Annotated in this window: 111 protein-coding genes, 3 tRNA genes and 1 pseudogene (2 of these 115 running past the window's edge); 61 read left to right on the top strand and 54 right to left on the bottom strand. The window is 54.3% G+C overall.

Going from position 1 to position 113842, the window contains the following annotated elements; genetic code table 11:
• The 4 genes in view from arnD to arnB are tightly spaced (at most 6 nt apart) and all read right to left on the bottom strand, a layout consistent with a single transcriptional unit that may run on beyond the window.
• On the bottom strand, positions 1–125 hold the 5' end (the start) of the coding sequence (gene arnD / locus CK627_RS21280) for a 4-deoxy-4-formamido-L-arabinose-phosphoundecaprenol deformylase (RefSeq protein WP_095593330.1). Its footprint begins 775 nt before the window's first position; 125 of the gene's 900 nt are visible here — the first part of the coding sequence; the start codon lies at positions 123–125; its stop codon lies off the left edge, out of view.
• A complete protein-coding gene (gene arnA, locus CK627_RS21275) occupies positions 118–2109 on the bottom strand; it encodes a bifunctional UDP-4-amino-4-deoxy-L-arabinose formyltransferase/UDP-glucuronic acid oxidase ArnA (protein WP_095593329.1) in 1992 nt (663 codons plus the stop codon). Before arnA ends, arnD begins: the two co-directional genes overlap by 8 nt.
• A complete protein-coding gene (gene arnC, locus CK627_RS21270) occupies positions 2106–3086 on the bottom strand; it encodes an undecaprenyl-phosphate 4-deoxy-4-formamido-L-arabinose transferase (RefSeq protein WP_025202153.1) in 981 nt (326 codons plus the stop codon). The genes arnA and arnC overlap by 4 nt, the downstream gene beginning before the upstream one ends.
• A gap of 6 nt (positions 3087–3092) precedes the next feature.
• Positions 3093–4229, bottom strand: coding sequence for a UDP-4-amino-4-deoxy-L-arabinose aminotransferase (gene arnB / locus CK627_RS21265; RefSeq protein WP_095593328.1), 1137 nt, complete (start codon positions 4227–4229; stop codon positions 3093–3095).
• Positions 4230–4450: 221 nt separating this feature from the next.
• Between arnB and CK627_RS21260 the strand changes: the two genes are divergently transcribed.
• Complete coding sequence (locus CK627_RS21260; protein ID WP_095593327.1) at positions 4451–5797, top strand: UDP-glucose dehydrogenase family protein; 1347 nt, start codon at positions 4451–4453, stop codon at positions 5795–5797.
• Positions 5798–6221: 424 nt separating this feature from the next.
• Here CK627_RS21260 and CK627_RS21255 read toward each other — a convergent pair whose 3' ends face one another.
• From CK627_RS21255 to CK627_RS21240, 4 genes are all read right to left on the bottom strand, one after another.
• Positions 6222–6464, bottom strand: coding sequence for a YheU family protein (locus tag CK627_RS21255; protein WP_005304010.1), 243 nt, complete (start codon positions 6462–6464; stop codon positions 6222–6224).
• Between the two features lie 107 nt (positions 6465–6571).
• Positions 6572–7555 carry a hydrolase gene (locus CK627_RS21250; protein WP_095593326.1) on the bottom strand — a complete coding sequence of 328 codons (984 nt, stop codon included), beginning with the start codon at positions 7553–7555 and terminating at the stop codon, positions 6572–6574.
• A gap of 56 nt (positions 7556–7611) precedes the next feature.
• Positions 7612–8511, bottom strand: a complete 900-nt coding sequence (locus CK627_RS21245) for a chemotaxis protein (protein ID WP_005304001.1) — start codon at positions 8509–8511, stop codon at positions 7612–7614.
• Positions 8512–8693: 182 nt separating this feature from the next.
• The gene (locus CK627_RS21240) at positions 8694–9380 is read right to left on the bottom strand and encodes a hypothetical protein (RefSeq protein ID WP_095593325.1); all 687 of its coding nucleotides are present in this window, start codon (positions 9378–9380) and stop codon (positions 8694–8696) included.
• Positions 9381–9419: 39 nt separating this feature from the next.
• Here CK627_RS21240 and CK627_RS21235 point away from each other — a divergent pair, with 39 nt between their 5' ends.
• Positions 9420–9626 (top strand): YheV family putative zinc ribbon protein, encoded by a 207-nt coding sequence (locus CK627_RS21235; RefSeq protein ID WP_010634894.1) that lies wholly within the window; start codon positions 9420–9422, stop codon positions 9624–9626.
• A 232-nt stretch (positions 9627–9858) separates the two neighbouring features.
• Complete coding sequence (locus CK627_RS21230; RefSeq protein WP_095593324.1) at positions 9859–10497, top strand: FKBP-type peptidyl-prolyl cis-trans isomerase; 639 nt, start codon at positions 9859–9861, stop codon at positions 10495–10497.
• 62 nt (positions 10498–10559) lie between these two features.
• Here CK627_RS21230 and CK627_RS21225 read toward each other — a convergent pair whose 3' ends face one another.
• Both CK627_RS21225 and CK627_RS21220 read right to left on the bottom strand, forming a co-directional pair.
• Positions 10560–10775 carry a SlyX family protein gene (locus CK627_RS21225; RefSeq protein ID WP_005303987.1) on the bottom strand — a complete coding sequence of 72 codons (216 nt, stop codon included), beginning with the start codon at positions 10773–10775 and terminating at the stop codon, positions 10560–10562.
• A gap of 14 nt (positions 10776–10789) precedes the next feature.
• The gene (locus CK627_RS21220) at positions 10790–11758 is read right to left on the bottom strand and encodes a WD40 repeat domain-containing protein (protein ID WP_017782076.1); all 969 of its coding nucleotides are present in this window, start codon (positions 11756–11758) and stop codon (positions 10790–10792) included.
• Between the two features lie 119 nt (positions 11759–11877).
• Here CK627_RS21220 and fkpA point away from each other — a divergent pair, with 119 nt between their 5' ends.
• Together fkpA and CK627_RS21210 are read left to right on the top strand one after the other, a co-directional pair.
• Entirely contained in the window at positions 11878–12684 is an 807-nt protein-coding gene (fkpA, locus tag CK627_RS21215) for an FKBP-type peptidyl-prolyl cis-trans isomerase (protein WP_005303977.1), read from the top strand.
• 139 nt (positions 12685–12823) lie between these two features.
• Positions 12824–14230 carry a sigma-54-dependent transcriptional regulator gene (locus CK627_RS21210; protein WP_017763901.1) on the top strand — a complete coding sequence of 469 codons (1407 nt, stop codon included), beginning with the start codon at positions 12824–12826 and terminating at the stop codon, positions 14228–14230.
• Between the two features lie 81 nt (positions 14231–14311).
• On the opposite strand, the gene CK627_RS21205 is transcribed toward CK627_RS21210, so the two are convergent.
• From CK627_RS21205 to CK627_RS21180, 6 genes are all read right to left on the bottom strand, one after another.
• Entirely contained in the window at positions 14312–15181 is an 870-nt protein-coding gene (locus tag CK627_RS21205) for a tetratricopeptide repeat protein (RefSeq protein ID WP_095593323.1), read from the bottom strand.
• Positions 15182–15294: 113 nt separating this feature from the next.
• A complete protein-coding gene (locus CK627_RS21200; RefSeq protein ID WP_005303968.1) occupies positions 15295–15630 on the bottom strand; it encodes a hypothetical protein in 336 nt (111 codons plus the stop codon).
• Between the two features lie 125 nt (positions 15631–15755).
• Positions 15756–16097 (bottom strand): DUF2956 domain-containing protein, encoded by a 342-nt coding sequence (locus CK627_RS21195; protein WP_017763904.1) that lies wholly within the window; start codon positions 16095–16097, stop codon positions 15756–15758.
• Positions 16098–16183: 86 nt separating this feature from the next.
• The gene (locus tag CK627_RS21190) at positions 16184–18022 is read right to left on the bottom strand and encodes a bifunctional metallophosphatase/5'-nucleotidase (RefSeq protein ID WP_010634889.1); all 1839 of its coding nucleotides are present in this window, start codon (positions 18020–18022) and stop codon (positions 16184–16186) included.
• Positions 18023–18255: 233 nt separating this feature from the next.
• Positions 18256–19797, bottom strand: coding sequence for an EAL domain-containing protein (locus CK627_RS21185; RefSeq protein WP_095593322.1), 1542 nt, complete (start codon positions 19795–19797; stop codon positions 18256–18258).
• Between the two features lie 159 nt (positions 19798–19956).
• The gene (locus CK627_RS21180) at positions 19957–20817 is read right to left on the bottom strand and encodes a Tim44 domain-containing protein (RefSeq protein WP_095593321.1); all 861 of its coding nucleotides are present in this window, start codon (positions 20815–20817) and stop codon (positions 19957–19959) included.
• Positions 20818–21262: 445 nt separating this feature from the next.
• On the opposite strand from CK627_RS21180, the gene dnaB reads away from it, so the two are divergent.
• Positions 21263–22657, top strand: a complete 1395-nt coding sequence (dnaB, locus tag CK627_RS21170) for a replicative DNA helicase (protein WP_039040054.1) — start codon at positions 21263–21265, stop codon at positions 22655–22657.
• A 198-nt stretch (positions 22658–22855) separates the two neighbouring features.
• On the top strand, positions 22856–23929 hold the full coding sequence (gene alr / locus CK627_RS21165; RefSeq protein ID WP_095593320.1) for an alanine racemase: 1074 nt from the start codon (positions 22856–22858) through the stop codon (positions 23927–23929).
• 68 nt (positions 23930–23997) lie between these two features.
• Here alr and CK627_RS21160 read toward each other — a convergent pair whose 3' ends face one another.
• The 3 genes from CK627_RS21160 to CK627_RS21150 all read right to left on the bottom strand — a co-directional run bounded on the left by CK627_RS21160 (position 23998) and on the right by CK627_RS21150 (position 26569).
• Complete coding sequence (locus CK627_RS21160; protein ID WP_005303946.1) at positions 23998–24246, bottom strand: YfhL family 4Fe-4S dicluster ferredoxin; 249 nt, start codon at positions 24244–24246, stop codon at positions 23998–24000.
• A gap of 1 nt (position 24247) precedes the next feature.
• Entirely contained in the window at positions 24248–25612 is a 1365-nt protein-coding gene (gene trhP / locus CK627_RS21155) for a prephenate-dependent tRNA uridine(34) hydroxylase TrhP (RefSeq protein WP_005303943.1), read from the bottom strand.
• A gap of 219 nt (positions 25613–25831) precedes the next feature.
• Positions 25832–26569: an EAL domain-containing protein gene (locus CK627_RS21150; RefSeq protein ID WP_095593319.1), complete on the bottom strand. Its 738-nt coding sequence runs from the start codon at positions 26567–26569 to the stop codon at positions 25832–25834.
• Between the two features lie 230 nt (positions 26570–26799).
• Here CK627_RS21150 and CK627_RS21145 point away from each other — a divergent pair, with 230 nt between their 5' ends.
• The 4 genes from CK627_RS21145 (at position 26800) to CK627_RS22760 (ending at position 31758) form a co-directional block, all read left to right on the top strand.
• Positions 26800–27495, top strand: coding sequence for a hypothetical protein (locus CK627_RS21145; protein ID WP_095593318.1), 696 nt, complete (start codon positions 26800–26802; stop codon positions 27493–27495).
• Positions 27496–27540: 45 nt separating this feature from the next.
• A complete protein-coding gene (locus tag CK627_RS21140; protein ID WP_095593317.1) occupies positions 27541–28032 on the top strand; it encodes a CS1 type fimbrial major subunit in 492 nt (163 codons plus the stop codon).
• A gap of 76 nt (positions 28033–28108) precedes the next feature.
• Positions 28109–30535 carry a TcfC E-set like domain-containing protein gene (locus tag CK627_RS21135; RefSeq protein WP_095593316.1) on the top strand — a complete coding sequence of 809 codons (2427 nt, stop codon included), beginning with the start codon at positions 28109–28111 and terminating at the stop codon, positions 30533–30535.
• Positions 30487–31758, top strand: coding sequence for a hypothetical protein (locus CK627_RS22760; protein ID WP_157737216.1), 1272 nt, complete (start codon positions 30487–30489; stop codon positions 31756–31758). The genes CK627_RS21135 and CK627_RS22760 overlap by 49 nt, the downstream gene beginning before the upstream one ends.
• Before the next feature lie 61 nt (positions 31759–31819).
• On the opposite strand, the gene CK627_RS21125 is transcribed toward CK627_RS22760, so the two are convergent.
• Entirely contained in the window at positions 31820–32458 is a 639-nt protein-coding gene (locus CK627_RS21125; RefSeq protein WP_095593314.1) for a response regulator, read from the bottom strand.
• Positions 32459–32772: 314 nt separating this feature from the next.
• Between CK627_RS21125 and CK627_RS21120 the strand changes: the two genes are divergently transcribed.
• Positions 32773–36009 (top strand): response regulator, encoded by a 3237-nt coding sequence (locus CK627_RS21120; RefSeq protein WP_254425373.1) that lies wholly within the window; start codon positions 32773–32775, stop codon positions 36007–36009.
• Positions 36010–36017: 8 nt separating this feature from the next.
• On the opposite strand, the gene CK627_RS21115 is transcribed toward CK627_RS21120, so the two are convergent.
• From CK627_RS21115 to CK627_RS21100, 4 genes are all read right to left on the bottom strand, one after another.
• The gene (locus CK627_RS21115; protein ID WP_095593312.1) at positions 36018–36293 is read right to left on the bottom strand and encodes a hypothetical protein; all 276 of its coding nucleotides are present in this window, start codon (positions 36291–36293) and stop codon (positions 36018–36020) included.
• Between the two features lie 133 nt (positions 36294–36426).
• A tRNA-Tyr gene (locus tag CK627_RS21110) sits at positions 36427–36511 on the bottom strand.
• Between the two features lie 31 nt (positions 36512–36542).
• Positions 36543–36627, bottom strand: a tRNA-Tyr gene (locus tag CK627_RS21105).
• Positions 36628–36658: 31 nt separating this feature from the next.
• Positions 36659–36743, bottom strand: a tRNA-Tyr gene (locus CK627_RS21100).
• A 335-nt stretch (positions 36744–37078) separates the two neighbouring features.
• Here CK627_RS21100 and CK627_RS21095 point away from each other — a divergent pair.
• Complete coding sequence (locus CK627_RS21095; RefSeq protein WP_167385397.1) at positions 37079–38311, top strand: cysteine desulfurase-like protein; 1233 nt, start codon at positions 37079–37081, stop codon at positions 38309–38311.
• A gap of 46 nt (positions 38312–38357) precedes the next feature.
• On the opposite strand, the gene CK627_RS21090 is transcribed toward CK627_RS21095, so the two are convergent.
• From CK627_RS21090 to CK627_RS21040, 11 genes are all read right to left on the bottom strand, one after another.
• Complete coding sequence (locus CK627_RS21090) at positions 38358–39419, bottom strand: protein-glutamate methylesterase/protein-glutamine glutaminase (protein WP_010634881.1); 1062 nt, start codon at positions 39417–39419, stop codon at positions 38358–38360.
• 10 nt (positions 39420–39429) lie between these two features.
• A complete protein-coding gene (gene cheD / locus CK627_RS21085; protein ID WP_005303792.1) occupies positions 39430–39900 on the bottom strand; it encodes a chemoreceptor glutamine deamidase CheD in 471 nt (156 codons plus the stop codon).
• A gap of 10 nt (positions 39901–39910) precedes the next feature.
• A complete protein-coding gene (locus tag CK627_RS21080; RefSeq protein ID WP_017779178.1) occupies positions 39911–40714 on the bottom strand; it encodes a CheR family methyltransferase in 804 nt (267 codons plus the stop codon).
• A gap of 56 nt (positions 40715–40770) precedes the next feature.
• Positions 40771–42942, bottom strand: coding sequence for a methyl-accepting chemotaxis protein (locus CK627_RS21075; protein ID WP_043171048.1), 2172 nt, complete (start codon positions 42940–42942; stop codon positions 40771–40773).
• A gap of 65 nt (positions 42943–43007) precedes the next feature.
• Complete coding sequence (locus CK627_RS21070) at positions 43008–43580, bottom strand: chemotaxis protein CheW (RefSeq protein WP_017763910.1); 573 nt, start codon at positions 43578–43580, stop codon at positions 43008–43010.
• Between the two features lie 12 nt (positions 43581–43592).
• Positions 43593–45515: a HAMP domain-containing methyl-accepting chemotaxis protein gene (locus CK627_RS21065; protein WP_017782066.1), complete on the bottom strand. Its 1923-nt coding sequence runs from the start codon at positions 45513–45515 to the stop codon at positions 43593–43595.
• Positions 45516–45530: 15 nt separating this feature from the next.
• Positions 45531–47744 (bottom strand): chemotaxis protein CheA, encoded by a 2214-nt coding sequence (locus tag CK627_RS21060; RefSeq protein WP_095593310.1) that lies wholly within the window; start codon positions 47742–47744, stop codon positions 45531–45533.
• A gap of 26 nt (positions 47745–47770) precedes the next feature.
• Positions 47771–48097 carry an STAS domain-containing protein gene (locus CK627_RS21055; RefSeq protein ID WP_095593309.1) on the bottom strand — a complete coding sequence of 109 codons (327 nt, stop codon included), beginning with the start codon at positions 48095–48097 and terminating at the stop codon, positions 47771–47773.
• Between the two features lie 14 nt (positions 48098–48111).
• Positions 48112–48480 carry a response regulator gene (locus CK627_RS21050; RefSeq protein ID WP_005303778.1) on the bottom strand — a complete coding sequence of 123 codons (369 nt, stop codon included), beginning with the start codon at positions 48478–48480 and terminating at the stop codon, positions 48112–48114.
• A 9-nt stretch (positions 48481–48489) separates the two neighbouring features.
• Complete coding sequence (locus tag CK627_RS21045) at positions 48490–49704, bottom strand: methyl-accepting chemotaxis protein (protein WP_095593308.1); 1215 nt, start codon at positions 49702–49704, stop codon at positions 48490–48492.
• Between the two features lie 299 nt (positions 49705–50003).
• Positions 50004–51092 (bottom strand): ketoacyl-ACP synthase III, encoded by a 1089-nt coding sequence (locus CK627_RS21040; RefSeq protein ID WP_005303774.1) that lies wholly within the window; start codon positions 51090–51092, stop codon positions 50004–50006.
• Positions 51093–51294: 202 nt separating this feature from the next.
• Here CK627_RS21040 and CK627_RS21035 point away from each other — a divergent pair, with 202 nt between their 5' ends.
• From CK627_RS21035 to CK627_RS21020, 4 genes are all read left to right on the top strand, one after another.
• Positions 51295–52236: a LysR family transcriptional regulator gene (locus CK627_RS21035; protein ID WP_095593307.1), complete on the top strand. Its 942-nt coding sequence runs from the start codon at positions 51295–51297 to the stop codon at positions 52234–52236.
• A 128-nt stretch (positions 52237–52364) separates the two neighbouring features.
• On the top strand, positions 52365–52973 hold the full coding sequence (locus CK627_RS21030) for a LysE family translocator (RefSeq protein ID WP_054544233.1): 609 nt from the start codon (positions 52365–52367) through the stop codon (positions 52971–52973).
• A 102-nt stretch (positions 52974–53075) separates the two neighbouring features.
• On the top strand, positions 53076–54935 hold the full coding sequence (locus CK627_RS21025) for a peptidase U32 family protein (RefSeq protein WP_095593306.1): 1860 nt from the start codon (positions 53076–53078) through the stop codon (positions 54933–54935).
• A gap of 104 nt (positions 54936–55039) precedes the next feature.
• A complete protein-coding gene (locus CK627_RS21020; protein ID WP_095593305.1) occupies positions 55040–55453 on the top strand; it encodes an ASCH domain-containing protein in 414 nt (137 codons plus the stop codon).
• 147 nt (positions 55454–55600) lie between these two features.
• On the opposite strand, the gene CK627_RS21015 is transcribed toward CK627_RS21020, so the two are convergent.
• From CK627_RS21015 to CK627_RS21005, 3 genes are all read right to left on the bottom strand, one after another.
• Positions 55601–56389: an SIR2 family NAD-dependent protein deacylase gene (locus CK627_RS21015; RefSeq protein WP_017779188.1), complete on the bottom strand. Its 789-nt coding sequence runs from the start codon at positions 56387–56389 to the stop codon at positions 55601–55603.
• A 125-nt stretch (positions 56390–56514) separates the two neighbouring features.
• Positions 56515–56994 (bottom strand): methylated-DNA--[protein]-cysteine S-methyltransferase, encoded by a 480-nt coding sequence (locus CK627_RS21010; protein WP_017782059.1) that lies wholly within the window; start codon positions 56992–56994, stop codon positions 56515–56517.
• Positions 56991–58556 carry an AlkA N-terminal domain-containing protein gene (locus tag CK627_RS21005; RefSeq protein WP_095593304.1) on the bottom strand — a complete coding sequence of 522 codons (1566 nt, stop codon included), beginning with the start codon at positions 58554–58556 and terminating at the stop codon, positions 56991–56993. Before CK627_RS21005 ends, CK627_RS21010 begins: the two co-directional genes overlap by 4 nt.
• 209 nt (positions 58557–58765) lie before the next feature.
• Between CK627_RS21005 and CK627_RS21000 the strand changes: the two genes are divergently transcribed.
• The gene (locus CK627_RS21000; protein WP_017782057.1) at positions 58766–59167 is read left to right on the top strand and encodes a VOC family protein; all 402 of its coding nucleotides are present in this window, start codon (positions 58766–58768) and stop codon (positions 59165–59167) included.
• Between the two features lie 69 nt (positions 59168–59236).
• Here the strand turns inward: CK627_RS21000 and CK627_RS20995 are convergent, their stop codons facing one another.
• Positions 59237–60109 carry a hypothetical protein gene (locus CK627_RS20995; protein WP_437339681.1) on the bottom strand — a complete coding sequence of 291 codons (873 nt, stop codon included), beginning with the start codon at positions 60107–60109 and terminating at the stop codon, positions 59237–59239.
• On the opposite strand from CK627_RS20995, the gene CK627_RS20990 reads away from it, so the two are divergent.
• Entirely contained in the window at positions 60048–60413 is a 366-nt protein-coding gene (locus tag CK627_RS20990) for a DUF3846 domain-containing protein (protein WP_157737215.1), read from the top strand. The genes CK627_RS20995 and CK627_RS20990 overlap by 62 nt on opposite strands.
• Positions 60414–60441: 28 nt before the next feature.
• Here the strand turns inward: CK627_RS20990 and CK627_RS20985 are convergent, their stop codons facing one another.
• On the bottom strand, positions 60442–61401 hold the full coding sequence (locus CK627_RS20985; RefSeq protein ID WP_095593302.1) for a hypothetical protein: 960 nt from the start codon (positions 61399–61401) through the stop codon (positions 60442–60444).
• Between the two features lie 428 nt (positions 61402–61829).
• Between CK627_RS20985 and CK627_RS20980 the strand changes: the two genes are divergently transcribed.
• The 12 genes from CK627_RS20980 (at position 61830) to CK627_RS20930 (ending at position 72157) form a co-directional block, all read left to right on the top strand.
• Complete coding sequence (locus CK627_RS20980) at positions 61830–63152, top strand: phage portal protein (protein ID WP_095593301.1); 1323 nt, start codon at positions 61830–61832, stop codon at positions 63150–63152.
• Positions 63091–63945: an HK97 family phage prohead protease gene (locus CK627_RS20975; protein ID WP_095593300.1), complete on the top strand. Its 855-nt coding sequence runs from the start codon at positions 63091–63093 to the stop codon at positions 63943–63945. Before CK627_RS20980 ends, CK627_RS20975 begins: the two co-directional genes overlap by 62 nt.
• A 286-nt stretch (positions 63946–64231) precedes the next feature.
• On the top strand, positions 64232–65461 hold the full coding sequence (locus CK627_RS20970) for a phage major capsid protein (RefSeq protein ID WP_095593299.1): 1230 nt from the start codon (positions 64232–64234) through the stop codon (positions 65459–65461).
• A gap of 52 nt (positions 65462–65513) precedes the next feature.
• Positions 65514–66080: a head-tail connector protein gene (locus CK627_RS20965; RefSeq protein WP_095593298.1), complete on the top strand. Its 567-nt coding sequence runs from the start codon at positions 65514–65516 to the stop codon at positions 66078–66080.
• A gap of 8 nt (positions 66081–66088) precedes the next feature.
• Positions 66089–66415, top strand: coding sequence for a hypothetical protein (locus tag CK627_RS20960; protein ID WP_095593297.1), 327 nt, complete (start codon positions 66089–66091; stop codon positions 66413–66415).
• A gap of 1 nt (position 66416) precedes the next feature.
• A complete protein-coding gene (locus CK627_RS20955; protein ID WP_095593296.1) occupies positions 66417–66965 on the top strand; it encodes an HK97-gp10 family putative phage morphogenesis protein in 549 nt (182 codons plus the stop codon).
• 14 nt (positions 66966–66979) lie between these two features.
• Entirely contained in the window at positions 66980–67375 is a 396-nt protein-coding gene (locus CK627_RS22755; protein ID WP_157737214.1) for a hypothetical protein, read from the top strand.
• Positions 67376–67393: 18 nt separating this feature from the next.
• The gene (locus tag CK627_RS20950; protein ID WP_095593295.1) at positions 67394–67855 is read left to right on the top strand and encodes a hypothetical protein; all 462 of its coding nucleotides are present in this window, start codon (positions 67394–67396) and stop codon (positions 67853–67855) included.
• Between the two features lie 203 nt (positions 67856–68058).
• Entirely contained in the window at positions 68059–68448 is a 390-nt protein-coding gene (locus tag CK627_RS20945; protein ID WP_095593294.1) for a hypothetical protein, read from the top strand.
• A 14-nt stretch (positions 68449–68462) separates the two neighbouring features.
• Positions 68463–68828, top strand: coding sequence for a hypothetical protein (locus CK627_RS20940; protein ID WP_157737213.1), 366 nt, complete (start codon positions 68463–68465; stop codon positions 68826–68828).
• A gap of 57 nt (positions 68829–68885) precedes the next feature.
• Complete coding sequence (locus CK627_RS20935) at positions 68886–71738, top strand: hypothetical protein (RefSeq protein ID WP_095593292.1); 2853 nt, start codon at positions 68886–68888, stop codon at positions 71736–71738.
• Positions 71739–71857: 119 nt separating this feature from the next.
• Positions 71858–72157, top strand: a complete 300-nt coding sequence (locus CK627_RS20930) for a hypothetical protein (RefSeq protein ID WP_095593291.1) — start codon at positions 71858–71860, stop codon at positions 72155–72157.
• A 193-nt stretch (positions 72158–72350) separates the two neighbouring features.
• Here the strand turns inward: CK627_RS20930 and CK627_RS22750 are convergent, their stop codons facing one another.
• Together CK627_RS22750 and CK627_RS22745 are read right to left on the bottom strand one after the other, a co-directional pair.
• The gene (locus CK627_RS22750; RefSeq protein ID WP_157737212.1) at positions 72351–73139 is read right to left on the bottom strand and encodes an HNH endonuclease signature motif containing protein; all 789 of its coding nucleotides are present in this window, start codon (positions 73137–73139) and stop codon (positions 72351–72353) included.
• 98 nt (positions 73140–73237) lie between these two features.
• Positions 73238–73624 (bottom strand): hypothetical protein, encoded by a 387-nt coding sequence (locus CK627_RS22745; protein ID WP_157737211.1) that lies wholly within the window; start codon positions 73622–73624, stop codon positions 73238–73240.
• A 162-nt stretch (positions 73625–73786) separates the two neighbouring features.
• On the opposite strand from CK627_RS22745, the gene CK627_RS20920 reads away from it, so the two are divergent.
• The 11 genes from CK627_RS20920 (at position 73787) to CK627_RS22740 (ending at position 79271) form a co-directional block, all read left to right on the top strand.
• Positions 73787–74068 (top strand): hypothetical protein, encoded by a 282-nt coding sequence (locus CK627_RS20920; protein ID WP_095593289.1) that lies wholly within the window; start codon positions 73787–73789, stop codon positions 74066–74068.
• Positions 74069–74557: a glycoside hydrolase family protein gene (locus CK627_RS20915; RefSeq protein WP_095593288.1), complete on the top strand. Its 489-nt coding sequence runs from the start codon at positions 74069–74071 to the stop codon at positions 74555–74557.
• 100 nt (positions 74558–74657) lie between these two features.
• On the top strand, positions 74658–74966 hold the full coding sequence (locus tag CK627_RS23220) for an HNH endonuclease signature motif containing protein (RefSeq protein ID WP_095593287.1): 309 nt from the start codon (positions 74658–74660) through the stop codon (positions 74964–74966).
• Between the two features lie 195 nt (positions 74967–75161).
• Positions 75162–75359, top strand: coding sequence for a hypothetical protein (locus CK627_RS20905; protein ID WP_095593286.1), 198 nt, complete (start codon positions 75162–75164; stop codon positions 75357–75359).
• Positions 75352–75735: a DUF1353 domain-containing protein gene (locus CK627_RS23215; protein ID WP_095593285.1), complete on the top strand. Its 384-nt coding sequence runs from the start codon at positions 75352–75354 to the stop codon at positions 75733–75735. Before CK627_RS20905 ends, CK627_RS23215 begins: the two co-directional genes overlap by 8 nt.
• 78 nt (positions 75736–75813) lie before the next feature.
• Positions 75814–75948, top strand: coding sequence for a hypothetical protein (locus CK627_RS23175; RefSeq protein ID WP_302476476.1), 135 nt, complete (start codon positions 75814–75816; stop codon positions 75946–75948).
• A gap of 13 nt (positions 75949–75961) precedes the next feature.
• The gene (locus CK627_RS20895; RefSeq protein ID WP_157737210.1) at positions 75962–76210 is read left to right on the top strand and encodes a hypothetical protein; all 249 of its coding nucleotides are present in this window, start codon (positions 75962–75964) and stop codon (positions 76208–76210) included.
• Positions 76211–76321: 111 nt separating this feature from the next.
• Complete coding sequence (locus CK627_RS20890; RefSeq protein ID WP_095593283.1) at positions 76322–76753, top strand: hypothetical protein; 432 nt, start codon at positions 76322–76324, stop codon at positions 76751–76753.
• Positions 76750–76932, top strand: coding sequence for a hypothetical protein (locus CK627_RS20885; RefSeq protein WP_095593282.1), 183 nt, complete (start codon positions 76750–76752; stop codon positions 76930–76932). The genes CK627_RS20890 and CK627_RS20885 overlap by 4 nt, the downstream gene beginning before the upstream one ends.
• A 94-nt stretch (positions 76933–77026) precedes the next feature.
• Positions 77027–77974 (top strand): DUF3289 family protein, encoded by a 948-nt coding sequence (locus tag CK627_RS20880; protein WP_157737209.1) that lies wholly within the window; start codon positions 77027–77029, stop codon positions 77972–77974.
• Between the two features lie 664 nt (positions 77975–78638).
• Positions 78639–79271, top strand: a complete 633-nt coding sequence (locus CK627_RS22740) for a hypothetical protein (RefSeq protein WP_157737208.1) — start codon at positions 78639–78641, stop codon at positions 79269–79271.
• Between the two features lie 97 nt (positions 79272–79368).
• Here the strand turns inward: CK627_RS22740 and CK627_RS20870 are convergent, their stop codons facing one another.
• Positions 79369–80109: a hypothetical protein gene (locus CK627_RS20870; RefSeq protein WP_095593279.1), complete on the bottom strand. Its 741-nt coding sequence runs from the start codon at positions 80107–80109 to the stop codon at positions 79369–79371.
• Positions 80110–80438: 329 nt separating this feature from the next.
• Between CK627_RS20870 and CK627_RS20865 the strand changes: the two genes are divergently transcribed.
• From CK627_RS20865 to CK627_RS20810, 18 genes are all read left to right on the top strand, one after another.
• Positions 80439–80864, top strand: a complete 426-nt coding sequence (locus CK627_RS20865; protein ID WP_095593278.1) for a P27 family phage terminase small subunit — start codon at positions 80439–80441, stop codon at positions 80862–80864.
• Positions 80854–82734, top strand: coding sequence for a terminase large subunit (locus CK627_RS20860; RefSeq protein ID WP_095593277.1), 1881 nt, complete (start codon positions 80854–80856; stop codon positions 82732–82734). The genes CK627_RS20865 and CK627_RS20860 overlap by 11 nt, the downstream gene beginning before the upstream one ends.
• 218 nt (positions 82735–82952) lie before the next feature.
• A complete protein-coding gene (locus CK627_RS22735) occupies positions 82953–83582 on the top strand; it encodes a hypothetical protein (protein ID WP_157737207.1) in 630 nt (209 codons plus the stop codon).
• Between the two features lie 48 nt (positions 83583–83630).
• Complete coding sequence (locus tag CK627_RS20855; RefSeq protein ID WP_095593276.1) at positions 83631–84116, top strand: endonuclease domain-containing protein; 486 nt, start codon at positions 83631–83633, stop codon at positions 84114–84116.
• 82 nt (positions 84117–84198) lie between these two features.
• Positions 84199–84633 carry a hypothetical protein gene (locus CK627_RS20850; RefSeq protein ID WP_157737206.1) on the top strand — a complete coding sequence of 145 codons (435 nt, stop codon included), beginning with the start codon at positions 84199–84201 and terminating at the stop codon, positions 84631–84633.
• Between the two features lie 257 nt (positions 84634–84890).
• Positions 84891–85070, top strand: a complete 180-nt coding sequence (locus CK627_RS22730) for a hypothetical protein (protein WP_157737205.1) — start codon at positions 84891–84893, stop codon at positions 85068–85070.
• A 73-nt stretch (positions 85071–85143) separates the two neighbouring features.
• Entirely contained in the window at positions 85144–87867 is a 2724-nt protein-coding gene (locus CK627_RS20845) for a BT4734/BF3469 family protein (protein WP_095593274.1), read from the top strand.
• 44 nt (positions 87868–87911) lie between these two features.
• Positions 87912–88478, top strand: a complete 567-nt coding sequence (locus CK627_RS22725; protein ID WP_157737204.1) for a hypothetical protein — start codon at positions 87912–87914, stop codon at positions 88476–88478.
• Complete coding sequence (locus CK627_RS20840) at positions 88466–88915, top strand: hypothetical protein (protein ID WP_095593273.1); 450 nt, start codon at positions 88466–88468, stop codon at positions 88913–88915. The genes CK627_RS22725 and CK627_RS20840 overlap by 13 nt, the downstream gene beginning before the upstream one ends.
• A gap of 20 nt (positions 88916–88935) precedes the next feature.
• Entirely contained in the window at positions 88936–89487 is a 552-nt protein-coding gene (locus CK627_RS20835; RefSeq protein WP_157737203.1) for a hypothetical protein, read from the top strand.
• Positions 89488–89973: 486 nt separating this feature from the next.
• Positions 89974–90528 (top strand): hypothetical protein, encoded by a 555-nt coding sequence (locus tag CK627_RS20830; RefSeq protein WP_095593271.1) that lies wholly within the window; start codon positions 89974–89976, stop codon positions 90526–90528.
• Complete coding sequence (locus tag CK627_RS22720) at positions 90528–91190, top strand: hypothetical protein (RefSeq protein ID WP_157737202.1); 663 nt, start codon at positions 90528–90530, stop codon at positions 91188–91190. The genes CK627_RS20830 and CK627_RS22720 overlap by 1 nt, the downstream gene beginning before the upstream one ends.
• An 18-nt stretch (positions 91191–91208) precedes the next feature.
• On the top strand, positions 91209–95033 hold the full coding sequence (locus CK627_RS20825) for a phage tail protein (protein WP_095593270.1): 3825 nt from the start codon (positions 91209–91211) through the stop codon (positions 95031–95033).
• A gap of 85 nt (positions 95034–95118) precedes the next feature.
• Complete coding sequence (locus tag CK627_RS22715; protein WP_157737201.1) at positions 95119–95529, top strand: hypothetical protein; 411 nt, start codon at positions 95119–95121, stop codon at positions 95527–95529.
• A gap of 8 nt (positions 95530–95537) precedes the next feature.
• The gene (locus CK627_RS20820; protein ID WP_095593269.1) at positions 95538–95723 is read left to right on the top strand and encodes a hypothetical protein; all 186 of its coding nucleotides are present in this window, start codon (positions 95538–95540) and stop codon (positions 95721–95723) included.
• A gap of 51 nt (positions 95724–95774) precedes the next feature.
• Positions 95775–99539 carry a tail fiber domain-containing protein gene (locus CK627_RS20815; RefSeq protein WP_095593268.1) on the top strand — a complete coding sequence of 1255 codons (3765 nt, stop codon included), beginning with the start codon at positions 95775–95777 and terminating at the stop codon, positions 99537–99539.
• A 31-nt stretch (positions 99540–99570) separates the two neighbouring features.
• On the top strand, positions 99571–100041 hold the full coding sequence (locus tag CK627_RS22710; protein WP_157737200.1) for a hypothetical protein: 471 nt from the start codon (positions 99571–99573) through the stop codon (positions 100039–100041).
• A 166-nt stretch (positions 100042–100207) separates the two neighbouring features.
• Positions 100208–101050 carry a hypothetical protein gene (locus CK627_RS20810; protein ID WP_095593267.1) on the top strand — a complete coding sequence of 281 codons (843 nt, stop codon included), beginning with the start codon at positions 100208–100210 and terminating at the stop codon, positions 101048–101050.
• A gap of 49 nt (positions 101051–101099) precedes the next feature.
• On the opposite strand, the gene CK627_RS20805 is transcribed toward CK627_RS20810, so the two are convergent.
• The 6 genes and pseudogenes from CK627_RS20805 to CK627_RS20780 all read right to left on the bottom strand — a co-directional run bounded on the left by CK627_RS20805 (position 101100) and on the right by CK627_RS20780 (position 105883).
• Positions 101100–101537: an H-NS family histone-like protein gene (locus CK627_RS20805; RefSeq protein WP_095593266.1), complete on the bottom strand. Its 438-nt coding sequence runs from the start codon at positions 101535–101537 to the stop codon at positions 101100–101102.
• Between the two features lie 61 nt (positions 101538–101598).
• A complete protein-coding gene (locus tag CK627_RS20800) occupies positions 101599–103077 on the bottom strand; it encodes a recombinase family protein (protein ID WP_095593265.1) in 1479 nt (492 codons plus the stop codon).
• A 44-nt stretch (positions 103078–103121) separates the two neighbouring features.
• Positions 103122–103838: pseudogene (locus CK627_RS20795) on the bottom strand (carboxypeptidase M32); the annotation flags it as partial.
• 102 nt (positions 103839–103940) lie between these two features.
• Positions 103941–104519 (bottom strand): DNA endonuclease SmrA, encoded by a 579-nt coding sequence (gene smrA, locus CK627_RS20790; protein WP_095593264.1) that lies wholly within the window; start codon positions 104517–104519, stop codon positions 103941–103943.
• Between the two features lie 153 nt (positions 104520–104672).
• On the bottom strand, positions 104673–104822 hold the full coding sequence (locus CK627_RS20785; RefSeq protein ID WP_010634864.1) for a DUF3149 domain-containing protein: 150 nt from the start codon (positions 104820–104822) through the stop codon (positions 104673–104675).
• 167 nt (positions 104823–104989) lie between these two features.
• Positions 104990–105883, bottom strand: a complete 894-nt coding sequence (locus tag CK627_RS20780) for a TraB/GumN family protein (RefSeq protein WP_054544240.1) — start codon at positions 105881–105883, stop codon at positions 104990–104992.
• Between the two features lie 87 nt (positions 105884–105970).
• Between CK627_RS20780 and CK627_RS20775 the strand changes: the two genes are divergently transcribed.
• Entirely contained in the window at positions 105971–106303 is a 333-nt protein-coding gene (locus tag CK627_RS20775; protein WP_019840249.1) for a DUF1904 family protein, read from the top strand.
• Between the two features lie 147 nt (positions 106304–106450).
• Here the strand turns inward: CK627_RS20775 and CK627_RS20770 are convergent, their stop codons facing one another.
• The 5 genes from CK627_RS20770 to CK627_RS20750 form a co-directional block, all read right to left on the bottom strand.
• A complete protein-coding gene (locus tag CK627_RS20770) occupies positions 106451–107278 on the bottom strand; it encodes an SDR family oxidoreductase (protein ID WP_045790479.1) in 828 nt (275 codons plus the stop codon).
• Positions 107279–107397: 119 nt separating this feature from the next.
• The gene (locus tag CK627_RS20765) at positions 107398–108843 is read right to left on the bottom strand and encodes an OprD family outer membrane porin (RefSeq protein ID WP_017782051.1); all 1446 of its coding nucleotides are present in this window, start codon (positions 108841–108843) and stop codon (positions 107398–107400) included.
• Between the two features lie 507 nt (positions 108844–109350).
• A complete protein-coding gene (locus CK627_RS20760) occupies positions 109351–111288 on the bottom strand; it encodes a methyl-accepting chemotaxis protein (RefSeq protein ID WP_095593263.1) in 1938 nt (645 codons plus the stop codon).
• 118 nt (positions 111289–111406) lie between these two features.
• Entirely contained in the window at positions 111407–112303 is an 897-nt protein-coding gene (locus tag CK627_RS20755; protein ID WP_095593262.1) for a DMT family transporter, read from the bottom strand.
• 94 nt (positions 112304–112397) lie between these two features.
• Positions 112398–113842, bottom strand: partial view of a GntP family permease gene (locus CK627_RS20750; protein WP_095593261.1) — the 3' portion only. 58 nt of this gene lie beyond the right edge of the window; 1445 of the gene's 1503 nt are visible here — the last part of the coding sequence; its start codon lies off the right edge, out of view — the gene reads right to left on this strand; it ends in the stop codon at positions 112398–112400.

Below are 113842 nucleotides of genomic sequence, written 5' to 3'. Positions count from 1 at the left end.
GGTCCGACCGAGAAGAAGAAGCTCCCCTTGACCTGATGCTTGTCGAGCAGTTGCAGCAGGCGGGGCACCCCGTCACGGGTCCCCCTGAAGGTATCGACGTCGATCCGCAGACCTACCTCAGTCATGCTCGACTCCCGTGGTGACCGCCCCTTGCAGGAAGAAGTCGAGGGTGTTGCCTATGGTCTCTTCCATCTCGATGGTCGGTTCCCAGTCCAGCAGGCGGCGGGCATTGGCGATGCTCGGCCGGCGGTGGGAGACGTCCTGATAGCCATCGCCGTAGAAGGATTTGCTCTCCACCAGCTTGAAGCCGGCAAACGGCGGGAACTGGTTGCGCAGCGGGTGAGCCTCGAACTTGGCGAGCAGGATCTCGGCCATCTGCTGGATGCTGGCCTCGTTGTCCGGGTTGCCGATGTTGATGATCTGGCCGTCGCAGCGGTTCCCCTTGTTCTCGATGATGCGGAACAGGGCCTCGATGCCGTCCTCGATGTCGGTGAAGCAGCGCTTCTGGGCGCCACCGTCCACCAGCTGGATCGGGGTGCCGTCCACCAGGTTGAGGATCAGCTGGGTGATGGCGCGGGAGCTGCCGATGCGGGCGGAGTCCAGGCTGTCCAGACGCGGGCCCATCCAGTTGAAGGGACGGAACAGTGTGAAGTTGAGCCCCTCTTTCTTGCCGTAGGCCCAGATGACGCGGTCCAGCAGCTGCTTGGAGACCGAGTAGATCCAGCGCTGCTTGTTGATGGGGCCGACGATGAGGCGGGAGCTGTCTTCATCGAAGCTGTGATCGTCGCACATCCCGTACACCTCGGAGGTGGAGGGGAAGATGATGCGCTTGTGGTACTTCACGCAGTAGCGGACGATCTTGAGGTTCTCCTCGAAGTCGAGCTCGAACACGCGCAGCGGGTTGCGGGTGTACTCGATGGGGGTGGCGATGGCCACCAGCGGCAGGATCACGTCGCACTTCTTGATGTGATACTCGATCCACTCGGTGTGGATACTGATGTCCCCCTCCACGAAGTGGAAGTTGGGGTGACCGATGAAACGATCCACCGCGCTGGAGCCGATGTCGAGGCCATAGACCTCGTAGCCGCCATCCTGGAGCAGGCGCTCGGTCAGGTGGTTGCCGATGAAGCCGTTGACGCCGAGGATCAGCACCCGGGTCAGCCGCGCCTTGCGCAGGGCATTGCTCGCCTTGGCGCCGACCTTCATCCCTTCGACCAGCCCCAGTTCACGGGCCAGCTGGGCGCCGCGCACATAGAGCCCCCCTTCGGCCTGACCGGCCACGATCTCCAGCACTCCTTCACCGCAGGCGATGCGCAGCGGCTCCTGGCTCAGGATGGTGCCCGGCTGCTTGTCGCTCTGCTGGGCCAGCCAGTGGCTCTTCCACACCGTCAGCTTGCGATCACCGGCGAAGCTGAAGGCGCCCGGGTAGGGCTGGGTGACGGCGCGCACCAGGTTGTGCAGTTCGCGGGCCGGGCGGTGCCAGTGCAGCTCGCCATCGGCCGGGGTGCGGCGGCCATAGTAGCTGGCCTTGCTCTCATCCTGCGGGGTGAGGCGGATGTCGCCGGCGCGCAGCTTGGGCAGCTCCTGCTCCAGCAGCGCCCGGGCGGCGAGACGCACCTTGCCGTGCAGGGTCAGCGCGGTGTCGTCGTCGGCAATGGCCACCGCCTGCTGGGCGACGATGGCGCCGGCATCGGGCTTGGCGGTCATCTGGTGCAGGGTGATGCCGGTCTGGGTCTCACCGTTGACCAGGCACCAGTTGATGGGGGCGCGGCCGCGGTAGGCGGGCAGCAGGGAGCCGTGCAGGTTGAAGGCGCCGACGGTCGGGATGTCGAGGATCGCCTGCTTGAGCATGTTGCGGTAGTAGAAGGAGAAGAGGGCCTGGGGCGCCATCTCCTGAATGCGCTCGATCCAGAGCGGGTGGTTCACGTCCTCGGGGGAGTAGACCGGCAGGTTGTGCTCGGCGCAGAGCTGGGCGACCGAGCCGAAGAAGCGGTTCTCGCCAGGATCATCGGCGTGGGTGAAGACGGCCTGGATCTCGTAGCCTGCCTCGAGCAGGGCCTCGATGCCGGTGCAACCGATATCGTGATAAGCAAAGACGACGACTTTCATTGTTCAGCTTCCTGTTGCGAAGGGGTGGTGGCGGTGCGCACGATCCGGTGGATGAAGTAGCGGGGACGGGCGCGCACGTCTGTGTACATGCGGCCTATGTACTCTCCCAGCAGCCCCATGCCCAGCAGCTGCACGCCGACAAAGGTGAAGAGAATGGCAAAGAGGGTGAAGACGCCATCGGCGGCCCAGTCGGCGCCCAGAATGAGGCGCATCAGGATCAGCAGGATGGAGAAGGTAAAGCCGATGCCCGCCACCACGCTGCCGACGATGCTGAGCAGACGCAGCGGGGTGGTGGTCATGCAGGTGACCAGGTCATACATCAGGTTGATGAGGTGCATCAGCCCGTATTTGGACTCGCCGTGGGCACGCTCGGCATGGCCCACTTCCAGCTCTATGGTGCGGCGGGCGAAGCTGTTGGCCAGGATGGGGATGAAGGTGCTGCGCTCCTGGCAGCAGAGCATGGCGTCGATGATGTGGCGGCGATAGGCGCGCAGCATGCAGCCGTAGTCGCTCATGTGCACGCCGGTGGCCTTTTGCACCGACTTGTTGATGAGCTTGGAAGCGGTCTTGCGAAACCAGGAGTCCTGGCGGTTGCGACGCATGGTACCCACCACGTCATAGCCCTGCATGGCGGCCTCCACCAGGCGGGGGATCTCCTCCGGCGGGTTCTGCAGATCCGCGTCCAGGGTGATCACCAGATCCCCCTTGGCGGTCTCGAAGCCGGCCATGATGGCGGCGTGCTGACCGTAGTTGCGGTTGAGCAGCACCCCGACCAGCTTGCTGTCCTCGCGGGCGGCGGCTTCGCTGATGAGCTCGGTGGAGCCGTCGTGGCTGCCGTCGTCGATGAGGATCACCTCGTAATCCTGCGACAGCTGATCGCAGGCGGCGGTGACCCGGCTCAGCAGCACGGGCAGGCTGGCCTCCTCGTTGTAGACGGGGATGACCACCGAAACCAGCTTGATGTCAGTGTTGTTCACGTTTGGTTACTCCAATATGTCGATAAGGGCCGCGACCACGCGGTCAACGTCGGCCAGCGTCATGTCCGGGAAGAGTGGCAGGGTGCACAGGCGTGAGGAGTTCCACTCGGTATGGGGCAGGCTGAGGGTCGGGTAGCGTTCGCGGTAGTACTTCTGGGTGTGGGCTGCCCGAAAGTGCAGACCGGTGCCGATGCCACGCTCCTGCAGCGCCTGCATCAGCTGGTCCCGATCGAGGCCGCAGCGCTCGGGGTCGACCCGCACCATGAACAGGTGCCAGGCGTGCAGGTGGGGGTAGCCGGGCACGGCGAGGGGTGCCAGCGGCAGACCGGCCAGCCGCTCCTGGTAGCGGGCCACCAGTTCGGCCCGTTTCGCATTGAGCTCGGGCAGGCGTGCCAGTTGCACCAGGGCGATGGCGGCGTTGATGTCGGCCAGGTTGTACTTGAAGCCCGGGGTGATCACCTCCGCCTGCGGCTTGCGGCCCAGGCTCATGCGATCAAAGGCATCCACGCCCAGGCCGTGGAATTTGAGCATCCGCACCTTGTCTGCCAGCGCCTTGTCGTCGGTTACCAGCATGCCCCCTTCGGCGCAGGTCATGTTCTTGATGGCGTGGAAGGAGAAGATGGCGGTGCCGCTGGCGCCGATCCAGCGCTCCCGATAGCGGGTGCCGACCGCGTGGGCGGCATCTTCGATGACCGCAATGCCGTGCCGGCCGGCCAGCTCGAGGATGGGGTCCAGGTCGAGGGGGGCGCCGGCATAGTGCACCGGGATGATGGCCTTGGTCCTGGCGGTGATGAGCGGGGCGATCAGCTCGGCGCTGGTCATCAGGGTATCCGGGTCCACGTCGACGAAGACCGGCTCGGCCCCCAGCAGGGTGATGATGTTGATGGTGGAGACCCAGGTCTGGGAGGGGGTGATCACCTCGTCTCCCGGGCCAATGCCCAGCGCCATCAGGGTGACGTGCATACCGGCGGTGGCGGAGCAGAGGGCGACGGCATGCTGGCAGCCGAAGGTATGGCAGAATTGCTGCTCCAGTTCATGATTCTTCGGGCCCGTGGTGATCCAGCCCGATTTCAATACATCACAGACAGCACTTATCTCGGCATCGCCCATGGCTGGCCGTGAAAATGGCAGAAAATCTTGCATATGAGATCCAACAAAGAATATTAATCAGCGCCCATAAAATTGGGCTCCCCCAAACTGTTTTACTCAACATACGGATATAAAAGCGGGCCTGCAATGGTCCAGAAACAGCTGGTAACAATTAACTGGTGCGGACATCTTAGGTAGTGTGATAAATATTTATAACCCCCCAAACCTAATGTTTTTCCAAATTACAAATTCTCTGACATTCTGGTTGTATCAATATGAACATTACTGTATTTGGAAGTGGCTACGTGGGCCTGGTTCAGGCCACCGTGCTGGCCGACGTCGGTCACCAGGTCATCTGTGTCGATGTCGATGAACAGCGGGTGGCTGCCCTGATGGACGGTCATGTCCCTATCTATGAACCCGGGCTCGACACCCTGCTGCAACGCAACATCAAGAGCGGCGCCCTGGTGTTCACCACGGATGCCGTACAGGCCGTCGAACACGGTGATGTGCAGTTTCTGGCGGTGGGGACGCCACCGGGGGAAGATGGCTCCGCCGATCTCAGCCACGTGCTGACGGTGGCCGAAACCATTGCCCGGCATCGTGACCGGCCCGTCATCATAGTCAACAAGTCGACCGTGCCGGTGGGCACCGCCGACAAGGTGACCGCCAGGGTGAAGAGCATCCTGCAGCAGCGGGATCAGTCGTTCGCCTTCGACGTGGTCTCCAACCCCGAATTCCTGAAAGAGGGCTCCGCCATCCAGGACTGCCTGCGGCCGGATCGCATCGTGGTGGGCACCGCCAACGAGGCCTCCCGCCAGCTGATGCGCGAGCTCTACGAGCCGTTCAACCGCAACCACGACCGCATCCTGTTCATGGATGTGCGCAGCGCCGAGCTGACCAAGTACGCCGCCAACTGCATGCTGGCCACCAAGATAAGCTTTATCAACGAGATGGCCGGACTGGCCGAGCGGGTCGGCGCCGACATCGAGATGGTGCGCCAGGGGATAGGCTCGGATCAGCGCATCGGCTATCAGTTCATCTACCCGGGTTGTGGCTATGGCGGCTCCTGTTTTCCCAAGGATGTCAAAGCCTTGCTGGCCACGGCCCAGGAGCTGGAGTACGACACGCCGCTGATCCGGGCGGTGGAGCGGGTCAACGAATTGCAAAAATCGCGGCTGTTTCAGCTGCTGTCGGCGTTCTTCCGCTCCGAAAGGGAGACCCTGGCCGGCAAGACCATCGCCCTGTGGGGGCTGGCGTTCAAGCCCAACACGGACGACATGCGCGAGGCGCCGAGCCGGGCCCTGATGGAGGCGCTGTGGCAGGCCGGTGCGACCGTGCAGGCCTATGATCCCGAGGCGATGCAGGAGGCCCAGCAGATCTACGGCAACTGCGACAAGCTGCGCTTGATGGGCACCAAGGAGGCCGCATTGTTTGGGGCCGATGCCCTGGTGATCTGCACCGAGTGGAACCACTTCAAGGCTCCCAACTTTGCCGCCATCAAGCAGGCGTTGAAGCGACCCCTGATCGTGGATGGTCGCAATCTGTTTGATCCGGGCCGCATGAAAGATCATGGGTTCCATTATTACGCCATCGGCCGGGGCGAATCGGTAATGAAATAACATCTTGTCATATTGGGCCGCCATCAATAATCACTGTGTGGCGGATTAATCTGCTGGATATTGGCTGCAGCGAGATATTGCTCTCACTATTTTTATGGTGAGGGCGAGTTTTGTCATCATAATTTAATATTGTGAACCGCTTCACTTTATTTATTCTATTTTGTCGATATGACCCGGCGCTTAATTATTGCGGTCACCCTTGTCGTTATCCGCTATCGGGGAGAGAGAACAGGCCGCGCCAGGGGCGCAGGGTGTTTGCAGAACCGGCATGAACAAGATCCAGCAAGGTGGCAGCAATGCCAGTCAACATGGCCCTGCGCAGTTGCGCAGGGCCATGTTGTTTTATCGGGTGCAGGGAGATCCGATGGGAACAGACAGGGAGAAGGGCGGCCAGGGTGGCAGGCCCGCAACGGCGATGGGCAGGCTATTGCGGTAGGTCGTCCACCTGCGCCCTGTCGAGGGTCGCCTTGGGCACTATGTTCACGCTTTCGTGCAGCTCGCTGTACACGATCACCGCCACGCCCTGCTGCAGCTGAGCTCTGACATCGTCGACCTTGTCGGCCAGACTGACATCCTGTTCGCCATACTCGGTGCCTTCCTGCAGCACGAAGTGCTCGAGCAGGTTGTTGAGGGTGTCTGCATCCAGCTCTTGCCAGGGGATTATCATGGTTTCATCTTCCGTTACCAGAGAGCGGGTATTGTCTATCTGCGGTCGGCCAGCGCAAGGGATTTATCTGGCCGCCCGCCGATGAGGTGAGAGAGTGGCCGCCATGGCTACCGGCCCGTACCTTGAGTCTGCTCCTGCAGCCACTGGCTAATCCGCTCCTCCAGCCAGAATCTTGGCCGCCAGGGCGTGCCGTGCAGGAAGCCCACGTGGCCGCCCCGCCGGCTCAACTCGTAACGCACCATGGGGGAGAGCTGCTCCGCCTGCGGGATCACCGCCTCGGTCATGAAGGGATCGTCGGCGGCGTGGATCACCAGGGTGGGGATGGGGATCTGCGCCAGCATCCCCAGGCCCGAGCAGCGCTGGTAGTAGTGATCGGCGCTGTCAAAACCGTGCAGCGGCGCCGTGACCTGCTCGTCGAAGTCGCGCAGGGTGGTGATGGCGCGCACCTGCTGCGGCTGCCAGCGGGCGCTGGCCGCCGCCTGCCGCCGGATCTTCTGCTGCAGGTTGTGGCGCATGGTGCCCAGCAGATAACGCTGATAGACCCGCGAGAAGCCCTGATTGACCCGATCGGCACAGCTGTCCAGCCGCAGCGGCGCCGAGATCACCACCGCCGCCGTCAGCTCGCGCGGGCAGGCGCGCGCCAGCAGATTGACCAGCATGTTGCCCCCCAGCGAATAGCCGATGGCGATGAGCGGCTTGCCGGGAAAGCGGCGGCCGAGTTCGGCGATCACCGCCTGGGCATCCTCGATGGCACCGGAGTGATAGGCCTGCAGCAGCCGGTTTGGCTCGCCGCTGCAGCCGCGAAAGTGCATCAGCACCGCCTCGTTGCCCTGGCGTTGCAGGTGGGCGAACAGCCCCTTGGCATAGTGGGAGTGAATGCTTCCCTCCAGCCCGTGAAACAGCACGATGAGCGGTCGCTCATCCCGGCTGATCTCGCCGCTCCAGGCGAGATCGACGAAGTCGCTGTCCGCCAGCTCGAAGCGCTCGGCCACGAAGCGGGCCGGCTGGCGGCGCAGCCACTTGGGCAGGATGGTTTGCAGGTGGGGATTGCGTGCCCACCAGGGGGCGTGAAAGTGGCTTTCGATCAGCATGCTGGGTCCGGGACAGAAAAGGAAACGGCGAGCAGCCGGGCTGCTCGCCGTCGGGATCAGGCCGGCAGGCTGTCGTGGTGCTCGGCACCGCGCAGCATGGCCTGGATCAGCTCGTTGGCTTCAAACTTGGTCAGCGCCTCGTGAGCACCCACCTGGTGGGCCCGCTCCACGCTTATCTCGCTCGAGAGCGAGGTGTGCAGGATGATGTAGGCCCCCGCCAGCTTGGCGTCGCTCTGCACCTCGAAGGCCAGCTCGTAGCCGTCCAGCCCCGGCATCTCGATGTCGCTCACCAGGATGTCGATGGGAGTCTTCTGGGCGGCCCGGGTCTGCATCAGGGTCAGCGCATCCTTGCCGTTGGTGCACACCTCGTAGGGGATGTTGATGTAGTCCAGCGCCGCCATCAGCTGGCGGCGGGCGACCGAGGAGTCATCCACCAGCAGGATCCGCATCGGCTTGATCCGCTCCCGCTGTACGTCGGTCAGCACCGGGTAGAGGTGGCTGGGGTCGTCCGGGTAGACCCGGGAGAGGATCAGCTCCACGTCCAGCAGCTGGATCAGCTGGTCATTGACCCGTGTCACGCCGGTCACGAACACGTTGTGGCCGAGGGAGGCGGGGGGCGGCGCTATGTCGCGCCAGTTGCATTCGGTGATCTTGTCGATGCCGCGCACCAGAAAGCCCACCAGGGTGCGGCGGCAGTCGGTGATGATGATGAAGCAGTGCGGCATCTCTTCCTGGCTGATCGGGCGATAACCCACCGCCATGGCCATGTCGATCACCGGGATGGTAGTGCCACGCATGCTGGCGGCACCGAGCACGGTCGGGTGCGAGTGCGGCATGGCCGTCAGCTGGGTGTAGGGCACTATCTCTTTTACCTTGAGGGTGCCGATGGCGAAGGATTGCTTGGCCGAGAGATGAAACAGCAACATGCCCTGGGATTGGTTGGCCTTGCTTTTCATGGCAGATGTCCTGTGAGTCAAAACGGTATCAGTCGATTCAGGCCCCTAGCATAAAGGATTATAGGAGAAATGGCCCTTCCGTTATTAACGACCGTTTGCCGTAAAACTGGACTCATTTCATCCATTTATTGCGGCGATCCGCCCTGGTGCGAACCGCCGGGGGCCGAGCTGCGAGGGGGCGGTCAGACCGCGAGCAGGGTTGCCAGCGGGCAGCCGAGCCACTGCTGGCAGGCGCAATCGAGGGTGCTCTCATCCTCGTAACCGAGTTTGCTCGCCACCTGAGGAGCCTTGCTGCCGCTCTTGAGCAGACGCACCGCCTGCAGCAGCTGCCACTGCGCCCGCAGGGCATCGGCCGCTAGTGCCGGCTCGCTGAGGCCGCGCTGCGCCAGCGCCTGCTGCCATGCCTCGTTGCCACCAGCCAGGCCAGCGGCCAGCCCCTGCCAGGCAGTCTGCAGCGCAACATCCGCCTGCGGCTGGATGGGGCAGCCCTGTAGCTCGTCCAGCAGTACCTGCAGCCGGTGACCGTAGGCGCCGTGCCAGTCGCGGGGGCGTTGCCAGTCGGCCAGGCTGTCGAACAGGGGATCCAGCAGCGGGCCGGGTTGCAGCCAGCCCGCCTGGGCGGGCTGGTCGACACGCACCGAGCAGGTCAGCAGATCGTAACGGCAGCCGGCCAGCGGGCTGAACGCGGCCAGGGCATCGGCACAGAGCCAGAAGTGGTTTCCCGCCGTCAGCAGCAGCTCATGGGCGCCGAGTCGCAGCAGTGCCGCACCCCGTGCAATCCGCAGCAGTTGCCCTGTCGGCACGCGTTTGCGAACGCCGACTTGCAGATGGGGGGTGAAAAAATGCTGATGTTCGATGGCGTGATGCATGTAAAAACCCTGATATGATGCTGCCCGGAGGTAACAAAAATGGAAACCAGACGTAAAAAACGCTTCATTGCCGGGGCTGTTTGCCCGGCGTGCGGCAAAATGGACACCATGATGCTGTATATGGAGCATGGAGTCGAGAAGGTGACCTGCGTCGAGTGCGGGGACACCCAGGTGCAGACCGAGGCCGAGGTGGCCAAGGTAACCCGCGAGACCGAGCAGGTGATCGGGGTGTTTCGCCCGGAATAATGGAGGGGCAGAGCGCAGATGGTGCCTATCCCTCGGGCTGATGGCGGCCGCCAGTCTGCACGGGCCAGCGCGCCGCTCACTCCCATGAGTGCCGGCCAACGGGATGGCGGGCGGCTTTGCATTGCCATCCCCTGCTGGCTTTTTCATCACGACTGAGCCGGGCCCACCATATGCTTGTCTGCCTTTTTGAGGTATTCTGGGCCCGTTTTTTTCTATCCGCAGGATCCCTGACATGAAAGTAGCTCCCCTGAGCGTGGTTACGCTGGAATACACGGTCACCGACGAACACGGTGAAGTCATCGACACCACTGTCGGTAAAGAGCCTCTGGTGTATCTGCACGGTACCCGTTATCTGGTCTCTGGCCTCGAAGCCGAGCTGGAAGGGCGCTGCGTGGGCGAGGCGTTCGACGTCACCCTGACGCCGAGCCAGGCCTATGGCGAGTACGACGAGAACCTGGTGCAAGAAGTGCCGGGCGAGCTGTTCGACGGCATGGAAGTGTCTGAAGGGGATACTTTTGTGGCCGAGACCGACGAAGGTCACCGTCCGGTGACCGTGGTCGAAGTGTCCGAAGAGTTCGTCAAGGTGGATGGCAACCATCCGCTGGCCGGCGTGACCCTGGGCTTCAAGGTCGAGATCAAGGACGTGCGCGCCGCCACTGCCGAAGAGCTGGCCCATGGCCACGTGCACGGTGCCGGTGGTTGCGGTCACGATCATGGCCACGACCACGATCATGGTCACGACCATGAGCACGGCGGTTGCTGCGGCGGTGGCCATCACGGCCACGATCACGGTCATGACCACGGCGACGACCATGGTCACGGCGGCTGCTGCGGTGGCGGCGGTTGCGGTGGCAAGGGCCATCAGCACTGATCACGGCATGGCCGATGATAAAAAAACCCGCGCCTGGCGCGGGTTTTTTTATGGCTGCGCACTCAGTAGTGCGGCGGCGGGGTCTCTTCGGCCATGCTGGCGATCTGGCTTGGCTGCACGCTCTGCAGCTTGTCCACCAGCAGCTGGATCCGATGCTTGAGCCGATCCAGCTCGCGCCCCTGGGTGGTGACCTCCTCGTTGAGCTGCTCCACCGTGTATTCGGCGAAGGCGAGGCGGCTTTCCAGGGTTTCGAGGCGATCGTTTAATTGCTGACTCATGGGCCTTTTGGTCCTTACTTGATAGTCCAGATTTCGGCCAGGCCGCTGGAGCTGGCGCTGACAAGGTGGCTATTGTCGCGCAAAGCCACGCCGTAGACCACTGCGCTCGGCGGTTTCACCTTGGGATGGGGCGAGACGCGCCAGCTCTGCAGCAGGCTGCCGTCGCTCACCTGCCACAGGGAGAGCTGGCGGGAGGGGGCGCCGGTGATGAGCCACTTGCCGTCGTTGGCAAAGCGCGCCGTGGTGTAGACCTCGAAGCGGTGGTCGAACTGCAGCCGGCTCAGCTCCTTGCCGGTTTTCAGATCCCAGATGCTGGCCTGGCGGCTGTCAGCGGTGAAGGCGAGCCGTCCGCTCGGATCGAGCCGGGCCAACACCACCCGGCCGGCGTGGTTGAAGCGCCACACCACCTGGCCGCTGCGGGTATCCCACAGGTAGGCGCTGTAGTCGTTGCCGCCGGTGAGGGCGTAACGGCCGTTGGGGGAGATGTCGACTGTGTTGACCTGCTCGGTGTGGCCGAGGAATTGCAATCTGCGGCCGGTGCGGGTGTCCACCACCTCCGCCTTGCCGTCTTCCCGGCCGATCAGCACCTGGCGACCATCGGCGGAGAGGGCGATGTCCCTCAGCCTGGATTCAGGAAGCGAATAGTAGCCTTGGGACTGGCCATCCTTGAGGCGCCAGATCCCGAAGGTATTCAGGCTGGCGGTCACGGCGTGGCTGTTGTCCGCCGAGAAGCGGGTAATGATGACGAAGTCGTCCGGATTGTCGGACTGGCGCCAGCGCCAGCGCTCCTTGTCCTGCTCCAGGTCCCACACTACCGTGCCCTGGCCCAGGCTGGAGACGATGGCCTGCTTGCCGTCACTGGCCAGATCGGCGCTCAGCAGCCCCTGGTTGGCGAGGGTCAGTTGCCGGTCCGGCGATGAGCTCTGTTCGCAGCCTGTCAGTATCAGGCAAACCGCGACGAGATAAATGGCACTTTTTATCATTTTTCCTGTCTCATGCTTTCGTTACCTGCGATCACGGCGTTAGTATAAGGCGCTTATCACGATAAACCTCTCATTTCACGAAGGAACCGAGAGCGGTATTTAGAGTTTTGGAGAAACTGATGAACAATTTTCTGAAGGTGTCCCTGTTGGCTGCGGCGGTTGCCGTAGGTCTGACTGCTTGCCAAAAAGACGAGAAGACTGCTGCGAATACCGCAGAGGTCAAGGCAGAAGCCAGCAAGCCGGCAGAGGCCCCCAAGGCTGAAGCCAAGAGCTTTGAAGAGCAATCCGGCTATGCAATTGGCCTCTCCATGGGTCGTTATATCGCCAATACCCTGGAGCGCCAGCAGGAGCTCGGCATCAAGCTGGACAATGCCGTGATCCTGAAGGGCGTCACCGACGGTCTGGGCAAAGAAGCCAAGATGACCGACGAAGATATCCAGAAGGTTCTGCAGCAATACGATGCCAAGATCAACGAGCTGACCAAGGCCAAGGCTGACAAGGATGCGGTGGAAAACCTGAAGAAGGGTGAAGAGTACCTGGCCGCCAACGCCAAGAAAGAGGGCGTGAAGAGCACCGAATCCGGCCTGCAATACCAGGTCGAGAAGATGGGTACCGGCGCCAAGCCGAAGGCCACCGACATCGTCAAGGTACACTACACCGGTACCCTGACCGACGGCACCAAGTTCGACAGCTCCGTCGATCGCGGCGAGCCGGCCACCTTCCCGCTCAACCAGGTGATCCCGGGTTGGACCGAAGGTGTGCAGCTGATGCCGGTTGGTTCCAAGTTCAAGTTCTTCCTGCCGTCCAAGCTGGCCTATGGCGAGCACGGTGCAGGCTCCATCCCGGCCAACGCCGTGCTGGTGTTCGACGTTGAGCTGCTGGCCATCGAGAAGCCGGCTGCCGATGGCGAGAACGCCAAGAAGTAAACGGCCCGCGTTGAAAAAACGGCTCCTTAGGGAGCCGTTTTTGCTTGTATATCCTGCCGAATGGCGGGATAAAAGAGAGAGTCGCCAACTGTGCTAAGATGGCGAAATAGACAACAAAATCAATTGCAAGGATGGCGCCGTGGCGGAAAGCAAACCCCGAGTCCTGCTGGTGGAAGATACCCGCAGTCTGGCAGTGGTCTATGAACAGTATCTGGCCCAGGATGGCTATGAGGTGCTGCGGGCCGACTGTGGCCAGCAGGCCCTGGCCCAGCTGCTGAGCAGCCCGCCCCCCGTGGTGCTGCTGGATCTCGAGCTGCCCGACATGTCCGGCATGGACATTCTGCAGCAGATCACTGAACAGCAGCTGCCCTGCTCGGTGGTGGTGATCACCGCCCACGGCTCGGTGGACGTGGCGGTGGAGGCGATGCGGCTCGGTGCCTTCGACTTTCTGACCAAGCCGTTTGACGGCAAGCGGCTGTGCGCTACCGTTCGCAACGCCTTCAAGCACCAGCAGCTCAGCTCGCTGGTGGCCCAGTACCGGGAGAACTTCGAGCGCAGCTCGTTTGCCGGTTTCATCGGCGCCTCCATGCCGATGCAGGCGGTCTATCGCATCATCGAGAGCGCGGCGCCAAGCAAGGCGACCGTGTTCATCACCGGCGAGAGCGGTACTGGCAAGGAGGTGTGCGCCGAGGCCATCCACCAGTGCAGCCCGCGTCGCGAGCAACCCTTCATCGCCCTCAACTGCGCCGCCATCCCCCACGACCTGATGGAGAGCGAGATCTTCGGTCACGTGAAGGGGTCGTTCACCGGCGCCCAGGGGGATCGCAAGGGGGCGGCCAGCCTGGCGGATGGCGGCACCCTGTTCCTCGACGAGATCTGCGAGATGGATCTCGACCTGCAGAGCAAGCTGCTGCGCTTCATCCAGACCGGCACCCTGCAGCGGGTCGGTAGCGGTAAGCTGGAGACGGTGGACGTGCGCTTCGTCTGCGCCACCAACCGGGATCCCCTGGTGGAGGTGAAAGCGGGGCGTTTTCGCGAGGATCTCTACTACCGGCTGCACGTGATCCCGCTGAGCCTGCCGCCCCTGCGCGAGCGGGGCGAGGACATACTGCTGCTGGCGCGCAACCTGTTGCAGAGCTACGCCAAGGAAGAGAGCAAGCGTTTCAAGGATTTCGATGCCGAGGCGGCGCGGGTGCTGCTCGACTACCCCTGGCCCGGCAACGTGCGCGAGCTGCAGAACGTGGTGCGCAACATAGTGGTGCTCAACGACCGCGAGCTGGTGAGCCCTGACATCTTGCCGCCGCCCCTCAATGGCAGCCGGGGGGGGCTGCCGCTGGCGGTATCCGCACCGGCGCCGGTCGGCAGCACCGAGCCTGTGATGTCCAATGCCCCGATCCGCCCGCTCTGGCTGGTGGAAAAAGAGACCATAGAGCAGGCCATCGCCAGCTGTGACGGCAACATTCCCAAGGCGGCGGCCCTGCTGGAGATCAGCCCCTCTACTATCTATCGCAAGAAACAGAGCTGGGAGGAGGCGAGCCTGGTCTGACGTCTTGGGGCTACCCCCTCGGGGGATGAAGCGTGCGGGGCGGCCCATTGGCCGCCCCGCTGCGTTTCTGACGATGGCTGACTAGAGCTTGCCCAGCGCCTTGAGTCTGGCCAGCCGCTCTGCCTCGTTGGCCTTGAGCCAGCGATCCTGCGACAGCAGAAACCAGGCGCGGGCGAAGTATTCGGCGGCGGCCGGATCATCCAGCGCCAGCGCATTTTCCCCCAGCTCTTCGAACACATAGCCATCCTCGGGCGCGCCGGCGGCAGCCATGTCGTCCTTCAGTTGGGTCAGCTCGGCCCGGGCCTGCTCGTGTTGTTCCTGGGCCCGGCTCAGGCGGGCCAGACTCCAGCGGGCGATAAAGGCCTTGGCCTGATTGTTGTGCTGCTCGTGCCAGGCCAGGCATTTTTGCTGACATTGGCGGGCCTCTTCCAGCCGGCCCAGTTCGAACAGGGTCCAACCCTGATTGTTGTAGAGGGTGGCGAGCCAGCCGCGCACCTTTGGATCCTGACTGCGCTCCGCCAGCTCCATCGCCAGCTGATGCCAGCGGCTCTGCTCCTCCAGCGGTGCGGCGATGGCCACCATGTGGGCCGCATCGATGGCGAGATAGAGCTCCTTGTGCTTGAGCCCAAGCTGCCACGCCTGTTCAAACAGCGTCCTGGCGCTGGCCTTGTCGCCGGCGGAGTTGAAGGTGCGGCCGCGCTCCAGCAGGGCGCGCAGGCGGGCCCGCGGGGTCGCTTCGGTGAGGCGGGGCTCTATCTCGTCGAGCAGCTGGTGCGCCTCGGCAAACTGGCGTTGCAGCGAATGGGTGCGGGCTATCTGGGTGAGCAGCTCCAGCTCGTACTGCAGATCGGCGGCGGCGCGCGCCTCGGGCAGCAGAGCATGAAAACGCAGGGCGGTGGCGGCGGGGTCCTTGTAATCCCACTGCGCCATGAAATCGGGCGGATTGTCCATCTGGCCTCCTTGCTGGCGATCCTTTCACCAAGATGCCTGCAAGCCATTGTTTGTACAAGGGGCCCTCGTCACAGAGCGCCCCTTGAGTCATGGTAACGGCAGCGGCCAGCCGGTCAGTAGACCATGGCCAGGCTCATCAGCATCAGGCCGAGGGCGGCGAAGGCTCCCTCCTTGATGGCGAGGCGCGGCACCAGTGCCTTGGGCAGGGCCGGAAACAGGCTGAGGGCAAAGCCGAGCCCCGGCATCAGCCAGTGGAAGGCCGGGTTGCGCAGGCTCGGGTCTGCCGCACCATTGATGATGATGAGCAGAATGAAGAGGGTGAAGGCGGGCAGGATGAACCAGCGGGCACTGCCGGCCGCGACCGCTCGCAGCGGCGAGATGCGATAGAGCAGCAGGGTCACGATAAACAGCACCAGGGGGGCCAACAGGTAGAGGGGAGCCGGGTTCATAACGGGTATCCTGAAAAAGGGGGTAAACAGCAGTGGCGGGATTTAATCAGCCCGCAGCCGGGATGACCAGCCACAAGGGCCCGGGCTGTGAAGAAGATCCCAGGCAAAGGTTTGCCGGTGGCACCTCAGCGCAGCCAGTACCAGGCGGCAAAGCCGAGCCAGCTCAATACCAGCAGCAGCCAGGGCAGGGGATGCTGGCGGGTCACTTCCACCAGTTCGACGATGTCGTCCTGCTCCTCATCCTGCTGCGCTGGGTGAGACTGTTTGGCCTTGGCCTGCAGTTTTTTCTGGCGATTGGCCTCGCGGGCCCGCGCCTTCATCTGCTTCTTGTATTCGTCTATGCCTTTCTGGATCCCCTGGGCGATCAGCTGGGTCTGCTCCTTGGTCTGTCCCGGTTTCTGGTTGGCGCGGGCAATTTTCATCGCCTCTTGCTGGGTCTCGGGGGAAATCTTGTCGTACTTCGCCATCAAAGGGTCTCCTCGGCATCGATTGGCGGGGAGTATGCCATAAAAACGGCGCCCTCAGGCGCCGTTGCAACAGCTTGTGAGCCGGATCAGGGCTTGTAGTAGGTCACGGTCGCATAGGGCAGCGGATTGAGGGTGCCCTGGGACTCGGCGTACTCCATGAACATCTCGTTCTCGCCCACGCCGGAGTCGACGTAGTCACCCTTGTTGGGCAGCTCTTCGCGCTTGAGCAGACCGCTGTAGCCATCTTTGCCGGAGGCGATGTAGGTGTTGGCACCAACGCGGTAGACCTTCTCGTCATCCAGCGGCAGCCACTGGCCGTTGGCGTCCAGCATCTCCAGCTTGGTGATGCGGGAGCCCTTGGCCAGCTTGCCGTCATAGGTGTAGCTCAGGTGGCCGACGTAGGGGAAGGCACCGCTGGAGGCGGCGATCCCGGTCTCCAGACCGATGGAGTAGTCAACGGCATACTCCAGGGTGGCACGCACGTCCTTGCCCTTGAGGTTGAAGGCGGCGATCTTGTTGCCAAACGGCAGCAGGGTCCCCATCACGTAACCGACCGAGAGCGGGCCCGCGTTCACGTCGGCACGCACGCCACCGGCGTTCTGGATGGTGAAGTCCACCTTGGTGTTGAGCTTGTTGAGCTTCCAGTAGAGGGATTCGGCCACCAGGGGATCGATGAGGCCGGCGCCGTCCGGAGTGGTCGGCACGCGCACGTGGGGCAGCTTGGTCGGCACGTCGGCGATGATCTTGGCCTCGAGCTCGGCCACGGCCGGCTTGTACTCGGTGTCGATCACGTCGCGCATGGCGGTGTCTTCCGGCACGATCTCGATGACCGGAGACTTGCTGATGAAGTCGACCACGTTGGTCTGCTCGGTGCCGCTCAGCGGAACCTTCTTCTTGGCCACTTCCTTGGTGAAGTCGTCGCCGGTCATCAGGGTGTTGCGCCCTTCACACTTGGTGAGCTCGCCTTCCTTGCTCAGGGAGACGTTGACCAGGCCGTAGCCCTTGGCCCATTCACCGGCCTGCACGATACAAGTCTTGCCGCCGTCCGGGTTGTTGACGATCTGGGCATAGGTGTTGTCGTCGGCCGGGTTCTGGTTGTGGGCGGTGTAGCCGATGCTGTTGAGCTCGGTGATGTCGCCGAGGAAGGTCTGGGAGTGACCGCCGACGATCAGGTCGATGCCGTTGACAGCCTTGGCGACCGCCTGGTCATTTTGCAGACCGATATGGGTGACCATGATGATCTTGTTGGCACCCTTGGACTTGAGGGTATCGACCATTTTCTGGGCGGTCTCAATCATCGGCAGGAATTGGGTGTCTTTGTCCGGTGAGGAAATATCATGCATATTTTCCAGCACCAGTCCGAAAATACCTACGCTCTCGCCATTGACTTCCTTAATGACATATTCGTGAATATTCTCGCTGTCCTTCAGGGTGGCGCTACTGGATTTCACCATATTGGAAGCCAATACCGGGAAATTCACCCGTGAGACGAAGTCTTTAATTGCCTGGTTGCCCAGATCGAATTCATGGTTGCCGAGCACCATGGCATCGATACCCATGTCGGAGAGCAGTCGGGACTCCTCTTCCCCCTTGAACTGGGTGAAGTAGAGGGTGCCCTGGAAGGCGTCACCACCGTTGAGCACCATGAAGTTGCGGCCTTCGCTGGCCGCCTGGCTGCGCAGCTCGTCCAGCTTGAACTTCAGACGCGGATAGCCGCCCAGCTTGGCGTTGAACTTGAACAGCTCCTGCCCGCTCGGCTGGATCGCCAGGGCATTTTCGGTCGGGTCGAGGTGGGCGTGGGTATCATTGATGTGGGCAATGGTCAGATCCAGCGGAATATGTTCCTTGCTGCTGTTTTCTGAATTGCAGGCGGTCAGCCCGAACAGGGTAATTGAGACGGTGACGGCCAGTAGCGTCTTCTTCATCGGTAATATTCCTCTTGTTGTTATAGTCCTGTATATCGTTCCTGCATGACAGGAGTGTGGCGATTCTAGGCAAAAAGTAATAATTGGAAATAAACAGAGCTGATTCCTTTGAGCTACTGCACATTAATAAAGCAAATAAACGTTTGCGTGATTTTGCGCAGCAGGACTGGGGCGCGGCGGGGATTTTCCATCAGCACGGCGGGTGATGCAACCCTGCCGTACCCGGGCGGGATTCAGGGTGCCGAAATGATATTCAGCCGCTGCAGAAATTGTTGCGGGGTGAGCGGGCGACCATAGAGATAGCCCTGCAGGTAGTCGACGTGACGCTCGGTGAGAAAGTCGGCCTGCTCCCGGGTCTCGACCCCCTCGGCGATGGTTTTCAACCCCAGCCGGGTCGCCAGATTGATGGTGCTGTCGAGAATGTGGCGGGAGAGGGCGTTGGTGCCGATCATGGCGACGAAGCTCTGGTCGATCTTGAGATAGTCCACGTGAAACTGCTGCAGGTAGGTGAGGCTGGAGTGGCCGGTGCCAAAGTCGTCCAGCCCTATCCTGACCCCCATCTGCCGCAACTCGTCAAACAGCTGCCCGGTGAGCTGGTTGGGGGTGATGAGCTCTCGCTCGGTCAGTTCCAGCACCAGGGTGACCTCGTTGGCGGCGAAGGCGGCGAGAAAGGTGCGGCAGTCATCCACCAGGCTCAGCTGCTGGCAGTGACGGGCACAGATGTTGAAGCTGAAGTGGAAGCGGGGTGGCAACGCTGCCGCATGGGGGGCGAACTGCAGCCGCACCTGCTGCATCAGGGTCTGGGTCATCAGGATGATGAGGCCGCTCTCCTCCGCCAGCGGGATGAAGAGATCCGGCCGGATCAGCCCCTGGCTGTGATGCTGCCAGCGCATCAGCACCTCGCAGCCGTGCAGCTGGCCACTCTGGCTGACGACGATGAGTTGCAGATAGGGGATGAACTCCTGTTTGATGATGGCGCGTCTGAGCTCCTGGGTCGGGGTCGAGATATGGCTCCACCAGCGGTAGGTGGCGAGGCCGGCCAGCCCTCCCAGGAGCAGGATCAGCAGTATGATGGTGCTCTGTTTTTGTAGGGTGGTGGTCAGCACGGCGCTCAGCGGAAATCCCTGATTGAGGCTGTAGTTGAATGCCGCCGAGTCGAGTCGGTAGTTGAAGCCCCGCAGCCTGGGCGGTTGGCCATCGTGCACCTTGCCACGCAGGTCGAGCCACTGCTCGCCTATCTGTACCCAGCTGTGCGCCCCGGCGAGGCGCCACTGCAGCGGTTTGCTCAGGTGATAGGGGTTGATGGCGACCACCACGGCGTTGCTCCCCTCGCTCAGGTGATAAAACAGCAGTGACGGCTTGCGTCCGAGCCGGGTCACGGCCTCCAGCCTGAGTCGCTCGTGGCGAGCGTCCTGCAGCCGGTCCTCGAGATCGATCTCGTCGAAGATGGAGGAGCAGTAGAGGCGGCCGTTGCGGGAGAGGTTGATCGAGCGCACATAGGGGGAGGTGGCGACCAGCACCCGCAGCTCGCGGGCCACCTCGCGACAGGGGCGGCTGGCCAGCGGCAGGGCCGCCCTGGCCGCCTGGGTCGAATGGGAGAGAGCGCTGTCGATCTGCGTGATGGCGCGCTCGGCGGCGGTCTGGGCCTGCTGCCGGGTCATCGACCAGGTTTGCCAGTAGAGGGTGGCAAGGGAGATGAGGATCAGGGTGGCGCAGCAGAGCAGGCTGGCCAGGAGACGAGGCATGTTGCTGCTACGCAGAAAGGGGAACACCATGTACCACGCCTCGTGAAGGTTCAATTGAACAAAAAAAGGTCGGACATACTACACAATCACACCTCAATCTCCTAGCCACCACAAGGGGCTTCAGCGACCCACCAAAAAGCAAAGGCGGCCCGCAGGCCGCCTTTATCCGTCATCACTGGCTGGTCGAGCTTACAGCTGCTCGATGCCGACGATGTGCCAGGGTGCATTGTCCTTGGCCAGGTTGCGCTCGAGGTGCCACACCTCCTTGATGTCCTCCTCGACCTGCTCCTGGCGATCCATGTAGCGGCCGCTGAAGCGCACGCTCACCTGGGCCCAGTCGCTGCCGTAGTCGGCGCGCACCAGCTGGGTATCCACATACATCACCTCGGTGTGCTGCTCACCGGTCAGCTCGGCGCGGTCGGCCTTGAGCTGCTCGAACAGCTCGGGGCTGACGTATTCGCGGATCTTCTCCAGATCGTTCTTGTTCCAGGCTTCCTGCAGGGTGCGGTAGTGATCGCGGGCGCCGGCCAGGAAACCGTTCATGTCAAAACCTGGCGGCAGGCGGAACGGCACGTCGCTGTCGGCGAAACCGGTGGCCTGCGGGGCGCCGTGGTTCTGCTCGAACTGCTGGGGAGCCGCACTCTGGGGCGGCTGATAGCCGGCATAGGCCGTCTGTTGCTGCTGCGATGCCGTCATCTTGCCTTTGCGCAGGGTGCGGAACAGGAATACGCCGCCCAGTGCCAGCAGGGCGATCAGCAGGAAGTCCATCCCTTGCAGGCCTTCGAAGGCACCGCTGCCCAGCAGGTAGGCGAACAGGCCGCCGGCCAGCAGACCACCCAGCAGACCACCCATCATGCCGTTCTTTTTCGGCGGGGTCTGGGCGCCCACGGTGGGGTTCTTGGTGTCTACCGGCTTGGCGGCGGGCTGGGCCGGCGCCGTCTTGTAGCTCTTGCCGAAGGATTTGCCGCCGCCAAACTTCTTGGCTTCGGCGTGAGGTGCCCCCAGGCCAATGGCCAGGATCACGGCAAACAGGGTCAGCATCTTTTTCATTTTGACTCTTTTCACTCTCGTCTGTGGGTGGGGCATGCTCTGCTTTGGCAAGCTCAGCGAGGCGCATGGCAGGCTGCATGTCCCTAAATGTGTCGCAGCTTGGGCCGATATGTACCATGATTGGCATGAATTATTCATGAACGAAGAACCACGTCGTGTGGGTGTCAATGGCAGGAGTGTGTCCCATGAAAAACAGACGGTTGAGCCGCAAGGAGCGCAAACTGCGCAGCAAAACCAGACAGAGCAAGGGTGAACTGACCCTGGTCTGGCCCTTTATCGTGGTTTGAGCCCCGTTTTGCGCGGCAACGGTCATCAGGAGGCGATGGCAGCAACCAACAGGAGGGCGGTTGGGCCACAGAGAAGTGAATAGCGCGTATTTGCGCTCGCGATGGCGGGGTTTCTTTTGTAAAATTCCCGTCCCCTTCCCGCTGCGGTTTTTATGTGTATGGCAGAGCAAGTGACGGCGAAAAAAGACGCCAAGACACAACAGCTGAAAGTCCCTCCCCACTCTTTTGAGGCCGAACAGTCCGTACTGGGCGGCCTGATGCTGGACAACGAGGCCTGGGATCGGGTCGCCGAACGGGTGATCGACAAGGATTTCTACAGCCGTCCGCATCGCCTGATCTTCCAGGCCATGACCCGCCTCTCCAACGCGGGCAACCCCATCGACCTCATCACCCTGCAGGAGGAGCTGGAGCGCTCCGAGCAACTGGAAGAGGCCGGTGGCTTCGCCTATCTGGTGGAGATCGCCAAGAACACCCCGAGTGCCGCCAACATCAGCGCCTACGCCGAGATTGTGCGTGAGCGGGCGGTCGTGCGGGAGATGATCTCGGTCGCCAACGAGATAGTCGAAGCGGGCTACGAGCCCCAGGGCCGAACCTCCAACGATCTGCTGGATCTCGCCGAGAGCAAGGTGTTCCAGATCGCCGAGCAGCGCACCAGCGCGAACGAGGGGCCCCAGCCCCTCAAGCTCATCCTGGAGCAGACCGTCGACAAGATTGAGGAGCTGTTCAAGACCCCCCACAACGGGGTGACCGGCGTTTCGTCCGGCTACAACGACCTGGACAAGATGACCGCCGGCCTGCAGCGCTCGGACCTGGTCATCGTCGCGGCCCGTCCCTCCATGGGCAAGACCACCTTTGCCATGAACCTGTGCGAGCACGCGGCCCTCACCGCCGACAAGCCGGTGCTGATCTTCTCCCTCGAGATGCCCTCGGAGCAGATCATCATGCGTATGCTCGCCTCCGTGGGGCGCATCGACCAGACCAAGGTGCGGACCGGTCAGCTCGACGACGAGGACTGGGCCCGTCTCTCCTCCACCATGGGGCTCCTGCTCGAGAAGGGGAAGATGTACATCGACGACTCCTCCGGCCTGACCCCGACCGAAGTGCGCTCGCGCGCGCGCCGGGTGGCGCGGGACAACGGCGGCATCAGCATGATCATGGTGGACTACCTGCAACTGATGCGGGTGCCGGCACTGTCTGACAACCGTACCCTGGAGATCGGTGAAATCTCCCGCTCCCTCAAGGCGCTGGCGAAAGAGCTGCAGTGCCCCGTGGTGGCGCTCTCCCAGCTGAACCGAAGCCTGGAGCAGCGGGCCGACAAGCGCCCGGTCAACTCGGATCTTCGTGAATCCGGCTCCATCGAGCAGGATGCGGACTTGATCATGTTCATCTACCGCGACGAGGTCTATCACGACGACAGCCCCGACAAGGGGATCGCCGAGATCATCATCGGCAAGCAGCGTAACGGCCCCATCGGAAGAGTCAGGCTCACCTTCCAGGGTCAGTTTTCGCGCTTTGACAACTACGCAGGCCCTGCGTTTGACGATGATTACTGATGAGCAATCCGCAGGGTGATGCCTACTCGGGAGTCACCATTGCGATCCTGACGGGGAGGGCGTTCGCAAGAAGGCCGACCCCGCCTCCATAAACAGTTTTCCCGGTTCGACAATTCTGCCGGTCCGGCCTTAGACGATGACATTTGAGGGCTGACACCACCCGGTGCCTGAATATCATGCCCTCGTAAGGGAAAACAGATGAAAGCGGCTATCGCCCAGATCAATACAGCGGCCCTGCGCCACAACCTCGCCGTGGTCAAGCGCCACGCCCCCCAATGCAAGATCATCGCCGTGGTCAAGGCCAACGCCTACGGCCACGGCCTGCTGCCGGTCGCCCGCACCCTGGTGGATGCAGATGCCTACGCGGTGGCCCGCATCGAGGAGGCGCTGATGCTGCGCTCCTGCGCCGTGGTCAAACCCATCGTGCTGCTGGAGGGTTTCTTCAGCGCCGCCGACCTGCCGGTGCTGGCGGCCAACAACCTGCAGACCGCGGTGCACACCTGGGAGCAGCTCGAAGCGCTGGAGCAGGCCGAGCTGCCTGCCCCCGTGGTGGCCTGGCTCAAGCTCGACACCGGCATGCACCGGCTCGGCGTGCGGGCCGACGAGATGCCTGCCTTTATCGAGCGGCTCGGCAAGTGCAAGAACGTGGTGCAGCCGTTCAACATCATGACTCACTTCAGCCGCTCCGATGAGCTGGAACAGCCCACCACCCGCGAACAGATCGACCTGTTCAGCCATCTGACCGCGCCGCTGTTGGGTGAGCGGGCCATGGCCAACTCGGCGGGCATCCTGGCCTGGCCGGATTCCCACTGCGACTGGGTGCGCCCAGGGGTGATCCTCTACGGCGTATCGCCCTTCCCCAATACGGTGGCGGCGGATTACGACCTGCAGCCGGTGATGACCCTCAAGACACAACTGATTGCGGTGCGGGATCACAAGGCGGGCGAGCCGGTGGGCTATGGCGCCAACTGGGTGTCGGATCGCGATACCCGGCTCGGGGTCATCGCCATCGGTTACGGCGACGGTTATCCACGGATGGCCCCCAACGGCACGCCTGTGCTGGTCAATGGCCGCATCGTGCCCCTGGTGGGGCGGGTCTCCATGGACATGACCACGGTGGATCTCGGCCCAGGCGCCACCGACAAGGCCGGCGACGAGGCTGTGCTGTGGGGTGAGGGGCTGCCGGTGGAGCGGGTGGCCGACCAGATCGGGACCATTCCCTACGAGCTCATCACCAAGCTCACCTCCCGCGTCTTTATGGAATACGTCTAGCTGCCGTGAGCGCCAAACGTGAAAAAGCCCCGCATGCGGGGCTTTTTTATACCTGTGGATTACCGATGTTACTGCCTGTGCATCCGCACGAACTTCTCCATCAGTTGCTCTTCGGTTTCCACGTGAGCGGGATCCCAGATGATGCAGTCGATAGGGCAGACACTGATGCAGGTCGGCTTCTCGTAGTGACCGACGCACTCGGTGCAGCGACTGGGGTCGATCTCGTAGATCTCCTCGCCGAGGCTGATGGCCTGGTTCGGACACTCGGGATCGCACATGTCACAGTTGATGCACTTGTCGGTGATGAGCAGGGACATCTCAGGCGGCCGAGTGGGGCTGACGGGTGTCCTCGCGCTCGCCGAGGTTGCGCAGCAGGATGCCGTAGTTAACGTCCACTTCCTTCGGTACCGGCACGTAGACCACGTGGCCGTTGCCCGGCGCTGTGTCGATGAGTTCGCCCTTGCGGTTCTGCATCTGCTCCAGATTGAAGCTGAGGTTGCCCTGCGGGGTCATCAGCTCCAGGCTGTTGCCCACCAGGAACTTGTTCTTCACCTCGACTTCCACCATGTCGCCGTTGCGACCGGTGATCTCGCCGACGAACTGCTGGGTGTCGGAGACCGAGTAGCCGTAGTCGTAGTTCTGGTATTCGCTGTGGTTGTGACGGCGCAGGAAGCCCTCGGTGTAACCGCGGTGGGCCAGATTTTCGAGGGTGCCCATCAGGCTGCGGTCAAACGGCCGGCCGGCTACCGCATCGTCGATCGCCTTGCGATAGACCTGGGCGGTGCGCGCACAGTAGTAGAAGGACTTGGTACGGCCTTCGATCTTCAGCGAATGCACACCCATCCTGGTCAGCCGCTCCACGTGCTCGACGGCGCGCAGATCCTTGGAGTTCATGATGTAGGTGCCGTGCTCGTCCTCGAACGCGCTCATGTACTCGCCCGGACGGTTGGACTCTTCCAGCAGCACCAGCGCATCGGTCGGTTTGCCGGCACCCAGAGTCGGGTCCACTTTCTGCACGGCGATGGGCTCCTGGCGATGGACGATCTGGCCCACCTCGTCCTCTTTACCCTCGTGCACCTTGTACTCCCAGCGGCAGGAGTTGGTGCAGGTGCCCTGGTTGGGGTCGCGCTTGTTGATGTAGCCGGAGAGCAGGCAGCGGCCGGAATAAGCCATGCACAGCGCGCCATGGACGAACACTTCCAGCTCCATCTCAGGGACCTGCATGCGGATCTCTTCGATCTCGTCCAGCGACAGCTCGCGAGAGAGGATGGCACGGGTCAGGCCCATCTGATGCCAGAACTTCACCGTGGCCCAGTTGACCGCGTTGGCCTGCACCGAGAGGTGAATGGGCATGTCCGGGAAGGCTTCACGCATCATCATGATGAGACCGGGGTCGGACATGATCAGCGCATCCGGGTTCATCTCCACCACGGGGCGCATGTCGCGGATGAAGGTCTTGAGCTTGGAGTTGTGGGGCTGGATGTTGGCCACCACGTAGAACTGCTTGCCGAGGGCATGGGCTTCGTTGATGCCGAGCTGCAGGTTCTCGTGATCGAATTCGTTGTTGCGCACCCGCAGGCTGTAGCGGGGCTGGCCGGCATAGACGGCATCGGCGCCATAGGCGTAGGCGTAACGCATGTTCTTGAGGGAACCTGCGGGGGAGAGCAATTCTGGTTTAAACATGTCGGACTCTTATGTCTGATTGCAAATCAGGACGGCGCCACCTGATGGCGTCGTATGGGTTGAGCTGCGCCGGGAGTGGATACTCACACCGCACACCCGGTCACGGCATACCCGGCATCGGCCGGATAGACGGGGTGCGAGATTGTACTCGCCCTCACCGCATCATGCAATTTGGCAGGGAATCATCCCCGGCGCGAGTCGACGGGTAAAATGGGCCGCTCAGGCCCAGCGGGAGAGGGGGGAAGGCATGGCGTAGGCATAGCCCTGCTGATAGTCGCAGCCGAGCCGGTTGGCTGTCTCGATGTGCTGCAGGGTTTCGACCCCTTCGCACACCACCTTGATGCCGAGCCGCTGCAGGTACTCCACCAGACCGGTCAGCATGCGCAGGGCATGGGGTGTCTTGCTGGCTTGCAGCAGCAGGGAGCGATCCAGCTTGATGATCTCGTAGGGTAGCGCCATCACTCGCTGGAAGTTGCAGGCCTGGGTGCCAAAATCGTCGCAGGCGATGTGGGCACCGTGCTCGCGCAGCACCTCGATCAGCGCCCGATGCGGAGGGTGCAGCGGGGCATGCTCCAGCACCTCGAACCAGATCTCGATCCCCAGCTTGCGCGCCTGGATCAGCACCAGCAACAACAGGTTCTGATAGGTGGGGCTGCTCAGGGTCGGGTTGAGGTTGATGGAGAGCAGATAGGAGCCCGCCTTTGCCAGGGTCGGCAGATCCCGCATGACGGCTCTGAGCATGACGATGTCCAGATGCAGGGATTGATCCTCACTGAGGGAGAGAAAGTCGATGCCCTGATAACTCAGCTGAGCCGGATCCCAGCGTCTGGCCAGCACCTCATAACCCTTGACCTGATGGTCCCGCCCTATGATCGGCTGATAGAAGGGCACAGCAAGCTCTGCGGCCGCAATGCTTGCCATGTCACTTATTGGGTACTCTTCTTTAAATGCAAACATGGCACTTACCCGCAATATAGATATGGCTTCAAATAGTACATTACGGGAGCCAATACCCTTTGTAGGAGTATTCTGATAATCGGCGGGCTTAATAATTTATTATGGCTATCAATATAGGAACATTCCTATTAATTCGCTTTATGGGCATATACTAAGATAAGAGCCAATGGCTACAGATTGATAAAAATATTTCTTGCGTGCGGTGGATGTCTGATTGGTGTGAAATAAATATGAAGAGATATTTTTGGGTGCTGCTGTTTTTTTGCGGGCATGTCTTGGCGTCGACTGATATCAGTGTCGGTACTCTCTATGACTATATGTCATCGGAAAAAAACACCCAGCTAAAAAGAATCCGGAATATGGGTGATGAGACCGCCTTTATCAAAATAACGCTGGCCGAGATTGTATATGGTGCCGATGGTGTTCCAAAGGAGCGGGAGTTACCGGAGGAAGGCGTTCGCCAGCTGGTCACCAGTCCATCACGGTTGATTATTCCTGCAGGCGGCTCTCAGGCGACCCGCTTTATCTATATGGGCGAGCGGGATCGGGAACGTTATTTTCGGGTGCGCTTTGTGCCGGTCAAACCACAGGGGGATGAAATAACAGAATTACCCTTGAAGTCACATCTCAGCGCCGGTGTCAGCATTATGACCGGTTATGGCACCATTTTGTTTGTTGCCCCAAAAGTGCCCCGTTACGACACGCGAATGGTGCGTGAAGATGGTGCCCTTTATGTGCAGAACCTCGGCAATGCCACCGTGGTTCTCGATTATCTGGAGGTGTGTGACATAACGTCATGCAGCCAACCGGAGAAGCTGCATCTGCTGCCCGGCGTTAAAAAACGGGTCAGCCAAGATGCCGCCAGTACGGTTCGTTTTGAACTGATAGAAGGAAAGCAGTCGGTATTCAAGGAGTTCAAATTCTGAATAGCGATATGCCATATGAATATCATCAAAGAATAAGGAGTGGTTATGAAGAGGTTATGGTTCGCCCCCGCACTGTTGTTGGCAAGCGGAACCCTAATGGCGGCCGAGCAGGTCGAGCATACGGTAACGGTGACGGCGCAGATCCCGACTGACAAATTTTATGTGCAGCCGGTCGGGGACTGGATGAATACCCCGCAGAAACTGACCTTCAACCCCTTTAGCCAGAAGCTGGATCCTTTGGCCAAGCAACTGGAGATGAAGAGCACCCTGGGCTCCATCAAGGGCTATCTGGTCTATCCCGCGACGATGGCCAGCGGCAAGGAGAGCATCGGCCTGACGGTCAAGGTGGCAGGTACGGCACTGACTACCGCGTCTCAAGATTTGTTGAACCAGGCGGACGCCAGTACCGGCAAACAGGTCGGGCTGGAGATCATCCCCGCTGCGGCGCCAACCGGTGGCTACAAGCCCGGCAACTATCAGGGGATTGTCAGCATGATGTTTGAATCCGAGGCCCCGCCTGCCCAACCCGCTACCTAAATTCATTACAAATTAAGACCCAAGGGGCCGCGTGGCCCCTTTCTAGTGAGGCATCTATTTATACAGGTTGAAGACCATGGTTCGAACTCATCTTCTCTTGCTTGGGTTGTTGCTCTCGGCCCCTGTGATGGCGGCAGAGCCAGCCCTGTTGCTGCAACAGGCACGGCAATTGCCGGAAGGGTTTGAAGAGCACTTTTTTGGGGTGCCGCTGATGGTGCGAGTCACAGTCGATGGCCGCCTGCTGGGGGATGGCGAAGTGCTGCTCGGTCGTGATAACTCGGTGCAATTGCTCTCGCTGCTGGAGGTGCAGGAGAGCGAGTTTGACGAGGGGGCGCGTGAACGCTGGTTGAACAAACTGGGTACAAGACTGCCCCTTGGCGAGTGCGACCCGCGCTGCCCGGAGGGGATCCTTGGGCTGCAATACAGCCTGGAGGAGTCCCAGCTGTCTGTATTGACCAGTGAGGTGGAGCAGGCGGCGCGGGATCAACGGTTTATGGCACTGCCAAAAGGGAGCAAGGGGCTGCTGGTTCAGAACCAGCTGAACCTGGTGCAGGGCAGCCAGCGCAGCGGCCACTATAACCTGCAGTTGGAGGGTAGCTGGGGGCGGTGGACCCCTTTTATGGAAGGGGATGCCAACTGGCAAGAGGGTGGGTCAACTGATCTGGGGATGGCTCAGGTCTATGGAGAACGGCTCCATGAGGCCAATTTTTATCGTCTCGGCTTTTTCTTTCCCTCGGCGCAGGGGTTGGTGCGTCAGCCGAACTACTACAGTGGTGCGACGCCCACTGTGCTCGGGGTGATGTGGGGTAGCTCGGATCTGCTGCGCCGGGAACGCGGGGTCGCCAGCATGGTGCCGATCCAGGTGGCGCCGACGCGCCCCGGCCTGGTGGAGATCTACCGTGACGGACGCCTGATCCAGTCCCAACCGGTCGTCGCGGGTCTGCAGGCGCTCGATACCCAATCCCTGCCAGGGGGCATCTACGAGGTGGAGCTGCGGCTGCTGGAAGATGGTCAGGAGAGCCGCCGTTGGCGCGAGATGATCTACAAACCCGCCAACTGGCAGACGCCGGAAGAGCCGTGGCGCTTCAACCTGTTTGCCGGACGCCAGACCCGCTGGCTGGTACGCCAGGGAGACAGCGACCTGGAAGGGGCCAGTGGTGGCATTGCCGTTAACCATCTGCTGCTCCCCTCGCTGGTGGTGGGGGCGGGGAGCCAGTATGTGGACAGGCGGGCCCAGCACGCCTTGTCGCTCGACTGGCAGGCCACCAGCCAGCTTCAGGGCTTTGCTTCCGTGAACCAGAGCGCAGGCTCGGGCTGGGGATATGATCTGCAGGGGATCTATTGGCATGGCAACAGCAGCCTGGTGGCGAGCCATTCGCGCAACCTGCGCAAGCAGGGGGAGGCAAGTCGTAGCTCCAGCCTGTCACTGCAGCAGTCGCTGGAAAAGTGGGGAACGCTCGGCCTCTATGTCTCTCACCAGTCCGGTCGCGGCAATAGCGCCGATCTGGGATGGCACTACAGCGACAGATTGTGGGGGCGCTGGGTGACCTGGGGGCTGACCCTGTTCGATCGCCCCGGCAGCGAGAGCACGGCGCTGCAGCGGGATCGCGGCAGCACGCTCAGTCTCACCGTCAACCTGGGAGGGGACGATCGCCAGCTGTCGCTGGGGCTGGGCAGCAATACCTCACGCTCGGGCGGTGCCCAGCGCAGTGCCTATCTCAACTACCAGCAGCAGGTGGATTGGGGGCCGCTGCGCCAGATCAGCCTGGGCAGCACTGTAGACAGCTATGGCAGCGGTCTGTCCGGCTATGGCCGCTTCGGGGCGCCCTGGCTCGGTGGCGACCTGTTTGCCCAGCACTCCTCCTATAACGGTGAGGTGACCGGCGGCGTCAACCTGGAGAGTGTGCTGGCGCTGGGACAGGAAGGGGATCTGGCACTGGGCTCCCGCGAGATGGGCGCCATGGGTAACGAGGCGGCGATGATCCTCGATATCGACGCCGATGACGAGGCGGCGCGAATTTGGGTCAGCGACGATCAGGGCGGCGTGCAGACCCTGGGACCCGGTCGCCATCTGGTCTCGGTACCCGCTTTGCAAAGTGGCGCCTTGCAACTGGAGATGGCCGATCACGAAGGGGCACCACTTACCATCAAGCCCACCGTGCTCCCCTACCACCTTAATCGCGGCGGAGTGGGTTATGGCCAGGTGAATGCCATAAGTACCGTCACTGTGATTGGTCGCCTGCTGGATGAGCAAAGCCAGCCACTGCGTGGTGCCATGGTCAGTAACCCCATAGGGCGGGCATTTACCGAAAACGATGGCTTCTTTGCGTTAGAGGCGAGCCGACGGCAGCCGGAATTTACCGTGGAACATAATGGTACCCTCCATTGCAACAATCCGGCAGGTAAGCAGGGGAGTATTGAGGAAACAGATATTATTCTATTAGGTGAGTTGACATGTTCATCATTGAGGGTTGTAAATCAAAGCATGGTATCTACCAAATGATTAAGTTAAGAGCTAGTGATTTTTATTTGCCTTTTTTTGAATCCATGCCAACTTATATTTTTGTATTAACTTTTCTGCTCTCCGGTAATGCTTTTTCTAAAACAATAGAGGTGACTGCTGAGTATAAACCGAAGTCATATGATATAAGTGATAGTTTGTTCAAGAGTACAACCAAGTGTGAAAAATTGACTGGGTGGATTTGGCTGGCTGATTGTGATGGTAGCATCTCACCACTCGATAACTTATTGTTTTCTATCGATGCTGATGTGAAGAGAAGAACTATTGTTGAGTTTTCAGATCCCAAGGATTCATTTTTTTTCTTAGGTTTCCCAAGAGAGAGGAATATAGTGTTGGTTTCAGGTGATGGGGTGAGTTTTTCCGCGTCATTTGTCCCCAAAATGATGGGGGTATTTTATAACTCAGATATAAATACTGATATTGGTTGGCCATTCTACAATAATGTATTATCTAATCCGCTTGGGGGGTGCAGTCATATCGATAAACATATCGGAGGCGGTAACTTCTTGTCGCATTGGATGATGTTATGGAAAGGTGAGGCTGGAAATAGATGTTATACCAAGTCATCTCTGCTTTCTAATGGAACCATAAAGGGCTTTTTTTTTGGCTTCAAAATAAAACCACCTTCACCTATTGGTATGCCTAACGGCATATACAAAGGAAGTATTACATTATCTTTAGGAAAGGATGGCGATCTTAGTTTCGGTAATGGTACATATACAGATAATCAACTGGTAATAAACTTGACACTTGTTGTTAGGCATCAGCTTAAAGTTGTTTTCCCCATGAAAGAAAAAACAGTAGACCTTCAGCCAGTTAGAGGATGGAATAACTGGATATATCGTAAAAATGGTCATGCGCCAGACACATTAACGGCAACATTAGCAGCCAGAATCTGGGCCTCTGCACCCTATAATGTACGACTGAAATGCCAATATATAAATAGTAGTGGAGATCGCTGTTTGATTAAAAATGAACGAGCAAATCACTCTGTCCCTGTTGATGTCTATGCTACAGGGATGCATTCTCGTCAATATCTAATATATCCAGATAAAGATGAAAATTATTATGGTCACTCCATTCTATCGGGTGATGAGCGGCCATTCAAATTTGAAATAAAGGGTGCACAGGTTTCAGAAATGATGAAGCACCCTGGTGGGCGTTACAAAGGAGATATCACGATCATAATTGAAGCGGCAATCTGACCATTACCAATGCACCATGATTACTCTAATATAATGGATTGCAAACAAAATCAACTTTTTTTTAATATAGGCCATGAATTTTTGCATATTCAAAAAGGGCGCTGTCACTGGTAATACCCAACCTTGCCATGGCATTTTTCTTCTGGGTGCTGATGGTCTTGACACTGCGATGAAGGTATTCCGCAACCTGGGTGACCGACATGCCGCTGGCCAGCAGACGCACCACCTCGCTCTCTTTTGGGGTGAGCGGGGTGATCTCGGTGTGACGGGATAGTCCGGCTTCGGCCAGCGAGGTTTTTACCGAATGACCGAGGTAGGTGTGGCCCTGCAATACCTGACGAACGGCCTCTGACAATTCAGTAATAACGGATTTTTTCAGTATTAGGCCATCAACACCGCATTGCAGCAGAGCATGCAATATCGCATTGTTGTGCAGCTGGGTGAGTACGAGAATGGCCAGGTGAGGATATTCCCGGCGTAACTGTTCTATCATCACCAAGCCGTCACTGCGCCCATCACCCGGCATGCTGAAGTCGGTGATTAGCAGATCGCACGAGTGTTGTTTTAATAAGATAAATAAATCAGAAACACTATATGCCTCTGCCACTATGTCACAGCTTGGGATTATTTTTTCAATCAGACTGCGTATGCCAGTCAGAATCAATGGGTGATCATCGGCAATTATCAGCTTGAAGGACATGAATGAGCCTTTTATAAATCATGGAATAATATTAAGTCCGTTAAATTTAGCACGTCTATACTACGCTATGCACCCTTTTATAGGGGATGGTTTCATTTTTGACGCGGTGTTGAACTCTGATGAATATATATTGCGTGAGGTTGCCGCTAATAAACAGGTTTATCCTGGCCACATGGGTCTTTTTGCAGATGCCCATCTCGTTGGCGGCAGAGGCGCCGACCCGCCAGACCATAGATGTCGGCATCATGGCCGGAGGGTGGGGAGCCTTTCAGCAATGGGATGGTCAGGCGCCCTCCGGTTTCAGCGTCGATCTGATGTTGCAGCTGGCGGCCAGGCTGGACTATCAGGTGGTCTGGCATGTATACCCCAGCTGGCGCAAGATGTATCAGGACGCCTGCCGGGGCAAGGTGGATATCCTGCTTGATGCCTTCAGTACCGACAAGCGGCAATGTATCTCGTTTAGCTTGCCCTATTACACTTCGCCGACCGTGGTGGTGGTGCGCCAGGACAGTGACCTGTTTCAGGATGTCAGCCGTTTGCCACAGGCAAGCGTGGCTATCGAAAAGGGCTTTTTAACGGAAAAACTGATCAGGCTGCACTACCCGAATGTCTCTCCATTGCTGGTGGTTGATACCCGCAGCGCCTTGATGGCCGTTGAGCAGGGGGAGGCCGATGCCTATATAGGCAACCTGCATGTGGTCAATCTGTTTATCAAGCACCATCCGGGGCTGGTGGTGGTGGCCCAGTCCCCCCTGTTGATGGAGACGCTGCATCTTGGGGTCAACCGCAACAAACCCGGTTTGGCCATACGGCTCAATACGGCCATCCAGTCGCTGACGGTTGAAGAGCGTGGCGCCCTTGAACAGCGCTGGCTGGGGGAGAGCATCACACCCCAATTCATGGGGCACAGCGGTTTTTTGCTGCGACCTGACGAGCGAACCTGGTTGTCGACGCTCCCTCCCATGAAGCTTGGCCTGATCCCGGGGTGGAGCCCCTTTTCCATGCAGGATAAAGAGGGTGGATGGAGCGGGTTGATCGCCGATTACCTCTCGTTGCTGCGCGAGAAGCTGGGGTTGGCTTATCACAATCTGCCCGTGAAGAGCTGGCCCGATCTGCAGCAGTTGCTGCTGCACCACGAAATCGATATGACGGTGTTGCCTGTGCGGATTGTCGAGCGGCTGGCAGGATGGCACGGGAGTACAGTTTTTTCCGCTTTTCCCATGGTGTTGGTGACGGCACGCGACAGCCATCCCATCGGGGACATCACTGATCTGGCGGGCAAACGCCTGCTGCTGACCGACAGCATGCTGATCCCGCAGCTCAAGGCGCTGTTGCCGGATACGACGCTGATGGTGACCCGCAACGCCAGCGAGGGATTGACGGCGGTTGCCGATGGGAAGGGGGATGCCTACATCGGCAATCTGGTGGTGGTGTCGCGGCTGATTGCGGAGCAGTTTGAGGATCAGCTGCACATTGCGGCGCCCTCTCCTTTCAAGGATGAACTGGTGGTGGCGGTACGTGAGCCCTATGCCCCGCTTCTGCCCTTGGTCAACCGGGTGCTGGCCAGTATGAGCGACAAGGAGCGACGGCAGATCCGCAATACCTGGTTGGCATTGAACTACAGCGAGGGGGTGCCGTGGCAGCAGCTGATACGCACCTTGATCCCGCTGGGGTCGGGGATCTCTCTCTTTATCCTGGTGCTCTTCATCGCCTATTGGCGTCTTCGCCAGGAAATCGGCAGGCGTCGACAGGTGGAGGCAGCGCTGGCCAGTGCGAAAGCGCGTGCGGAATCTGCGGCCACCATGAGGGGAGAGTTTCTGGCCACCATGAGCCACGAGATCCGCACCCCCATGAACGGCATCATGGGCATGGCGGAGCAACTCTCCCTGACCGGGTTGAGCGAGGATCAGCGCCAGATGGTGGAGATCATCAACCGTGGCGCACGGGGTCTGCACGCCCTTATCGACAACGTGCTCGACTACGCCAAGCTGGAGGCGGGCAAGATGATCCTCAGCGAGGAGCCGTTTCTGCTGCGCGAGCTGGTAGACAGCGTGTTGACCATGACGCTGAGCGAGGTGCATCGCAAAGGGCTACGGGTCTATCTGTGGACCGATGCCGAGGTGGCTGCCCGGGTGAGTGGTGATGCGCTGCGGCTGGGCCAGATCCTCTTCAACTTTGTCAGCAATGCCATCAAGTTCACCGAGCAGGGATTTGTCGAGCTATCGCTTCGACTGGTGCATCAGGACGCGGGGCGGCAAACCCTCTGCTTTGGTGTGCGTGACAGCGGTATCGGCATGGGTCCTGAAGCCCAGCAGCGGATCTTCAATGCGTTCGAACAGGCCGATGGCTCGACCACCCGCAGTTATGGCGGCTCTGGATTGGGACTGAGCATCAGCCAAACCCTGGCGACGCTCATGGCTGGCGAGATCCGGCTGGAGAGTGCTCCTGGGCTCGGTACCTTTATCAGCCTGACGGTCACTTTGCCGGTGCTGGCACAAAGCGAACCAGATCCTCGTCTTGAGGGGGTCAGTGCACATGTCGAGCTGGATGACGAGAAGGCGTGCCACGCGCTGCAACTGCACCTTGATGCGCTGGGTGTGGTAGTCGTCCACGAGTGGCAACATGCCAGATTGCACTTCAGTGACCATGAACAGGTCAGCGAGGGGACCATCCGTGTAGTGCCGTTGGCGACTCCCCTTGGCTATCGCTATGAGGAGGGGACATGTCTGCTCAACAGCAATCCCATGACCTGGCACGCGGTCAGGGCCGTGTGTCACCGTCAGTTGGACCTCAGAGAGGGACCGGGGCAACAACTTGCGCGAGAGGAGGCAAAGAGCCGGCCGTTGCTGCCTCATCGGGTTCTGCTGGTTGAGGACAATCCGCTTAATCAGGCACTGGTGATGCGCCAGCTCAGGCAACTTGATGTGAGCTGCGATCTGGCGGAGCACGGTCGGCAGGCTCTCGAGATGGTCGCCCAGCACTCTTATGATCTGGTGCTCTGTGACTGCCAGATGCCGGTGATGGATGGTTATGAGTTCGCACGTAGGGTGCGGGCGAATGAAGGGAATGAGCGATTGCTGATCATCGCCATGACCGCGAATGTCATGCCCGAGCAGGCCACACGCTGCCTGGCGGCTGGAATGGATGACGTGCTGGGGAAACCCGTGCTGATGGATGGGCTGCGTCAGATGTTGATGAAATGGGATGTCCTGGCGCAGCCCAGATTGCTTGATGTGGATCTGCTACAGACAGCGTTTGGCATTGGCCCTTCATTTGTGAAAATGATGGCATCGTTTCGTCAGGAATTGATGCAATCCCTAGCCTTGGAGCATGAAGATGACAAATCACTCGCCAACTGGGTGCATCGACAGGCGGGGACGATCGCCATGATGAGGGTGGACGGGGTGGCAGAACAGGCTTGGCAGCTGGAAGAACACATTCGTAAGGGGGGCCGGGCAAGCTGTGAGGCAGCGCTGACAGCATTTCGCGATGTGCTCCACCAACTGGTCGATGAGCTGGCGGCACTCGTTGAGCACACTGACTCGCCTTGAATCCGGGGTCAGCGGCTGATGGCTTCCAGCGGGTAAAGCGGGGTGGCTTCATGAAGTGCAGTCAAGCTAGCCTGTGCCAGCCAGTCCCAGTCGAGCAGGGGGGTGTCGGCCTTGAAACGCTGATAGGCGAGGCCCTTGTCGACCGTCAGGAACAGGGTGGTCGGCAAGCCGATGCGGTTGATATAACGCACCATCACCTCACCCCGGTAGCTGGTCAGCCGCTGCTGCAACTGCTGCAGGTTCAATCCTTTCGCCTGCCCTGCTTCATCCCAGATCTCAAACATGGTCATGTCCTTGAACGATATGGCAATACTGTTTCCAAAAGCGGGCCCACAGGCAATTGTCAGATCTGACAGTGTCAAATGAATAGATGCATGAAAAGCGAAAACCCGGCACTAGGCCGGGTTTTCTGAATGATGGTGGAGGGAGAAGGATTCGAACCTTCGAAGGCAGAGCCGTCAGATTTACAGTCTGATCCCTTTGGCCGCTCGGGAACCCCTCCACAGGGGTACTACACAAATTGTTCAGGAAGATGGTGGAGGGAGAAGGATTCGAACCTTCGAAGGCAGAGCCGTCAGATTTACAGTCTGATCCCTTTGGCCGCTCGGGAACCCCTCCACGGGGTATTTTCCTGATTGTTGCACTTGAATGGTGGAGGGAGAAGGATTCGAACCTTCGAAGGCAGAGCCGTCAGATTTACAGTCTGATCCCTTTGGCCGCTCGGGAACCCCTCCCCAAGTGCGAGGCGCATACTATCAGATCTTCGCTCTTTGTGAACCCCTTGCAGGCATATCTGGCGACAAAAAAGTATCATTCGGTCATTTTTTGATATTTGTCGCTCATTTTTCACGCTTATCAACGACTTCCCTGCTGCTGCCTGGCATTGATCACGATGGTGGCGAGGCGAGGTGTCGCACTAGTCGGTTGCCATCAGGCAGCGTTTTATACTGAAAAATTCACCTTATTTTGTAAGTGTGATGGCTGACCGCTTCACTGATGGACATTGCTGCTGCCGCATTTTACTCTCGCCATGTTATTCAACTGTTAACATGGATTGTGGACTTCTCCTATGCAGGCTCTCGATATCGCCGTGTTGCGCGGCCAGTTCCCCGCTCTCAATCAGTTGGTTGAAGGCAAAACCCCCGTTTTTTTTGACGGCCCCGGCGGGGCCCAGGTACCACACGCCGTGCTCACGGCCATGACAGATTACCTCGGCCGCTTCAACGCCAATCTGGGCGGCCCCTTTTTTTCGGCCAGGGCGACCGAGCAGCAGGCCCTGCGGGCCAGGCTGGCGGTGGCGGCCTTGCTGGGGGCGGAGCGGGCTGAAGAGATAGTGTTCGGCGCCAACTTCACCACCCTGACCTTTGCGCTGAGTCGTGCCTTGGCCAGGGAGTGGCAGGCGGGGGACGAGATTATCGTCAGCGCGCTCGATCACTACTCCAACGTCTCCAGCTGGCAGCAAGCGGCAGCGGATCGCGGCGTGGTAGTGCATCAGGCAAGAGTAGATGTGACGACCGGGGGGTTGGACTATGCGCATCTGTTCAGCCTGCTCGGGCCCAAAACCCGGCTGGTGGCGGTGACGGCGGCCTCCAACACCACAGGCACTCTGGTCGATATTCCGCGTATCGCCGATGCGGTGCACGGGGTGGGGGCCCTGCTCTATGTAGATGCAGTGCACTTTGCGCCCCATGAGCGCATCGACGTGCAGGCCTGGGATTGCGACTTCCTCGGTTGTTCCGCCTACAAGTTTTTCGGCCCGCACCTCGGCATCCTCTTCGGCAAGCATCGCCACCTGGCGCATTTCACCCCCTACAAGGTTGAACCGGCCAAAAATGTGGCGCCCTACAAGTGGGAAACCGGTACCCAGAGCTGGGAGGCGCTGGCCGGAGTAGAGGCGACCGTAGAGTATCTAGCCTCCTTGTCCGGGCTGGACGGCGCCGAGCACGAGCTGGAAGCTCGCCTCGATCTGGCGTTTGCCCGCAGCCAGGCCCATGAGCGGCAGCTCAGCGAGCATCTGCTGGCCAGGCTGGCCGAGCGCCCCTGGTTCACCCTGCACGGCATTCAGGGCAGCAAGGGGCGCACTCCTACCTTCGCCCTCACTTCAAGCCGTCATAGTCCGGCCGAGATGGCCGAGTTTCTGGGGCAACATCAGGTATGCAGCTGGGCCGGCCACTTCTATGCGCTGGCGCTGGTGGAGCAGCTGGGGGTGAGCGACGGTGTGCTGCGAATAGGTTGCATGCACTACAACACCTCGGCGGAGATTGATCGCCTGTTCGCCCTGCTCGACGACATGCCGCATTGAAACAACACAGCCCGGTCAGACCGGGCTGTGTTGTTTCATCTGTCTGCTAGCGTCCCACGATGGCGTGATGGATATCCTGCAGCGGCAGGACATGGCGGGCGGCGCCGAGCTTGATGGCCTCCTTGGGCATGCCGAAGACCACGCAGGAGGCCTCATCCTGGGCAAAGGTATTGGCACCTGCCTCCAGCATCTCGCGCAGCCCGCGCGCACCGTCATCTCCCATCCCGGTCATGATGATGCCGGTGGCATTGCTGCCGGCAAACTTGGCCACCGAGCGAAACAGCACGTCCACCGAAGGACGGTGGCGGTTGATGAGGGGGCCGTCCATCACGTCGACGTGATAGTAGGCGCCGCTGCGCTTGAGCAGCATGTGCTTGCCGCCGGGGGCGATGAGCGCGAGCCCGGGGATCACCCGATCGTTGCTTCTGGCCTCCCGCACCTCTATCTGGCACAGGTTGTTGAGCCGCTCGGCAAAGGAGGCTGTGAACTTCTCCGGCATGTGCTGCACGATGACGATGCCGGGGCAGACCCGGGGTAGGGTAGTCAGCACGGCCTCCAGTGCCTGGGTGCCGCCGGTGGAGGTGCCGATCGCCACGATCCGCTCCGTGGTCTGGGCCATGGCATGCTGGCTGGCCGGCGCCATGATGGCGTCGGCATTGAGCTTGGGGGCGACCGTGGTGGACTGGGTTCTGACTTGGCGTCTGACATTGGCCTGGGCGGCGGCGCGCACCGCCATGGCCAGCTCTTGCGCCGACTCTTGCAGGAAGCTTTTCAGACCGACCGTGGGCTTGGTGATGATGTCGACGGCGCCGGCGGCCATCGCCTGCAGCGTGGTTTCAGCCCCCTTCTCGGTCAGGGAGGAGCAGATCACCACTGGGGTGGGATGCTCGGCCATGATCTTGGTGAGGAAGGTGATGCCATCCATGCGTGGCATCTCCACGTCCAGCACGATCACGTCTGGCCACTCCTTCTTCAGTTTCTCTTGTGCAAACAGCGGGTCGGAGGCGGTGGCAATCACCTTGATATCGGGCTCCTGCTCGAGAATGGCCTGCAACACCTGCCTCACCACGGCGGAATCATCCACCAGCATGACTCTTATCTGTTTCATTCCCGTCCCCTTAGCGGTGTGGCAAGCGATGATGACGCACCCAGACATTGCCGTTGGCCAGCTCGAAAATCAGACTTCTGTGTCCCGCATGGCCAAGATGATGGGCCTTGATGGTCAGGCCCAGGTGCTGGGTCAGCTGCCAGGCCGCCTTGATGTTCTTGATGGCCACATTCATGGTGTTGAGCGTTTGCTGTTCGATAAACATGTTGCCGCCGCCAAACAGTTTGACCTCGTATTCGTGGATGGGGGCGGGGTGCTTCCCTATTTCGTGGATAAACAGCTGGATTGCCTCATCGGCATAACGACCGTCCAGACTCGGTGCGCTGTGGCCGCGGCTGGGCAGCATGTAATGGCACATGCCACCTCGCTTCTGCTCCGGATGCCACATGGTAATGGCCACGCAGGAGCCAAGATGGGTGCGGATGATGGCGTCATCCTGCCCAAAGAAGAACTCACCCGGTTGCAGCATGACCTCTTTCATACTGAAAAACTCAAGGTTTCAAATAGATGGAAGGGGATACCAGTTGCAGGCCGTGGGGCAGGCCGTTCAGGCTCTCGGCGTGACTGACGATGAGATAGCCCCCTTTTCTCAGGCGCGGCACCAGCCGTTGCAGTACCTGTCCCTTGGTTTCCCGGTTGAAATAGATCATCACGTTGCGGATCAGGATGACGTCGAACAGCCCGATGTCAGGCAACTCCTGATTCAGGTTGATATGGTAAAACTGCACTTTCTCGCGCAGCTTGCGATCGATGATGAAGGTGCCTTCCTGAAAGCCGACCCCCTTCAGGCAGTACTTCATCAACAATGGCAGCGGGATGTTGTGGGCCCGTTCAATGGGATAGAGCCCCGTTCTCGCCTGCTCCAGCACCCGGGTCGAGATATCCGAGGCGATCACTTCCCAGTTACCCAGCTCCAGATGGTCGGCCAGGGTCATGGCCAGGCTGTAGGGCTCTTCGCCGGAAGAGCTGGCTGCGCTCCAGATCCGAACCATCCGCTCTTTTGGCAACTGGCGCAGCACCTTGTTACCGAGAAATTCGAAGTGCTTGGGTTCGCGAAAAAAGTAGGTCTCGTTGGTGGTGAGCAGATCGAGCGCAATCTGCAGTTCACTGCCGCGGTTGTGCATGATCAGGCTGAAATAGTCGCCATAGCTCTCCAGCTCATAGTAACAGAGCCGTTTTGACAATCGGCTGGCGACCAGGGCCTTCTTGGCCGGCGACAGATCGATCCCCGCCGTCTGGTGGATCCAGCGTTGAAACTGCGCAAATTCATCATCATGCAACTGGGTCTGATACACGGAAGGACTCCCGAAACAAACGGGGTGCGGGTGAGCTCCACTCACCCGCATCCGGGTTAGAAGCGAACAAAATCACCGTCATTGTGGGGTCGGGGCAGGTTGCCATTACCTTCTGCGGCACTGTTCTCGAGCATGAAGCGGCCGCGGGGGCCGGTGCGGGTGGCTGCCACCTTCTGGCCGGCATTGAGCTTGTGCCGCTCAAGGGTGAAGAACTCCATCGCCAGTTGCAGCTGTTCGGCCTGGCTGCTCATCTCCTCGGCGGTGGCGGCCAGCTCTTCGCTGCAGGATGCGTTCTGCTGGGTCACCTGGCTCAGCTGGTTCATGGCGATGTTGATCTGGCTGACGCCGGTGGACTGCTCTGCGGAGGCGGCGCTGATCTCCTGCACCAGATCCGAGGTCTTGTTGATGGAGGGCACCATCTGATCGAGCAGGCGTCCCGCTTTCTCCGCCATGTCGACGCTGCTTGATGCCAGCTCGCCAATCTCCTGGGCCGCTACCTGGCTGCGCTCCGCCAGCTTGCGAACCTCGGCGGCCACCACGGCGAAACCCTTGCCGTGATCGCCGGCCCGGGCCGCCTCGATGGCGGCGTTGAGGGCCAGCAGATTGGTCTGGTAGGCGATGTCATCGATGATGCCGATGCGCTTGGCAATCTGCTTCATGGCATCGACCGTGAGCTTGACCGCCTCGCCGCCTTCCACCGCCTCCTTGGCCGCCTTGCTGGCCATGCCATCGGTAACCTGGGCGTTGTCGGTGTTCTGGTTGATGCTGGCGCTCATCTGCTCGATGGAGGCGCTGGTCTCCTCCATGCTGGAAGCCTGCTCGCTGCTGGACTGGCTGATGGACTGGGCGGTGGCGCTGACCTGCTCGGCGGCGCTGGAGAGGTTGTCGGATGCCCCCAGCACCTCGGTGACAATGTTGGTGAGCGAGACGATGGTCTGATTGAGGGAGTCCTTGGTCGTGCCGAATACGCCGGGATAATCGGCCTCTATGTGTTGGGTCAGATCCCCGCGCGCCAGTGATTGAACCACCCTGATCACGTCGTTGAGACTGGTGTCGATCACCTCGGCGATACGGTTTATCCCCTCCCCAAGGTTCTGGAAGAAGCCGCTCTTGCCGGTGAGATCCATGCGACGGTGCAGTTCGCCATTGATGACGGACTGGACGATTTCCGACATCTCCCGCTCGATGGCGACCTCCTTGGTGCGATCCGACCACTCGACCACGGAGCCCAGCCGCTCGCCATCGTCGCCGAATACCGGGTTGGCGATGAGGGCGAAAGTGCGTCCCCCCAGCATGATCTGGGTACGATAGGTGTTGTTCAGCTTGGCCAGCATGCTGCGTTGATGGCCCGGATTCTTGTGAAAGCTGTCGATGTTGGCGCCCATCAGGTTGGCCGAGTTGAAGTGGTGCAGCTCCTTGCGGATGTCGGTTTCGGCCTGGCCCAGCATTTCCCTGACCGCTTCGTTCATGTAGATGATGTTGAGATCGGTATCGGCGATCATCACGTTGGTGCTGGCCCCGTCGAGCGCCTTCTTGACTCGCAGACTTTCGGCGGCCGCCTGCTTGGCGGCGGCATTGGCGGCTTTCACTTCATTCTCGATGGCGATCTCCTTGGTGCGGTCGGCCCACTCCACCACGGAGCCGAGCCGCTCGCCACCGTCATTGAAAACGGGGTTGGCGATCAGGGAGAAGGTGCGGCCTCCGACCGTGATCTGGGTGCGGTAGGTCTTGTCCAGCTTGGCCAGCATGTTGCGCTGGTGGGAGGGCTCCTTGTGGAAAGTATCGATGTTCTTGCCCATCAGGTGCCTGACGTCGAAGCTCGGCAGATCCTTGCGAATATCCGACTCTGCCAGTCCCAGCATGGCCAGCACGGCTTCATTCATGTAGACGATGTTCAAATTGGTATCGGCGATCATCACATTGGTCGAGGCACCATCCAGCGCCTTGCGCACTCGCAGGTTTTCTTCGTAGAGCGCCTGATTGGCCTCGCGGGCGGCGAGCGCACTGCCAAGGCGATCTCCCAGCAGCCCCAGTACGGCATTGAACTCCTGGCAGAGCTCCTTGAGAGGGCCGGTGAGTGTGTCCAGCTCTAGCTGGGCGGACTGTTTGCCTTGCTGGATCCCCTGAGCCAGGGTGCGGGTTGCACCAGTCAACTGACGCAGTTGTTCCTGCAGCAAGGCATGAGCATTGCCGTTGCCAAACAGATTGCCAAAGAGTGATTGAGTCATGGGCCTTATCCTTGTGCGACATGTCATTGCTGTGTGGTGGAGCGGAACGCTGATTTATGTTGTTGTCATGGCGTTTGTGGTTTTTGTTCCAGTAGCCGTTCCTGCTGCTGGGTCAGCTCGCTGAGCTGGGCCATTTCGTCGATGGAGAGCACCTTCTCGGTATTGATGAGAATGACGAACTTGCCGTTGACCTTACCCATGCCACTGATGAAGTCGGCCCGGATGCGGGCCCCGAAGCTTGGTGGCGGCTCAATCTCGTTGCAGGGGATGGTCAGCACCTCGGAGACGGAGTCCACCACCACGCCAATGTCCTGATTGCCGTGTTCCGGGTCGTCCGGGTGCACGTTCTCGATGATCACGATGCAGCTGCGGCGAGTGATGCTGGAGGGGGCATTGCCAAAACGGGCGTTGAGATCCACCACAGAGACGACGGCGCCCCTCAGGTTGATCACACCCCGGATAAAACTCGGCATCATGGGGATGGGGGTGATGTTGCCGTATTCGATGATCTCTTTGACCCCGAGAATGTTGATGGCAAACATCTCGCCGTTGATGAGAAAAGTCAGGTACTGGGCATCACCCTGATTGTCATGTACCAGCGTGCCAGGCTGGGCGACCACTTCGGTAGACATGCTCATGAGGCTCTCCGGTTAAAAGCGGACAAAATCGGTTTCGTCAACCTGCGGTTGCGCAGCCGCATTGCCATGCAACGGGGGCTGGGCCGGCATCACAAACTTGCCTCTGGGAGGCACCCCCTTGTGCAGGTTTTCGACCTGTCTGGGTGAGCGGCCGCTGCCTTGCAGGGAGAAAAAGTCCATGGTCTGCTGCAGCTCGTTGGCCTGGGAGCTCATCTCCTCCGCGGTGGCGGCCAGCTCCTCGCTGCTGGCAGCATTTTGCTGGGTCACCTGATTGAGCTGGCTCATGGCCAGGCTTATCTGGTTGGCGGCGCTGGCCTGTTCCCCGGAGGCGGCGTTGATCTCCTGCACCAGATCCGAGGTCTTGCGAATGGAGGGCACTATCTTGTCGAGCAGACTGCCCGCCTTCTCGGCGGTATCGACGCTGCTTGACGAGAGTTCGCCTATCTCCTGCGCCGCGATCTGGCTGCGCTCGGCCAGCTTGCGGACCTCGGCGGCGACCACAGCAAAGCCTTTGCCATGTTCACCGGCCCTGGCCGCCTCAATGGCTGCATTGAGCGCCAGCAGATTGGTCTGGTAGGCAATGTCGTCGATGATGCTAACCTTGCGGGCGATCTGCTGCATCGCGGCAACCGTCTGTTGTACCGAACGGCCCCCTTCGGTGGCCTCCAGTACGGCGCTGCTCGCCATGTTGTCGGTCACCTTGGCGTTGTCCGTGTTCTGGTTGATGCTGGCGCTCATCTGCTCGATGGAGGCGCTGGTCTCTTCCACGCTGGCCGCTTGCTCACTGGTGGCCTGGCTGAGGGACTGGGCCGTGGTGCTGACCTGATTGGAGGCGTTAGTCAGGTTGTCGGCGGCGTTGCGAACTTCCTCGATGATGGCGGTCAGCGCGGCGATGGTGCTGTTGAGGCCATCCTTGGTCTGACCGAAAATTCCCGGGTAGGGTTGCTCGATCTTCTGGGTGAGGTCACCCTGCGACAGGGCGGTGGCAATGCGCATCACGTCGTTGAGGCTGGTGTCGGTCACGTTGGAGAGACGATTGAGCAGTTCGGAGAGGCGCTTGATGTAACCCTGCCGTCCGTCCAGTTCAATCTTGTAGCTGAAATCCCCCTGTTCGACGGCGGCGGTCACCAGCGTTTCTATGTCGGTAATGAGGGACGTCAGCTTGTTGACCATGTTTTGCATGGCCAGCAACAGCTGGCCGGCTTCATCATGGGCTCCGATGTCGATGGTGACGTCGAGATTGCCGTCCGCCAGGTGGTTGGCAACCTGCAGGGCCTGGTTGATGGGGGAGATGATGCTGCGAATGAGGACGATGCCAAACCAAGCTGCAGCCACCATGCCGGCGGCGACCACTGCCATCATGGTAAGCAGCATGACGTCATACCAGGCCTGTGCCTGTTCGTATTCTGATTTGGCAACGTCGAGCTGCAGGCTGACCAGCTCGGTTATCTTGCTACCAATGGGGTCGATGGAGCTATATAGCTTGCCGTCAAACTCATTGAGCGTATCCGCAATGACACCATGCTGATTTGAGAGAAAGGCCTCCAGCCTGGTGATGTCTCGATCCGCGGTATTAAACAGGCTGTTGGCCTCGGCTGACAGCTTCTGTTCGGCTGCGGTCAGCTTGGTGGCCTGATAGTGTTGCCACTCCAGTTTTATCTGCTGCTGGGCATGCTGGATCTGCTGCAACGCCTCCTCGGCGCTGACGAGACCGGCATTGGCCTTGTTGACATTGTCTATGATGGCGACGGCGTAGTTGTCCGAGATGGTTTTGAGCTGCTTGAGCGGCACCACCCGGTCGTTGTAGACCCGTTGCAGCCCCTTGTTGCTGCTATGCATGTTGTAGAGCCCGAGCACTCCTACGCCGAACAGCAGCACACAGAGCAGGCAGAGCAGAATGGTGAGTCGTATCTTGATGGTGGAGTTTTTGAACATGTCAGGCTCCTGATGTTAATTGACTCTTGGTTGGGATTGCAGACGTGGAATGGCGTACTGGCTCAGTTGGCCCAGCTCCTGGTCGATGGCATGCTGGATCAGAGAGGGAATATCCAGAATGAGGGCTACCTCGCCGCCACCCAGAATGGTGGAGCCGCTGATCCCCTGCAGGCGCTGGAACAGCTTGCCGAGCGGCTTGATGACGGTCTGGAACTCCCCCAGCAGCTCGTCGACCACCAGCCCTGACTTCTTGCCGCCATGGCTGACGACCACGATATTTTCCCGGCGGCCACGGGTTCCCTCGACATCGAAGTAGTGCTGCAACCGGACGAATGGCAGCACTTCACCACGCAGATTGATGTAGTTGCGCCCCTGGGTATCGGCCAGCGCGCTCTGGGTCAGCTCCACGCATTCGATCACCATGTCGAGGGGGATAACGTAGTAAGTGGTGCTGACGCGCACCAGAAAGCCATCGATGATGGCCAGGGTCAGCGGCAGCCGGATCTGTACCCGGGTGCCGAGGCCGGGCTTGCTGTCCAGCTCGACGCTGCCACGCAGGGCCTGGATGTTGCGTTTGACCACATCCATGCCCACCCCGCGTCCGGAGAGATTGGTGATGGCCTCCGCGGTGGAGAAGCCGGGCTCGAAGATGAGCTGGTAGATCTCCTGATCCGACAGGGTGGCATTGGCGGCTGCCAGCCCCCGCTCCTGCGCTTTTTGCAGGATCCTGGCTTTGTTGAGGCCGGCACCATCGTCCTGGATCTCGATGACGATGCTGCCGGAGTCGTGATAGGCGTTGAGGGTCAAGGTGCCCCGTGCCGGCTTGCCGGCCGCCAGCCGTTTCTCGGCCGCTTCTATGCCGTGATCCATGGCATTGCGCACCAGATGCATCAAGGGATCGCCGATCTTCTCCACCACAGACTTGTCCAGCTCGGTGTCGCCGCCGGTGATCACCAGCGCTATGTCCTTGTTCAGCTCGTGGCTGACATCCCGCACCACCCGCTGGAAGCGGTTGAAGGTATCGCCGATGGGCACCATGCGCAGGCGCAGGGCACCATCACGGATCTCCTCGACCAGCATGGCAATGGTGGAATTGGCCTCCTGCAGCTGGCTGTCCCGTGAACGCTGGGCCAGCAGGTTGGCGCCGGAGCTGGCCACGACCAGTTCTCCCACCAGATTGATCAACTCATCCAGCTTGTCGGCGTGGACCCGGACATAACGCCCTTCCTTGTTCTTGTTCTCCTTGCTCTGATTCTGTTTCTTGAGCGCGGCGTCCACCACTATTTCATTGACGGCACCCTGGGCTATCAGGATCTCCCCCAGCTTGTTGGTGTCGGCCTGCGGCTGCTCATGTTGGGCTTGCAGGCCGAGCGTAAGCTCGCTGGCCGTCAGTGCGCCTGTTTTGACCAGCAGTTGCCCCAGCATCTCGTTGTCTTCCGGCAGGGCGTGGATGAGCGCTATGTACTCGGCGATCTTGCTGTGGGGCGGCAAGATGCTGATGAGACAATCATCTCGCACGAATTCGAACACGTCGCTCAGGGCACTCTTGTCGGCCTGGGAGTCCAGATCGATCTCGTAGCCGAGGTAACAGCTCTCCGGATCGAACTGTTCCCACTCCGGCAGGGCGTGGTGAATGGTCTCGATGGCGCAGAGGGTGCCCATGGTACCGAGGTAGCGCAGGAAAGAGGTGGGATCCATGCCGTTGCGCAGCACGTCAGGACCAAAGCGCAGGGAGATGTGCCATAGGGAAGTAGCGCTGACATGACCCTCCTCCTTGCTGACCGGATCGGCATCGGCAGGCTGGGTCCGCTCCGGCAGCGTGGTCTGGTTGCCGCTTTGGTGACGGGCCAGATTGCGCCGCAGCAACTCATCCTGAGCCTGTTCATCCGCACCTAGGGCTTCCCCCTGTTCAGCTACCAGGCTGACCAGGCGTTCGATGTGATCCCGGCTCTCCAGCAGATCCTTGATGAGCGCTTCACTGATCGCCAGCTGCTGGTTGCGCACCTGATCGAGCAGGTCCTCGACGATGTGGGTGAAGCTGACGATGGGTTGCAGGCCGAACAGGCCGGCGGAACCCTTGATGGTGTGCGCCGCCCGGAAGATGGCGCCGATGAGCTCGCCATTGTCCGGGTCGTTCTCCAGGGTCAGCAGCGCGGACTCCATCTCCTCCAGCAGCTCGCGCGCCTCGGCGATATAGGTTTGCAGGGCCTGATCAAGATTGATGCTCACGAATGACTCCTTGTCCGCGGAACCGGTTAGGCGTGATCGGCGTGGGGAATGAGGGTGGGATCACCGAAGAAGGCCGCCAGCTGGCACAGCTCAAGGGCATCGAACACGGCATGGCTGTGCATGACCAGATGCAGCGGATAGCCTCCCTGCTGCGCCGTCTTCTTGGCCGCCAGCAGCAGCTGCAAACCGGCGCTGTCCATTTCGCTGACCTGGGAGAGATCCAGTTCCAGCTCCTGCTGGCGATAGAGCAGGGGGGTGAGCGCCTGTTTCAACTCGGCTGCCGTGTAGATGGTCATCTCGCCCGAGATGGTCACGACACACTTGTGCTCACCCGTTTCGATTTGCAGCGGCATGAACGCCTCCCGGCTCAGGGCATGATGAGCTTGGCCACGGCAGCCAGCATCTGATCCGGCTGGAACGGCTTGACCACCCAGGCCTTGGCTCCAGCGGCCTGTCCCTCCTGCTTCTTGCTGTCCTGGGACTCTGTCGTCAGCATGATCACCGGAGTGAACTTATAGCTGGCCAGCTTCTTGGCCTCCTTGACGAAACTGATGCCGTCCATGTTCGGCATGTTGACGTCACTGATGATGAGGTTGATCTTCTTGCCGTCGAGCTTTTTGAGGGCATCCTTGCCGTCACTGGCCTCCATCACCTCGTAACCGGCTCCCTTGAGCGTCATGCCGACAACCTGGCGTATGGTGGCCGAGTCATCCACGATCAGGACTGTTTTGGGCATATCTCTCTCCTAGAAAAAAGTGACATCAGCATTGCTGGATGGGGTTGCCGCCTGGTGCTGGCGACCATGATGAATGTTGCGTTGTTCATCGGTGGCGTATGAGAGCTCCATGTCCGCCAACCAGCTCTCCGCATCGATCCGGATGGGGCCTGACTGGTGTGTTCTGTTGCGTGACGAGACCAGGTGGTCGTTGAGGCTGTCCATGTTTTGACGCACATGGCTGAGGATTTGACTGACCCTATCCTGGAACTGTAACGAAACGATGACATCGGAGATCTCGCGATGTATCCCGCTGCTCTCGCTCTGTAACAGGGCTGCGGATTCTGCCAGGCTGGTGGTGGCCATCCGAAAGCGTTCCAGTACCTGCTCGATGGCGTGCTCGGCATCGCTGACGGCAACCTGGTCGCGCCCGGCCGCGCTCTCGGCAATCTGGAAGGCGCGGCCGATGCCGGCATTGATGGTGTCGACCTTGTCGGTCATCTTCTGGGCGGTCTCGCTGGAGAGGCGCGACAGGGTGCGCACCTCGTCAGCCACCACGGCGAAGCCACGACCAGCCTCACCGGCCCGGGCCGCTTCGATGGCGGCGTTGAGGGCCAGCAGGTTGGTCTGGGAGGCTATCTTGGCCACGTCGAGCGCCATGGTGTTGAGCTCTATGGTGTAGGCGGTGAGAGTCTTGATCTCAGCCAGCATGGCATCGCGGTTGGCCTGGGTGGAGTGCATGATGGTGATGACCTGATTGAGCTGGGCCTGACTCTGGGCCAGCACGGCGGCCATGCCAGCCGATTTTTCACCACCCAGATCGCCGGCGGCATTGTGGGAGGCGGCGACCGCCTCTTCCAGTTTGGTGGTCAGGCCGGCGAAGCGCTGGGTGAGATCGATCATGGCTCCTTCGGTTTGCTGGCGAGAGTTTTCAATCTGTTGTGACCAGATAGGCACCGCTTTTTCACATACCTGCTCGAGCCCGATGATGGAGTGGTTGAGTCCGTTATCGGCAAATGGGGGGGTCTGCTTTGCCTCACTCTCTAGACCGGTGGGTTTGGCGTGGTAGTGGCGGGCGCTCCAGAGAGTGGCGGCCAGTGCAGCCGCCAGGTTGGCCAGCAGATAAGGAAGGGGGCTGCCCGCGAGCAGCAACAGCAGGGTGCTGAACAGGCCCAGGCCAAGGCCGCAAGCCCAGCTGACCGGCTCCCAGAAGGCTAAGGTGTGTGCCCGTGTGTTGTCTGTCATACGCAAACTCGCCCCTGCTCTTGAATGTGAAGAGGGTGAGCCGTCATTTCAGTCAGACCGAATGAGCCAAGCGCAACCCACTAATTATCAATAACTCAGTAAGGTTAGCGCAAAAAAATAGCCTGGTTACAAATTGCTCTTTCTTGCTTGGTGTTACTGAGAAAAATGGAATATGGAGGGGGCGTTTGGCGGCTTGCAGCCCCTTGCTGGCGGGGAATGGCGTATCTGCACAATAAAGAAGGAGGGGAGAACGAAAAAGAGCCTGCATATGGCAGGCTCTCGGCGTTGTGCGGGCGGCTTTATGCCTCGTTGGCGTGGGCTTTTTGGCACCCTTCCACTGCATGGGCGATGAGTTCGAGCGCGCTCTTGTCGCACGGCGGCAGTTCGGCCTCGCACGCCTTGATGGGTGTCACGCGCTCGCCCCACTTGATGATGGCGGCGCCCCAGGTCAGGCCGGCACCGAAGGCGGCGGTCAGCAGATAGCTGTTCGGCTGGACGCGGCCTTGCTCCAGAGCCTCGCACAGGGCGATGGGCACGGTGGCGGCGGAGGTGTTGCCATAGTGCTCGATGTTGACCATCACCTTCTCCATCGGCGCGTTCATGCGCTTGGCGAGGGTCTCGATGATGCGGATGTTGGCCTGGTGCGGCACGATCAGATCGATCTGCTCCGGTGCGATGCCGGCCTGTGCCAGTACCGTGTTGGTGGCTTCGCCCATGCCGCGTACGGCCCGCTTGAAGATCTCTTGACCTTCGAAGTTGAAGGTGAAGAGGCCGTCGATGTCGGCAAAGCGTACCCGGTCGGTGCCGAAGTTCGGCACGTGCAGGATCTCGCGCGCCTCGCTGTCACAACCCAGCTTGTTGGCGATGAGACCGCTCTCCTGCTCGCTCGCCTCGATCACCACGGCGCCGGCGCCGTCGCCAAACAGCACGGCGGTATCGCGACGGGCCCAGTCCAGCAGATAGGTGAGTCGCTCGGCGCCGATCACCAGCACCTTCTTCATCATGCCGGTCTGTACCAGCGAGGTGGCGACCGAGAGGGAGTAGACGAAACCGGTGCAGGCGGCGTTGAGGTCGAACACGGCGGCATTGGTGGCGCCCAGCTTCTTCTGCACCGCGGAGGCGGCGCTCGGCAGCAGGTTGTCCGGCGTGGCGGTGGCCAGGATGATGCCGTCGAGGTCGCTGGCTTCCAGCCCGGCGCAGGCCAGCGCACGACGGCCGGCCAGGGTGGCCAGATCGGAGGTGCTGACGTGGGAGATGCGGCGAGCCTTGATGCCGGTGCGCGGGTAGATCCACTCATCCGACGTATCCATGATGGTGCTGAGGTCGTCGTTGGTCAGCACGGAGGGAGGCAGGCATTTGCCCCAGCCTGTGATATTGGCGTATTTCATCTTGTTACCGCTTCTCAAGTGGATCGCCCGCGGGCGGAAAATCGCGCAATTATGCCGCACGGGGCAACCACTGTCATCTTGTGGTCATGGTTATCTGGCAGCAGGGTCACGCCTGGTTGCGGGGGCCGGCGGGAAATTTCGCTTAAACCACAGGGCTTGGCTGCCCTAAGATAGGGCTTTCGCCACTGGATGGAACCTCCCCTTGCACAAAGCCAACCTCAACCTGCTGCCGACCCTCAAGGTGCTGCTGGAGACCCGCAACATCAGCCGGGCGGCGGAGCTGCTGTACCTGAGCCAGCCTTCCATCAGCAAGCAGCTCGGCCAGCTGCGCAGCGAGTTTGGCGACGAGCTGCTGGTGCGGGAGGGGCAGCGCTGGCTGCTGACGCCACGGGCCGAGGCGCTGGCCGCCCAGCTGGCGGACTCCCTCGGTGCGCTGGAGCGACTCTACGAGGCTCCCGGTTTTGACCCGAGCCGCTGCGAGCGGGTGTTCCGGCTCGCCTCTTCCGATTACGTGGCCCAGCATATCCTGCCGGACATCTGCGCGGCGCTGGCCAGGGAGGCGCCGCTGGCAGCGCTGGAGTACAGCCTGTGGGACAAGCGCCTGCTGCCGCAACTGTGGCAATCCGAGCTGGACATGGTCTCCACCATCACCGAACTGGTACCGGATCAGATCCGCGGCCTGCATCAGGGGGAAGACCGGTTGGTAGTATTGATGGGCAGTCACCATCCGTTGGCGGGGCACTCGCTGAGTCTGGATGACTACCTCGCCTGGCCCCATTTGCAGGTGAGCGGCGGGGGCGACAAGGACAGCCCGGTGGAGCAGGTGCTGGCACCGCAGGGGTTGAGTCGGCGCTGGTTTGCCCGGGTGCCCTTCTTTCAGGCGGCGGTGGAGGTGTTGCTGCGTACCGACTGCCTGCTGACCACCCCGGCCCACATCGCCTGGCAGCTCTCCTGCGAGCATGCCCTGTACTTTTGTGATCTGCCGTTTGTCAGCCGCACCCAGCAGTATCATCTGCTGTGGCATCAGCGCCACCATCAGGACCCGGCCCACAGGTGGTTTCGCGAACTGGCCTATCCCTTCCTGCGCGAGCACCTGCAGCGCACGGTGGCGGCGAGCCGCAAGGTGTTGAACCCGCCCCGCTAGCAACAGACGCTTCTGTTGGCCTATAACCATTGGCTATGGGTTCTATTCCCAACTTTCACTTCTGGCATAACCAGGGGCCCTTTACCCTGAGCGCAGACATTCATATTCCGCTTGAGACAAGGAACACCATGGAACTGACGAGTTGGCTGGCACTGGCCGCAATCTGCGTAATGGGCGCCATCAGCCCGGGGCCGAGCCTGGCGCTGATCATCCGCAATACGGTGCAGGGAGGGCAGGGGCACGGCGTGGCTACCGCGCTTGGCCACGGCTTCGGAGTCGGCATCTATGCGCTGATCACGGCTTTGGGTCTGGCCATCCTGATCACCCAGACCCCGCTGCTGTTTGACGTTATCCGCTACGGTGGTGCGGCGTTTCTCGCCTGGCTCGGGGTCAAGGCGCTGCTGGCCAAACCCGCCAAGGGGGAGGCGAGTGAAGAGGTGCATCAGCTGCGCGGTCGGCAAGGCGCCTTCGAAGGCTTTATGGTGGCCTTTCTCAACCCCCAGCTCGCTGTCTTCTTCATCGCCCTGTTCAGCCAGTTTGTGCATGCCGATACCGGCTGGCGCGAAGGGGGCATCATGATGCTCACCGCCGGTGGCATAGATGCGATCTGGTATGTGCTGGTGGCGCTGGTGCTCTCTCGTGGCCCCGTGCTTGCCTGGCTCAAGGCCAAGTCCTTCGTCATCGACAAGGTAAGCGGTCTGGTGCTGCTGGGGCTGGCCCTGAAGGTGGTGCTCTGATCCAATCCTGTATTTTGCGGTGATCTTAAGCGGGATCAAGGCGGGGAGGGTGGCAATGCCCTAGAGTGGCGCCCATTTGCTGTCCGCCCTGACTCCGAGACCATGCACCAGAACAAGCACCCGTTAAGCCACCACAACCGGTTGGAGCTGCTGGCTCCGGCCAAGAACCTCGCCTACGGCATCGAAGCCATCAATCACGGTGCCGATGCCGTCTACATGGGCGGCCCCGCCTTTGGCGCCCGCAGCGCGGCAGGCAACAGCATAGAGGATATCGAAGCGCTGGCGCGCCATGCCCACCGCTTCGGCGCCCAGGTCTTTGTCGCCTTCAACACCCTGCTGCACGATCACGAACTGGAGCAGGCGCGGCGGCTGACCCACCAGATCTACGAAGCGGGGGCCGATGCGCTGATCGTGCAGGACATGGGGCTGCTGGCGCTCGATTTGCCCCCCATTGCGCTGCATGCCAGTACCCAGACTGATAACCGCACCCCGGAGAAGGTGAAGTTTCTGCAGGATGTGGGCTTCTCCCAGGTGGTGCTGGCGCGCGAGCTGTCCCTTGCACAGATCCGCGAGATCAGTGCGGCCACCAATGTGCAGCTGGAGTTCTTTATCCACGGTGCGCTCTGCGTCTCCTACAGCGGTCAGTGCAACATCAGCCACGCTCGGACCGGCCGCAGCGCCAACCGCGGCGAGTGTGCCCAACTCTGTCGGCTGCCCTGCTCGCTGCAAAAGCCGGATGGCGAGGTGCTGGTGGCCGACAGCCACCTGCTCTCTCTCAAGGACATGGATCAGACCGACAACCTGGAGGCGCTGATCGAGGCGGGGATCCGCTCGTTCAAAATCGAGGGGCGCCTCAAGGGGCTCGACTACGTCAAGAACGTCACGGCCTGGTATCGGCAGAAGCTCGACGCCATTCTGGAGCGCCGCGGCGATCTGGTGGCCTCCTCGGCCGGCCGCTGCAGCTACAGCTTCACGCCGGATCCGAAGAAGAGCTTCAACCGCGGCAGCACCGATTACTTCCTCCATGGTCGCCAGCCCGGGATCGACTCTACCCAGAGCCCGAAATACGTGGGCGAGCCGCTGGGCCGGGTCACCAGTATCACCAGGGATGGCATCGAGATCGACGGCAAGCAGGTCACCCTCAACAACGGAGATGGCCTTGGCTTCTTCAAGCCGAACAACGAGCTGGTGGGGATGCGCCTGAACAAAGTCGAAGGTAAGCAGTTACTCCTGTCAGAGCGCATGCCGGGGCTGAAGGTAGGCACGGAAATCTACCGCAACCACGATCAGGCATTCAGCAAGGTGCTGGAGAAGGCGAGCGCCGATCGCCGCATCCGGGTCGATATGGTGCTGGCAGAGTGTGATGAGGGAATGCGCCTCACGCTTACCGATGAGCAGGGCATCAGCGCCGCCGTCACGCTCCCCTGTGACAAACAGCCAGCCGACAACCCGGAGCGGGCGCTGCAACAGGCGCGCGATCAGCTCGGCAAACTCGGCAATACCCTGTTCGTGGCGCGCAAGGTTGAGTTGGCGTTTACTCACCCGCTATTCATTGCCGCATCCATGCTCAACGGTTTGCGCCGGGATGGCATCGCCGCGCTGGAGGCTGCCCGTCTGGCCGGCTACCAGCGCCCCGAGCGGCGCATCGCGCTGCGGGATATCCACTATCCCCAGCATCGTCTCTCCTACCTTGGCAACGTGCTCAACAGCGCGGCCGAGCAGTTCTTCCGCGAGCACGGGGTGGAGCGCATCGCCCCCGCCTATGAGGCGAACAAGGAGGAGCGGGAAGTGGTGCTGATGATCACCAAACACTGTATCCGTTACAGCCAGAACCTCTGCCCGAACGAGGTGCCCGGTCTCAAGGCCGAGCCGCTGGAACTCAAGATGGGCAAGGACACCTTCCGCCTGCGTTTTGACTGCAACCGCTGCGAAATGCACGTGATGGGGAGTTTGAAACGCTGAGGAACACGATGCCACCAGGTTCCATGGCTCGGGGTGTGTGACCCGTTTTGCCTTGAGGTATCATCCTGTGCCAGGGATCCCCAGCAAGCTGCAAGGAAGGACCTATGCTCGCACTCTCCATCGTGGCGCCCCATGGCGCCAATATTGCTTCGGGCAAGAAGACGCTCGAGGTTCGCTCGTGGTTGCCTCCCTCACTGCCCATTCGCGACCTGCTGATCGTTGAAAATGGCCGATACCTCAGCGCCGATCATCCTGTGGATCCGGCCGGTCGAGCGGTCGCCCTGGTTGACGTCGAGGAGGCCCATGAGTGGCAACCCGATGAGGTGTTGGCCGCCTGCTCGGGGGGTTGGGAGCCGGGTTACTTTGCGTGGCGGCTGTCCAACGTGCGTCCTGTGGTCGATGGGCCCGTCTTGCCGGCGCAGAGGAAGTTGTATGAGGTAGACGGCTCGGGCGTTCTGGGCGCGCATTGCGGCTACAACAGGGCTGGGCAGAGGAACAGGCATCGGCCTATGGGTTGATCCCCATGGAGAGTGTTATCGGAGGTGGTGAGGTGGCCGCACAGCCCCTTCGATACTGCACAGAGCAAGCCTGGTGCGAGCAGCATGTACAGGGATGGCGCCCCCTGCTTGATTGCCGGTGCGGGGAGGTGCCTTCAAGATTTTCAATTATTGGAATTTATTCAGAAACGCCTCTAATGCCTCTCCTGGGTTCTCTTTTTCAGATGAGATCATGCTGATCCCCCATTGCTCAAGGACGGCCTCTTGTACCGGATTCGACCTGGCCGAGAAAATATACGATTTCGGCTGGGCATCACCCGCCCGGTTGGCTTTCCATAATTTGGAAAGTTTGTAAAATAAAAGCCGCAGGTTGATATCGGCCAAGCTATATCCGATAAACAACACTGATTTACCCAGCACATCTGAACGCAGTTTTATATCCAGTGGTGTTTCGAATTCAAGCCGCTCAAAATAGCTGGTCTCATCAATGACAATGGACTTGTCATCATCAAAATCACCATGGAATTTTACAACTTGCACCTTGTCACTTTTGATTCGGGTAAAGTCTGATACCGATGCGATTTTGGTAAATGGCTTGCCATAATATGCGAGGGCATGCTCTATCCAGCGATCATAGTTGGTGGTGTATATTATCGGAAAGTTAGCTTTGGCAATGTATTCATGGACTTTGGACGTTGAAATATCAATGTCAGGTGAATGCCAAACTCTGTCCATCCAGCTTCTTAAAGGGCCTATGCTGCCTTTTTGTAAACGATAATATTCTGCCAGCGCATAGTGATCGCCAAAAGATTTGTATATTTCAGGCTCATAGCCCAGATCCTTGGCGATCTTGTCCAGCAGGGTTGACCATGATGGAAGACCAAGGTTCATCGATACCCCGGCCCCAACAAAAAGAATGACGTTGCCTTGTCTAAAGGCCGATAGTAGCTGCTCCATATTTAATCTCTCCTTAATAAATATGGTTCTGCCACTATACCCGGGTTAGAAAAGTCGATGAAATCGTAAATCTGCGGTGGATATTATTTTATGATAGATAGGGTCTATGGTTTACAGGTATTACATTATCTTTCACTGATATTCTCCAGTTGCAGCAACGTCTTTTTAATCTCCAGTCCCCCCGCATAGCCGGTCAGGCTACCGTTCTGGCCGATCACCCGGTGGCACGGAATGATGATCGAGAGCGGGTTGCGGCCGTTGGCGGCGCCCACCGCCCGCACCGCATTGGGCTTGCCGATGGCGCGGGCGATGTCGCTGTAACTGCGGGTCTCGCCGTAGGGGATGTCGCACAGGGCCTGCCAGACCGCTTGCTGAAACGCCGTGCCTCTTGGTGCGAGCGGCAGGCTGAAGCGTTGCAGGCGGCCGGCAAAATAGGCCTCAAATTGTGCGAGAAAAGGGGCCAGCGCCGTCTTGTCCTGTTGCCAGTCGCGCATGTCGGGCAGTGCGCGCAGCCCCGCCACAAAGTCCACGTGCAACAGGCCGCGCTCGTCGATGGCCACCAGTAGATCGCCACAGCGGCTGGGCAGGATATCATAGCGGATCATGGGGTTGTCTCCTCTGATGGGTTGCCGCTTGCTGCGCCGCCTGGTGCTGACTCGGTCAACAGTGCCGGCTGCTCGCTCATGGCATGCCACAGCCAGCTCGCCGCGTAGCCGCGCCAGGGTCGCCACCCTTCGCTGTGGGCCAGTACCGCTTTCACCGGCAACTTGGTGCCGCCTCCCAGCGCTTTTTGTAATACCAGATCCGAGGCGGGGAAGGCATCCGGGTCCAGTCCGCAGCGCAGCCGCCAGTAGGCGACCGTCCAGGGGCCGATGCCGGGTAGCGCCAGCAGTTGTTCATCGCTGGCGCAGGTCAAGTTCAACTCGCCGCTGGCCAGCGCCTGTGCCAGCCCCTGCAGCGTTCTGATCCGGCTGCCGGGCATGCCGATACCGTCCAGATTGAGCTCGCACAACTGGGCTGGGGTGGGCAACTGCGCCACCCCGAATTGCGCCTCGGTGCGCGCCACCAGCCGCCCGAGTATGGTGATGGCCCCCTTGACCGATACCTGCTGGCCGACGATGGCGCGCAACATCACCTCGTACTCGTCCCAGCCGGCGGGCAGCCGAACGCCCGGCCAGCGTGCCTGCAGGCGTGCCAGCAGCGGATCCTGCCCGAGCCGCGCCCCGATGCGCTGCATGTCGGCATCGAGATCCCACATTCGGCGCACCCGATACAGCAGATCCGGCAGCGCGGCGGGCGGCAGATCATGGACGCTGAGCTGCAGGCTGTGCCCCTTGCCCTGGCTGATGCGCACCCGTGCGAGCCGATCGCCGACCCGGTGCAGGCGTTCATACACCTCGCCATCTACCCGTTCCAGCCCCGGAATGGCGCGCAGCCGGTAGAACGCCAGCATGGCCGCCACATCATAAGGGGGGCGGTAGGGCAGTTGCAGCGTGAGCATCGCCCCCTCCTCGGTCTGTGGCGCAGCCTGCGTCAGGGCGGCGGCGTCGCCGGTTGGCTCGCTCTGACGACGCAGCGCTCGCGGCGCCAAGCCGTACGCCTGCTGCCAGGCGTCGTTGAAGCGGCGAATGCTGGCAAAGCCCGCCGCAAACGCGATGTCGGTGATGGGCAGCCGGGTTTCGGTCAGCAGCCGCTTGGCGAGCAGCAACCGGCGCGTCTGCTCCACCTGTTTTGGCGAAGCGCCGAGGTGCTGCTCGAATTGGCGGCGCAGCGTGCGCTCACTGATGCCGGCCTGTTCAGCCAACGCGGTGAGCGAGCCTTCCGCCAGCTCGCCGCGATCGATCCGGGCCAGCAGGCGTGCCAGTGTCGGCGGCAGATCGCCGGGGGCGGCGGGCGCGAGCTCAGGCCGGCAGCGCAGGCAGGGGCGCAGGCCATGCTGCTCCGCTGCGGCGGCGCTTTGGAAGTAGCGCACGTTGTGCTCGTGCGGTGGCCGCGCCGGACAGACAGGCCGGCAGTAGATGCCAGTAGAGAGCACGCCGGTAAAGAAGCGGCCGTCGAAACGTGCATCGCGGGCCAGGCGGGCGGCATGGCACTGCTCGGCGCTGAGCGGCAGGTCTGCCTCATCCTCTGGGGCCGGCGGCATCGTCATGACGTGATCTGTTGGCATTGGTGGCTCCTTGCGCCGAAAACGGGGCGGGCACGGCGGCCCGGATGAGTGAGAGACTAAGCAGGAACGAAGGCGATGACTAGCCAGAAACGGACAGCAATTGAAATAAAGCAGACGCCGCGCACGCGACTGCAGGGCATGAAAAACAGATCGGTTTGAGGGGGCAAGTGTGCGAATCTGGGGGGACAACATCCAAGGAGGAGAGAGCCATGCCAGGACCCGCACGTGCCGGCGCCCTGATCTACGCCAGGGAGCCCGGCCTGCTGAGCCACTTTTATCGCACCCTGCTACAGATGGAGATCCGCAGCCAGAGTGACGAGCTGATCGTGCAGGAAAACGCCGACATCCAGCTGTTGCTGCACGCAATCCCCGCTCCCTATGCCGAGCAGGTGGTGATCACCACGCCACCGCAGCTGCGCGAGCAGGGCGCCATCAAGCTGTTCTTTACCGTGCCGAGCCTCGCTTGGGCGGAAGCGAAAGCGGCCGATCTCGGCGGAGGCCTGCTGCCGCAGCAGTGGTCAGGCCCAGGCTTCGTGGTGCGCAATGCGTTCGACCCCGAGGGCAACATCCTGCAGCTGCGCGAGTTCACCGGCGTGCCGGACGGGCGCTGACGCGCCACGCCGCCATGAAAAACGGGGCCGCGAGGCCCCGTTTGTTATCTGCTGGCGGGCGCGCTGGCCTTACTTCAGATAGCGCTGCTCCAGATGGCGGCGCAGCCAGTGCGGATTCAGCGCCTCGCCGGTGGCGCGGCTGACCAGCTCGTCGGTGCTGTAGCGGCTGCCCTGGGACCAGATGTGGCGACCCAGCCAGGCGAAGATCTCCGGCAGGCGGCCCGCCGCGATCAGCTCGCCCATGCTGCCGAGCTCCCGCTCGAGCGCGAAGCGCAGCTGCGCCGCGTACATGGCGCCGAGCGTGTAGCTCGGGAAGTAGCCGAACGAGCCGTCGGTCCAGTGAATGTCCTGCATGCAGCCATTCTGGTAGTTGCCCTTTGTGGAGAGCCCCAGCCACTGCTGCATCTTGGTGTCCCACAGCGCGGGAATGTCCGCCACCTCGATGCGACCTTCCATCAGATCGCGCTCCAGCTCGTAGCGCAGGATGACGTGGGCCGGGTAGGTCACCTCGTCCGCATCGACCCGGATAAAGCCGGGCTCGACCCGGTTGTAGAGCTTGACCAGGTTTGCCGGCGCCAACGCCGCCTGCTCGCCGAAGTGGGCGCGAATGTGCGGCGCCAGCAACGCCAGGAAGGCGGGATCATGGCCGAGCTGCATCTCGCAGAACAGGCTCTGGCTCTCGTGAATGCCCATGGAGCGGGCCTCGGCCACTGGCTGGCCCAGCAACTGGCGCGGCAAGCCCTGCTCGTAACGGGCGTGACCGGTTTCGTGGACGATACCCATCAGGCTGGAGACGAACTCCTGCTCGTTGTAGCGGGTGGTGATGCGCACGTCCGTGCAGGCAATGCAACTGCACAAAACACAACGAGAGGATAAGTGTATGACGAGCAATAAATTTTTAAAGTTTGAAGTAGTTGATGGCGTACTGAAGCAGACCGTCATGGAGTTCAGCAAAGGCGAAAAACTCCAACAGATGCAAGCGGCAGTAGGTGGCCGCATAGAGGTTGCTAGGTACTTGGAGGCCAAGGGCGAGCCATGGGCTGCTGTAATTGTTAACGAGGAAGGGTTAATGGATGGCTCATTGCGTTGGTACGTACCGATGGATTCATGGCTGTACCAACACTGGCCTGAACACATGTCATACCACAAAACCCCAGTTGCCTTTGGCACTGTTATTATCGTGGGTGATAACGGGAGGGACTTTACTGGGCTAAGTGAGGAGCAAGTACAGCTCTTGTGCCGTTAAACGAAGAGGGGGCATTGCCCCCTCTTATTCAAAATTCAAGGGCAGCTAGTTTGGCGTCTAGGCCCTCTCTTTCTTTTTTCAGCAATGCATTGATAAGACTTTCGTTCAGCTTTCCACCTAGTGACATTGCATGATCTAGCAATTGCTCTAAATCTTGCTCGGTAATCACTACAAGATTGCCTTCTTTGTCCTTTCCGCCTCGATGCACCAAGTGATTTCGCTTCTGTGTTGCTATTTCAATTGCATCTATCGGCCATTCTTTTTGTACTTCAATGTCAAACGTAGCCTTATAGCGTTTAACAACTAGATTCGCACTATGCCAACTAGCGCTAATCAAGTGCTCTTTGATTGCTTTGATCAGCTCTTCTCTTATCTTTTCGATGGACGCACCCTTGAAATGTAAAGCAGCAATCTCTTTGCTTACTTTGAACTCAGTCTTTCCTTTCTCGATGCAATCCGCGATATATGAGTCATCGTTCTCAATAGCGTGGATGAACAACTCAACATAAAGCGTTTCTAAGGCTGTAATGACATTAGTGTACAAAAGACTAAGTAGATGATCTTTCTGCCGCTCGTTTTTATCTTTTGCTAATGCTTTTATGCTGTCTAGATTCTCAACAAACTTAACGAATGGTCTATCAGAAGACGCTATTGCATCGTATAAGTCTTCATCGTACCAATCATCAACGTTATTGGAGTTGCCTGACCATTCGTAACATTGATCTTGGAGCTCATCGGTTAACTCTTCAATGTAGTTCTCTTTTACATACTGGCCGAACATGCTTTGTAGCTCGTCACTTGCTTCATACGGGCCGCCATATATGTACAAGTATCCGCCTTCGCGCCCATTATAAGGGCATGACTCTACTGGATCTTCGAAGTTTTCAAAGAACCAATTGCGCATTACTTCTAGTTGGTTTGCTTTGCTGATGTACTGTAACGATTTTAGAGGGACTTTTTTTCCATCTACATTAAAAACAATGTTCACGATGCTACGCCTCCTTGTATAAAAGTGAACCGTATCATAGCACACAAATCGAGCTTATCGAGGTAATGCTTATTGATGGACGTAGTTGGGATTATGCCTTTAGCGCCTGCAAGAAATGCAAGGAAAGCTTATTATAATAAGGAAACCTTGCATTTCTTGCAGTAACACAAAACAGCAAACAAGCACTCCATTCCTTTCTATTGCACACAAGCAACACAAACGCCTCTCCTTGCGTCTCCGCGCTTTAAGCGCACAGCTATAGCAGTGCACTAACAAGCACGTATAAACGCGCACGGCGCATTACAGCAAGCGACAGCAGCACTTGCGCATTGCATTACTTTTACTGCATCCCCTGAATAATCCTTTTAACTCCCACGTATAAATACAACAAGCAACAACTCCCCATAACAATAACAATAAGGGAACACATGAACAAAAAGAATGCTCGTATCCAAGGAGCAAAGGCCAAGTCATATGACATTAGTACCTTGTTTAGTAATTACGAAGCAGTAAACAAACTAAGTTACCGATCATATCAGTGGCAACCTACCGTAGCAGCATGTAGCAAAATCATCGCTGAAACGATAGGCAAGCTTCCTGCATACCTCTACCAGACTTCCCCTAAAGGCGATGAAATCATTCATCGGCACCAGAGCTTGAATGTTTTGACTCGCTGGCCTAATGATGTTCAAACAATGCAAACATTTCTTGAAATGGTTGGATATCACTTATGCTACGCAGGCAATTTCTACGCCGTCATAACAAGGTTCAATGACGAAATCATTGAGCTCCTTCCTATTGAAAATCCCCACCATGTACAGCCTCAAATTGTAGGCGGAAAGTTAGTATATAAGCTCGTAGTAAATCCCAATCTGCAAAAAACATCGGGCTACAAAACTGAATATAGCAAAGATGAAATTCTGCATATTCGTGCCGCTGGCCCAGATTTAGTAAAAGGCATTGGCTGTGTTGAGCTAGCAAGAAACTCAATTGAACTATCAGCAATCCATGAAAAGCATGCCAGAAGCTTCAGCGAGAAAGCGGGAGTACCTGCTGGTGTAATTACGCCTAAAGATAATGTTACGTACACAGCTGAACAGATGGATGCAATCTTAGACACGCTAGAAGAAACGATAGCGGGCCCTGATGCTAGCGGCTCAATTGCGTTTATCCCAGGTGGCGTAGATTGGAAGTCAGTCAGCCTAAATCACAAAGATGCTCAATTCCTTGAGCAGCGCCAATATAGCCGTTCCGAAATCTGCTCGATCTTCCGTGTACCTGAGCACTTCTTAGATGGTGCCGCGAATGTCAAATACAGCAATTACGGCCAATCAATGTTGAGCTTTTACACTGAGACTATTTCACCTTTCATCAAACGTATCCAAGAAGCTTTTGATCGCCAGCTAGCTCCATTGAATATACGTTTCAAGCTTGACGAGTCCGAGTTGACTAGAGGCGATACAGCTACGCGCCAAACAAACATGATGGCTTTGTATAACGCTGGGATCATCACTTTGAACGAAGCCCGTTTGGATTTGGGTTACACATTAGATGATGATGGCGACCGCTATAAGCTCCAAAACAATAATGAAAACATTGGCACTATTGCTGAGCACTTAGAGAATCAAGCGCAAGAAAGCACGGCTACAAATACCGAAACTGATAATAACAATAACAACGAGGTTGAAGATGACCCAACAAAAGAACCAACTGATCCAGAAAAAGAAAAGCTTCCAGTTCAACGTAACTAAGTTTAACGAAAACGGGGATGGCATTATCGAAGGGTATGCCAATACGTTCAATTTCAAAGATTATGCTGGTGATATCACCATGAAAGGGGCGTTTACTCGATCCCTAAATAAGCATATGAAAGAAGGCTCTGTACCAGCAATGCTATGGCAGCACCAGCAAGATCAAATTATTGGTGTATGGAATGAAGCATTCGAGGATGAAAAGGGCCTACGTGTACGTGGGCAGCTAATCCAAGGCATCCAAAAAGCAGATGAAGCAAAGCTGCTAATTGAAGCTGGCGCAATCAACGGCCTATCTATTGGGTACTTTGAGATTGAAACTCAATGGGACAGCAAACAGAAAGCTAACTTGCTATTGGATGTTGAGCTGTTTGAAGTATCCATTGTAACAAGCCCTTGCAATACACAGAGCCGCATCGATGCTGCTAAATCGCATTTGCTTAATGGTGAAATGCCATCTGAACGCGAAATGGAGAAATGCTTACGCGAGCTTGGACTAAGTCAAAAGCAAGCTAAGTTATTCATGGCATCTGGATTTAAAGCTATTGCTAAAAAACCTGAAGATGAGCCAGAAGATGTAACTGAAGAAGAAGTTGAAGAAACTGAAGAGCAAGATGTAACTGAAACTCCCGAATCTACAGAAGAAACTGCTGAACCCGAAGTTATAAATACAGAAGAGACTACAGAGCCCGATGTAGCCGAAGAAGAGGCCACTGAAGATGAAGACGATGACAAGCGCAAAAAGCCTGACATGAAAAGACTTCAGCTAATACTGGAAATGTTCCAGAAGTAATTACTCTGAATACCTGCTTTCTACTTTTATAAATACAAATGTAAGGCAACTTACTCCCTCCTGCGGGGCATTCACCCCGCTTATTGAATATTCAAACACTCGTCCGAGTGAAATCAATCCAAACCCTTCAAGTAATTTTTCGTTTTTTAATCCAACTGATTAAACGGGATGTTTATTCACCTGAATTAAAGAGCACCACCTTTCTCTATTCCTTTGTTTAACGGGACGTTGAACTCAGAAAGAGCGAAATAACAACAACAATAAAACAGCCTAATGAGGTTAATAAATGGATCACAACGAAATCCTGACCCAGATTTCGGACGCTCAAAATACTTTCATCCAAAAGAACTCCGCTGAAGTTGAGCAACTGAAATCCCAAGTCCAAGACGCGCTGGAAGTTAAATCACAACTCGAAGCCGCATCCACTTCTATCCAATCCCTGAAATCTGAAATCGAGCAACTCCAAAAAGCTCAAGCCAAAGGAATGAATTCTATGTCTACCCAAGAACCTATCGCTACTCTGAAATTCTCTGATTATGTAACTGCAATGGCCAAAGCCGTTAAAGCAGGTGAGTATGGCGATCAAAAATCAATTCTGAACTCCCAAGATCCGGCATTTGGCCTTGTCTTCCTGCCGATGTATTCCAATGAAATCGTAACTCGTCTGAAAGACGTATCACCAATCTTCCAATATGCAGGCATCAAATCTGTTTCTGGCGTTAATGATGAAACTATGATCAAGATCCGCCTGAAAGAAGGTTCTGAGATCCGCACTGCTGTAGATGAATACAAAGATGGTGCTATTACCGTTAATACCGGTACTGGTTCTTTTGGTGATTACAAGCCTACTTGGACTAAGCTCGAATCCAAACTGGAAATCACCCTGGAATTCGCTCAGGATGGCCAAATTGACGTTGCTTCCCTAATCAATGAAGTACCGCAGCTGATCACCGACAAAGCGTCTTATGTTGCTCTGTACGGCGACAAGCACATGAAAGGTCTGTTCTCTATGTTCAGCTCCAATCTGGCTGATGCTGCTCGTCCATATGACGCTTTCCAGTACTTTGAAATCCCGAAAGACTTTGGTAAAGACTTCGATGTTACTGTAAGCACTATCCAAGCCATGATCCGCTCTATGCCTATGGCATATCGCCGCAACAAGGATCTCCCGATTGTACTAGCCGAAGGCACTTTCGATCAGCTGACTCGCTGCCAGAACAAATTTGGCCCGCTGATCACTGAGCTGTACACCAATGGCTATGATGGCCGTATTCTGGGCCGTCCGTGCATCAAAGACCCGTTCATGCCTGAAATGGATCAACCGGATGCAGTAGTTGCAATGTTTGGTGACTTTGCTCGCGCTGTTCAATTCTACGAAATTGAAGGTGTTCACCTTGTACAAGACGCTGCCCAGAACGGCGGTAATACCCACGTTTATGATTGTATGCGTATGGGTCTGCGTATGAATGACAGCTTTGCACTGAAGGCTCTGAAAACCCCTAAAGCTGCTAAGTAATCTCCTTTTATGGGGCCTCAGGGCCCCATATCTTAAACAACAAGGAGGTTAAATGCAGAGTTTTACTAGACCAGTTAGATTACGAATCTTGACCGAGCATATTGAATGTAAAGAGTTTGAAAAGTGCATTTCAGTTGATGACTTAAAAAACCAGACTTTGATTTTGCATGATGGGATGGATGCACACCTTATTCGCTGTTTAGACGCTGCCTTTGCTTATGTAGAGACATCAACAAATAGAAAGCTACGTTTGCACTACATCCAAAATGAAGTGCAGCTTAAAGGCGTTGATACGTACTTGAGCTTGAAGTATGGCAATCCAACTATACAAGCAGTCTCGTATATTGATACTGGCGAACGGTTAACTGAGAACGTTGATTACTACATTGACAAGAATCGCATTATCTTCAAAGCCAATAACGAGCGTAACGTTCAAGTTGAATACACATCTGGTTATGCAACTAAAGGCCAGTTTGAAGTACCAGCTGATTTGAAACACGCCATCTTGCTAATTGCAGCCACGCTTGTACAAGTACGTTCGGATTTGACTTCTGAAAGCCTTAAACGTGCTGCTTTTAGCTCTACTCAGCTTATGTCAGCTTACGTTCTACTAAGCTAAGGAGGCATATGGATTACAGTCGTTATAATACAGGGCTAACCTTTTATGTTTCTGAAGATGCAGTAGACGAAGAGCTTAATTCAAAGCTAGGTGTAGTTTTAAAGGAAGCATTCAAAACAATAGGCTCCGTCACTTATGTAAAGGTGCAAGAATACAGCTTGAATGAACGTGAGTTAAAGCGTGGGACGATAAGGGTACTTTGGCATCCTAAACTATCGAGCTGCACACACGTAAAGGTACAGACGTACTATGAAAATGAAATCTATAAGATTGAGCTTCAACAAGTGCCGTTTGCAGATGGCGAAGTAGAGATAGCGATCATAAAGGAGCAGTAACATGGCCTCTATGACAGCAACCTACCAAACAACAGGCGGGCCAGAATTGAGCCAGGCATTGACTGATTTAGGCACTGTATTAGGCACTAAGGCAGCAAGAGCAGGCATAAAGAAGGCGATGAAGATAGTACAGGATGAAGTCATAAGTTCAGCTCCTGTAAATACAGTAGTGATAAACGGCGTTCACTTAAAAGACAATATCAAAATAAAAGTCTCTAAGCGAACAAAGAAGATGCAGAAAAAGGGCGTAGATACGTTCTTAACGTGCTCTGTTTATACGACTAAAGCTGTAGGCGCTTATGCGTGTGCAGTTGAGTTTGGCCGTAATGAATACAGCACTATGCGAAATCACTTCTACGGTACACCAGTATCCCCCTATGAAGTCCATGTTGGTGCGGTTCAACCAAACCCATTCATGCGCACTGCCCTCTACAATAATGCCCCTCAAGTAGCTCAAACCTTTATCGATGAAACTTTCAACGAGATTCAAAAGATGGCAGCTAAAGCAAATAGAAAATCTAAGCAAGCGAAACCACAGACGTTCCCATAACATAAGGATACCTTATGCTTGAAGCAGCAATAATTAAAACAATAAAGTCTGCTTTGAAAATAGATGCACACATCGGCTTTAAGCCAGAATCAAGTACAGCTTTACCTGCTGTTGTGTGCATCACCCTTTCAAATAAGTCAGATCCCTTTACCGTTCAAGGTACAAATACCCGAAGAAGCTCAGTTATATCTTTTAAGGTTCTGGGCACTACTGTCCCAGAAGTCATGCAACTCCAATATCAGCTCATAAGGTTATTCGAAGATAGTACTGTTAAAACAGAAAAGGGATATGACTTCACTTATGACATGGTTACTTCGGTTGTTGGTACTAACAACGCTTTCACATCAATGGACTTAACTTGCACCGTTGATGTACATGTCAAATACCTTGAAACCAAAACATTACAATAATAAAAATAAGGAGGCCATATGGCCGTTACTACTACCGCGAAGAAATCCACTGTTTCAACTGAAGGGACTTCCATTTTTATCAACTTCGCTGCTGGTAAAACAGATGCAGAGATTACCACTCTAATCCCGAATACTACTGAAATTGGCGGCTACACTACTACTCGTGAAGTTAAGTCTAAAACTACTACTACCGGCGTTGAAATGAATGCTGTTGGTACTCTGAAGTATGGTGATCGTGAAGTTAAGTTCCTGTTGGGTGATGACAATCGCGCCATTTATACCCAGCTACGTGCTGCAATGAATGATAAAGACAAGTGCACTATTTCCGCTAAGTTCATCGAAGCCGGATATGGCGACATTACTTTTGGCGATCACATCATCACTGAAGTAAACACCCCAAATGCTGGCGGTGAAGGCGAAATGGTTGAAGTTACTTTGAAGCTGAAACCAGCTGGCGCCATTCAAGCCACTTTTAAATAAGAGTTTCCTCGCGATGAGGGTGAGGCTTAGCTAGCTTCATCCTCAATTTTTAAATGCGATTGAAAGGATTCCTTAGTGCAATAAATGCACAGTCGTCAACTTTATATAAAGTTGCGATCTGTATAGAAAATTAGCACGACTCGGTTTAAAGCCAATGATTAAAGCAATAAGACACTAATAATAAAAACAAACGAGGAATGAAAATGGATTTTAAATTTGAAACTATGTATGACCTGCTGCCGGATCTTATCGAATTCAATTATAAAGGGCATACATTTTACTGCCGCGAATTGAGCGCGGACGATTACAAAGCTTATGCAACTCGCTCTATCAAAGCGTCACAATCTAAAAGCTCCGATGAACTGAAGAATGCGCTTACTGATATGACCACTATTGCGCTGAAAGGTGGGCTTGTTAATGCTGATCGCACCCCTGTTTTCAAGAATGATAAACAAGTGCGTGAATTCACTTCCTTGTTTGGTGCTGCTCTAGTCAAGCAACTCGAAGACATTATTACTGAAGACCGTTCTGTACTAGAAAAAAAAAGCTCTGGAGAGCAATCTTTGACCGAGGCGAACTCTACCAGCGAATGAAGGTAATGCGGTTCATGGGGTTCAACTTCGATTCCATGCGTGAACTAAGCCAGCTCGAATATGAAGCTTGTCTTGCGTTAATGGAGCTTGAGCCTATGGATCCGAATTTGCACGGCTTGATATTGCAGAATACAGCCTGTTCTGTACATGTAGGCGGAGGCAAGCTGCATGACAAATTCTATGACAATTATAATAGAAGCTTCACCGTTCCTGATTTTCTGTTAACTGATGAAGAGAGACACGCCAAGATTAAGCGTAAAGCTGATGCACGGCGCGAAGAGCTTCGCCAAATGGCTGGCGTTATTATTGTTGAAGATACACAAGATGAACTAACCCCTGAACCTAAAAAAAGAACGCGCAAAAACAAGAAGGGGCTATAAGCCCCTTTTTTTATAAGAACAAGAAGGAAGTTAAACTTCCCAATATAAGGAAATAACATGGCCGTATATACCGCAGGTACGCTTGCCGTTAATTTGCTTGCTAACTCAGCTCAGTTTGTTGCTCAGATGGGCCAAGCAGGTAAATCAGCGCTCCATAACAGTGCCTTGATTTCAAAAGCAGGCAAAGCAATCGTTACCACATTCAAAGTGACTGGCACTGTAGTTAAACACTTAGCAGCTGGCATCATCGATGACTTCAAATCAATTGGCAATGCAGCTAAAGACATGGCTAAGGCTCTCATTACACCCAGCAACTACCTTAAAGGGCTTGCCGCTGGCGCTGCTGCTATAGGGCTCTATACCGTTGCAATCGCACACCAACGCCTTGAAATGCAGAGAATGGGCGACCAGTACGGGCTAACAGTGAAAGAGGCAAGCGCCTACCACATGCTAGCTACCAGGATGGGCGTTGAGGCTGAGCAGATGATGGATGCACGCTTGCAGCTCATTGTGAAACTACAAGACAAGATTGAAGCTGGATCAGCAGGCTCTAAAGACCGTATGAAGTCCTTCTTGCAAGATACCTATTCCAGTTTGAATGATGCTACTAAACAAGGCGCATTCGATATGGTTTATTCCATGCATGACGCTTTCAACAAAGCCACTAAAGAGCAAGGTGCAGCTTTAGCAGCTGACTTAGCTGATGACATGTCTGATGCTGGTAAATTGTGGCAGTCCATTGCGAAGCTCAGCAAAGACGAAATTAACAAGATCTTTGCTCAAGGTGTAGCAATAGCGGTAGATATGAGCCCAGTTCAAGAAGCTACCGGCAAATTCATGAACTTAAAAAACATTATAGACAGCACAATAATGGGCATCCTGTCTAAGTTTGCACCTCTGTTTTCTATGATGTGCGATGACTGGACTAAAAAGTTAATTGATACTTTTACAGGTAATGGCAAAGACTCTTTGGATCATGGCTTTAACCAGTACGTAAAAGACCAAGCGAATGCGATCTTTCAGTTTGTAAAAGAAACCGTAACTGGCATGGCTAAATTCTTGGATGACTTGAATTTCATGATGGACACTATGAAAGTCGCCATGAATAAAAGCGTAATAATGTCTAATGCATTGGGCATGTTTGGTGTTGATAGACTTACTATCAGCACTGGCAACTTAAACAAGGATGACAAAAAAACTGTTGATCAATACCACACCACAAATAAAGAGCTAACAAAAGCCAATGCGCAAAAGGATTATTTGGATGCTAACCGAAACGCTATAGTCAATGACTATAAAAAGAGCGGCATGGATAATTTAAGTGCGTGGGATAAGTTTTACGGCGAACAGAAAGCAGCTGCTGAACATGCGAACAAACTATCTGAGAGTTTAGATAAGTTAGGCAAGCAAGTAGATATCATCGAAGCTAAACAAATAGCCAAAGGCGATTACCACAGCAATGAAAAAGCCGTAGATGGGGTATTTGAGAAGGCTGGAAAAGTACTCAATGAATCTTTGAATAAACCGCTTGCAAGTGGTGGAGCAAATAATAAGCCGAATGGTAAAAAGAACTTTGCTAAGGATGTTGGGGATGAAGCTGACGCTGATGCAGCTAAAAAGGTATCGGATGCAAACTCAAAAGCTTGGGATGCGTATCTTGAGAAGAAGAAAGACTTTGATAAGAAACTACAAGAGCTAAACAAAAAGTTTAGTTTTGATGAAAGATCTGAATGGCAGCGTAAAACAGCAGATGAAAAGCAAGAGCTTGAAGATGCGTTTCATGACATGCAGCAAATTCGAGTTGATTACTTCACTGATGCCCTTAAAAACGCCAAAGTTGGATCCGCTGAATATCTGAAGATCCGCGAGGATATGCTTAAAGCTGAAAAGGCTCTTCAACTCTCGCACGACATAGCAATGGAAGAGCTTCAAAAACAGCAAGAAATGCGCAGGCTTGAAAGTGCTAACCGCACAATGAAAGAGATAAACGATAAACACGCTGAAGTAATGCGCGGCTTAGGCAAGGATGGCGCACGTTCAATTCAAGGTGGTGCTGTTGGTGCCAATAACAAGCAGCTTGATGAACATGAGCGCATGAAAAACGAGTGGGACAAGCGCATAGAAGACGAGCGCCAGCGTGGTGAGCTCAGCAATGACCAGATGAAGCAGCTTGAAGCACAGCGCGAGGAAGAGCTTAACGCGCACTTGGAGCGCATGAAGGCCCTTAGAGACGCTTACGGCGACACTGTAGTGGATGAAGCTTTCAGGATAGGTACTGCTGTTTTAGACGGTGATATGGAGTCTTACGGTGAGCGTGAGTCTGTGCTGAAGGGTTATAGCAATAACGACCTGGAACGCGCAGGACAGGACCGAGACGCACAGCTCAAGATGTCTAAGGAGCTAGGCGGGCAGTTGATGGAGCAAGCTGCTACACGCTCAAAGAAAGCGTTTGAGCTTAACAAGAAGATGAAGATAGCCGAAGCGGTGATGAACACCTTCGCCGCTGTAAACGCGACAATGGCTGTATGGCCTTTCCCGATGAACATGGTCTTTGGTGGTATGGCGCTTGCGCAAGGCTTGATGAACGTTGCCATGATCAAACAACAGAAATGGCAGGGCCAAGCACACGATGGTATCGACTATGTACCCAACGAGGGTACTTGGAACTTGGCTAAAGGCGAGCGCGTAATGGGCTCCGCTTTGAACAAGGACATGACGGACTTCTTAGCAGCTAATAAGGACGGCAATTTCAGTTCAGGCTCTTCTGTTCAAGTGCATGTCTCAAACGTTACTCAAGGCAACGTAATCGCGAATGACGAGTACGAAGCTGATCTTGTAAGTCGTAACATCGATGCCATTACTAGAGGCGTTCAAAGTGCTTTGAATGATCGTGGTATTAGATTGGCGTAACTTCTGATTTAACTATTGATCTCAAAGTGTAAATAACAAATACAAACGCAGGGGCAATTAATGCCCCTTTTAATAACTATAAGAAGGAAGTTAAACTTCCCAAACAGAAGGAACGAAGTATGTTCGATTTTTTAGCTAAATTATCATATTCGGAGCTTGCTATTATGCTGCCATCAATTGCGGCAGCTTGCTATGGCACATATAAAGCCATGAAGTCTGATGTAACTAAACTGCAAGATCGCGTCACCCAAATGGAGCAAGATAGAGCAGTAGATAACGCTCGCTCAACTAGTAAACTTGAGGCGCATGATGATGAATTAGCCGAACTTCGGAGTGATCGGGATAAGATGGTTACTAGAATGGAAACTATGTTTACTGAATTACGTGCTGATATTAAGCTACTACTACAACGGAAGTAATACCGTAACCGCGTACATGACTACGCTAAGGTAATTACTCCTTGCTCACTTTTGAGGATTTTTCATTACGCGTAATTATCTCGGAATGTCAACCGCAACAATAACAACCTAATATTTTAAATGAGGGTGCTCCTATCTAAGTTGCATCCTCATCTTTTATCTAGGCTATAGAGTCAAGTTTCATATTACATTTCTACCATCTAATATCGCGGAAGTTATAACGAATATAGTTGACTAATTCTGTATGGCTATAAATGAATGATTGCACTAAAGGAGTGATTTTATCCTCTATAAGGCCAATCTGCTCACTGGTGAGGAATCGTTTATTCATTACAATAAATCGACCATTGTCATCGCCTACATAGATATTGAAACAATTTAAATCACCAGAAGACTTACCAAAGGGATAAAATTTATTTCCACTTATATTGCTGTTCATGAAACAATCTAATTCATCGGTGGAAAATATAAAGTTATCCCATAAGCGTGTTAGCTCTTTGTCCCAAAATGGATATGAGTGTGGATTATCTTTTTGAAAATTTTCAAAATATTCGATGACCTCAAACTCCATTGACAATTTATAAGGCAAATTCATTGCCATCCCTCTGAGGGATAAAAATGGAATGTAATTAAACAGAAGATTCAATGAACGTAGGTCCTCCTCATATTCGCTGGTTCTATTCAACCGCCTCGCAATATCTGCTTCATGTTGCTCTTTAATGGATTTTAAATATTCAGTAGGAAAATCAGATGGTCGGGAGTCTACTTTTTTATGATCAATGGAGCACAGCAGTATCAGATTGTCATAGCTATTATCCTGAACTCTATTTATATCACCCCTTGGTCCAGTTGGGCTTTTTGCAATTATATGGGCCATTTCTCCAATGACGACCTCATCTTCTATTACATTTCTTTTACAGATATTGCATTGTCCAGCAGAGAGGCTAAATAACTTTTTGAGATCTATCTGATTAATCGACACTTACATTTCCCTTTTTATGGAAGATATCAATACTTGCATGGTAGGCTGGTAACACCTCGAATTCACAGTCCCTATTCAAGCGATTTTTGTGCGTGAGGTCAACATAATCCCACTGACCACCTTGTTTTAACTACCCCCCAAAATTCCTGTTGAAACTCACAGTGCTCATGGGAGTTAAGTATCGCAGAAAATTTTAACTTACATGCAGAGTTATCATAAGCAAAAGGGACATCTATAACCTTTAGGTGAAACTCAAGTACATTTCCATTAAGTATACTATCAATTAGTGAAGAGGAACTAATTTCACAATCAAATATATGGTTCCCGAATACATCAGATAATATTTCCCAACGAACCTGTTCTAATGCACTGGAAGGAAATTCCCAAAAATTTTCAAAATTGACCATTGGATTGAAATGAAGATTCATTCGTTTTTTTCTGTTTTCATGAGCGAAAACTGTTGCCGTACTAATATGAACAACCATTTTTCCTCTTTAGCGGATTACGCTGCGATATAGAGTTATGCTGTTTTTATCAATCCATTTAATAATCCTATCATAAATACATTTATAACTTCAACGTTAAATTCAAGGGTGATAACAGAGGTTTTCTAATAAATACTGAGCCGAAAACATAAGGAAAGACCAATGACAAACATTGAGCGCAACGATATAAATTCAAATGAAAAACCAAACCCAGATTTAAATTCAGTAAGCACCCAGATTTTGGCTGACATGCAAAGCAGGATTCAGAAAAAAGCTAAGAGGGGTCCAGCAAAAAAGCTCGACTCGGATTCTATAAAAGCAGCCGTTGAACTCTATAACTCCGGTGAGTATAGCCTTAAAGCTGTTGGTGATTACTTTGGTGTTTCGCTTGAGACAATCAGAACTTATGTCCGCGAACATAAGGATAAACAGCAGAGGGATTGAATGACTAGTATTACCACACCACGTTTCATTGAAAGAGTAAAAGCTAACGAAGGAACTAAAGAACACCAAGCTAAAGTAGGCTCATATCGAAATGGCTTGTTCCAGATCTATAAATGCAGCTTGGGCTTTGACACTATCGGTTACGGCCACTTGTGTAGCCCAGCAGAAGTTAAAGCGTATAAAAGCGGGATAACTGAGCTAAAAGCTATGATGCTATTCAGCTTGGACCTAGCTAAAGCAGAGCAACAAGCACGAAAACTATTTTCTATGAATTTGTACCCAGTAGGGGTGCAAGAAGTTCTAGTCGAAATGGTGTTTCAGCTGGGCTCTGGTACTACAAGTAAGTTTAAAAAGTTCAAACTTGCACTTGAGGCCATGGACTACAGCAAAGCAGCTCAAGAGCTGAAGGATAGTGCTTGGTACAAGCAAACACCGAGTCGAGTAAAGGGACACATGTCTGTACTTGAGGCTCATGCTAAAAAGCAATAGTGCGTCCTTTTTTGCTCTGCAAGAAATGCAAGGTTTCCTTATTATAATAAGCTTTCCTTGCATTTCTTGCAGCAAGTAACAACAACAATAAGAGCAGAAAATGCCATCCACTACAAACAACCAAGAATTCTACAACTCCAAGCAATGGGTCAAACTACGCAATGCCTACATGGCAAAGCACGTCCTTTGCTCGCACTGCAAGTCCAACGGCATGATCACTCCCTCAGTGATATGTGACCACATCGAAGAAATAGATGACAACTGGGATAGGCGTTTAGACAAGACGAACTTACAAGCCCTATGCATCCCCTGCCATAACACCAAGACAGCCCAAGCAGCCAAGAAGCGAAGATCCGCAGGCACTCTAAGCCCCAGCGACATGATCAAGTGGATACTAAACAATCGCTAAGCTGATCCCTCTATTAACCCCCGTGCATTCCTCCGAAAAACAAAAGCAACATAAAAGCAGCACTTTTAAGCCATTTTACTGCACTTATTACGTGGCTTTTTAATGAAAACCAGCTTGTTTCTTGCTGCTTTTTGCTGTGTTTGTTTTTGCTGTGCCAATACACGGAGCTTTTTATTTTTATCTAAAGGAGCACAAATGCGCTTTATCAACATCGAACACATACATGGCCTAGCAGTTGAATACAAAGGTGAGCCCATCCTGATTACTGTAAACGCACAGGATCCTAACAATATCATTTTCAATATGCGCCATGCAGTAACAGACAAACATGTAACTCGAAAAGCAGTAAGCGAAATCCTGCTTGGCTTAATGCTGAGGCGAGACGATGAATAACTCCACTACTTACTTTAAACAGCCCAAGCTAGAGCAGATAACAAGCCTGAACTATAAAGTGCTAGAGCCATATACAGTACAAACAAGCTTAATGGCGGTGACAGTCCCTTCTGGCTTCGTTACGGACTTAGCCTCAGTACCTCGCGCACTGTGGAGCATCTTTTCTCCGTTCGGTCTGTATACAGGCGCTAGCGTAGTGCATGACTACATCTATCGCACTAGCACCATTGAATGCACTAAAAACGTAGCTGACATGATCTTCAAAGAGCTCATGCAGCAAGCCAACGTGCCTAACGTGACTATAGAAAGCATGTTTCTGGCTGTGCAAGCATTTGGCCGGAGCTCGTTTAAGCCTAGAAAGTGGAGTCACTTATAAGTACTCCTGAAACAAACCTTGAGAATTAGGCATAAATACAATTGTTATAATAAAGCACGAGCAAAAAAGTGAAGGAACATGATGAGCATTGAAATGATTGAACTGAATTTAGAAATGATGAAGCTTGAATGGTATCAAGCACAACGCAAAAAACAAGCAACAATAGAGCTTCAGCTTGCCCTCTTGCAAGCTAAACGAAATTATGAGGAATAATATGATTACAAACATGAAGAACAAAGGCTCAAACGTACTGACAGATAAAGCAGCAGAACTCCAAAAACTATTTGAGATTGAGCGTGATGAAAAGATTAAACGCGCTATTGAAGAATACAACAAAGATAATGGCATGTTTGATGATTTAGTTGCTGCAACATTCAAGACTGAAGATGAAAATCTTCTTGACCAACGCATACAGCTATCCACTGTATTAGTAGATGCAATGCTTCAAGTTCGGGCAGCCAAGTATGGAGAGTAAAATATATGATTTGCCTCTTGAGCCTTGGGTACAAGAAGCCGCAGAGCAGAATGCTAAAGTATTCGATGAGCTGTGCGAGAACAACGCGCAGTTAGATGAAGAGGATAAGTGATGGTAGCTAGCATGGTTTTATTTGCCATGGCGATTGCCATTACTAATTTCTTTGTATACAAAATTACAAAAGCTAATACAAAGAGGGAATGCTCCATGAAGATTTCTCGCCATTCTATAGAATGCAGCACAATGATGATGGAGAACTCAAAGCAATACCAAAATGCCTTCGATAAGTTGAAAGACTGCGCTTTAAAAAACATTGAGTTAGAAAGTAAGCGAGCAGATATGTGGCATGAACAATGGGAGCTGAGCACGTTACAGTACAGCTTGGCTTCTAGAGGTGTTTCGTGCGCACTAGAGGTAATAACACAAGTGAACAGGCTACAGATGGAGCGAGAGCAAAAAATAGAACTACTCTGTGGCATTTATAACGACCCTACAGGCTTAACGGCTGAAATGTACGGCATCAACTTAGAGAAAAATAAATGAATATCTGGAGCTCAATAAAGAAATTCTTCACCAAAGTAGTCCGAGACGAAGCCTTCCAAAGAACCATTAATGGTCCGCTAAAAGAGGCCACCAATAAAGTGGTCGAAGCTGCTGAACAAGCTGCTGTGGACTACGTGAAAGACAAAGCAATCGAAGAAGTACAGCGCCTAAAACGCTGATATAAAAATCCTTGCGACAGTATCAGACATTTCCGTATAGCCGTAACAATTGAGTCTATGGCAGAATAACCATTTTGCTTAAATGGATACTGCCATGACGCCTGAACAGATGCTTCGATATGGTAAAGGACTAGGGCTTTGGCGTGAGCCAATACCGCAAGAAGCGTGTAAGCCTGTTCCGGTCTTCGCCCATGCACCACCTGCTAAACAGTCCAAGCCAAAGCGCGAAACCGCCGATACCACAAGCGCCACTGAGGTGCATGTGCCTATACGTGTGTACCAATCCAGTACGCGCCCTGGTAAGAACGCCGACGGCAGCACAGCCGAAGATATGCTCTTTGGCGAGTACACAGCTGATCAGATACGCGCCATTGAGACAGTAGGCGGCACCCGTGCCTTTCAAGGTGAGGACATGAGCCCTAACGGGGCTAAAGAGCATTTCGACACATGGCGGCGTGTAGCTGGACGGTATTTCAGTTCAGGCGATCTCAAGATGGTTGTCCTAGCCATGATCGGCCAAGCGCAAGCAAACACAGGCGGTGAGTTCAGGCACCCTGCCCTAACCAAAGCTGTACGTGGCCATCCAAAGACACAAGCGTTTGTGAAGAACATCTTGGATGGCGTGAACGCCAAGATCAAAGCAGAGCAAGGCGATATCAATAAGCTCACGTTGGAAGATTGGCACGGCAGCTACTCAAACAAGCCTAAGCTACCCGCATTCAACAAGCGCTTGGGCTTTGACAGTGACTTGATGGGCGGCCTGACAATGGCAGTGAATGGCGTGTGGGCAGGCGATGCCACCATCACCAAGTTCGAAAGAGCAGGCAATCATTACCGCGCCAATGTGCAAGTAACGTTCTATGACCACTTCGGGCTAGACCTGCCAGACGTTGGGCCTGACCCCACAAATGGGCTTATCAAAGAGTACAGCTTGCTATCTGTTTTCCGTTCGTGGTTTATTGTCCAGCATTTGGACATTTACGCTTATAAGCCCTTTATAACCGTGATGGAAATGAACTACCCGATACAGGGAGAGTGGTAATGCGCTTTATAGTGTTTCTTTTAATCAACCACTTCATTGTGCTTTACATTACGTTGAAGCATAACGAGGGCGAGCTATCCATTGTTCTAATGCTGTATTACTTCCTTTATATCGGTTCGAACATCATAACGGAGATTGTGTTCATCAAGCAACGCAAGTACCTGTACAGTGTCTTGAACGCTCTTGCTTTTGCGGCGATATACTTCCTTGCATAAGGATCCATCGATGATGCACCATCATCGATGGATAAAGCCTGATATCAATAAAGAACAACATATATCTCATAACCAATTTAATTAACCTTCAAAAAAGTGAACCTCTGTGGATATTAGTATTGCTTAGTGGTACATTGCACGAATGTGGCCACGAAACAAGGATGCTTATGAGCTTACAAGATATGAGAGTGGAGGATCTAGCAGACCTGCATTACGCACTAATAACAAGCCCTATACTGAATGTGACGGCAACAACCGTCACATTCAGAGTGGCGTGGGGCCTTGGTAACGCTACATACTTACTTCAAGCTACAGCTATTGGAATTCAAGATGTCAATGACTCGATATCTCAAGTAATTTACGCGGCTAAAAGACTCTCAGCCAATGAAAGACTTACATTCTCGATACTTACTGGCGTCCAGGTATAATTTTTTTAGATGGAGGTACTGATGGATTTTAATACTATAAGTAATAATTCAATGCTATTAATAACTGCTGGTGCTAGTGTAGTTAGCTCATTACTTGGGGCAGTAATTGGTGGTCGAATGACAAGAAACGCGACAATGGAAGCAACACGAATCGCCAGCGATAATCAGCAGGCAATGATTCAGCAAGCTAACGAAGACGTGCTTGTTGGTTTCATATGGTCAATACATGATGAAATCGAAAGCATATACAACAGGTATAACAATACCGTTGGCACTATGCTTCGTTCTGTTCCTACTGGTGAGGCTTTGCCTGTTAAATATAGAACAGAGTATGATTATTTTCCTGTATACCACAGCAACAGCGCTCTAGTCGGAAAAGTAAAGAATCATGAACTTAGGTCTAGTATTATAAATGTCTACACGATTGCTAAAGGCATGTTAGATTCATACTCCATCTATTGGGATTTGATGACAGAACATGATGATGCCATTAAGAAACAGATTAATGAAGACACTCCAATAAATGCTTTTTATTCTCAAAATCTAGCTAAACAATTAATAGATTATACACTGGAACTTAAACATATTGATGCAGAGCTATGTGCATGCATTACGGCCCTGCTCACTAACATTAAATCATCTTACAATAGGTAATGCTTTTTGGGTGTGACTAGTCACATCCAAAAAAACGATTAGCAGAAAAAATAAAGTAATATCTTTATGATGGCAACTTCACAAAATAATGACGTCCTTATAACCTATTGCCTGTTAATGTACTCATTATGTGATTTTGTAGCTTGAGCCATAAACTCAAGTGCATATGTAATCGATAAACAATTGTCTTAAAAGGAATAGTCTTCATCTTCTCTGCATTGCTCTTGCTGTTCATATGGTTCAGCGTCTGCGTATATGGAGAGTGCAGCAAGTTAGTAAGCAATACCTTTATCTCAAGCTCTATCTCCATATCAAAACGCAACATCTTCTCTATGCTATGCTGTTCACTAGTGTTTACCTTAGTAAGATATTCAAGCCATGTTGTACTGATTTGGTTTGGGACTTCATCAAGCATATTAATGTCTTTAGTTGCTTGGACTAATAACGATTGCCCTTTCTTAGAGCCATATGTTTCAAACGCTGTTAGCGCATCTATATGCTCACCTTGCAGTACTAAGTCACCTAATAAATCTGCATATTCGTGAGCTACATCTATAAGCTCTGTTTGCATTACTGCGAAATAGATAGCCTGTAACTTCTTGTACTCTGGATACACGCTTGTGAGCACGTAGAAGATGTAACCTGCTACATACGCCAGCAACAAGTCCACCCCTGCCGATGCAAGCGCTGCCGCACCATTGAATGGCTCCAGCATGTGGTCCCACACAAGCGCATTGATCGCAACGATGACAACGCACAGGACAACCGACACAGTAAGCCAGGTAGACGTTAAGCTGAACACACCTCTTACAGTGCGCCGCATCGTGTAGAAAAGCATAGAGACACTCCTAGGTTGCGGTGATGGTATCACGCTGCTTGGATTGGCACATAGAGGTAAGGGGCGTACCTCAGAAATAATTCGCGGGGCAGCTAAAAGAGCGAACGCGCAGTCGTTTCTATAGCAAACCAATTTTTGAATTTCATTTCCCCATTTGCACTTGCTGCTTAAATATTGTGCTCCTATTAAAGGGCATGTCCTTTTTGCTCTGCAAGAAATGCAAGGTTTCCTTATTATAATAAGCTTTCCTTGCATTTCTTGCAGCAGCTAATAACAAGGCGAGTATTCGCCACATCACTCCAAACAATAACAATAATAATGGAGGCGTCATGACGCAAAAAAGAGCTAGAGTCCAACTAGCCATCAAACACAAAGATGTCACTTTATATACTGACCTGCTTGTTAAAGCACTAGAAGCAAATGGCATTGATCCTACCCTCTACCTGCTAGCCATTGCATTCCAAGCTGAACGTTTCGCTACATACAAGCGAGCTCATATTGAGCTAATGACTGATGGCGACATGATCACCCAACCGGGCGATAAAGGTCAGCCTCGTAAGATTCAAAGCCCACTTGTTCATGTTCGTGATCGAGCATTTAAAGACTTGCAAGATGGCCTTAAAGAGTTCGGCCTTACCCCTAAATCCAAATCTGCTATCCAAGCTGAATCGCCTAGTGCCAATGAAGCACGGATGGATCTAATAAAGGCACTTACTCAGCTCCCTACATTAGACGGGGGCGAATATGATCTGTAATACAAACAAAACAAACCGGACTCGCTTAACCTACGAGCAGTGGAACCAAGTTGATTACAAAGAGCTAGCTTTAGACCCTTCAAAGTTCAGCATGTACGGCGTTAACTTTGATGCTTACAACTTTGACTTAGCTGAAGACGAGCAAGACCCTAGATGGGTTCATCAGTACTGTTATGAAGCACTGACTAAGTATAAAGATGAAACGTGCTTGAACGTGAAGCTTGCTTGTGTGCGCCACATCATTGATATGCAGCGTGCAAAAACAGATGGCTCCAAATACACCTACAGCCCAATGCACGCTTTTAAAGCAATTGATTTCTACAAGTTCCTTTCTCACGTTAAAGCAACTAGCGGCACGTTTAAGCTTTTGCCTTGGCAGCAATTCATTGTGGGTTCCATTTTCGGATGGGTGCAAAAGACCCCAGTGCAAGGCAAGTACCTGAGACGCTTCCGTGACGCTAACGTGTTCGTATCCCGTAAGAACGGTAAGAGTACCTTAGCCTGTGGTATTGCTCTCTATATGCTGCTAGCAGACGGTGAGGTGGGTGCGGATGTGTTCACCACTGGCCCATCAGGCAAGCAAGCCAGGATCGTATTCGAAGACGCTAAGCAGATGCTCAAGAAGAGTGTCTTAGGCAAGTCCCTCGATCTCAAAATGAATAACGATGCCATCATCTGCGAGTCGCTGAATGCTAGGTTTGAGCCCAAGAACTCCATCGCGGATAACTTGGACGGTTTGAATAGCCATTTCGCCTGCGTCGATGAAGTGCACTCATTCAAAAATGCCGATGTTTATAACGTAATGAAGACAAGTATCGGCTCGCGATTAAATCCTCTCTTCTTTGTTATTTCTACAGCAGGCACAAACTTAGGTTGTATCGGTCATGAAGTCTTTATGGACTGCGAAAAGATACTAACTCAAGTAGCTAAGCCTGAGAGTTATGAAAGTACTTTCTGTGCTCTTTATACAATAGACAAAGGAGATAACTGGCTACACGAAACAGTCTGGCGCAAAGCTAACCCAAGCTTGCGGTCTGGTGCTCGTAAGATTGATGATTTGATTGAGCTAAGTAATACCTGCTTGCTACGTCCAAGCCAACAAGCCAACTTCTTCACGAAGTACTTGAATGTGTTTGTGCAAGGCTCCGATAAATGGCTATCTGCTCAGACCATAAAAGACTCAGCTGATTTCAAGCTGAAGATAGAAGACTACTTCAATACTAAAACAGATTGTTATATCGGTGTGGATATTGGTTTGAACTCGGATTTGAGTGCAATCTCTTATGTATTCCATGAAGGCAATACTTATCGCGTATTCACCAAGGCATTATTTCCACGTGAGGCACTAAGCGAACAAAGCATCAATAACCAGCAGGATTACATTAGATGGAGTAACGCTAAAGATGGAAGCTTTGAATTTACTGATGGCAGTACTTGTGATTTTGACGTGCTTTATGATGAGTTAAAGGATGCTTGTCGTTTGTTCAATGTAAAAACCATCGAAATGGATCCATGGAATGCTAACCAGCTCCATAGAGACCTAGCTAAGGTTGGCCTGCCTGCTAACCTGCGGCCACAAAGCAAAAGCAACTTGAACGAGCCTACTAAGTTCTTTGAACGCTTGATCATTGAAGGACAGCTAAAGCATAACGGCTCTGGTGTTATGGAGTGGTGCTTGCGCAATGCTTGTATCCAAGTAGACCGGAATGATTGTGTGTCCGTTGAGAAGGACAGTAAAGGATCTGAGTACAAGATTGACTGTGTAAAAGCGGCTATTACTGCTCTTGCTGGCTATGTGCATCGCGAAGATCAAAAAGTAAGTACTTGGGATACATTCAAACCAAGAGCTTTAGGTAAGAAGAAGCAATAACCACATGGGCTTGCTCTGTTGAGTTACTGCAAGAAATGCAAGGAAAGCTTATTATAATAAGGAAACCTTGCATTTCTTGCAGAGCAAAAGCAGCACTCGAAATGACATTAGCGCCATTTAGGCGCTTTTTTGTTGGCTCTATATAAATACTTGAAATAATTGTTGAGGTATTACTTGAAGATTTCATAAATAAAAGAGGCAGACAAAAGGAGATTTATATGTCAGATATCAAAACAGTCAAACTTTCCGTTCCAGTTATCCACGCAATGCAAGACCTGAAGTGCATGATGCTTGTTTGTACTAGGTCATGGCGAAGCTTACGTGGGTGTATAGGCGATGAGCGCATGATCCCAACCAACAAAACAAGTGAAGTGTTCACGCTACTACGCAGGCACAATATCGATTTGAAATGCGATCTTTATGCCATATACGATCCATTAGCTGACGTATCTGTAAGCTTACTGTTAGAGCACACTGGCACTGTAGCTGTCATGATATTAGGTAAAACAAAAAAAGATAGTCACTGCTATTTGAACTACAGCAATTTAGCTGGGTACTTTCCTGAAGAGATCATCCAGCATAAAGGCGAAAGCTTAATGGTAGTGTATGTGACAGCAGATTACCCTGAAGATCAACGTATCTTAGTAGCAGACTTGCCAGCATTTCTAACTGAAGAATACAGCTCAGTAGATAAACGCAGACGGAGAGTTAATAAGTTTTTGCGCCAAGTATCGTATGAGCTAGAGCAAGCCCACGATGAAATAGAACCATACAAAGCGCCGGAAGGTATGACACTGTTCGGTAATTACTCACAAATAAAGTACCTCAAAACGAAAAGAGGATCTTAAACACTTCTAAATGAAGTTGTTATAGTAGGCAAGGAGAACAACAATAAAATGCCCGAACAACTAAAACAAAAGGATTTGAAGCAATGGAGAGACACTAGGCTCGGTACAAACAACGTATGTCCTCTTTGCTCGCGCACAATAAAATCACCTGTGGCCGATCACAGCCATTTAGGTGAGCCGCATGAACACCACTTGCGATCTGTGCTCTGCTCTACCTGTAACACTACAGCGGGTTCTGTATGGAAGGTGCTAGTTCGCAGTGGGACAGTAAACGCGCTCAATAAAGAAGGTACAGTACAGTTTCTTGTTAACTTGGGTTCGTACTATAGCAAAGATTACAGCGCGGAAGACTACCATCCAAACAGGATAAAAGACGAAGTTAAGCGTTTCAAGCGCTTGAATAAAGATGAGCAGATAGAGCTGTTGGCTTCGCTTAATGTCGCCTTTTGCACGAAGCAAACAAAAGACAAGCTAGTTGAGCTCTACAAAGAGCACTTAGACCCTAAAGCTAAAAACAAACGAAAAAAATCTTGAAATTTAATGGTTATTTCAAGGGTTTTCTCAATCGTTTTTATAAATACATTTAGAAGATAAATCATTTAACGGAGATACTAAAATGGAACATAATGTAATGGCACTAGATACCAACGTTGAAGACCCAATCGTACAAATCAAAGAGTCCGAACTGAAGAGCATGAAACGGTTAGGCAAGATCAACTTCTGGATGCTCGTAGGCGTGTCAGCAGCGTTTGTCTTTAACGTATGGGCGCACTCGAACGACCCTGCACCATCAGCCAAGCGGATGACTGCCATCGAGGACAGTGTTGAGTTCCTGGCTAATGATGCTCACCAGTCAAAGCTGGCAGTGGATCAGCTAGCTAAGGTTGTGGACGCAGACCTCAACATGACTGCTCGTATCGTCAATCTCACCAACGAGCACCGTGACGCGATCATCGAGCTACAGCGCGGCGACATGCAACAATCCAAGTCGATCGTGACCCTAGCAGAGCACCAAGTTGAGCTTCTTCAGCGCGTCCGAAACGTGGAGTAACTGAAAAACTTCTGATGTACCTTAAACAAACCCGAAATAAATTGTTATAATAAAGTATAAGCCGTTACAGCTGGCTGTGACACTTTAGGGCGACCCGCCCGAACTTGCTTTCTCATTATAATGTCTCCGAATACTCTATGTTTGCCGCGAATTTAGGGCCCAAGCAATTGGGCTCTTTATTTGCTTGTCTCTGTACTTAATTACGTAGGATTTTTCGTGGAAAATTATAAATACATTTAAGCTAAAGGAGATTCACCATGTATGAACTAAAGAAAAAAGTAGGAAGAAAACCACAAGTAACTAAAGATATGGCAGCCGAGTTTAAGCGCCTTAACGATCTAGGCTACTCCATGGAAAGCATTGGCAAAACCCACCACCTAACACACGCAACAGTCTCAAGAGCTATTAAGCGCCTTAAAGAAGGGCTGTTTGATTAAGCAGAGACAAAAAAGCCCCAGTGCTGGAGAACACCGAGGCCAATAACATAATAACGAAGAGGAAGTAAGCGATATGTCAAAAGTATTTATCAAGAACATGCAGTTAGTTTCAAGAGTTTGGATGAATGGTTATTTCGAAAAGAAAGCAACCGATGAACAGTCCCTAGAGACCATCATCCAAAATGTAAAAGCAGGCACCTATAAACAAAACATTGAAGATTACCGCACTGCAAAGCAAGCAGAGCAAAACGCAGCTGAACTTGATGGCCGTGCTTCACACAAGATCCCAAAAGAGCAGTTTGTACCGAGCTTTATGCCGCACGGTTACATTCAAGATAAGAATGTACGCTTGCGTGATAGTAACGAAGTGTTTGATCATTCACGCTGGGAGCCCACAAGCTATGTGCACTTAGACTTAGATAACATTCCAGTAGGTGATTTCAAACGTGTAAAAGAAGCAATAGCAAGCACAAACCCAGTAGCAATATTTCAAAGCCCATCAGGCGATGGCATCAAGGTTTTCTATGTGCACAACATGCCTAGCATGAGCATTACACAGAAAGAAGACTTCACTAAAGCTGTTCGCTTCTTTGTTCGATCTACACTTGAGCGTTTGGACTTGGGCAACTACTACGATCCAGCAGCTTGTGACCCTAACAGACAATGTTACTTTAGCTATGATGCTAATGCTTTCTATCAACCTGAAAGCCAAAGTACAGTACAAGACTTAAACGCTGCTTTTAACGACTTGTACACAGCTAGAAAGAAGCTGAACGATCTAAGCAATGATATCAAGCAACTTTGCACAGTAAAGAAGAACGTAATCACCGATGAAGTAATCCAAGAACGTAATGCAGAAGTTGAAAGACGCCTTCAGCGTTACATGTTGAATTCCAATACTGGCGAAATGAGCTCGTTTGGCTTGGCTTGCTTCATGGTTAAAAGCGGAGTGCCTTACGTTGATATGCTGTCTTACTTAGAGCAACTTCGGATGGCCTTACGCGCAACGTGGAAGCCTGCTACCAAGATAGCAAATGCAGAAAAAGCAGTGCGTACCGAGCGTAACCGTTACGCTAGCGACATGATAGAAGTCGATTCAGGCATTGATACCGAGCGTTACAACGAGCTACGCGAAGAGATCGATGCACTTGAGAAGTACATTACAGCAGGCAAGAAGACTGTAAAACGGAAGTACAGCGACTTGAGCCTAGGCATTATCAGCACCGCCGAACGCACAGTTAACCTTACTCGCTTCGAGCATGAGTTCACCGAACAAGCCAAACGCATATACAGCGCATTGGATCGCTCCCGTTTGGTTACAGTGGTTGAGAACGCAGGCTCCGGCAAGTCCAAGACAATGGGCGAGCTTGCGAGGATGATCAACGAGGATATCAAAGGGCGGGACTCGGTATGGCATGGGATGCTGTTTTGCACCAATACCAGAGCGAACCGTGATGCGTTTGCTAAAGCGAACCCAATCTTCCAAGTGTGGAAAGGCACGTCGGAAATAGTGTTTGAAGTGACCCAGAGCAAAGCGGCTGTTATACGCTGCTCCGAGTACTACGCAGACGAGACGTTTGAGGGCTCCGTTGTGCGGCAGCTGCTTACTGACGGCATCATCACCGAGCAGCAGTTCAACGACATCCAGGTAAAGCTCAAAGACAACAGAGAGAAGATGAAAAAGCCATTCGTTACTTGCTGCCATGCAAAGGTGCAAGTGGGCGAAGCGATCAAGTCGTTCGCGGGCCATGTAGTCGTGTTTGATGAAATGGCAGCAGATGATGTGCAGTTTATTGACAGCACAGAAGTGGCATACAGCTTCGGCGGCCTAGTGGAATGCAAGGCACAGGATGCAGAGGCCGAAGAGGTCATTCAAGACTTCATGAAGGTAGTAGCCGCGCGTGAGGGCGGTGTGGTCATGCTGTCAGCGGAGAAGAGCTTGCTACGTGCATTTGGGCACAAGAGCACACCTAACCTGAAGATGAAACGGCTGTTCCCCGAGATCATACATTCCATGGAGCATTTAGGAGCACCTAAGGTACTCGAAGACGACAACCTATCTGTGGTGATCGTGAAGAGCTTAGCCAACGCACAAGGCGCTGATGCACGGGTCACAATGGCTGAGATGTTGCGTAAACATGGGTACTACGTCATTTCGGATGGTAAGGATGACAGCGACAAGCCTATTGGTGATGTAACCATTGAGGGTTGCAAGGGCAGTAACGACATGATGACCAAAAAGACAGCGGTGCTCTTGGGCTCACCTTGCCCAGAGGCTATAGGCGACATGATGATGCGCTTGGGCTGTGATGAAGAGACTGCCATTTCGGTAATCATATCGGATCAAGCTAACCAAGCCATCGGCCGCAACGTGGGCTATCGCAACAGAGGGGCGGAATGCTTGCTTGTAGTGGCAGCAAACAACCTCAGAAACGGCAAGACGCTGGAACTGGATATCCTCACCCCGCACGTTTACGACATCGCCTCCAAAGACAAGCTGGACAACGCGCCTAAAGCGATACAAGCCGCGTTTGGTGCAATGGTACAGAACGCTTTGTACAAAGCTGACGCTGTAGCAGCAGTAGCGATTGACGCTGTTAAGCAGCAAGGACATTTGGAGTCAAAAACAGTCAAAGAGCTCGTCCATGTGGAGTTTCAAAAGATTGGGACTGCAAAAAGTGACTTGCGCAATAACGGCTTAGTAACAGCGGTGTACGAAATCATGAAGGCAAGAGGGTTCATTACAAAAGTGAAGACTCATAACGGCAAAAGAAGTACTTGGTGGTACTTCGCATAACAAGTAAGCGCAGCCTTCGGGCTGCTTATAAGAGGAAGACAATAATGGCACTTACAATGGAAGAGATTCGGGCACGACTCCAACAAAAAAAAGGTGTATGGCATGAGCCTACGCCCATCGATGAAAACATAAAGCTATGGATGGATTACACTGAGTTTAGTGAATATAAAGACATAATGCGGAACCCAGAATATAAACGTAGTGCACCAGCATCTACTTTGTGGACGACTAGGGAACATGGGTCTCTATTGCAAGTTTTACTTCCTGCTTTTGGGTGTACGCAGATTGATGAAATGACATATGACGTTCCTCTCGACACAAATATAATCCCTCTAAAAACATCGTGTTATGGCATAAATGCAATGAACGTGTTTGTGGTGCAGATGGCGAATACGAGCTTTGAGGTTTGTACGTTTTATCGCGTTGATCTAAGCACCGATGCTGAAGAAATTGAGTATGGTGAGCCACTGGCCTTTTGTTGTGCCTGTAACATCGATGGTTATAACGGTGAGATTACAACAATACCAAAAGAGATTGTTCAGCTCAATGTTGGATCGGCTGAATGGGAATTCAGCCTGATGGCGCATGGAGGCTCAACATGGCAAGCATAACTTACGGAGACGGGCTTAGGCCCGTTGACTATAACGCTAATGGGTACTTATACGCTGGGATCGTTACTGTAAGCGGCAGACAAGCTTACAAAGTGGGATTCACTAAAGATCCCACCTTGCGGTATTGCAAATGCGAGAGAGCAAGCGACATGCTGTATCTCGTTATACAGGAGCAGCCTGCGGTATTCGATCAAATGAGCCCAGCTCAACTAACACGCTTCGAAAAGAAGATTCACTATAAGCTTAAAATGGTTTTGAACCAGCAACAGGTTAAGTCTATCCAGTACTTGATGTGGTCTTATGGATTTGAAGGCTATACCGAGTGTTATCCATTAACAGACAAAACAGCTGTTGAGATAAGCAGGGTAATAGGCGAAGTCCTAGAAGAAATGGATGGTCTAGTGGATAAAGCAAATTTAAGCAATACATTACACTAAACAAATACACACGAAAAACAGTGCAAAAACAGCTTAAAACAAGCATATTTTTGTTGTTTTTTGATGAAAAACAGCTGTTTTTCATGTGTATTTTGCCCTTTATGTTTTTGCTGGGCACTTACACGGAGAAAGTAAAAATGATCACAGTTATAAACTTACCTGCTGTTCAACGCAGCTCATACGGCTATATCTACTTTGCTAAGATTGACATGCTAGGCGAGTCCTTTACTAAGGTGGGATTTAGCCGCGATCCTGCCACTCGCTTTACTTCAAAAGCTGCAATGGAAGAGTTCAACGAGCTTAGCCCATTCGATGATATCTTGATTGAGTTCATGAATGTGATCCCAATGGAAGAGTGGATGTTTGAAGATGAGTATAGGCCGGAGTACTACGAGCAAAAGCTGCATGGTGCTCTTAGATATAGTGGCTTGCAGTACATACCGGATTTTGAGTTCAGTGGCATGTCGGAATGCTATTGCTTGAGCACCACGGACTATAAAGCTGCTATTGATTACCTGGAAGAGACATTGCAATGGCACTCACCACCTAATGGATGGGGTATTGATTATTAGTTGCGATTGTTACTGTCTGCAAGAAATGCAAGAAATGCAAGAAATGCAAGGAAAGCTTATTATAATAAGGAAACCTTGCATTTCTTGCAGCACGTAGTGAACTAAGTCCTATCTGGCTTCGGCTTATGTGCACAAACACAAGTCGCTTTTGAACTAGTTGTGCTTAACAACTACTGCAAGAAATGCAAGGAAAGCTTATTATAATAAGGAAACCTTGCATTTCTTGCAGCAACACAACACAGCAAACAACAACTCCAATCCCTTCTATTGCCCACAAGCAACACAAACGCCTCTCCTTGCGTCTCCGCGCTTTAAGCGCATAGCTATAGCAGTGCACTAACAAGCACGTATAAACGCGCATAGCGCATTACAGCAAGCGACAGCAGCACTTGCGCATTGCATTACTTTTACTGCATCCCCTGAATAATCCTTTTAATTTTGCTCCATAAATACAATTGAACTACTCAAGTACAACAAGGAGCAATAATGTTCGACTCACTCCCTATTATTGCAGGGAGCCTTGACATGACCAACTGCCAGATTACAAACGTAACTGGTATGCAAAAGAACATCACCCAAACAGGTAAGGTTTTAACTAGAGCAACTGGGACTCAACGCTATGAGTTCGAGATTGACATGTTTGCTATCGGCGAACGCAACGCAAAGCGGCTCGAAGCATTCTTAGCAAGTCATGTAGGCGTACCCTTCTATATCTCCCCTCCCCAATTATGGAGCTCAAGCAGAAATTGTACTTTAGGTGCTGATTTGAAAGTTGGCGCTAATACAATGAATGTTACAGGCTCAATCTTATATGGTGATTACTTCACCTTCATGAACTCCGGCAAATTGTACCAAGCAACAAGCTCAGTTTTAGGCTCTGGTAATGTTGACTTCACCCCTAAATGCCGATCCACGTTTAAAGCAAACGAAATCATTTCTATGAAGCCGCTAGTACTAGTGACTTTACTCGAAGGCAACACTACCTATAAGAGTGACGTTTATTGGAACGTTGAATACAGCTTTAAAGTATCGGAGGTATAATGAACGGCTATAAGATGCTTAAACCATTGTACGACCGAGATCCTAAAGTAAGAGCCTTTGTTGATGAAAAGAAAGCGGCGCATCCCTATTACTACAACAAGCCATTTACTGTAGCTGATATCTTACGTGCATATGATGAAATATATACGCTAGTAAAGATTGAGTTTAAAGGCTACCGGTTATGTATAACTAATAGCCCGTATAGCTCAATAACTTACGGTGGCGAAACGTACAATAACAATGGATGGCTTGAAGCTATCAAAGAGAATAAAGAAAGTATTGAACTCAATACTAAAGGTTGCAACATCGACTTGAAAGTGGATCTTGAACTATTCAAGAGCATCGTCAATTCAAAAAGCTACATAAGAGCACCCGTCTACGTCTATTACGCTTATATGGGCGTATCAGGTGTCGATGTACCGGATGCAGTCGTCCCTGTCTTTAAAGGATTTGTAGACAAGATAACAATGACTATGGATCGAAATACTGAGAAGTACGACAAGTTATCTATTGCTACCGTGAATTTACTCCAAGGTCTAGCTGAAACAACGTCAACAAAAACGGCGCACTCAACACATATAGCTGTGGTGCCAGGTGATAACTGCCTCATATATAGCTCAAGCACCGAAGCAGCCAAAAAACAAAAATGGACCAAAAAATAATAACAATAAGGAAGCACTATGGGAATTGGTAAGATCTTTAAGCCAATCACGAAGATTTTCAAAAGTGTAGGTAAGTTCTTGGGGATCACTCAAGACAAACAAGAGCAGCATCGTGAAGATGCAGGATATGAAGTGCAACATGAAGGCGCAGCTGTTGGGCTCGCGTGTGTATACGGTGAGACTAAATGCGGATCAACCGTTACATACAACCGAGTCTCAAACTATGGCAAATCAGGCAGTGGCCTGTCTGGTAAGCTGTATGCCAAGCTACTAGCTGAGGGCAAGCTCAAGCCAATCAACGAGCAGGACTGCACTGAGGGCGAATGGTATTGCTTGGTCTATACACTAGCTGAAGGCCCAATTGAAGAAATTGTAGATATCCAAGTAGACGGCGATTCTTTGCTTGTACCTATCGACAAACGAAAAGCATTGAAGACATGCGGCACTATTCCAGCTGAATGGATAGCCCCCAAGTATAAAAATCAGATTATTGCACAGTACAATACAGGTGCAGGCGCATTCCATTTTAATGAAATTGCATTACGCCGCCCTGAATACGATGAAACTTGTAAAGGCATTGGCCTTGCTCAGATTGCATTAGTAATGCGCCGCGATAATGAGAATGGAGAAATCCAGAACAAGCCAGATCTTGAGTGCATCATCAAGGGTAAAAAGATTATCGATTACAACTCCAAGAATCGAAATTTAGTTTACACAAATGAAAATGGTAACGTAGGTGCAAACCCATCATGGTGTATTTTGGACTTTGTTACTTCTCCTTTCGGTATGAATGTAGATATAAACGATATCGATATTGATACCTTCAAAGGCTTTGCATCATACAGTGCTCTGCAAGGTAATACTTGTAATGGTGGTACGGACCCCAAAAAGAATGCAAAAGCAAACCTTGAGCGCTTACAAGATGATTTTCAATGTACGGTGATCCACTCAGCCGACAAATGGAAGATTATTTGGAACGCGCCACAAGAAGCAGTATGCACAATTACCGAAGATGACATTATTTCTGAAGTTGTCTTTAACCCTGCACCTACAATGTCTGAGTTTAATGCGCTTGAAATTGAATTCAGAGACAGAACCAAAAACTTCCAACGCGATACATTACGTTATCCAAGCATGTCTAGGGATGAACTTATCTTGCGTGATGGGTTCGAAAAACCAACAAAGCTAACACGAGATTTCACATGCGATAAAGCACAAGTAGATAGAATCGCTGGCACTTTATATGAAATGACGCGAGACATGAAAGAGATCAAGTTCAAGACGACCGAAGTCGGTTATGCGCTTGAAGTTGGTGATGTAGTCAACGTAGATCATCCGCTGCTTGATAAGATTACTCCATTCCGCGTAATGGATATTACTAGAGGCACTGAGCTTGATGAAATGGGGACTGCTGAACTTCAACTCATGGAGTACAAGCCAAACTCTTTCAAGCATAAGCATGTTGCCGACGGCGGAAAATTTGCACCTGTCGAACCAGAGGTATTTGATCCACCGACTAACTTGAGTTTCAAGATTGTTGATGTAGGCGCTACGATGACAGGCTTACTAGAATGGGCTCCATCTTCATATACAGCGGTTGACTCTTACGTTATTCAATACAAGCTGAATGGTGCACCTAAATGGGATTACTACGAAAGCACAAAGAACCCTTATTTGTATTGCACATTACCAGCTAATCAACGTTGGGATTTCAGAGTGCAAGCTAAGTCCGTTTTCAACCACTATAGTGATCCAGCTGAGATATTCGATATTGATGCAAGCGATGATAGCTTGATGCCACAAATTACGGGCTTGCAACTTGTTACAACAGATGCAGACAAATCAGTAAGCACAACAAAAGACTTCCAGCTTAAATGGAATGATATGCTTGATACTAGCGTGAGAGTGGATCCGCAATTCTACCAAAAGCGTGATGTCAAAATGCGTGAAGTCTTCGACCATTACGAAATTGAAGTGTACCACGGCAAAAACGCAGGCAAGCGCACAGCGGTTTACTCAACTAAGACACCGGATCTCATTTATACCTTCAAGGATAACGCAACGAACGGCGTCTCTCGCTACGTTGAGTTCCGTGTAAGGTGTGTGTCTAAGGGTGGTGCTAAGTCGCAGGCTCCCGCTGTTCTAAAGGCGTTAAATCCGCAATGCAAACAGCCAGACGGGATTGAGGTATCAGCAACAGAGGCTGGCTTGCATGTTCTATGGAGCCCAAGCGCTGAAGATGACTACATTGGTACTCGTTTGTACTTCTACAAGAAAAGCATTTCTACAGGCTATAAGATTACCGAAGCCGATGTAATTGCAGAAACCAATTCAGGCTTTTATGTAGATGGGCGTTTCAGTGGTAACGGATATGTTAGGCTAGCTAATTACGATGTGTTTGGTAAAGATGATCTTAACTTATCGCCTGAAGTTCCAGTATCTGCTATTTCCATTTTAGAGAAGCTGGAAAAGACTAAAGGCGAGTTACTTACACAAGTACAGAATGATCTTAAAGGTCTTGAAGATACCATCGATACAGAAATCAAGGCTGCTAAAGAAGCTGCATTGAAAGGTGATGCTGTTGTCCAAGAGAACTTGACTTCAACTGAAGCAAAGCTAACCCAGAAGATTACTGACACAGATAAAAAGCAGGATGAAAAAACCACTAAGGCAATCAATGCAGCTTCAACCACTTTGAATACCGCAATTGTTGATGGTAACAAAGCAATAGCTAAACGGGTTGATACTGTAGAAACTAAAATGGGTGATGTTAGCGCTAAAGTCGAGACGCAAGCTAAAACAATTACTGATATCGAAGGTAACGTAGAAGCTAAGTGGTTTACTTCATTGAATGCAAATGGCGCAATCGCTGGCATTGAAATGTATGGCAATAGCAAGACCAAAACTTCATCGCTTGTACTGCAAGCCGATAAGATTGTGCTTAGATCAAATACTGGCACTGACCGTGCACAGTTCCAAGTTTCAGGTGATGAAGTGGTCATGAATAATGCTATCATCAAAAACTTAGGTGCAGGTAACATAGCCGCTAATGCAATTACATCTGATAAGATCGCTGCTAATGCAGTTAGCTCAAACCATTTAACTGCTAATGTGCAGCTGAACACGCCAACTATCATTATGCCACAATCAAGAATAGGTGATGGTCATGCAGGCTTTGGTGTAGGTGGCCCTTATAGTGCTTGGGGCTCTGGGTGGAATACCCTTATTGCTGTGGATGGCACCATTTATACAAACAAGCTTCAAGCATCATCAGGCAAGATTGCAAATATGCAGATTGCTAACTGTACAATCACCGAAGATTGTCACGTGAATGGATTCCTTTATGCAGACAAGATTATAGGTCTACCAGAGGGAAAAGCTTATGGCCTTGGTGAGTTTGGTGTTCCCATCAAAGGCCAGTGGAAAACAGTAGCGGAACACACAGTAAAGAGCCCAGAAGGCCGCTTCTCAACATCGTGCCTAATCACTATGCGCGGTGAAGCGGGCGGATATGCTAACTCGATGTATGGCTATAACGGATGGGCATGTATTGGTTGCCGTGTTCTGGTTAATGGCGTCGAAATATGGCGCGAAGCCGTGGACGCTACTCCAAGATGCGACCACGAGTTCCATACAGCTGGATTTAGCTGGTCTAGTATCCCCGTAAATGTTGGCTCCCAAGGTGGCGTGGTTACGCTTCAAGTGACGACAGTCGCTTATAGCAGATACAATGCAGGCCAAGTCACAAAAAACTGGGATGTAGATAGAGTATGGACTAACAGAGATTATGTTGTTCTTGTTCGATCTATGGAAGGTTGCTTCGTCAACTGGATAAACAAGTAATAATGGGCCAGAGAAATCTGGCCTTTTTTATGTATTTTTTACTAATAAATATAAAGCAACCAATAATAAAAATAAGAGGATGCCTATGTCAGATACAAAACCAGCAATTTATAACATGTCGCCTATTATAGGTGACGACAAACCTTATACACTTCGTTACTTACAAAGCGGACCGGATGGTAAAGCCTACCCCGTTGACCTAAGTAAGCTAACGATTAAGGGTGCTGCAAAAGCACAATACAGCTATGACCCCAATACCCCCTCATTTCCTCTCAGCATCACCGTACTAAATCAAACCCGTTATCCTGGGGCCTTTCAAATCGATTTCACTGGCGACAATACAGCTCAATTCCGTCGCGACAACTCACCTAAATCATTTGTTTATGACTTGGAATGGACAATTAACGTCCCCGCTAAAGACGGCGTACCTGCCCGCAAAATGAAGACGACTTTTATGCAAGGAATCATCACGTTTAGACCGGATGTAGCCGAATAAGGAGTGGTATGAAGTACTTTTTTGCAAATGAATACAAGGTGCGCGATGAAGTGCCAGAGCTAGAAAACATTATCGAGGATTTTCAACTAGAAGATGATTTGTACGCTCCACTGAAAGGTGAAGTAGCAGTTGAAGAAAACCCCTTTAGAGAAATGCTTTATCTGGAAGCTTACGTACCTGTAATAAAACAATAAGCCTAAAGGAAGATATCTTCCCTTAAACAATAATAATAAAAAGAGGCACAAATGGAATTTAACCCCAACGCACCAGTCATTATTGAAATCGAAACTTTGAACGGCCCTTCAGGAGCAACGTCTGTTGATGTTGTTTATGCTCGTGTCCCTTACTTGAGCAACATTTACGAAATCCAAGATCTGGAAAACGTGCAAGATGTAAAAGGCCAGAATGGTAAGGTTCTGCAAGTGTCTTCGAATGGCAAAGACGTAATTTGGTACGATGTAAACGCAGAAATCAAAAAGAAAGATGATGCACAAACTGCTGCACTTAAAGCAGAAGCTAAAGCGCGAGCTGACAAGGACACTGCACAAGACAATGCATTACAAGCAGAAATCAAACAAAACGATATTGATAATGCTGATATCCGTTTAAAAGCTCAAGCAGAGACTGATGCCCGTATTGCTTTAGGCGAGCAGGTAAACGACAAAGTCGATGCACTGCAAAAACAAAAAGACAGCGAAGTACAAGTACTTAAAAATACTGATGCCGTTGAAGCCAAGACTCGAAAAGATGCAGATGACGCTTTGCGCAAGAGTATTACAACCAATAAAGACCAGTCCGATAAGGACATGAAGACCGTACAAGATCAGTTTGTTGTACTGAACCAAAGCATCATTGATTCCGGTTCAAATTTGCTCTCTGCCATCGGTACAGTTGAAGATACCACCAAGACTATCGATGCAAAGCATGAAGCAAAAAACACAGCTCAAGATAAAGAGATTGTAATTATCAAGCGAGACTATGCCCCGAAAAGCTGGGTGCTTGATGAAATAAAAAAGATTTCAATCACTGAGATTTTTGTTGTTAATACAGTAAAAGATTTGCCTGACCCTAAAGCTCATTTAGGTGATTTCTACTTTATTACCGATACCAAAGAATGGGTTGTATCGGATGGCACGGCATACAAAGATGTTACTGGCGTTATCCCCGATGATCTCCAAAAGAAGTTTGATGATATCAACGCACGTATTACAGCTGAAGTAAACAAACTACTGCCTACCATCAAGCCTGCGCTTGAATGGCTACGCTTAGGTGGATACACCGGTACTGAAGTTGAGCTCGCCACATCACTAAACAACATAAAAGCATTTAAGCCAAGTGATTATCTCCCGCTTAAAGGCGGTGAAGTTCAAGGCTATATCATTTTCAAGCAAAATGTATTCAATGACAATAACCAACTAGTCAACAAAAAATATGTTGATGATAAATGCGCTGCTGAACGTACTTTCTCAAATCAAGTAGATGCTAAGAATGTGGCAAAGACAGGTGATTCAATGTCTGGCCCTCTTATTGTCAACAAAGCACCAAATGCAATCCAAATTCTGGATGCTAGTACTATTATGTTTCAAGAAGGTTCTAATACCCGCTTCCATTTAACAGGTGAAGGTAATAGCTTCAAGCTGAAGCATGGCAATAACGGTGAGAATGATATATTGATTATCACACCGGATGGTACTTGTTCAGCTAAGGATTTCATCCAAAATACCCCGCAAACAAACTTGCCGAATGCTTCTGCTCGTAAAGATTACGTAGATGCAAAGTTTAAAGAAGTTGATGAGAAGAATTTTACCTATTACAAAGCTGCACTCAACGTTAATCTGAATGTACTAGGCTCTTACAATTCAAGCGGCGTATATTTTCAGCCTGCAAATGCAAGCGCTACACCAGCTAATAATTACCCAGTTCAAGAAGCTGGTGATCTCATTGTTACCCCATCAGCTTATGGTTGCAGCCAAGAATACACTACCTTCAATTCCTGTCGTAAATTCGTTCGTGGCTTGTCAGCTGCATGGAATGGTAAAGACGGCCCATGGAATGAATGGAAAGAAATTTGGTCTGACAAATCAGGTGTTGATAGTACTTGGCTAAAAGATGATAACAAGCTCTTTAAGTCACGTGGTACTTGTGTCGCTGGCGCTAGCTTGAATGTTTGCACTTTGCCCGGCCATTACCAAGTAGATACTAAAGCTGTAGATACTCCTGAGCCGTCATACGGTCATATGACCGTGACTTCAAGCGGTGATAACCCAGCTAGTGGCGTATGGCTTCAACAGACCTTCTATGCGCATAACGGAAAGATCTGGACTCGTAGAAACGTCAATAACACTTGGGACGCTTGGATCAAGCTCTCCACTTCGCTTGATGACTTGCCTACACCGGCCGAGATTGGCGCTGTATCTGTTAAAGGCGGCAAGATTGAAGGGAACCTTGAGGTAACAGGCTTAGTTACCGTGAAGGGCGTAGATATCAGAGGTGCTAAGGGCGACACTGGCGTAACTGGACCTATAGGCCCACAAGGATTGAAGGGTGATCGAGGCGACGTTGGCCCACAAGGCATAGCTGGTAAGAACGGTGCAGATGGCAAGCCTGGCATTCAAGGTATACAAGGCGTTAAAGGCGACACTGGTCCCATAGGGGCGCAGGGTATACAAGGCATCCAAGGGCCTAAAGGCGATGATGGTGCCAAGAATGCATTGCCGCTCGCTGGCGGTACTGTAACAGGCATCATCAATGCCCCAGCTGGTATTAACTTGTCCGGTAATGGCAGCTTGATTTCACCGGATGGTAAAAGCTCTATCATCCTGAATAAAGCAGCGTCTATTCGTTATTGCCAAGATGATGGCAAAAATACATGGTTCCATACCTATGCCTCGGATGGCTGTTTCAATATTGCTTCCGGTAATGATACAACTCAAACTGTACTGTTCAAAACTGATTCCGGTGTAAACAGTTGGTTTACTGGCTCTGTCCAAATGACTGCAAAGGCAGGTAATAACTCTGTATTTGAATGGCATTGCCCAGGTAAACATGCACGGCTGCAATGGCTTGATGTTGCTACTGGGATGCTTAACACTGGTATTTCAAATGGAGCATTCACTGAAACCCAACGCATAATGGGCTTAGGTGCTAATTTTCAGCTAATGAATGGCGCAGCTTGGGCTTCAGCTAATAATCACTCCTTTGTAGAGCAATACCAAGCATATGCTCCTTATTCAGTAGATTTTGGCGCTGTTCCAGGTGGAAGCGATTATTACCAGATAGTCAAAGGCCGTTCAGTTGCTAATAGCTTCGGATACACTACAGATGCTGAATTCGGCATGCTTCGTAATGGTGGTGGTGCATGGGGTAAAGCTGTTATTCGTGTAGGTTCAGCAGAAGCAGGATCTAAAGGCACACAAGCAGCTTATACATTTGATGTATCAGGTAACATGAGCGTACCTAGCATGGTAACGGCTGCTGGTGTATCAACGGGTGCGAGCGGTGTTGCTACTACAGGTAATATGTCAATCAACAATGCCTCACCAACTATAGTGTTCCAAGACACTGACAACTTGCCTGCTATGCTACACAACAACTCAAACCTGTTCTATATCCTCAGGGGTGGCAGTGCAAACGCATCAAGCTGGGACGGTGGCCCTAATGGTCGTCACCCAATGACACTGAACCTTGCAAACGGCGATGTCGTGTTCTCTGGCAACATCGGCTCTTACTCCGACCAACGCCTAAAGAAAGACATCGAACCGCTGGAGAACGCTTTAGAGAGCGTTATGCAGCTACGTCCAGTCTTGTACAAGCGTATCGGTACCGATACTGATCGCGTAGAGTGCGGCTTCATCGCGCAAGAGCTACAGGAAGTGATTCCAGAAGTAGTGCAAACGCAAGAAGATGAAATGGGCACACTGACTGTTGACTATGCAAAGCTCGTTGCTTACATGGCAGGTGCTATCCAAACGCTCGAAGCGCGTATCGCAACACTTGAAGGGAGGGCTTAATATGGCCCTTCCATCATCAGGACAAATCTTTATGTCCCAAGTTGCTGCTGAACTTGGCATCGATGCTACTGGCTTGACGTTGAATGATCCTAGAGTACGTCAACTTGCAGGCAAGCCAAGCGGCCCTGTTTGGTTCAGCGACTTCTGGGGCAAAGCAAATGCTTATACTGGAACTATTTCTATAGGGAATAGTGGCACAACATCCGGTGTATATCGTCCAAATGCTACTAGTGGGTGGGTATATGGCTCATTTAGTAATCCAACGTGTTATGGAGCTTCAATTATATGGATGACTTGGGAAGTTGATAGATACGGCGGTACAGGTACTGGCGATATTAAGTTCAGTAGTGCAATTGGTAACGCACTGAAAATCACACTAAATGGTAAGTCGTGGAATACCACATCACATAATGGGAGTGGAGTTTATACTTACTCAGCAGATTGTAGTCAGTACTTAGAAGACACTCCTAGTCCAGTGAATATAGTTATAACCAAGATATAATTTTGTATCTTGCCACAGCAAGTCATTTTCAGGGATCGAGAATGATGTATCGCCACTCGTTAACGATAATGAGAATTGATTATTTTTGTTTCACTGTGCATATCTAGGTGTTCACGGCGTCAACAATGAGTAATAATAAGCCATTATCGGAGTGAGTGGAGGCAGGATGTTCAATTTTTTGGTGTTTAACGTTGACTGGGAATCAGGGAAGGTAAGTATCCCGATTGCGCGGGTACTTGAGTATACAGAGGATCACCTGAAAGACGAGTTCCGTGACGAGAACCGTAGGCTTCTACTTGATAGGCTTAAGGCGCTCCCATGCCTTTTTTGTATAGAAGGGACTGATGATGAAGTTGTTTATGTAGGGCAAATCATCAACGCAAGATTCTCTGGTACTTCGTTATCGTTAGAGGTGAACTTCGACAAGGATATTCCGCCCCTGCAAAATGAAATGCTTTATGGGAAAAGCAGTCAATTAGGCATAGATAATTTTGAGTTCTCAAGAAATCATTGGGCTGTGAAAGAGGTAGATCTATATCGTTTTTTGCTTTGTAACACGCAAGTGAGAAGGCAGCGGCCCACTGTGTTCAATTTGCCCGAACATGAGAACATTGATCCTACACTCGCTTCTGCAATGATGCCATTTGATGCGAGCTTTACGGCTGTATACGCTAGCATCAAACAAGCAGCCTTAAACGCTGGTTTCGACTGTAAGCGAGCAGATGATATCTGGGAACATGCTTCCATCATTCAGGATGTAGTATCGTTAATTGATCAATCGAATGTGGTTGTCTGCGACTGTTCTGGTAGAAACCCAAATGTGTTTTATGAAGCTGGCATTGCCCATACATTGGGCCGTGAAGTTATATTGATCACGCAAAGCGAATATGATATTCCGTTTGACCTCCGTCATCTTCGTTATATCAAGTACTTGAATAACTCAGAAGGGTTGGCTGCTTTAACTAAAGCACTGCAAAGCCGGATGCGGACAATTCTTGAACGTGAATGATTGATATAAAAAAAAGGGCCGAACGGCCCTTTTTGTTTTACGGTTTGACTCACTTTTTGAATTGTTCTGCAAACTTGATGCGGTCTTTGGTTTCGAAGCCTTTAGCTTTCATCACAGCGGCAAGCTCAGTTGGGATTTTACCAGCCATTTTTACGGTGTACTCTTTTCCGTCCACTACAACTTCAACCGGTGGCTGAACAGTACGAGTGCCTTTTTCTTTAGCTTCTGCTGGTGCTTTGGGCTGGACGGTGCCTGCGATGCGAGCAAGCACATCTTCGCGCAAATCTTCTGGGATGTTTGCCAGCAACTCTTCTACTTTCTCGTCCAGTTCTGCTTGGCGCTTGGCTTCCTTTTCGTGCTCTGCTTGCATTTCAGCAAACACCGAGTTGAACTTATCAACAACGTCCGCGAACGTGTCGAATCCAAGTTCACGAGCAAGCACACGGACAGAGCGGATGTTAGTAACAGTTTTGATTACTTCTGACATGATGGACCCCTTAAAAATTGAATTTGGTTTTTGTTTTGCTACGTGGCTGATGATGAGGCTTCTATGACTTTGAATCAATCCGTTTTTTGCGACCCCAAGCCAATTTCTTTGAAGCGACCAAGGTTCCCTTTAAAAACACTTCACATAAAACAGTATTTGCGTGTTCGGTATGTAGCACCACACGCAAGCCCATCAGCTGCAAAGCAGAGTTAACCTTACGGCGAAGCTCAAGATTGCTTGTGTTTAGTGCAAGATCAGTCACTGCATCTTTCTCGTCCGGCAAGATTCTTTGTGATGCTTTCTCGATCTTTTCATCCAACAAAGTGGCACGTTCTTCGGTTTGTTTGAACTTTGCTTTAGCTACTGCACTGCCAGAAGCAACCAAATCAATCAAGTTTTCCATTTCAGTTTGTAGCTGTGCACGTTTAGCCTTTAAGTTATCTAATGTGCGCATTTTGTTGCGGTTCAGTTTGCTGATATCAACATCCGGTAAGACCTCAAGTATGAAACGCTCTACTACCTCCATGGGGACGCTTTTACCTTTGCATGGCATACCTGACATGCGGCCATTACACCTGAGGTTGATCCGCTCAACTAAGCCCTCCGCGTTTGTCCAATTGCGGTAATGGCATATGTAGCTGTGGTTACATTCACCACACAAGCAACAGCTTGAAACGATAGAAAGTAAGCCTGTTATCTTTGTGGCTTTAACTTGCCGTGCCTCGCGGATAGAACGGACTTTTTCAAACGTTGCAATATCAACAACAGGCGGAAAGTAATCGTCAATTGGATCACCTGTTTGCGGTGTAAATGTGCCATACACTGATGGGCTAGAGAGCATCGTTGATACCCTAGCCGAGTTCCATTTTTGGACTTTCATCTTTTTGGCAGCTTGCTTTACTGGGTACTGGATGGCGCGTTCATCCAGTTCACGCGCAATTGCTCGGAATGACATGCCGCTCAAGTACAAATCAAAAATGAGCTTTACTGTTACAGCGTGCTCGTTTAGTTGCAGTGACTCATCAACTACATCGATCCACACAGGCGTATTCTTTCGGATGATTTTGCCGTGCACAGCTTGCGCTAATTTGCGCTGTATAGCGTCATGAGAACGCTTGCTCTTCATCATGCTTTCGTTATGTGCTCGCTCCATGATGGCAAGCGCAAGGTGCAGGAGATGCGTTTCTGTGGCGGTATAAACAATGCCTGTTGAGACTTCATGAATCTCTACGCCAGCGCGGATTATGTCGATGAAGCGTGAAAGGGCAGACAGGGTATGATCGCGGCCTAAGCGGTCGAGTGACTCCACAACTAACGCGCTCGGGACTTCAATGAGCTTGTCCTTTATGGCTTGCAAGAATGCGCCTAGATGCCCGTCTAAGTGCTTTGCATGGAAGGCGCTTGCTACGTCCTGCTGTATGTCTATGACGTTGAGAGAGTGCGAGAGACAGTACGAGAGCGCGTTCTCCAGCTGGCGATCTAAGCCAACGCCTGCTGTTTGCTTAGTGGATGAAATACGTTGGTACAAGTAGGCATTCACTGTAAGGCTCCGGTTGTTATTGTGCGCAATACCAATGTACTATGCTCGGTCGGCACCCCGCCGCAGAACGGGTGGCTGCTCACATCGAGCCGGCCGTGGGCAAAATCGAAGCCGAGCAGCCCCATCACCTGCTGGCCGAGCGCCTGCTGGGCGGCGATGGGGAAGGGGCCTTGCGGGATCTGCACCGACTCGTGCTTTTGCTGCTCGCTCACGGTCTGGATCAGGTTCGGCAGCCAGCCGGTCAGATCGCCGAAGATCTCGTCGAGCCGGGCGCTGGTCATGCCCGGCTCATAGAGCGCCAGCATGGCGTCGTAGGGGCGCACCCCAAGCGCCTCGGCACGCAGGGAGGCGACCTCCCGCGACAGTTTCACCACTTCTGCGAGGTTTGGGGAAAAGCCGGCCCAGTCGTTCTCCTTGCGCTGGCGGCGCCAGGCGTGCTCGCACTTGCTGCCGGCGAGCGACAGCGCCTCCACGAGATCCCCGGGCAGCAGGCTCGCATCCTGCCAGTGGCGCTTGATTTCGCGCAGGTTGGCGCGCTGGATCTCGTCCAGCGGCTCGCTCTCGGCCTTGGCAATCCAGTCGCCCAGCTCGGGGGCGGTGCGCTTGTGGTGGATCAGCAGCCCCAGTTCGGCCATGGCCTCGGCGCGGGCTTCGTTGCCCCCCTCCGGCATCATGGCGGCCTGATCCCAGCCACAGATGGCCGAGAGGTGGGAGAGCCGGTGCAGCTGTTGCTGATGTTGTTCAAGTTTCTGATATGACATGGGATTGTCCTTGTTATCGTCCCTGATGGCGTGCACCCCGTACCTGGCATGCTCGGGGCCGTTCGATGCTACCACCGCTCACCGGTCGGTGCGAGTCGCCGCTCAGACGAGCCGCTTCTGGTGGCGTTCGCGGTTCTCCGCCTTCTTGCGCTCGCTCTTGCGCAGCAGTACGTAGAGGGCGCCACCGCCGCCGTGGCGACGCTCGGCGCTGTGCATGGCCATCACCGCCGGCAGTTGCGGCAACCAGGCGCTGACATAGCTTTTGAGCAGGGCGCGCGGCGTGCTGCGCTCTCCCTTGCCGTGCAGGATCAGCAGGCAACGGATGTCGCGCAGTTCGCAATCCGCGATGAACTGCACCAGGCTCTGGCGCGCTTCGTTCAGGGTCTTCTGGTACAGGTCCAGGCTCGCCTGCAGCTCGTACTTGCCGAGCCGCAGCTTCTTGTAGACCCCCTCCTGCACCCCGTCACGCTTGAAGCCGACGATGGCGTGGGGGTCGAGCATCTCGACCGCTTCCATGCTGAGGTGATCCAGGGCGAGTTGTTCGGCGGTGGCGGCCTGGCGCCGCGCCAGCTGGGCGTCGGTCGGGCTGCTGGCCGTCTGGAGGCGGACATGGTCGTTGCGAATGGGGCGCACATCGGCCACTTCATTGCGAAACAGTGAGAGTTCGTCGTTTTGAGACACGGCAGGCTCCCCGCAGGTGGAATGAGCGGCCATTATAGCGGGCGGGGGCAGATCTGAAAGTGGCGGGCGCGGCAGTGGCGCGGGTCTGCTCAGACCCTGAGCAAAGGGGAGGCGAGGGCGGGATCAGGCGATCGGGGATCGCCTGACGCAGGCTTATTGGCCCTCTTTCGGCGGCTTGGCGTTCATCACCTTGTAGATGAAATAAGCCGCGTAGGAACTGATCAGCAGGAAGGTACCGATAATCACCAACATGGACATCAGTCCCACGCTGTTGCCGAACATCAGGTTCATCCAAAAATCCATCTCGTGCACTCCTGTCATCCCATTGATGACAGGCATGATAGATACCTCTTTGGGAGCAAAGAGATGATCTCGATCAAGTCCCCTTGTGGTTATTAAATCGGCAGCCGGATCTGTGAGCCTCCTCCCAGTTCAAGACCCTGACGGGGCCGGTGTGGCCCCGTCGGCGCCTATTGGCGGGCAGGCTTGCGCGGGCCCGGCTCGGTGAGCGGGGTGATGCGCCAGCCCTGCTGTTCCAGCAGGGCGAGCAGCCCCTGGTCGCCGTAAAGATGCAGCGCCCCTACCACGATGAAACTCTCGTTCGGCAGGGTGGACCACTTCTTCAGCCAGTTGTGGTTGCGCTCCGCCAGCAGGGTCTGCTCCAGCCAGGCCTGCAGTTTGGGCGGCGCCATCTCCGATTTGAGCAGGTTGATGAGGGTCGCCTCGTCCCCCTCTTCCCACGCCTTCATCACTTCGCCAAAGCCGCGCTCGAGCTCGGGCAGCTCGTCCAGGGTGCTCTCCAGCATCAGGGTCTGGTTGTCACCGACGCTGGCGAGGTAGCCGAGCTGCTCGAGCAGGGTCTCGAAGCCGATGATGGGCTTGCCGCCGTCGGTGGCCTGTTTGGCGAAGTGCTGATCCACCCCGAGCGCGCTGCGAAAGTCGGTGCGCTCCAGCGCCGCCTGGGTGAGGGTGATGGCGGCGAACCAGGGGCGCAGCGGGGCCAGCATGTTCTCGGTCAGGCCGTTCTGGCCGGCGGCGATGATGGTGCGCCGGTAGAGGTCGAGCGGTATGTGCTCCTTGAGGGTCTTGCCGTCCACCAGCCGGGTGATGGCCCCCATCTCCTGCCACTGCTGCTGGCTGATGTGGGTCAGATCGACCTCCAGCACCAGGGCGCGGCTCTGCAGCCAGGCCCGCTCGATGGGGTCGGGCAGCGGATAGAGCGAGGGCTTGCCCGCGTGGATGGAGCCCAGCAGCCAGTGCTGCTGATCGCCCTTGCTGACCTTATAGAAGGCGGGGTCGGCAAAGGCGCTCAGCGGCAGCAGCAGGCAGAGCAGGAAGGGGAGCAGCAGGCGATGGAGTCTCATGGGGCACCTTATGTCAGCGGATGGCTTCTCTTCGTCACAATAACCCCTATGATAAGTCCTCATTTGTCACAGCCAAGAGGTTTTCCCATGCCCCACCTTCGTTTCCGGGCCATCTCCGTCGACACCCTCAAGCAGATAAGCACCCCTCTGCTGGCGGATCTCTGCGCCCTCACCGGGGGCAAACCTGAGTTCGTCACCCTGGAGTGCATCGATAGCCACTGGGTGCGCGAAGGGGAGCGCGAGGCCGGCTTTCCGTTTGTCGAGCTGGTCTGGTTCGAACGCCCGCAGGAGCTGCAGGACGCGGTCGCGGCGCTGATCACTCGTCACCTGAAAGCTGTGCTGGGGGAGCAGACCTATGTGGTGGTGCAGGTGCTGCCCATCGTCAAGAGCTGTTATTACAGCAACGGTCAGCACTACTGAGGCTGCGGTGCTGCCAGGAATTGCGGCTTGGCTGATTCAGGCCACTCTGATGCCGGTTGGTGGAGATGAGACGAAAGGCGACGATGCGCGTCGTCGCCTCTGGCTGCCGGTGGTTTGCGGGCGTGTCGGGTGGCGAAGCGGTCGCCGTCAGGCCGACTTGGCGAGGATCCGGTCGAGCAGGCGGCTTGGCAACAGGCGGCGCAGTACCCCGAACAGCCGGGTCGGGAAGGTGACCGGGTAGCGGTGTTTGGGGCGCGGGCTGCCGAGTGCATGCAGCAGCGGCGCTATGCAGGCTTCGCTTGGCAGGGTAAAACCGCGGGCACCCCCTTCGCGCTCCAGCCGGCTCAGGGTCTGCTGGTAGGCGGCCTGATGGCGGCTGGTTGCGGGATCTATGTGGCGCAGGAAGGCGGCGCGGGCATTGGCCCGAAAGCGGGTGTCGATGGGACCGGGCTCGATCAGGCTGATCTGCACGCCGCTGCCTGCCAGCTCCAGGCGCAGGGTATCGGTATACCCTTCCAGCGCGAACTTGCTGGCGTTGTAGGCGCCGCGATACTTCATGGCCACCAGCCCCAGCACCGAGCTGTTCTGCACGATGCGCCCCTCGCCGGCCGCCAGCATGGCCGGCAGCAACTGGCGAATGAGGTGGTGCCAACCGAACAGGTTGGTGTCGAACTGCTCGCGCAGCGCCTGGGTGGGCAGATCCTCCAGCGCGCCGGGCTGGCCGTAGGCGCCGTTGTTGAACAGGCCATACAGGCGGCCACCGGCCAGTGCCTGTGCCTCGGCCGCGCCCCTCTCTATGCTGGCCTCGTTGGCCAGATCCAGCTCGACCGCCAGCAAACCCAGCTGGCGCAGCTGCGCCACGTCCTCGGCCTTGCGGGCGGAGGCGATGACGGTGTAGCCGTGCTGGCCGAGCGCCTTGGCGGCGGCCAGGCCGATGCCGCTGGAGCAGCCGGTGATCAGAACGAAGCGGGACATGGGCGCATCCTTGTGGTGACGGGGCAGGCAGAAGCGCCTGCGGCTTTGCATGTTAACCCGCTGATCAGAAAAAAGAAAACCGGGCCAATTGGCCCGGTTTGCTAACGTCAACCACCTGCTTACAGGATGGTGAACGGCATGATGATGTGGAACTTGACGTCTTTCTCGGAGGCGAAGATGTTGGGGTATTCGGTCCAACCGCCGCTCTGGCTGATGTCGTTGTTGTAATCGGTGTAGTGCAGCTTGAACAGGGTGCCCTTCAGCTTGCCATCCTGCACTGTGTACATGACGTCGAAGTTGGCTGCCCATTCGGTATCTTCACCGTTGGTGGCCTTGGTGCCGTCGCCTTTCTGGATATCCCAGCCGTAGGCACCGGAGACACCGACGGACCAGCCAGGTGCACCCACCAGGTCATCTAGGGAGCGGGTCACGCCGAAGAACAGCGCTTTTTCGTTGTTGGCGTTCCAGTCGGAGCGGGAGTCCCACCAGATCTCGTTCGCGCCCTGGGAGTTGCCGTAGCCACGGGTCAGACGGGGCAGATAGTTGCCTTCGTTACCCTCGGCCTTGGTCCACAGACCTTCCAGACGGAAGCCGTACGGGCCCATGCCCCAGGCGGCGGTCAGCGCTTGCTGCCATGCCAGGCCATCGTAAGTCTCGATGTCGGCACCGCCCTTCTGATAGGTCTCGGTGTCGGATCCGTAGAACTGGTAGCTGGTGGAGAGGCCGCCCAGCACGTCAAACTTGTGGGCCAGCTTGAAGTGGTAGCTGTCCATGTAGTTCTCGGAGTTACCGTAAGAACCGGTAATGGAGGTGCCGTTTTCGAAGGTGTAACGCGCCGCTACGCCCTGGATGTAGTCGATGACGTTTTCATCGGCGAACGGATCCATCCATGCCTTGGCGCGGGAGAACTTCTGGGTCTCCTTGTACCAGGGGGATTTGTACTCGTCGGCGATGGCGTAGGTCAGGTAGAGGCCACCGAAGTTGCCTTCAATCTGGCCACCACGGTAGGTACCCGGCTGATAGGACCAGTTCACGCCGATCACGCCCGGTACGTAGAGCTGGGTCAGACCGCCCTTGGCGGTGAGGGCACCGTCCAGCGCCTTGAATTTCAGCGAGGCGTTGGCCAGGCTGAAGCCGCCTTCCGGGGAACCGTCCTTGTAGTTTTCGCCCCATTTGTTGCCGGCGAAGGAGAATTCGTTCTCCTGGTTGACCGGGTGGTTCTCGGTCACGGCCAGGTCATAGGCACCGAAACCGCCCACATCGATACCCACCACGTCCCAGGCGTAGCCGGAGTTGAAGTTCAGGGAGGCCTGGGTGGTGGCGTGGCTCAGGTTGGACTGGTATTTGCCTTCTTTGTTCTTGGCAGTGGGGTCGCCGTCGATACGCTGACGATCACGCTGGAAGTAGAAGAGACCACCGTTGAGTTTGCCTTCTTCATAGAATTTGCTGGCGGCGGCTGCATAGGTGGGACCTGCTTCGTCGGCAGCCAACACCATACCGGGGGCGAGCATGGCAGCAACGACGGCTGCGCTCAATGCGGCACGTTTGAAGATCACTTTTTCCATTTTGTATTGCTCCTGATTTTATGGACTTAGCTTTTTTGTCCGGCAGTCAGGCAGGTGCCCGCCGCTCGGTATTGGCATTGCAATCAAGACCCCGAAGGGCAAAAAGTTCGAGTATGTCGGCTGCGGCCGCGACGTCTTGGCACATCTGCGGTGGGTGCAGTTCTGTTCATCACATATTTTGTTTTTTTGTGTTCCGATCCTTGGCTATCGGACAGCTCAAGAGTACGTTCGCGGTGCGAAATATCAATGGAAAGTTCCCACCAAGTTTCAAAAATATGACCGAGTGCAAATAATCATGACGCTCGTTGTGGACACTCCCAGCCCGCTCATAACGGCGATGACAACGTTTTCAGATGAAATTGCCGGCCGATCCGGACGGATCGCACTGTGCAGAGGGATCTTTCCTCGTTAACCTGCGGATAACAGATAATTTTGTGCCACAAAAAAAGATAAGCCCCTGCGCGATGGCAGGGACCGGGTTGGGGGCGCCGGCTGAACCGGCGCGGATCAGGCCTGGTGGCCGAGGATGCGCGGGATCTGGCTGGCCTGGTGGTGGATGTGCTCCGACACCTGCACCGAGAGACGGCTGCCCTGGCGGGCGTGCTGGCTGATGCGGCCGATGAGATCGGCAAAACTGGCCAGCTTGTGCTCCTGGCTCTTGGCGTTGTCGGCCCCCTGCAGGGCGATGACGGCGGTGCTGCGCGCCATCTCCCGCACCGCCTGGGTGGTCTGGCGCAGCTGCTCCGCCTGTTGACGCTGGGCGGCGGCCTCTGCGGTGATCCGCGCCAGCACGGTGCCGAGCTGATCCCCCGCCTGGGTCAGTCTGGTCAGGATCTCGGTGATCTGGCCAAGGGAGCGCTGGGTATCGGCGGAGAGGTGGCGCACCTCGTCGGCCACCACCGCAAAACCGCGCCCCTGTTCCCCGGCCCGCGCCGCCTCGATGGCCGCGTTGAGCGCCAGCAGATTGGTCTGCTGGGAGATGTGGCCAATCACGTCGACGATGGCGGTCACATCTTCCACCGAACGTTTGAGCTGAGCCAGGGCGCCACCGCTCTCGTCGATGGCGAGCCCGGTCTGGGCGGTGGCCTGCAACATGCCCCCCACCAGCTGCTCGCTCTGGCTCATGGAGTGCTCGTTGTGCTGGGCGTGCTGCGCTATCTCGGCGGCCACCTGGTGTACCTCGCCGGCCAGCTGGTTCAGCTCGCTCATCATCAGATCGCTCTCGTCCACCGCCTGCTCCGTGGTGCGGGTGCTGTGATGGATCTCCTGCACCTGGTTGACCATTCCCTGCAGGCTTTGCGACACCGCCGACAGCTGGCCCTCTTTCTGCTGCTGATCCTGTTGCAGGCGCAGGATGAGGCGGTTGTAGCTGGCGACGATGTCGGCCAGCTCGTTGCGCTCGCGCCCCTCTGGCAGGGTCTCGGCCTGCCCGGTCTCGTCGAGCTGCAGGAAGGCCGCGCGCAGGCGTAGCAGCGGCCTGACCAGCCAGCGGCGCTGCACCAGCGCAAACAGCAGGGCGACCAGCACCAGACAGAGCGCCAGGCTGCCGAGGATGGCGGCCAGCCGCTGGTTGACCGCCTGGCGGGCGGCGGCCAGTTCGCTGCCCATCTGGCCGGTGGCCTGCAGCATCTGGTCAATGTCCTGCTGCACCGCCTGACGTGCCTGCTGCTGCTGTTGCAGCGCCTTGCGGCTGTTCTCCAGCTCCTGCGGGTAGCGCTTGAGCAGCGAGATCAGCTCGGCCTTGGGGAGATCCCCCAGTTCCTTGCGCTCCGGCTCCCCCAGGGTGAACTCGTCGGCGGGAGGCGCCTCGAAAAGCGCCAGACTCGGCAGGGCCGCCAGCTGCTCGGCCTGTTTTTGCAGGGCCGCCAGCTCGAATTGCAACCCTTCCAGCAGCTTGGGGCTGGCCTGCTCCATGTAGTTCTGGCGCAGGTGAGCGAGCGCCGGCAGGGCTGCCAGCAGGTCGCCTGCCAGCTGGCGATAGCGCTCGGCGCTGGCCGGGTCGCTCCCCGTCGCCCCTTGCTGACCGTATCGCAGCAGCGCCCTGGCCTGATCGGTCAGCTCGTTCTCGGCATTTTGCAGCAGCCACTGGCTGTTGCCAGAGAGCTTGCCCGCCGCCAGATAGTCGCTGTCGATGCGCGCTCCCATCTGCTCGAGCAGGGTGCGCAGCGGGGCAGTGAGCGCCCCATTCTGTTGGGAGAGCTGGGCGAGCGCCTGCTTGCGCACCCCTTCGGCCTCGGTCAGCCGCAGCGGATCGCCGCTGGCGAGGTAGTCGCGCAGGGTGCCCTGCAGGGTACCGGTGAGCCGCTGCTGCAGCCGTTCGTGCTGGTGCTGGGCCTGCTCGGCCTGGTTCAGCTGTTGCCAGCCGTGCCAGAGGGCAGCGACCTGCACGGCGGCGACCAGCAGCAGAGCGAGAGAAGAGAGGGAGGCGTAATGGGCAATTTTCACGGCAGCATTCCTGCTTGTTGAACCACGGCGATGGGCGTCGGCGTGAGCTTAAGCAGCAGAGATGGCGCTTTTATGACAGTCAACCCGGCGGCCCGGACTGACTGTCGAGAGGGCTGGCTTACGGCCGCAGGGCAGGGGCCTCCTGCTGCTGGCGGGCAGGGGGCTTGCCCAGCATGCCGAGCAGGGCGCCACCCATGATAAGGGCGCCGGCCAGCAGGTGGCGGGGGGTCAGCTGCTCGCCGTTGAGCAGCACCAGCAGCAGGGTGCTCAGCAGCGGCGTCAGATAGGCCAGCGCTCCGATCCGGCGCGGATCCCCGTCTCGCAGCGCCAGATACCAGGTGACGAACGCCGCCCCCATGGGACCGAGTGCCAACCCTATGATGAGGCCCCAGTCACCGGCCGGAATTTGAGCCACCGGCAGCGGTCCCTCCAGCAGCCGGGCCAGCAACAGCGCCAGCAACCCGGCTGGCAGGCAGGCCGCCGCCGTCATCACCGCCGGGGCCGGCGGGAGCCGGCGCGACAGCACCGAGTAGGCACCCCAGACGATGGCGGCCCCCAGTGCCAGCAGATAGCCCGGCAGATAGGCCTGTTGCAGCTGCAGCTCGCCGTTCACCATCACCAGTACCGAGCCGGCCAGACCCAGGGCGCCGGCCAGCAGGTGACGGCCGTGCAGCGGGTGACCCGGCAGCAGCAAGGGGGTGAACAGAATGATGAACAGCGGCCAGAGGTAGTTGATGAGGTTCGCCTCCAGCACGGGGGCGTGGCGAAAGCTCATGAACAGCAGCAGGTGGTAGAGCAGCAGGGCGCTGATGGTCACCAGCCAGTTGACCGGACGAGCCCGCCACTGACGCCAGAACGGCAGGGCTCCCACCCCGCAGAAAAACAGCACCAGCCCCACCAGCACCAGCGGCGACACGCTGGTGACCCGGGAGGTGAGCGCCGCCAGCGAGGCCCACAGCACTATGGTCAGCAGCGCCAGCCCGGTGGACTTGTCCCACCACGAAGCAGCAGACATCCGACACTCCTTTGCAGATGAATGAACAAAAAGAGGGCCAGTCTAGCAGACCGGCCCTCCCTGGTGGCCATACCCCGGTGGTGTGGCAGTGCGATTATTTGCTGTCGGTCACCGCGCTGCTGATGGCGGGCAACTGCTGGCGACGCACGCCCCAGATGATGAGCGCCAGCACCAGCAGGGGCAGCAAGGGATCCAGCCAGGTGCCGCCGGAGCCGAACAGCAGGTTGAGCAGGGCGACGCCGGTACCGCCGATGGCCCAGGCGATGGTGGTCGGGATGGACCAGACGATCATCTGCTGTTTCACGTCCGAGATCCCCATCATGCGGTTGACCACCCAGAACAGGCTGTCGTTGAAGTAGCCGAAGAAGAGCGACCCCATGGTGGCGGCCTGGGCGGCCAGCAGCATGTTGACCCCGGGGATTTGCGCCAGGATGGGGGCCGAGATGGAGGCCGCCGTCACCATGGCCACGGTGCCGGATCCCTGAATGAGGCGCACCAGGGTCGCCACGATGAAGGGGATCAGGATGGGGGAGATGGGCAGCAGGGCAATCTGCTCGGCCAACTGCTGGCCCGCGCCGCTGTCGCGCAGCACGGCCCCCAGCGCCCCGCCGGCCCCGGTCACCAGCAGTATGATGCCGGCGGATTGCAGCCCCTCCTCGAGGCGGGCGGCGGTGGCGTGCTTGTCCATGTGCGGCACCAGGGTGTAGACCGCCAGCAGCACGCTGATGGCCAGCGCTATGATGGGGGTGCCGATGAAGTTGATGCCCTGCACCAGCGGGTTCGCCATCAGGCCGTCCATCCCCTCCAGGGTGGCGAGGGTGGTGAAGATGGCCTTCACGAAGATGAGCACGATGGGCACCAGGATCGGCAGCAGCGACAGGGTCAGGCTCGGCAGGGTCTTGCCCTCCTTCTCCTTGAGGTACTGCTCATAGGTGACCTGCAGCTCGTCCGGGGTCTTTTGCACCTGCTGGGCAAACTCGGGGTACTTCTTGTCGAGCCACTGGGCATAGAAGACGATGCCCACCACGCAGGGGATGGCCAGGGCCATACCCATCAGCAGCATGGCGCCTATGTCCACCCCAAACAGGCCGGCCACGCCGAGCGGGCCCGGGGTCGGCGGCACAGTGTGGTGAGTCACCACCAGGCCGCCCGCCAGCGCCACCCCCAGGGTGAGCAGGGAGCGCTTGCCGCTTTTCGCCAGCGCCTTGGCCACCGGATAGAGGATGACGAAGGCGGAATCCACGAAGATGGGGATGCTGACGATGTAGCCGGTGATGGCCAGCGCCCACTCTTCACGCCGCTTGCCAAGCCACTTGATGAAGCTGTAGGCGATCTGCTCGGCGGCCCCCGACACCTCCAGCAGGCGGCCCATCATGACCCCGAGGCCAATGACGATGCCGATGCTGCCGAGGGTGGAGCCAAAGCCCTGGGTGATGACGGTAAGGGTCTTGTCGATGCTCATGCCACCGGTGATCCCGGCGATGCAGGCCGCCGCCAGCATGGCGATCAGCGCGTGCACCCGGGTGCGGATGACCAGAA

This window comes from Aeromonas dhakensis (genome assembly GCF_002285935.1).
Taxonomy (GTDB): domain Bacteria; phylum Pseudomonadota; class Gammaproteobacteria; order Enterobacterales; family Aeromonadaceae; genus Aeromonas; species Aeromonas dhakensis.
The sequence above is the reverse complement of the archived record's forward strand: the minus strand, read 5'-3'. Positions and strand labels throughout refer to the sequence as shown.

Excerpts from the sequence above, each read along its gene's own strand:
- CK627_RS21005 (WP_095593304.1), bottom strand. The coding sequence starts at position 58,556 with ATGCCAACAGATCACGTCATGACGATGCCGCCGGCCCCAGAGGATGAG.
- CK627_RS20810 (WP_095593267.1), top strand. The coding sequence starts at position 100,208 with ATGTTCAATTTTTTGGTGTTTAACGTTGACTGGGAATCAGGGAAGGTA.
- CK627_RS20805 (WP_095593266.1), bottom strand. The coding sequence starts at position 101,537 with ATGTCAGAAGTAATCAAAACTGTTACTAACATCCGCTCTGTCCGTGTG.
- CK627_RS21245 (WP_005304001.1), bottom strand. The coding sequence starts at position 8,511 with ATGAAAAGCAAGGCCAACCAATCCCAGGGCATGTTGCTGTTTCATCTC.
- CK627_RS21135 (WP_095593316.1), top strand. The coding sequence starts at position 28,109 with ATGGTTCGAACTCATCTTCTCTTGCTTGGGTTGTTGCTCTCGGCCCCT.
- CK627_RS21065 (WP_017782066.1), bottom strand. The coding sequence starts at position 45,515 with ATGTTCAAAAACTCCACCATCAAGATACGACTCACCATTCTGCTCTGC.
- CK627_RS21150 (WP_095593319.1), bottom strand. The coding sequence starts at position 26,569 with ATGTTTGCATTTAAAGAAGAGTACCCAATAAGTGACATGGCAAGCATT.
- CK627_RS20765 (WP_017782051.1), bottom strand. The coding sequence starts at position 108,843 with ATGGAAAAAGTGATCTTCAAACGTGCCGCATTGAGCGCAGCCGTCGTT.
- CK627_RS22745 (WP_157737211.1), bottom strand. The coding sequence starts at position 73,624 with ATGGTTGTTCATATTAGTACGGCAACAGTTTTCGCTCATGAAAACAGA.
- CK627_RS21040 (WP_005303774.1), bottom strand. The coding sequence starts at position 51,092 with ATGAAATACGCCAATATCACAGGCTGGGGCAAATGCCTGCCTCCCTCC.
- CK627_RS21000 (WP_017782057.1), top strand. The coding sequence starts at position 58,766 with ATGCCAGGACCCGCACGTGCCGGCGCCCTGATCTACGCCAGGGAGCCC.
- arnA (WP_095593329.1), bottom strand. The coding sequence starts at position 2,109 with ATGAAAGTCGTCGTCTTTGCTTATCACGATATCGGTTGCACCGGCATC.
- CK627_RS20960 (WP_095593297.1), top strand. The coding sequence starts at position 66,089 with ATGGATTACAGTCGTTATAATACAGGGCTAACCTTTTATGTTTCTGAA.
- CK627_RS22720 (WP_157737202.1), top strand. The coding sequence starts at position 90,528 with ATGAACGGCTATAAGATGCTTAAACCATTGTACGACCGAGATCCTAAA.
- CK627_RS21075 (WP_043171048.1), bottom strand. The coding sequence starts at position 42,942 with ATGACTCAATCACTCTTTGGCAATCTGTTTGGCAACGGCAATGCTCAT.
- CK627_RS20935 (WP_095593292.1), top strand. The coding sequence starts at position 68,886 with ATGGCCGTATATACCGCAGGTACGCTTGCCGTTAATTTGCTTGCTAAC.
- CK627_RS21260 (WP_095593327.1), top strand. The coding sequence starts at position 4,451 with ATGAACATTACTGTATTTGGAAGTGGCTACGTGGGCCTGGTTCAGGCC.
- trhP (WP_005303943.1), bottom strand. The coding sequence starts at position 25,612 with ATGTTTAAACCAGAATTGCTCTCCCCCGCAGGTTCCCTCAAGAACATG.
- CK627_RS23175 (WP_302476476.1), top strand. The coding sequence starts at position 75,814 with ATGATGAGCATTGAAATGATTGAACTGAATTTAGAAATGATGAAGCTT.
- CK627_RS21030 (WP_054544233.1), top strand. The coding sequence starts at position 52,365 with ATGGAACTGACGAGTTGGCTGGCACTGGCCGCAATCTGCGTAATGGGC.
- CK627_RS21125 (WP_095593314.1), bottom strand. The coding sequence starts at position 32,458 with ATGTCCTTCAAGCTGATAATTGCCGATGATCACCCATTGATTCTGACT.
- CK627_RS20850 (WP_157737206.1), top strand. The coding sequence starts at position 84,199 with ATGGAACATAATGTAATGGCACTAGATACCAACGTTGAAGACCCAATC.
- CK627_RS20865 (WP_095593278.1), top strand. The coding sequence starts at position 80,439 with ATGACGCAAAAAAGAGCTAGAGTCCAACTAGCCATCAAACACAAAGAT.
- CK627_RS20915 (WP_095593288.1), top strand. The coding sequence starts at position 74,069 with ATGACTAGTATTACCACACCACGTTTCATTGAAAGAGTAAAAGCTAAC.
- CK627_RS20965 (WP_095593298.1), top strand. The coding sequence starts at position 65,514 with ATGCAGAGTTTTACTAGACCAGTTAGATTACGAATCTTGACCGAGCAT.
- CK627_RS20995 (WP_437339681.1), bottom strand. The coding sequence starts at position 60,109 with ATGACGGTCTGCTTCAGTACGCCATCAACTACTTCAAACTTTAAAAAT.
- CK627_RS20830 (WP_095593271.1), top strand. The coding sequence starts at position 89,974 with ATGTTCGACTCACTCCCTATTATTGCAGGGAGCCTTGACATGACCAAC.
- CK627_RS21235 (WP_010634894.1), top strand. The coding sequence starts at position 9,420 with ATGGAAACCAGACGTAAAAAACGCTTCATTGCCGGGGCTGTTTGCCCG.
- CK627_RS20885 (WP_095593282.1), top strand. The coding sequence starts at position 76,750 with ATGAATATCTGGAGCTCAATAAAGAAATTCTTCACCAAAGTAGTCCGA.
- CK627_RS23220 (WP_095593287.1), top strand. The coding sequence starts at position 74,658 with ATGCCATCCACTACAAACAACCAAGAATTCTACAACTCCAAGCAATGG.
- CK627_RS20990 (WP_157737215.1), top strand. The coding sequence starts at position 60,048 with ATGACGAGCAATAAATTTTTAAAGTTTGAAGTAGTTGATGGCGTACTG.
- arnB (WP_095593328.1), bottom strand. The coding sequence starts at position 4,229 with ATGCAAGATTTTCTGCCATTTTCACGGCCAGCCATGGGCGATGCCGAG.
- CK627_RS21095 (WP_167385397.1), top strand. The coding sequence starts at position 37,079 with ATGCAGGCTCTCGATATCGCCGTGTTGCGCGGCCAGTTCCCCGCTCTC.
- CK627_RS21250 (WP_095593326.1), bottom strand. The coding sequence starts at position 7,555 with ATGCTGATCGAAAGCCACTTTCACGCCCCCTGGTGGGCACGCAATCCC.
- CK627_RS21190 (WP_010634889.1), bottom strand. The coding sequence starts at position 18,022 with ATGAAGAAGACGCTACTGGCCGTCACCGTCTCAATTACCCTGTTCGGG.
- CK627_RS21230 (WP_095593324.1), top strand. The coding sequence starts at position 9,859 with ATGAAAGTAGCTCCCCTGAGCGTGGTTACGCTGGAATACACGGTCACC.
- CK627_RS20845 (WP_095593274.1), top strand. The coding sequence starts at position 85,144 with ATGTCAAAAGTATTTATCAAGAACATGCAGTTAGTTTCAAGAGTTTGG.
- CK627_RS21255 (WP_005304010.1), bottom strand. The coding sequence starts at position 6,464 with ATGATAATCCCCTGGCAAGAGCTGGATGCAGACACCCTCAACAACCTG.
- fkpA (WP_005303977.1), top strand. The coding sequence starts at position 11,878 with ATGAACAATTTTCTGAAGGTGTCCCTGTTGGCTGCGGCGGTTGCCGTA.
- cheD (WP_005303792.1), bottom strand. The coding sequence starts at position 39,900 with ATGAAAGAGGTCATGCTGCAACCGGGTGAGTTCTTCTTTGGGCAGGAT.
- CK627_RS21145 (WP_095593318.1), top strand. The coding sequence starts at position 26,800 with ATGAAGAGATATTTTTGGGTGCTGCTGTTTTTTTGCGGGCATGTCTTG.
- CK627_RS21225 (WP_005303987.1), bottom strand. The coding sequence starts at position 10,775 with ATGAGTCAGCAATTAAACGATCGCCTCGAAACCCTGGAAAGCCGCCTC.
- CK627_RS22740 (WP_157737208.1), top strand. The coding sequence starts at position 78,639 with ATGGATTTTAATACTATAAGTAATAATTCAATGCTATTAATAACTGCT.
- alr (WP_095593320.1), top strand. The coding sequence starts at position 22,856 with ATGAAAGCGGCTATCGCCCAGATCAATACAGCGGCCCTGCGCCACAAC.
- CK627_RS20755 (WP_095593262.1), bottom strand. The coding sequence starts at position 112,303 with ATGTCTGCTGCTTCGTGGTGGGACAAGTCCACCGGGCTGGCGCTGCTG.
- CK627_RS21015 (WP_017779188.1), bottom strand. The coding sequence starts at position 56,389 with ATGGAGCAGCTACTATCGGCCTTTAGACAAGGCAACGTCATTCTTTTT.
- CK627_RS21050 (WP_005303778.1), bottom strand. The coding sequence starts at position 48,480 with ATGCCCAAAACAGTCCTGATCGTGGATGACTCGGCCACCATACGCCAG.
- CK627_RS22710 (WP_157737200.1), top strand. The coding sequence starts at position 99,571 with ATGTCCCAAGTTGCTGCTGAACTTGGCATCGATGCTACTGGCTTGACG.
- CK627_RS21180 (WP_095593321.1), bottom strand. The coding sequence starts at position 20,817 with ATGAAAAAGATGCTGACCCTGTTTGCCGTGATCCTGGCCATTGGCCTG.
- CK627_RS20920 (WP_095593289.1), top strand. The coding sequence starts at position 73,787 with ATGACAAACATTGAGCGCAACGATATAAATTCAAATGAAAAACCAAAC.
- CK627_RS20975 (WP_095593300.1), top strand. The coding sequence starts at position 63,091 with ATGACCCAACAAAAGAACCAACTGATCCAGAAAAAGAAAAGCTTCCAG.
- dnaB (WP_039040054.1), top strand. The coding sequence starts at position 21,263 with ATGGCAGAGCAAGTGACGGCGAAAAAAGACGCCAAGACACAACAGCTG.
- CK627_RS21025 (WP_095593306.1), top strand. The coding sequence starts at position 53,076 with ATGCACCAGAACAAGCACCCGTTAAGCCACCACAACCGGTTGGAGCTG.
- CK627_RS22735 (WP_157737207.1), top strand. The coding sequence starts at position 82,953 with ATGTCAGATATCAAAACAGTCAAACTTTCCGTTCCAGTTATCCACGCA.
- CK627_RS20955 (WP_095593296.1), top strand. The coding sequence starts at position 66,417 with ATGGCCTCTATGACAGCAACCTACCAAACAACAGGCGGGCCAGAATTG.
- CK627_RS21090 (WP_010634881.1), bottom strand. The coding sequence starts at position 39,419 with ATGAAACAGATAAGAGTCATGCTGGTGGATGATTCCGCCGTGGTGAGG.
- CK627_RS21070 (WP_017763910.1), bottom strand. The coding sequence starts at position 43,580 with ATGAGCATGTCTACCGAAGTGGTCGCCCAGCCTGGCACGCTGGTACAT.
- CK627_RS20860 (WP_095593277.1), top strand. The coding sequence starts at position 80,854 with ATGATCTGTAATACAAACAAAACAAACCGGACTCGCTTAACCTACGAG.
- CK627_RS21200 (WP_005303968.1), bottom strand. The coding sequence starts at position 15,630 with ATGAACCCGGCTCCCCTCTACCTGTTGGCCCCCCTGGTGCTGTTTATC.
- CK627_RS20825 (WP_095593270.1), top strand. The coding sequence starts at position 91,209 with ATGGGAATTGGTAAGATCTTTAAGCCAATCACGAAGATTTTCAAAAGT.
- CK627_RS20775 (WP_019840249.1), top strand. The coding sequence starts at position 105,971 with ATGCCCCACCTTCGTTTCCGGGCCATCTCCGTCGACACCCTCAAGCAG.
- CK627_RS20870 (WP_095593279.1), bottom strand. The coding sequence starts at position 80,109 with ATGCTTTTCTACACGATGCGGCGCACTGTAAGAGGTGTGTTCAGCTTA.
- CK627_RS20945 (WP_095593294.1), top strand. The coding sequence starts at position 68,059 with ATGGATTTTAAATTTGAAACTATGTATGACCTGCTGCCGGATCTTATC.
- CK627_RS21205 (WP_095593323.1), bottom strand. The coding sequence starts at position 15,181 with ATGGACAATCCGCCCGATTTCATGGCGCAGTGGGATTACAAGGACCCC.
- CK627_RS20840 (WP_095593273.1), top strand. The coding sequence starts at position 88,466 with ATGGCAAGCATAACTTACGGAGACGGGCTTAGGCCCGTTGACTATAAC.
- CK627_RS20820 (WP_095593269.1), top strand. The coding sequence starts at position 95,538 with ATGAAGTACTTTTTTGCAAATGAATACAAGGTGCGCGATGAAGTGCCA.
- CK627_RS20880 (WP_157737209.1), top strand. The coding sequence starts at position 77,027 with ATGACGCCTGAACAGATGCTTCGATATGGTAAAGGACTAGGGCTTTGG.
- CK627_RS20815 (WP_095593268.1), top strand. The coding sequence starts at position 95,775 with ATGGAATTTAACCCCAACGCACCAGTCATTATTGAAATCGAAACTTTG.
- CK627_RS20785 (WP_010634864.1), bottom strand. The coding sequence starts at position 104,822 with ATGGATTTTTGGATGAACCTGATGTTCGGCAACAGCGTGGGACTGATG.
- CK627_RS20940 (WP_157737213.1), top strand. The coding sequence starts at position 68,463 with ATGGGGTTCAACTTCGATTCCATGCGTGAACTAAGCCAGCTCGAATAT.
- CK627_RS21185 (WP_095593322.1), bottom strand. The coding sequence starts at position 19,797 with ATGGTGTTCCCCTTTCTGCGTAGCAGCAACATGCCTCGTCTCCTGGCC.
- CK627_RS22715 (WP_157737201.1), top strand. The coding sequence starts at position 95,119 with ATGTCAGATACAAAACCAGCAATTTATAACATGTCGCCTATTATAGGT.
- CK627_RS21010 (WP_017782059.1), bottom strand. The coding sequence starts at position 56,994 with ATGATCCGCTATGATATCCTGCCCAGCCGCTGTGGCGATCTACTGGTG.
- CK627_RS21020 (WP_095593305.1), top strand. The coding sequence starts at position 55,040 with ATGCTCGCACTCTCCATCGTGGCGCCCCATGGCGCCAATATTGCTTCG.
- CK627_RS22725 (WP_157737204.1), top strand. The coding sequence starts at position 87,912 with ATGGCACTTACAATGGAAGAGATTCGGGCACGACTCCAACAAAAAAAA.
- CK627_RS20770 (WP_045790479.1), bottom strand. The coding sequence starts at position 107,278 with ATGTCCCGCTTCGTTCTGATCACCGGCTGCTCCAGCGGCATCGGCCTG.
- CK627_RS22760 (WP_157737216.1), top strand. The coding sequence starts at position 30,487 with ATGTTCATCATTGAGGGTTGTAAATCAAAGCATGGTATCTACCAAATG.
- CK627_RS20905 (WP_095593286.1), top strand. The coding sequence starts at position 75,162 with ATGCGCTTTATCAACATCGAACACATACATGGCCTAGCAGTTGAATAC.
- CK627_RS20980 (WP_095593301.1), top strand. The coding sequence starts at position 61,830 with ATGAACAAAAAGAATGCTCGTATCCAAGGAGCAAAGGCCAAGTCATAT.
- CK627_RS21220 (WP_017782076.1), bottom strand. The coding sequence starts at position 11,758 with ATGATAAAAAGTGCCATTTATCTCGTCGCGGTTTGCCTGATACTGACA.
- CK627_RS20970 (WP_095593299.1), top strand. The coding sequence starts at position 64,232 with ATGGATCACAACGAAATCCTGACCCAGATTTCGGACGCTCAAAATACT.
- CK627_RS22755 (WP_157737214.1), top strand. The coding sequence starts at position 66,980 with ATGCTTGAAGCAGCAATAATTAAAACAATAAAGTCTGCTTTGAAAATA.
- CK627_RS21195 (WP_017763904.1), bottom strand. The coding sequence starts at position 16,097 with ATGGCGAAGTACGACAAGATTTCCCCCGAGACCCAGCAAGAGGCGATG.
- CK627_RS20890 (WP_095593283.1), top strand. The coding sequence starts at position 76,322 with ATGGTAGCTAGCATGGTTTTATTTGCCATGGCGATTGCCATTACTAAT.
- CK627_RS21115 (WP_095593312.1), bottom strand. The coding sequence starts at position 36,293 with ATGTTTGAGATCTGGGATGAAGCAGGGCAGGCGAAAGGATTGAACCTG.
- CK627_RS21055 (WP_095593309.1), bottom strand. The coding sequence starts at position 48,097 with ATGCCGCTGCAAATCGAAACGGGTGAGCACAAGTGTGTCGTGACCATC.
- CK627_RS20895 (WP_157737210.1), top strand. The coding sequence starts at position 75,962 with ATGAAGAACAAAGGCTCAAACGTACTGACAGATAAAGCAGCAGAACTC.
- CK627_RS23215 (WP_095593285.1), top strand. The coding sequence starts at position 75,352 with ATGAATAACTCCACTACTTACTTTAAACAGCCCAAGCTAGAGCAGATA.
- CK627_RS20950 (WP_095593295.1), top strand. The coding sequence starts at position 67,394 with ATGGCCGTTACTACTACCGCGAAGAAATCCACTGTTTCAACTGAAGGG.
- CK627_RS20780 (WP_054544240.1), bottom strand. The coding sequence starts at position 105,883 with ATGAGACTCCATCGCCTGCTGCTCCCCTTCCTGCTCTGCCTGCTGCTG.
- CK627_RS20855 (WP_095593276.1), top strand. The coding sequence starts at position 83,631 with ATGCCCGAACAACTAAAACAAAAGGATTTGAAGCAATGGAGAGACACT.
- CK627_RS21045 (WP_095593308.1), bottom strand. The coding sequence starts at position 49,704 with ATGACAGACAACACACGGGCACACACCTTAGCCTTCTGGGAGCCGGTC.
- CK627_RS20930 (WP_095593291.1), top strand. The coding sequence starts at position 71,858 with ATGTTCGATTTTTTAGCTAAATTATCATATTCGGAGCTTGCTATTATG.
- CK627_RS21120 (WP_254425373.1), top strand. The coding sequence starts at position 32,773 with ATGTTGCAGCTGGCGGCCAGGCTGGACTATCAGGTGGTCTGGCATGTA.
- CK627_RS22730 (WP_157737205.1), top strand. The coding sequence starts at position 84,891 with ATGTATGAACTAAAGAAAAAAGTAGGAAGAAAACCACAAGTAACTAAA.
- CK627_RS21160 (WP_005303946.1), bottom strand. The coding sequence starts at position 24,246 with ATGTCCCTGCTCATCACCGACAAGTGCATCAACTGTGACATGTGCGAT.
- CK627_RS21140 (WP_095593317.1), top strand. The coding sequence starts at position 27,541 with ATGAAGAGGTTATGGTTCGCCCCCGCACTGTTGTTGGCAAGCGGAACC.
- CK627_RS21240 (WP_095593325.1), bottom strand. The coding sequence starts at position 9,380 with ATGCATCACGCCATCGAACATCAGCATTTTTTCACCCCCCATCTGCAA.